General features: G+C 63.9%; 113 protein-coding genes and 2 tRNA genes (1 of these 115 cut by a window edge). 59 read left to right on the top strand and 56 right to left on the bottom strand.

What is annotated here, in order from left to right:
* Positions 1-852, top strand: the 3' portion of a protein-coding gene (gene glyA, locus MLD63_RS02810) for a serine hydroxymethyltransferase (protein ID WP_255328315.1). Its footprint begins 444 nt before the window's first position; the window shows 852 of its 1296 coding nt (coding positions 445-1296); its start codon lies beyond the left edge, outside the window; its stop codon occupies positions 850-852.
* A 195-nt stretch (positions 853-1047) separates the two neighbouring features.
* Complete coding sequence (locus MLD63_RS02805) at positions 1048-1899, top strand: polyprenyl synthetase family protein (RefSeq protein ID WP_255328314.1); 852 nt, start codon at positions 1048-1050, stop codon at positions 1897-1899.
* 51 nt (positions 1900-1950) lie between these two features.
* On the opposite strand, the gene MLD63_RS02800 is transcribed toward MLD63_RS02805, so the two are convergent.
* From MLD63_RS02800 to MLD63_RS02760, 9 genes are all read right to left on the bottom strand, one after another.
* Positions 1951-2874 carry a phytoene/squalene synthase family protein gene (locus MLD63_RS02800; protein WP_255328313.1) on the bottom strand — a complete coding sequence of 308 codons (924 nt, stop codon included), beginning with the start codon at positions 2872-2874 and terminating at the stop codon, positions 1951-1953.
* Positions 2871-4358 (bottom strand): phytoene desaturase, encoded by a 1488-nt coding sequence (locus tag MLD63_RS02795; protein ID WP_255328312.1) that lies wholly within the window; start codon positions 4356-4358, stop codon positions 2871-2873. The genes MLD63_RS02800 and MLD63_RS02795 overlap by 4 nt, the downstream gene beginning before the upstream one ends.
* Positions 4355-5512: a lycopene beta-cyclase CrtY gene (crtY, locus tag MLD63_RS02790; RefSeq protein WP_255328311.1), complete on the bottom strand. Its 1158-nt coding sequence runs from the start codon at positions 5510-5512 to the stop codon at positions 4355-4357. The genes MLD63_RS02795 and crtY overlap by 4 nt, the downstream gene beginning before the upstream one ends.
* The gene (locus MLD63_RS02785) at positions 5509-6726 is read right to left on the bottom strand and encodes a glycosyltransferase (protein ID WP_255328310.1); all 1218 of its coding nucleotides are present in this window, start codon (positions 6724-6726) and stop codon (positions 5509-5511) included. The genes crtY and MLD63_RS02785 overlap by 4 nt, the downstream gene beginning before the upstream one ends.
* A gap of 9 nt (positions 6727-6735) precedes the next feature.
* Entirely contained in the window at positions 6736-7245 is a 510-nt protein-coding gene (locus tag MLD63_RS02780) for a sterol desaturase family protein (protein ID WP_255328309.1), read from the bottom strand.
* Complete coding sequence (locus tag MLD63_RS02775) at positions 7242-7973, bottom strand: fatty acid desaturase (protein WP_255328308.1); 732 nt, start codon at positions 7971-7973, stop codon at positions 7242-7244. The genes MLD63_RS02780 and MLD63_RS02775 overlap by 4 nt, the downstream gene beginning before the upstream one ends.
* Complete coding sequence (gene fni, locus MLD63_RS02770; protein ID WP_255328306.1) at positions 7970-9064, bottom strand: type 2 isopentenyl-diphosphate Delta-isomerase; 1095 nt, start codon at positions 9062-9064, stop codon at positions 7970-7972. The genes MLD63_RS02775 and fni overlap by 4 nt, the downstream gene beginning before the upstream one ends.
* Before the next feature lie 119 nt (positions 9065-9183).
* The gene (locus MLD63_RS02765; RefSeq protein WP_255328304.1) at positions 9184-10386 is read right to left on the bottom strand and encodes an ABC transporter permease; all 1203 of its coding nucleotides are present in this window, start codon (positions 10384-10386) and stop codon (positions 9184-9186) included.
* A complete protein-coding gene (locus tag MLD63_RS02760; RefSeq protein ID WP_255328303.1) occupies positions 10383-11291 on the bottom strand; it encodes an ABC transporter ATP-binding protein in 909 nt (302 codons plus the stop codon). The genes MLD63_RS02765 and MLD63_RS02760 overlap by 4 nt, the downstream gene beginning before the upstream one ends.
* Positions 11292-11541: 250 nt before the next feature.
* Between MLD63_RS02760 and MLD63_RS02755 the strand changes: the two genes are divergently transcribed.
* Positions 11542-11754 carry a hypothetical protein gene (locus MLD63_RS02755; protein ID WP_255328302.1) on the top strand — a complete coding sequence of 71 codons (213 nt, stop codon included), beginning with the start codon at positions 11542-11544 and terminating at the stop codon, positions 11752-11754.
* 107 nt (positions 11755-11861) lie between these two features.
* Here the strand turns inward: MLD63_RS02755 and MLD63_RS02750 are convergent.
* Positions 11862-11937 (bottom strand) — tRNA-Ala (locus MLD63_RS02750).
* A 291-nt stretch (positions 11938-12228) separates the two neighbouring features.
* On the opposite strand from MLD63_RS02750, the gene MLD63_RS02745 reads away from it, so the two are divergent.
* Positions 12229-13533, top strand: a complete 1305-nt coding sequence (locus MLD63_RS02745; protein ID WP_255328301.1) for a hypothetical protein — start codon at positions 12229-12231, stop codon at positions 13531-13533.
* Between the two features lie 3 nt (positions 13534-13536).
* A complete protein-coding gene (locus MLD63_RS02740; RefSeq protein WP_255328300.1) occupies positions 13537-15783 on the top strand; it encodes a M23 family metallopeptidase in 2247 nt (748 codons plus the stop codon).
* A gap of 19 nt (positions 15784-15802) precedes the next feature.
* Here the strand turns inward: MLD63_RS02740 and MLD63_RS02735 are convergent, their stop codons facing one another.
* Positions 15803-16417, bottom strand: coding sequence for an enoyl-CoA hydratase/isomerase family protein (locus MLD63_RS02735; RefSeq protein WP_255328299.1), 615 nt, complete (start codon positions 16415-16417; stop codon positions 15803-15805).
* Between the two features lie 74 nt (positions 16418-16491).
* Between MLD63_RS02735 and MLD63_RS02730 the strand changes: the two genes are divergently transcribed.
* From MLD63_RS02730 to aroQ, 4 genes are all read left to right on the top strand, one after another.
* Positions 16492-18228 carry a DUF2125 domain-containing protein gene (locus MLD63_RS02730; RefSeq protein WP_255328298.1) on the top strand — a complete coding sequence of 579 codons (1737 nt, stop codon included), beginning with the start codon at positions 16492-16494 and terminating at the stop codon, positions 18226-18228.
* A gap of 63 nt (positions 18229-18291) precedes the next feature.
* Positions 18292-19644, top strand: coding sequence for a TldD/PmbA family protein (locus MLD63_RS02725; protein ID WP_255328297.1), 1353 nt, complete (start codon positions 18292-18294; stop codon positions 19642-19644).
* A complete protein-coding gene (locus tag MLD63_RS02720) occupies positions 19631-20455 on the top strand; it encodes a 3'(2'),5'-bisphosphate nucleotidase CysQ (RefSeq protein WP_255328296.1) in 825 nt (274 codons plus the stop codon). Before MLD63_RS02725 ends, MLD63_RS02720 begins: the two co-directional genes overlap by 14 nt.
* Positions 20456-20466: 11 nt before the next feature.
* On the top strand, positions 20467-20925 hold the full coding sequence (aroQ, locus tag MLD63_RS02715) for a type II 3-dehydroquinate dehydratase (protein ID WP_439957617.1): 459 nt from the start codon (positions 20467-20469) through the stop codon (positions 20923-20925).
* On the opposite strand, the gene MLD63_RS02710 is transcribed toward aroQ, so the two are convergent.
* A complete protein-coding gene (locus MLD63_RS02710; protein ID WP_255328293.1) occupies positions 20922-22493 on the bottom strand; it encodes a tetratricopeptide repeat protein in 1572 nt (523 codons plus the stop codon). The genes aroQ and MLD63_RS02710 overlap by 4 nt on opposite strands.
* Before the next feature lie 216 nt (positions 22494-22709).
* Here MLD63_RS02710 and MLD63_RS02705 point away from each other — a divergent pair, with 216 nt between their 5' ends.
* The 4 genes from MLD63_RS02705 (at position 22710) to MLD63_RS02690 (ending at position 26256) form a co-directional block, all read left to right on the top strand.
* Positions 22710-23696 carry a phosphatase PAP2 family protein gene (locus tag MLD63_RS02705; protein ID WP_255328292.1) on the top strand — a complete coding sequence of 329 codons (987 nt, stop codon included), beginning with the start codon at positions 22710-22712 and terminating at the stop codon, positions 23694-23696.
* Entirely contained in the window at positions 23687-23893 is a 207-nt protein-coding gene (locus MLD63_RS02700; protein ID WP_255328291.1) for a hypothetical protein, read from the top strand. Before MLD63_RS02705 ends, MLD63_RS02700 begins: the two co-directional genes overlap by 10 nt.
* Positions 23890-25656, top strand: coding sequence for a S8/S53 family peptidase (locus MLD63_RS02695; RefSeq protein WP_255328289.1), 1767 nt, complete (start codon positions 23890-23892; stop codon positions 25654-25656). The genes MLD63_RS02700 and MLD63_RS02695 overlap by 4 nt, the downstream gene beginning before the upstream one ends.
* A gap of 150 nt (positions 25657-25806) precedes the next feature.
* Positions 25807-26256 (top strand): hypothetical protein, encoded by a 450-nt coding sequence (locus MLD63_RS02690; RefSeq protein ID WP_255328288.1) that lies wholly within the window; start codon positions 25807-25809, stop codon positions 26254-26256.
* 100 nt (positions 26257-26356) lie between these two features.
* Here MLD63_RS02690 and MLD63_RS02685 read toward each other — a convergent pair whose 3' ends face one another.
* From MLD63_RS02685 to MLD63_RS02655, 7 genes are all read right to left on the bottom strand, one after another.
* Positions 26357-27028: a PqiC family protein gene (locus MLD63_RS02685; protein WP_255328287.1), complete on the bottom strand. Its 672-nt coding sequence runs from the start codon at positions 27026-27028 to the stop codon at positions 26357-26359.
* A gap of 1 nt (position 27029) precedes the next feature.
* Complete coding sequence (locus MLD63_RS02680) at positions 27030-29381, bottom strand: PqiB family protein (RefSeq protein WP_255328286.1); 2352 nt, start codon at positions 29379-29381, stop codon at positions 27030-27032.
* 73 nt (positions 29382-29454) lie between these two features.
* The gene (locus tag MLD63_RS02675) at positions 29455-30135 is read right to left on the bottom strand and encodes a paraquat-inducible protein A (RefSeq protein ID WP_255328285.1); all 681 of its coding nucleotides are present in this window, start codon (positions 30133-30135) and stop codon (positions 29455-29457) included.
* Positions 30132-30845: a paraquat-inducible protein A gene (locus MLD63_RS02670; RefSeq protein ID WP_255328284.1), complete on the bottom strand. Its 714-nt coding sequence runs from the start codon at positions 30843-30845 to the stop codon at positions 30132-30134. The genes MLD63_RS02675 and MLD63_RS02670 overlap by 4 nt, the downstream gene beginning before the upstream one ends.
* Before the next feature lie 95 nt (positions 30846-30940).
* Positions 30941-32728, bottom strand: coding sequence for a sensor histidine kinase (locus MLD63_RS02665; RefSeq protein ID WP_255328283.1), 1788 nt, complete (start codon positions 32726-32728; stop codon positions 30941-30943).
* Between the two features lie 12 nt (positions 32729-32740).
* A complete protein-coding gene (locus tag MLD63_RS02660; protein ID WP_255328282.1) occupies positions 32741-33358 on the bottom strand; it encodes an RNA polymerase sigma factor in 618 nt (205 codons plus the stop codon).
* Positions 33359-33361: 3 nt separating this feature from the next.
* Positions 33362-33508, bottom strand: coding sequence for a NepR family anti-sigma factor (locus MLD63_RS02655; protein ID WP_255328281.1), 147 nt, complete (start codon positions 33506-33508; stop codon positions 33362-33364).
* Positions 33509-33601: 93 nt separating this feature from the next.
* Here MLD63_RS02655 and MLD63_RS02650 point away from each other — a divergent pair, with 93 nt between their 5' ends.
* A complete protein-coding gene (locus MLD63_RS02650) occupies positions 33602-34405 on the top strand; it encodes a response regulator (protein WP_255328280.1) in 804 nt (267 codons plus the stop codon).
* Between the two features lie 10 nt (positions 34406-34415).
* Here the strand turns inward: MLD63_RS02650 and MLD63_RS02645 are convergent, their stop codons facing one another.
* The 4 genes from MLD63_RS02645 to MLD63_RS02630 form a co-directional block, all read right to left on the bottom strand.
* On the bottom strand, positions 34416-35294 hold the full coding sequence (locus tag MLD63_RS02645) for a YihY/virulence factor BrkB family protein (RefSeq protein WP_255328279.1): 879 nt from the start codon (positions 35292-35294) through the stop codon (positions 34416-34418).
* Between the two features lie 69 nt (positions 35295-35363).
* Entirely contained in the window at positions 35364-36071 is a 708-nt protein-coding gene (gene dnaQ / locus MLD63_RS02640; protein WP_255328499.1) for a DNA polymerase III subunit epsilon, read from the bottom strand.
* Positions 36064-36654 (bottom strand): dephospho-CoA kinase, encoded by a 591-nt coding sequence (gene coaE / locus MLD63_RS02635; RefSeq protein ID WP_255328278.1) that lies wholly within the window; start codon positions 36652-36654, stop codon positions 36064-36066. Before coaE ends, dnaQ begins: the two co-directional genes overlap by 8 nt.
* Positions 36651-37502, bottom strand: coding sequence for a shikimate dehydrogenase (locus MLD63_RS02630; protein WP_255328277.1), 852 nt, complete (start codon positions 37500-37502; stop codon positions 36651-36653). Before MLD63_RS02630 ends, coaE begins: the two co-directional genes overlap by 4 nt.
* Positions 37503-38007: 505 nt before the next feature.
* On the opposite strand from MLD63_RS02630, the gene MLD63_RS02625 reads away from it, so the two are divergent.
* The 7 genes from MLD63_RS02625 (at position 38008) to MLD63_RS02595 (ending at position 45276) form a co-directional block, all read left to right on the top strand.
* Complete coding sequence (locus MLD63_RS02625) at positions 38008-38454, top strand: CopD family protein (protein WP_255328498.1); 447 nt, start codon at positions 38008-38010, stop codon at positions 38452-38454.
* 124 nt (positions 38455-38578) lie between these two features.
* Positions 38579-39850, top strand: coding sequence for a transcription termination factor Rho (gene rho / locus MLD63_RS02620; RefSeq protein ID WP_255328276.1), 1272 nt, complete (start codon positions 38579-38581; stop codon positions 39848-39850).
* Between the two features lie 10 nt (positions 39851-39860).
* The gene (gene mnmE / locus MLD63_RS02615; protein WP_255328275.1) at positions 39861-41126 is read left to right on the top strand and encodes a tRNA uridine-5-carboxymethylaminomethyl(34) synthesis GTPase MnmE; all 1266 of its coding nucleotides are present in this window, start codon (positions 39861-39863) and stop codon (positions 41124-41126) included.
* An 11-nt stretch (positions 41127-41137) separates the two neighbouring features.
* On the top strand, positions 41138-42997 hold the full coding sequence (gene mnmG, locus MLD63_RS02610) for a tRNA uridine-5-carboxymethylaminomethyl(34) synthesis enzyme MnmG (protein ID WP_255328274.1): 1860 nt from the start codon (positions 41138-41140) through the stop codon (positions 42995-42997).
* A gap of 32 nt (positions 42998-43029) precedes the next feature.
* Positions 43030-43587: a 16S rRNA (guanine(527)-N(7))-methyltransferase RsmG gene (gene rsmG / locus MLD63_RS02605; protein ID WP_255328273.1), complete on the top strand. Its 558-nt coding sequence runs from the start codon at positions 43030-43032 to the stop codon at positions 43585-43587.
* Positions 43580-44377, top strand: coding sequence for a ParA family protein (locus tag MLD63_RS02600; RefSeq protein WP_255328272.1), 798 nt, complete (start codon positions 43580-43582; stop codon positions 44375-44377). The genes rsmG and MLD63_RS02600 overlap by 8 nt, the downstream gene beginning before the upstream one ends.
* Positions 44374-45276, top strand: coding sequence for a ParB/RepB/Spo0J family partition protein (locus tag MLD63_RS02595; RefSeq protein ID WP_255328271.1), 903 nt, complete (start codon positions 44374-44376; stop codon positions 45274-45276). Before MLD63_RS02600 ends, MLD63_RS02595 begins: the two co-directional genes overlap by 4 nt.
* Positions 45277-45279: 3 nt before the next feature.
* Here MLD63_RS02595 and MLD63_RS02590 read toward each other — a convergent pair whose 3' ends face one another.
* The 5 genes from MLD63_RS02590 to rph are packed head-to-tail and all read right to left on the bottom strand — an operon-like array spanning position 45280 to position 48499.
* Positions 45280-45636, bottom strand: a complete 357-nt coding sequence (locus MLD63_RS02590; protein ID WP_255328270.1) for a YbaN family protein — start codon at positions 45634-45636, stop codon at positions 45280-45282.
* A complete protein-coding gene (hemW, locus tag MLD63_RS02585) occupies positions 45636-46820 on the bottom strand; it encodes a radical SAM family heme chaperone HemW (RefSeq protein WP_255328269.1) in 1185 nt (394 codons plus the stop codon). The genes MLD63_RS02590 and hemW overlap by 1 nt, the downstream gene beginning before the upstream one ends.
* Positions 46817-47218 (bottom strand): RidA family protein, encoded by a 402-nt coding sequence (locus MLD63_RS02580; protein ID WP_255328268.1) that lies wholly within the window; start codon positions 47216-47218, stop codon positions 46817-46819. Before MLD63_RS02580 ends, hemW begins: the two co-directional genes overlap by 4 nt.
* Positions 47184-47789, bottom strand: a complete 606-nt coding sequence (rdgB, locus tag MLD63_RS02575; protein ID WP_255328267.1) for an RdgB/HAM1 family non-canonical purine NTP pyrophosphatase — start codon at positions 47787-47789, stop codon at positions 47184-47186. Before rdgB ends, MLD63_RS02580 begins: the two co-directional genes overlap by 35 nt.
* The gene (rph, locus tag MLD63_RS02570; protein ID WP_255328266.1) at positions 47786-48499 is read right to left on the bottom strand and encodes a ribonuclease PH; all 714 of its coding nucleotides are present in this window, start codon (positions 48497-48499) and stop codon (positions 47786-47788) included. Before rph ends, rdgB begins: the two co-directional genes overlap by 4 nt.
* An 84-nt stretch (positions 48500-48583) precedes the next feature.
* Between rph and hrcA the strand changes: the two genes are divergently transcribed.
* From hrcA to MLD63_RS02480, 18 genes are all read left to right on the top strand, one after another.
* Positions 48584-49636, top strand: a complete 1053-nt coding sequence (gene hrcA, locus MLD63_RS02565; RefSeq protein ID WP_255328265.1) for a heat-inducible transcriptional repressor HrcA — start codon at positions 48584-48586, stop codon at positions 49634-49636.
* Entirely contained in the window at positions 49633-50178 is a 546-nt protein-coding gene (locus tag MLD63_RS02560; RefSeq protein WP_255328264.1) for a nucleotide exchange factor GrpE, read from the top strand. Before hrcA ends, MLD63_RS02560 begins: the two co-directional genes overlap by 4 nt.
* A gap of 306 nt (positions 50179-50484) precedes the next feature.
* A complete protein-coding gene (locus MLD63_RS02555) occupies positions 50485-51003 on the top strand; it encodes a hypothetical protein (protein ID WP_255328263.1) in 519 nt (172 codons plus the stop codon).
* A gap of 98 nt (positions 51004-51101) precedes the next feature.
* Positions 51102-51686, top strand: a complete 585-nt coding sequence (gfa, locus tag MLD63_RS02550; protein ID WP_255328262.1) for an S-(hydroxymethyl)glutathione synthase — start codon at positions 51102-51104, stop codon at positions 51684-51686.
* Between the two features lie 41 nt (positions 51687-51727).
* A complete protein-coding gene (locus MLD63_RS02545; protein WP_255328261.1) occupies positions 51728-52855 on the top strand; it encodes an S-(hydroxymethyl)glutathione dehydrogenase/class III alcohol dehydrogenase in 1128 nt (375 codons plus the stop codon).
* A gap of 77 nt (positions 52856-52932) precedes the next feature.
* The gene (locus MLD63_RS02540; RefSeq protein WP_439957610.1) at positions 52933-53571 is read left to right on the top strand and encodes an ATP-dependent Clp protease proteolytic subunit; all 639 of its coding nucleotides are present in this window, start codon (positions 52933-52935) and stop codon (positions 53569-53571) included.
* A 5-nt stretch (positions 53572-53576) separates the two neighbouring features.
* Positions 53577-54089 carry a GNAT family N-acetyltransferase gene (locus tag MLD63_RS02535; protein ID WP_255328260.1) on the top strand — a complete coding sequence of 171 codons (513 nt, stop codon included), beginning with the start codon at positions 53577-53579 and terminating at the stop codon, positions 54087-54089.
* Complete coding sequence (fghA, locus tag MLD63_RS02530; protein WP_255328259.1) at positions 54086-54928, top strand: S-formylglutathione hydrolase; 843 nt, start codon at positions 54086-54088, stop codon at positions 54926-54928. Before MLD63_RS02535 ends, fghA begins: the two co-directional genes overlap by 4 nt.
* A gap of 149 nt (positions 54929-55077) precedes the next feature.
* Positions 55078-57057, top strand: a complete 1980-nt coding sequence (locus MLD63_RS02525) for a methanol/ethanol family PQQ-dependent dehydrogenase (RefSeq protein ID WP_304363986.1) — start codon at positions 55078-55080, stop codon at positions 57055-57057.
* Between the two features lie 108 nt (positions 57058-57165).
* The gene (locus MLD63_RS17955; protein WP_369696983.1) at positions 57166-57918 is read left to right on the top strand and encodes a c-type cytochrome, methanol metabolism-related; all 753 of its coding nucleotides are present in this window, start codon (positions 57166-57168) and stop codon (positions 57916-57918) included.
* Positions 57919-57920: 2 nt separating this feature from the next.
* Positions 57921-58739, top strand: coding sequence for a quinoprotein dehydrogenase-associated putative ABC transporter substrate-binding protein (locus tag MLD63_RS02515; protein ID WP_255328258.1), 819 nt, complete (start codon positions 57921-57923; stop codon positions 58737-58739).
* A complete protein-coding gene (locus MLD63_RS02510; RefSeq protein WP_255328257.1) occupies positions 58736-59296 on the top strand; it encodes a PQQ-dependent catabolism-associated CXXCW motif protein in 561 nt (186 codons plus the stop codon). The genes MLD63_RS02515 and MLD63_RS02510 overlap by 4 nt, the downstream gene beginning before the upstream one ends.
* A gap of 99 nt (positions 59297-59395) precedes the next feature.
* Positions 59396-60637: a lanthanide ABC transporter ABC transporter substrate-binding protein PedA1 gene (gene pedA1 / locus MLD63_RS02505; protein WP_255328256.1), complete on the top strand. Its 1242-nt coding sequence runs from the start codon at positions 59396-59398 to the stop codon at positions 60635-60637.
* 2 nt (positions 60638-60639) lie between these two features.
* Complete coding sequence (locus MLD63_RS02500) at positions 60640-61617, top strand: YVTN family beta-propeller repeat protein (protein ID WP_255328495.1); 978 nt, start codon at positions 60640-60642, stop codon at positions 61615-61617.
* A 65-nt stretch (positions 61618-61682) separates the two neighbouring features.
* On the top strand, positions 61683-62321 hold the full coding sequence (locus tag MLD63_RS02495; protein ID WP_439957609.1) for a hypothetical protein: 639 nt from the start codon (positions 61683-61685) through the stop codon (positions 62319-62321).
* Between the two features lie 4 nt (positions 62322-62325).
* Complete coding sequence (gene pedB, locus MLD63_RS02490) at positions 62326-63057, top strand: lanthanide ABC transporter ATP-binding protein PedB/LutE (protein ID WP_255328255.1); 732 nt, start codon at positions 62326-62328, stop codon at positions 63055-63057.
* 2 nt (positions 63058-63059) lie between these two features.
* The gene (gene pedC / locus MLD63_RS02485) at positions 63060-63884 is read left to right on the top strand and encodes a lanthanide ABC transporter permease protein PedC (RefSeq protein ID WP_255328493.1); all 825 of its coding nucleotides are present in this window, start codon (positions 63060-63062) and stop codon (positions 63882-63884) included.
* A 2-nt stretch (positions 63885-63886) separates the two neighbouring features.
* Complete coding sequence (locus MLD63_RS02480) at positions 63887-64486, top strand: hypothetical protein (protein ID WP_255328254.1); 600 nt, start codon at positions 63887-63889, stop codon at positions 64484-64486.
* A 286-nt stretch (positions 64487-64772) separates the two neighbouring features.
* Here MLD63_RS02480 and argC read toward each other — a convergent pair whose 3' ends face one another.
* The 7 genes from argC to MLD63_RS02445 form a co-directional block, all read right to left on the bottom strand.
* Positions 64773-65702, bottom strand: coding sequence for an N-acetyl-gamma-glutamyl-phosphate reductase (argC, locus tag MLD63_RS02475; RefSeq protein ID WP_255328253.1), 930 nt, complete (start codon positions 65700-65702; stop codon positions 64773-64775).
* A 55-nt stretch (positions 65703-65757) separates the two neighbouring features.
* Complete coding sequence (locus MLD63_RS02470; protein ID WP_255328252.1) at positions 65758-66087, bottom strand: DUF779 domain-containing protein; 330 nt, start codon at positions 66085-66087, stop codon at positions 65758-65760.
* Complete coding sequence (locus tag MLD63_RS02465; protein WP_255328251.1) at positions 66084-67157, bottom strand: DNA topoisomerase IB; 1074 nt, start codon at positions 67155-67157, stop codon at positions 66084-66086. Before MLD63_RS02465 ends, MLD63_RS02470 begins: the two co-directional genes overlap by 4 nt.
* Before the next feature lie 104 nt (positions 67158-67261).
* Positions 67262-68788 (bottom strand): aldehyde dehydrogenase, encoded by a 1527-nt coding sequence (gene adh / locus MLD63_RS02460; RefSeq protein WP_255328250.1) that lies wholly within the window; start codon positions 68786-68788, stop codon positions 67262-67264.
* 135 nt (positions 68789-68923) lie between these two features.
* Positions 68924-69877, bottom strand: a complete 954-nt coding sequence (locus tag MLD63_RS02455) for a GAF domain-containing protein (protein ID WP_255328249.1) — start codon at positions 69875-69877, stop codon at positions 68924-68926.
* A gap of 76 nt (positions 69878-69953) precedes the next feature.
* Positions 69954-71486: an alpha-amylase family glycosyl hydrolase gene (locus tag MLD63_RS02450; protein WP_255328248.1), complete on the bottom strand. Its 1533-nt coding sequence runs from the start codon at positions 71484-71486 to the stop codon at positions 69954-69956.
* A 64-nt stretch (positions 71487-71550) separates the two neighbouring features.
* Complete coding sequence (locus tag MLD63_RS02445) at positions 71551-72600, bottom strand: quinoprotein relay system zinc metallohydrolase 2 (protein ID WP_255328247.1); 1050 nt, start codon at positions 72598-72600, stop codon at positions 71551-71553.
* Between the two features lie 169 nt (positions 72601-72769).
* Between MLD63_RS02445 and MLD63_RS02440 the strand changes: the two genes are divergently transcribed.
* Positions 72770-73555: a quinoprotein dehydrogenase-associated SoxYZ-like carrier gene (locus MLD63_RS02440; RefSeq protein ID WP_255328246.1), complete on the top strand. Its 786-nt coding sequence runs from the start codon at positions 72770-72772 to the stop codon at positions 73553-73555.
* Positions 73556-73577: 22 nt separating this feature from the next.
* Here MLD63_RS02440 and MLD63_RS02435 read toward each other — a convergent pair whose 3' ends face one another.
* From MLD63_RS02435 to MLD63_RS02425, 3 genes are all read right to left on the bottom strand, one after another.
* Positions 73578-74162, bottom strand: coding sequence for an ABC transporter ATP-binding protein (locus MLD63_RS02435; protein ID WP_255328245.1), 585 nt, complete (start codon positions 74160-74162; stop codon positions 73578-73580).
* Positions 74152-74865 (bottom strand): ABC transporter permease, encoded by a 714-nt coding sequence (locus MLD63_RS02430; protein ID WP_255328492.1) that lies wholly within the window; start codon positions 74863-74865, stop codon positions 74152-74154. Before MLD63_RS02430 ends, MLD63_RS02435 begins: the two co-directional genes overlap by 11 nt.
* Positions 74866-74926: 61 nt before the next feature.
* Positions 74927-75904: an ABC transporter substrate-binding protein gene (locus tag MLD63_RS02425; protein WP_255328244.1), complete on the bottom strand. Its 978-nt coding sequence runs from the start codon at positions 75902-75904 to the stop codon at positions 74927-74929.
* A gap of 199 nt (positions 75905-76103) precedes the next feature.
* On the opposite strand from MLD63_RS02425, the gene MLD63_RS02420 reads away from it, so the two are divergent.
* The 8 genes from MLD63_RS02420 (at position 76104) to MLD63_RS02385 (ending at position 83258) form a co-directional block, all read left to right on the top strand.
* Positions 76104-76799, top strand: coding sequence for a response regulator transcription factor (locus tag MLD63_RS02420; protein WP_255328243.1), 696 nt, complete (start codon positions 76104-76106; stop codon positions 76797-76799).
* Entirely contained in the window at positions 76799-77986 is a 1188-nt protein-coding gene (locus MLD63_RS02415) for an FIST N-terminal domain-containing protein (RefSeq protein ID WP_255328242.1), read from the top strand. Before MLD63_RS02420 ends, MLD63_RS02415 begins: the two co-directional genes overlap by 1 nt.
* Complete coding sequence (locus MLD63_RS02410) at positions 77976-79298, top strand: ATP-binding response regulator (RefSeq protein ID WP_255328241.1); 1323 nt, start codon at positions 77976-77978, stop codon at positions 79296-79298. The genes MLD63_RS02415 and MLD63_RS02410 overlap by 11 nt, the downstream gene beginning before the upstream one ends.
* Positions 79299-79395: 97 nt before the next feature.
* The gene (locus tag MLD63_RS02405; RefSeq protein WP_255328240.1) at positions 79396-80019 is read left to right on the top strand and encodes a hypothetical protein; all 624 of its coding nucleotides are present in this window, start codon (positions 79396-79398) and stop codon (positions 80017-80019) included.
* Positions 80016-80351 (top strand): hypothetical protein, encoded by a 336-nt coding sequence (locus MLD63_RS02400; protein WP_255328239.1) that lies wholly within the window; start codon positions 80016-80018, stop codon positions 80349-80351. Before MLD63_RS02405 ends, MLD63_RS02400 begins: the two co-directional genes overlap by 4 nt.
* Positions 80352-80420: 69 nt before the next feature.
* The gene (locus MLD63_RS02395; RefSeq protein WP_255328238.1) at positions 80421-81200 is read left to right on the top strand and encodes an SDR family oxidoreductase; all 780 of its coding nucleotides are present in this window, start codon (positions 80421-80423) and stop codon (positions 81198-81200) included.
* Between the two features lie 78 nt (positions 81201-81278).
* Positions 81279-82367: an ABC transporter ATP-binding protein gene (locus MLD63_RS02390; protein WP_255328237.1), complete on the top strand. Its 1089-nt coding sequence runs from the start codon at positions 81279-81281 to the stop codon at positions 82365-82367.
* A gap of 84 nt (positions 82368-82451) precedes the next feature.
* Positions 82452-83258 carry an alpha/beta fold hydrolase gene (locus MLD63_RS02385; RefSeq protein ID WP_255328236.1) on the top strand — a complete coding sequence of 269 codons (807 nt, stop codon included), beginning with the start codon at positions 82452-82454 and terminating at the stop codon, positions 83256-83258.
* Between the two features lie 74 nt (positions 83259-83332).
* On the opposite strand, the gene rpsO is transcribed toward MLD63_RS02385, so the two are convergent.
* From rpsO to MLD63_RS02360, 5 genes are all read right to left on the bottom strand, one after another.
* Positions 83333-83602, bottom strand: coding sequence for a 30S ribosomal protein S15 (gene rpsO / locus MLD63_RS02380; RefSeq protein ID WP_255328235.1), 270 nt, complete (start codon positions 83600-83602; stop codon positions 83333-83335).
* 144 nt (positions 83603-83746) lie between these two features.
* Entirely contained in the window at positions 83747-84709 is a 963-nt protein-coding gene (locus MLD63_RS02375; RefSeq protein ID WP_255328234.1) for a calcium-binding protein, read from the bottom strand.
* A gap of 78 nt (positions 84710-84787) precedes the next feature.
* Positions 84788-85300: a DUF1643 domain-containing protein gene (locus tag MLD63_RS02370; RefSeq protein WP_255328233.1), complete on the bottom strand. Its 513-nt coding sequence runs from the start codon at positions 85298-85300 to the stop codon at positions 84788-84790.
* 71 nt (positions 85301-85371) lie between these two features.
* Complete coding sequence (ykgO, locus tag MLD63_RS02365; RefSeq protein WP_042245282.1) at positions 85372-85497, bottom strand: type B 50S ribosomal protein L36; 126 nt, start codon at positions 85495-85497, stop codon at positions 85372-85374.
* Positions 85498-85575: 78 nt separating this feature from the next.
* Positions 85576-85650: transfer RNA gene (locus MLD63_RS02360), tRNA-Val, on the bottom strand.
* 187 nt (positions 85651-85837) lie between these two features.
* On the opposite strand from MLD63_RS02360, the gene MLD63_RS02355 reads away from it, so the two are divergent.
* From MLD63_RS02355 to MLD63_RS02345, 3 genes are read left to right on the top strand one after another with little or no spacing between them, the layout of a single operon-like run.
* Entirely contained in the window at positions 85838-86704 is an 867-nt protein-coding gene (locus MLD63_RS02355; RefSeq protein ID WP_255328230.1) for an N-formylglutamate amidohydrolase, read from the top strand.
* Positions 86705-86728: 24 nt separating this feature from the next.
* The gene (locus MLD63_RS02350) at positions 86729-87628 is read left to right on the top strand and encodes an SPFH domain-containing protein (RefSeq protein ID WP_255328229.1); all 900 of its coding nucleotides are present in this window, start codon (positions 86729-86731) and stop codon (positions 87626-87628) included.
* On the top strand, positions 87625-87900 hold the full coding sequence (locus tag MLD63_RS02345; protein WP_255328228.1) for an NfeD family protein: 276 nt from the start codon (positions 87625-87627) through the stop codon (positions 87898-87900). The genes MLD63_RS02350 and MLD63_RS02345 overlap by 4 nt, the downstream gene beginning before the upstream one ends.
* 10 nt (positions 87901-87910) lie before the next feature.
* Here MLD63_RS02345 and MLD63_RS02340 read toward each other — a convergent pair whose 3' ends face one another.
* From MLD63_RS02340 to MLD63_RS02330, 3 genes are all read right to left on the bottom strand, one after another.
* Complete coding sequence (locus MLD63_RS02340) at positions 87911-88651, bottom strand: hypothetical protein (RefSeq protein ID WP_255328227.1); 741 nt, start codon at positions 88649-88651, stop codon at positions 87911-87913.
* A gap of 72 nt (positions 88652-88723) precedes the next feature.
* Positions 88724-89437, bottom strand: coding sequence for an orotidine-5'-phosphate decarboxylase (pyrF, locus tag MLD63_RS02335; RefSeq protein ID WP_255328226.1), 714 nt, complete (start codon positions 89435-89437; stop codon positions 88724-88726).
* Positions 89438-89459: 22 nt separating this feature from the next.
* On the bottom strand, positions 89460-90506 hold the full coding sequence (locus MLD63_RS02330; RefSeq protein ID WP_255328225.1) for an endonuclease/exonuclease/phosphatase family protein: 1047 nt from the start codon (positions 90504-90506) through the stop codon (positions 89460-89462).
* Between the two features lie 103 nt (positions 90507-90609).
* On the opposite strand from MLD63_RS02330, the gene clpB reads away from it, so the two are divergent.
* On the top strand, positions 90610-93252 hold the full coding sequence (gene clpB, locus MLD63_RS02325; protein ID WP_255328224.1) for an ATP-dependent chaperone ClpB: 2643 nt from the start codon (positions 90610-90612) through the stop codon (positions 93250-93252).
* Positions 93253-93288: 36 nt separating this feature from the next.
* Here the strand turns inward: clpB and MLD63_RS02320 are convergent, their stop codons facing one another.
* Positions 93289-94179 (bottom strand): 5'-methylthioadenosine/S-adenosylhomocysteine nucleosidase, encoded by an 891-nt coding sequence (locus tag MLD63_RS02320; RefSeq protein ID WP_255328223.1) that lies wholly within the window; start codon positions 94177-94179, stop codon positions 93289-93291.
* Positions 94180-94316: 137 nt separating this feature from the next.
* Between MLD63_RS02320 and MLD63_RS02315 the strand changes: the two genes are divergently transcribed.
* The 4 genes from MLD63_RS02315 to MLD63_RS02300 all read left to right on the top strand — a co-directional run bounded on the left by MLD63_RS02315 (position 94317) and on the right by MLD63_RS02300 (position 98646).
* Positions 94317-95303 (top strand): NAD(P)H-dependent flavin oxidoreductase, encoded by a 987-nt coding sequence (locus MLD63_RS02315; RefSeq protein WP_255328222.1) that lies wholly within the window; start codon positions 94317-94319, stop codon positions 95301-95303.
* 146 nt (positions 95304-95449) lie between these two features.
* Positions 95450-96865, top strand: a complete 1416-nt coding sequence (locus MLD63_RS02310) for a circularly permuted type 2 ATP-grasp protein (protein WP_255328221.1) — start codon at positions 95450-95452, stop codon at positions 96863-96865.
* A 14-nt stretch (positions 96866-96879) separates the two neighbouring features.
* Positions 96880-97836 (top strand): alpha-E domain-containing protein, encoded by a 957-nt coding sequence (locus MLD63_RS02305; RefSeq protein ID WP_255328220.1) that lies wholly within the window; start codon positions 96880-96882, stop codon positions 97834-97836.
* 3 nt (positions 97837-97839) lie between these two features.
* Positions 97840-98646 carry a transglutaminase family protein gene (locus tag MLD63_RS02300; protein ID WP_255328219.1) on the top strand — a complete coding sequence of 269 codons (807 nt, stop codon included), beginning with the start codon at positions 97840-97842 and terminating at the stop codon, positions 98644-98646.
* Between the two features lie 2 nt (positions 98647-98648).
* Here MLD63_RS02300 and MLD63_RS02295 read toward each other — a convergent pair whose 3' ends face one another.
* Positions 98649-100619 (bottom strand): bifunctional 2',3'-cyclic-nucleotide 2'-phosphodiesterase/3'-nucleotidase, encoded by a 1971-nt coding sequence (locus tag MLD63_RS02295; RefSeq protein WP_255328218.1) that lies wholly within the window; start codon positions 100617-100619, stop codon positions 98649-98651.
* Between the two features lie 170 nt (positions 100620-100789).
* Between MLD63_RS02295 and MLD63_RS02290 the strand changes: the two genes are divergently transcribed.
* The gene (locus MLD63_RS02290; protein WP_255328217.1) at positions 100790-101518 is read left to right on the top strand and encodes a proteasome-type protease; all 729 of its coding nucleotides are present in this window, start codon (positions 100790-100792) and stop codon (positions 101516-101518) included.
* A gap of 10 nt (positions 101519-101528) precedes the next feature.
* On the opposite strand, the gene trhO is transcribed toward MLD63_RS02290, so the two are convergent.
* Together trhO and MLD63_RS02280 are read right to left on the bottom strand one after the other, a co-directional pair.
* A complete protein-coding gene (gene trhO, locus MLD63_RS02285) occupies positions 101529-102428 on the bottom strand; it encodes an oxygen-dependent tRNA uridine(34) hydroxylase TrhO (RefSeq protein WP_255328216.1) in 900 nt (299 codons plus the stop codon).
* Between the two features lie 36 nt (positions 102429-102464).
* The gene (locus MLD63_RS02280; protein WP_255328215.1) at positions 102465-104057 is read right to left on the bottom strand and encodes an SLC13 family permease; all 1593 of its coding nucleotides are present in this window, start codon (positions 104055-104057) and stop codon (positions 102465-102467) included.
* A gap of 160 nt (positions 104058-104217) precedes the next feature.
* Here MLD63_RS02280 and pncA point away from each other — a divergent pair, with 160 nt between their 5' ends.
* Together pncA and pncB are read left to right on the top strand one after the other, a co-directional pair.
* A complete protein-coding gene (gene pncA, locus MLD63_RS02275; RefSeq protein WP_255328214.1) occupies positions 104218-104814 on the top strand; it encodes a bifunctional nicotinamidase/pyrazinamidase in 597 nt (198 codons plus the stop codon).
* Entirely contained in the window at positions 104811-106118 is a 1308-nt protein-coding gene (pncB, locus tag MLD63_RS02270) for a nicotinate phosphoribosyltransferase (protein ID WP_439957608.1), read from the top strand. Before pncA ends, pncB begins: the two co-directional genes overlap by 4 nt.
* Before the next feature lie 7 nt (positions 106119-106125).
* On the opposite strand, the gene MLD63_RS02265 is transcribed toward pncB, so the two are convergent.
* From MLD63_RS02265 to MLD63_RS02240, 6 genes are all read right to left on the bottom strand, one after another.
* Positions 106126-107571, bottom strand: coding sequence for an inorganic phosphate transporter (locus MLD63_RS02265; protein WP_255328213.1), 1446 nt, complete (start codon positions 107569-107571; stop codon positions 106126-106128).
* A 31-nt stretch (positions 107572-107602) separates the two neighbouring features.
* Positions 107603-108061 carry an NUDIX hydrolase gene (locus MLD63_RS02260; protein ID WP_255328212.1) on the bottom strand — a complete coding sequence of 153 codons (459 nt, stop codon included), beginning with the start codon at positions 108059-108061 and terminating at the stop codon, positions 107603-107605.
* Positions 108058-108483 (bottom strand): alternative ribosome rescue aminoacyl-tRNA hydrolase ArfB, encoded by a 426-nt coding sequence (gene arfB / locus MLD63_RS02255; protein WP_255328211.1) that lies wholly within the window; start codon positions 108481-108483, stop codon positions 108058-108060. The genes MLD63_RS02260 and arfB overlap by 4 nt, the downstream gene beginning before the upstream one ends.
* Positions 108484-108569: 86 nt before the next feature.
* Entirely contained in the window at positions 108570-109424 is an 855-nt protein-coding gene (locus MLD63_RS02250; protein WP_255328210.1) for a carbon-nitrogen hydrolase family protein, read from the bottom strand.
* Positions 109421-110005, bottom strand: a complete 585-nt coding sequence (locus MLD63_RS02245; RefSeq protein WP_255328209.1) for a GNAT family N-acetyltransferase — start codon at positions 110003-110005, stop codon at positions 109421-109423. The genes MLD63_RS02250 and MLD63_RS02245 overlap by 4 nt, the downstream gene beginning before the upstream one ends.
* Positions 110002-110403: a ketosteroid isomerase-related protein gene (locus MLD63_RS02240; protein ID WP_255328208.1), complete on the bottom strand. Its 402-nt coding sequence runs from the start codon at positions 110401-110403 to the stop codon at positions 110002-110004. Before MLD63_RS02240 ends, MLD63_RS02245 begins: the two co-directional genes overlap by 4 nt.
* Between the last annotated feature and the right edge of the window lie 135 nt (positions 110404-110538).

The following is a 110538-nucleotide window of genomic DNA, read 5'->3' as shown; positions in this document are numbered from 1 at the left end:
GCGGTACAATACGGGGTCCGGCGCGACGACAACCGCGTCGACTATGAACAGATCGAGGCGCTGGCCCGCGAGCACAGGCCAAGACTGATCATCGCGGGCGGCAGTGCGATTCCCCGGCATATCGACTTCGCACGGATGCGCGCCATCGCCGATGAGGTCGGGGCGTTGCTGATGGTGGACATGGCGCATTTCGCCGGGCTGGTCGCGGCGGGCGAACATCCCAGCCCCTTCCCCCACGCCCACGTCGCCACCACGACGACCCACAAAACCCTGCGCGGTCCCCGCGGCGGCATGGTCCTGACGAACGATCCCGAGATCGCGAAAAAGATCAACTCGGCGATCTTCCCCGGTCTGCAGGGCGGGCCGCTGATGCACGTGATTGCCGCCAAGGCCGTCGCCTTCGGCGAGGCGCTGCAGCCCGGCTTCAAGACCTATATCCGCCAAGTGATCGCCAATGCACAGGCTTTGGCCGACCAGTTGATGAAAGGCGGGCTCGCCACCGTGACGGGCGGGACCGACACCCATGTCCTGCTGGTCGATCTGCGCCCCAAGGGGGTGACGGGCAAGGCCGCAGAGGCCGCGCTTGGCCGCGCGCATATCACCTGCAACAAGAATGGCGTGCCCTTCGACCCTGAAAAGCCGACGATCACCAGTGGGATCCGACTTGGCAGCCCGGCCGGGACGACCCGGGGCTTCGCCGAGAGCGAGTTTCGCCAGATTGGCGACTGGATCCTGCAGGTTGTGGACGGGCTTGCCACGAACGGCGAAGACGGCAACGCCGAGATCGAGGGGCAAGTGAAGGTGCAGGTCGAAGCGCTGTGCCAGCGCTATCCCTTGTATCAGGGGCTCTAGCGCGACCATCACAGCCATTCAGCGGTGGACAGTCAGCCCCGATCCGGCCAACATGATGGCTGGTGTCAGGGTTCATCCCGTACGGGAACCGGCAGCGAGATACGGCGCTTGGACTGGCGCCACCAGCGGCGGGTAACGGTTGACTTGATGACGGCAGAAGCGGCGACACAATCAGCGGAGGCGCTGCGGGATCGCTTGAACGCGCGCCTCGCGGAAATCAGCGAAGGGTTCGGCACCGCATCGGACGGGCTGGGCGCGGCAATGTCCGGGGCGGTCATGTCCGGCGGCAAGCGGTTTCGCGGAACCCTGCTTCTGATGGCCGCCGAAGCTGGCGGCGGAGTCTGCCGGGCCAGCGTGGATTCGGCCGCGGCACTGGAGATCGTGCACAGCGCCTCGCTGGTCTTCGACGATCTGCCCTGCATGGACGACGCAGAGATGCGTCGCGGCGAACCGGCGACCCACGTCAAACACGGCGAGGCGCGGGCGGTTCTTGCCGGCATCGCGTTGATCACCGAGGCGATGCGGGTTTTGGCCGATGCCCGAGATGCGTCGCCCGAGACGAGATCGCGGCTGGTCTCGATCCTGTCGGCGGCGCTTGGACCGCAGGGATTGTGTGCCGGTCAGGACCTGGATCTGGCCGGTGGGAAAACGCCGGAACGGATCCGGCGTGAACAGGACCTAAAGACGGGCGTCCTGTTCATCGCCGGACTTGAAATGCTGGGCGCAATCAAGGGTCTGGACGACAAGGCCGTGCAAGCGATGATCGCTTTCGGGCGCCAGCTTGGTCGGGTTTTCCAGTCCTACGATGATCTGCTGGACCTGATCGGCGACCCGCACGCCATCGGCAAGGATATCGGCCGCGATACGCGACCGGACAATCCGGCGCGCGGGATGCTGGCCGTCGAAAGCCTGAGCGACGTGTCGGAAAGCTACAAACTGAACCGCGCCGAACTGGACGACATGCTGGCGGTCCCGCCGTTGGCAAGTCCCGATATCCAGGCGCTGCTGGCAGGGGTGCTGCCAAAATCGCTTCGCGGCAGCGCATGACACTCCTGACGCGTTGACGGCCAAGCGATAACTCGCCCCCGTCTAGCTGTATCAGGCCTTCTCGTCCGCACGCGGACGGTTCCACAAACCTTCGCGCGACACATTTTTCCCCGACGCTCGAGACAGAAAGGCGTCACCGCCCGAGCGCAAAACCATTCCGACCTTCGCCGCGCCAGAGGTGCGGATACGAGTGCGGTAGGCCTTGGGTCCGCCCCTTCGGATGCGGGTGCCGATCGCGTGATAGATGCGCGCGGCCGCCGCGATGGACCAGGCGCAGCGCAGCGGCAGGCCCGGAAGGCCAGCGCGGGCGCTGCCGTAATAAGGCTCGGCCGCGTCCAGAAGCCGAAGGATGACCTCGTAGACGGCGGGCGATGGGATTTCGCCCTCGATGCTCGCGTCCGCCGCGTTCAGCCAATCCTGCGGCAGGTAACAGCGCCCGATCGCGGCGTCGTCCATCACGTCGCGTGCGATGTTGGTCAGTTGAAAGGCAAGCCCCAGATCGCAGGCCCGGTCGAGAACCGCTGGATCGCGAACGCCCATCACACGTGCCATCATGACACCCACAACGCCTGCAACGTGATAGGAATATTCCAGCGTGTCCGAAAGCGTCCGATATTGGCGCGCGTTGACGTCCATCGCAAAACCTTCGATCAGGTCCAGCGGCCAGCGATCGGGGAACGCGTGTCGGCGTGCGACGGCGCGCAGCGCCTCGAAGGGCGGTGACATCGGCAAATCACCGTGCAGCGCCTCCAGCGTATCGGCGCGCAACTGGGACAGTCGCGCTTCTGCATCCGCGCCCGGGTCCGGCCGGCTGCCGAGATCCTGACCGTCGATCACGTCGTCAGCGTGCCGACACCAGGCGTAAAGCATCACCGTATCGTCGCGCATGCCAGCAGACATCAGCTTTGCGGCGGCCGCGAAGCTTTGCGACCCTTGGGCGATAGAAATTTCGCTGGCGGCGACCGTGTCCTTCACGCCGAGACGCCCGCATCCGACAGCATCACCTGTGCTGTGGCCTTCGCGCTGCCGACGACGCCCGGAATGCCCGCACCCGGATGGGTGCCCGCGCCGACAAGATAGAAGTTACGGATGAAACGGTCGCGGTTATGGGGACGGAACCAGGCGGATTGCGCCAGGATCGGCTCGACCGAGAACGCGCTGCCGTGATGGGCGGCAAGTTCGCTTTGGAAGTCCGACGGCGCAAAGATGCGCCTTGTGGTCAGGTTCGCCCGCAGGTTCGGGATCAGCCGCTCTTCCAGGCTTTGCAGGATGCGATCGGCATAGGCCGGGCCTTCCTTGGACCAGTCGATCTGGGCGCGGCCCAGATGGGGGACCGGGGCCAGCACGTAGTGCGTCGACATGCCCGGCGGAGCCATGTCAGGGTCCGTGACCGAGGGTGAATGAAGGTAGAGCGAGAAATCCTCTGCCAGCTTCGGGCCCTTGAAGATCTCGTTCACCAACTCCTTGTATCGCGGGCCGAAGAGGATGGTGTGGTGGGCAAGGCCCTGTGGCATCTCTTTCAAGCCGAAATGCACCACGAAAAGCGACATCGACCAGCGCTGACGGCCCAGCATGGCAGCCTTGGTGCGCCCGCGGCGTGTATGGCCCAGAAGGTCACGATAATTGTGCATGACGTCGCCATTGCTGGCGACCATGTCCGCGTCCAACTGCCGTCCATCCACCAGCCGGACGCCGGTCGCACGCCCACCCTCGGTCTGGACCTGCGCAACCTTTGCGTTCAACAGCAAGGTGCCGCCGAGCCGTTCAAACAGCTGGACCATCCCAGAAATGAGTTGGTTGGTGCCACCCCTGGCGAACCAGACCCCGCCACGCCGTTCCAACGCGTGGATCAGCGCGTAGATCGAGCTGGTCGAGAAGGGATTCCCGCCCACCAGCAGCGTGTGATAGGAAAAGGCCTGCCGCAGATACGGGTCCTTGATAAATTCGGACACTTTGGCGTGGACGGATTTGTAGGCCTGAAGCCGCATCAGGGCGGGGGCTGCGCGCATCATCTGACCCAGCTTCAGGAAGGGCACCGTGCCCAGCTTGACGTAGCCTTCCTGATAGACCTCTTCGGCGTAGTCCTTGAAACGGCGATAGCCCTCCAGATCGTCCGGGTTGAACCGGGCAATCTGCTCTTCCAGTTGCTGTCCGTCATTGACGTAGTCGAAGACACGTCCGCCGTCCCATATCAGCCGATAGAAGGGAGAAATGGGGATCAGTGTCACATCGCGCGCCATGTCCTGACCGGCGTCGGTCCAAAGCTCCTTCAGCGCATCCGGGTCGGTGATGACCGTAGGACCGGCATCGAAGACATGCCCCTCATGGTGCCAGACATAGGCGCGCCCGCCCGGCTTGTCGCGGGCCTCGACCAGCGTCGTCGCGATCCCTGCATTCTGCAGGCGGATCGCCAGCGCAAGCCCGCCGAATCCTGCGCCGATCACGATGGCTGATGTCATGTCTCACCTTTCAGGAGCGGCGCCTCGGGCAGGCAGGGCAGCGCGGCGCGGATCGGGATCGGGGGCTTGCCGGTGACGATCCGGGCGCGATCGGCCCAGGTCAGGCGACCGGCGTAGAACCGCTCGATCAGCGGCTCGGGCAAGCGGTAGAAGCGTTCCAGCAGTCGGTAACGCTCGGGTCCCGGGCAGCCGCGGAACAGCATCCGGTTCAGAAGGCGCAGAAAGCGGTCTTCGCGCGCGCGGCGCTGGGCGAAACTGCGCAGACGGGCCCGGATCGCTTCGGTGGTCATCGGCTGCGTATCGGCGATCAGGTCGGCGACTTGGACCGCGACGGGAAGGGAATAGCCCGTTACGGGATGGAACAGGCCTGCGCGCAGGCCGATCGGGACCGGGCCGTCGGCATGGTCGTTCCAGAAGCCCGCGGCATCCTGCGCCAGTGCGATCGGTAGAATGCCGCGTTCCCGCCGAACCTCTTGCCCGCGCCATCCACGAGATGCGGCATAGTCCATTGCCTCGGCCGCCAGTTCGTTGTCGGACAGGCCCGCACCGTCGCTGTAGCGCGTGTCTTCGATCAGCACGCGCGTCGGGGTGAAGGGCAGGACATAGATGAAGCGGTAGCCGTCCTGTTGTGGCACCGTCGCATCCATGATGACCGGCCGGGGTATGCCATGGGGGGCGTCGCACTCGATCTCGATTCCGACGAATTTCTGAAAGCCGGTGACCAGATGCGGCCCCGGCTGCGCGCCCCGTCCGTCGAGGATCGCGGGCGCGGTCAGTTCCGTCCCGTCTCGCAAAACGGCGCGATCCCTGCCTAGCGTCGCAATCTCGGACGACCAGAGCGTTTCGATCCCGGCCTTGTCTCTCAGCCGGGCCAGCCCTTCGCTGCCCATCGAGGAATAGCCGGCGCGAAGCCGACGTGCATGCGCGGGGAAGCGGACCTCTTGGTCCGGCCAGTTCCCGACCAGCGCAGGTCCAAGGCGCACGTGCCATTCTGGTGCGATATCGGGACCGTGAAAGGACCAGGTGTGGCTGTCCGAAGGGCCGGCGGCGCGGTCGAGGATCAGGATACGCGCCTTCGGCCGCACCGCGCGGACGGCCAGCGCGATCAGGCTGGAGGCGAGACCGCCGCCGCCCAGGATGATGTCCGCATTCATGCCGCATCCCCCGTTGCGGAGCGGTTCAACGAGCCCTCGATGATGTCCGCACCGCGCCGAACGCCGCCCAGCGCACGCAGTTCCGCGCGGTGGGCAGCGATCTTGTCACCGAAGTCGCGATCGGAAAGCAGCTCGCGCAGTGTGGCACGGATCATCCCGACGCCGCGCTGGCGGGGCGGAAGGGTCAGACCGACCCCGTGATGGGCGACACGGGCTGCGATGCCCGGCTGCTCGAAGGCCAGCGGCAAGGTCAGCATGGGCACACCGGCCGCGACGCAATCCAGCACTGTATTCATTCCGCCATGGGTGATGCAGACGGATGCGCGGTCCAGCAACGGAAGTTGCGGCCAGAGGTTGCGGACCAGCGGCCGACCAGGCAAGGCCGCAACCTCTGCGGACGACAGCGTGCCCGCATGAGCCAGCACCAGCGTCGCATCAAGCGGCGCTGCCGCTTCGCAGATCGCGTGCAAAAGGCGCCTGCGCCGCCCTGCCAGCGTCCCGAGCGAAGCGAAAATCAACGGCTTGTCGCCCAACGGCGGAAGCGTTTCCGTAACGTCGCCGTCGCGCAAGGGGCCAAGCGACACTGCGTTCGCAGGCCGGGGCTGCGGGAAGTCCAGCGAAGGGATCATCTGCCGCAATTCAGGCACCCCGTGGGTCCAGTCAGCCATGTCGGCGCGCAGCGGCAGACCGTGATCCCGACATCCCGCGGCCAGTGCGCGCTTCTGAAGCGCCATCAGTACCGAGGCGACCGCCCAACCCCCACGATTACGCTTCCGGCCCTTCACGGATGGATCGAAAGGCCACGGAAGGAACGGGGGCGGGACCTCGTCACTGGCCATGATCGGCAGGCCTGCGGTCAGCGTGATGCGCGGAATCCCGGACGCCTCAGCCGCGAGGGCGTAGCCCGGCTCTGCCTGATCGGTGATTGCAAGATCGGGATCGAGACTGGCCAGCGCCGAAGGAGCATGACGGATGACGCCACGCGTCGCCGCTGCCGTCGCCGTCAGCGTTCGGACAAGTCCGGCACCGCCGAGGCTCGGCTCCGTCCAGTCGAGCGAGGCGACGTTCAGCCCCTCTTCACTTGCCAACGGTGTCAGCGCACGACTGCCTAGCAGCGTTACATTGTGGCCACGCCGTACCAGTTCGCGTGCCAGCGGCGCATGAGCCCCAAGATGTCCGCGCATCGCGGGCAGGCAGAAGACGATGCGCGCCATGCGGGACGATCAGCCCTGCTTGTCCGGCTCGGCGGCTTCGCGGCGCAACGTGCCAGCATCGCGCAGCTGCTGCTTTAGCCGATCGGGCCGCGGGGCATAGATGAAACCAAAGCTGACGCAGCCCTCGCGCCCGTCGACCGCATGGTGCAGACGGTGCGCCTGATAGACGCGGCGCAGATAGCCTTTGCGCGGGATGTGACGAAACGGCCAGCGTTGATGGACCAGGCAATCATGCAAGAACAGGTAGATGAACCCGTAGCATGTCATCCCCACGGCGACCCACCACGGCCAGCCGTCTGAAAAGATGAACAGCGCCGCCGCGATCACCGAAAAGACGATCCCGTAAAGGTCGTTCTTCTCGAACCCGGACCCCTGGTGGTCCGGACGCTCATGGTGCGAGCGGTGCCAGCCCCAGCCGAGCGGTCCGTGCATGATCCAGCGATGCACCGAATAGGCCGTTAGCTCCATGAAGGCGACCGTGGCCAGGACAATCGCCAGCGGGATCAGCCAGTCGCTCATGTCTGCACCCGCGTTTCAGGCAGCCGCCACCAAGGCACGTTCGGGTGCAAGTGGTGTTCATGGTGATAGCCACCGAAATGGAAGCACGAGATCAGCGACAGCCGGTCGTTCAGCCTGGTCGAGCGCGCATTGTGCCGGTCTTCGAAACGTTCGCCCGGACGCGGCATGTGGGGCAGGTACGTGCCGAAGTAGAACAGCTGAATCGACGCGAGGATCGAGGGCACGGCCCAGAAGGCGACGTAGGGCCAGCGCGGCCCAAGAATCAGCGCATAAACGATCACTGCGCTGCCCAGCACGAAGAATTCGCGCCAACCGAAATAGGTTCGAACGAACTTGGCATACCAGCGGACAGCACTGCCGGGGCCGTAATCCGGATCCTCTTCGGTTCCCGCATGTCGGTGATGGGCCATGTGGTTAACGATCAGCCTGCGCCACGAGAAGCCGGCGTACAGAAACAGGACCACCTGGCCGATCGCCGCGTTCAGACGAGGTCGGCCCGGTGCGACCGCCCCGTGCATCGCATCATGCGCGATGATGAAAAGCCCGGTGGACAGCCAGGTCAGTCCAATCAGCGCAGCCAGTGCCAGCAAAGGATGAGCCGTCGCAGCGATAAACCACACCGCGGACACATGAAGCACCGCCCACGCGACCACCACCAGCGCGGCCAGCGCGATGCTGACCCGAGCCTCGTGGCGGCGATGATGGCTGTCGCGACAGAAGCGCGTCATGGCGTTCGATCCTCTTGACCCGCCGAGGGTAAACCTGCTGGACCGGCGTGGCTAGCCTGCAACTTATCGCGATCGCCCTGCAAGGCGGCCTGCCTCAGCGCGGCGAGATCAGCCGAACCGGTGCAGAACATCGCGATGCGAAGCTGCGTGATGACGTCGTCGAAATGCTGGACAAGCGCGTCGGCGCTAGTGCGTGCAGCAGCCAGGGCCCGCGCTGCCTGGCCGGCCAGATCCGCGCCAAGCCTGATGGCGCGGGCGACATCCAGCCCGTCCCGCACACCGCCCGAGGCGATCAAGCTGCGTCCCTGCGGCAAGGGTGCGATGGCTCTCAGCGCATCGGTCGTCGGAATGCCCCAATCATGGAAGGGTGCCGCGATGGCCTGCGTCCGCGCCGTCCCACGCTCTGCCTCGACCCGGGCCCAACTGGTTCCGCCAAGCCCCGCGACGTCGATGATCTGGACGCCTGCATCAAGAAGCTGACGGGTCACATCAGGCGCAAGCCCTGCGCCAACCTCCTTGGCACCGAGCGGAACCGGAAGGTCGCGGGCCAGCGCCTCGATCCGGTGCATAAGCCCTGCGAAATTGCGGTTCCCCTCAAGCTGAATCGCTTCTTGCAGCGGATTGAGATGCAGGATCAGGGCGTCAGCCTCAATCATGTCCACCGCGCGCTGGGCTTCTGGCAGACCGAAACCATAGTTCAACTGCACGGCACCGATATTGCCAAGGATGGGGATATCCCGCGCCCGCGCGCGCAAATCGGCACCCAATCCGCCTGTTGCGCCATCCTCCACCGCGATCCGCTGCGAACCGACGGACAGGGCGATGCCAAGTTCGGCGCAGGCTTCGGCGATGCAGGCGTTGATCCGCGCCGCTTCATCCGGCCCGCCCGTCATGGCCGAGATCAGCAGCGGCGCACCCATTTTGCGGCCAAGGAATCGACAGCTTGTGTCGATGTCGTCCATGTCCAGATCGGGCAGCGCCTTGTGGACGAAGTGGACATTGTCGAAACCGGTCGCGCGCCGGTCCTGCGTCCCGAGGCCCTCTGCCACGATCCGCAGATGATCCGATTTCCTGCCCGAGATGTCGGTCATGCTAGCTGTTGTCCCATGGGCCAGTTGCAGCGTTCTTGCGCAAGAAGCCTCTCAGTAACCTGTTTCGGGCGCCCGGGCCACCGCAGCCGGTTGAGCATGGGCCGAACCTTCTTCCGGCGCTACACCCTAAGTCTGCGCTTGGACACGGAGACCGCATACATCGTGCTCAACGCTGCCAAGCCGAGAAGACCCCCAAGCTCCGGCAGCATTTCGGTCAGTGCTTCGCCGCGCCAAAGTGTCCCCTGATAGGCTTCGATGGCCCAGGCGTTGGGCGTGAAGCGCCCCAAGTCCTGCAGCCACAAAGGCATCATGAAGCGGGGCACCATCGAGCCGCCCACTGCCGAACAGACAAGGACGATGAAGGTCGTGACGGCCTGCGCCTGCTGTTTGGTCGTGCAGGTCGCCGCCGCGGCCAGTGCCAGTCCGGCCGCCGCCATCGAGGCCGCAAGTGTCACCAGCAGCCAAAGCCCAAGATTGCCGATCACGTCGACGCCATAGAAACCGGCGGCGGTGGCGAAGATGAGGCTTGCCTGGATGACGCCCTGCGCCACGAGGAACAGGAACTTGCCGTGGACCACGATCTCCGGTCCCCGCGGGACCACGGCGATGCGATCGAGAATGCCCGAATTTCTTTCGTCGATCAGCACGGCCGCGCTCTGCATGGATGAGAACAACAAGAACAGAATGGCCACGGCGCCTGCACAATAGGTCACCGCCGCATTGTGGCGTTTCTGCGGTCCGACAAACGCGGTTTCGACCAGGTCTTGGGCTTCGTCCAGATTCCGGTCCCCCGTCGCAAGCGCCGCTGTCGCCGTTTCCAGCCGCTCTGTCTGCGCAGGCGTCAGGCCACCGATCAACGGCTCGATCGCGAGAACCGTTGTTGAAAGCGCCATGTCCGGCATCTCGGCCGTGATGAGGCTTCGGATCTTCCCGCTCAGAATTCCGCCTGCGAGCGGCTTTCCGGGCTCCGTCAGAACCAACAGCGGGGGTACCTTATCCCCGCCTGTTTCACCCCTGATGAACAGGCCCGCGTCGACCGTGCCCTGTTCCACCTGCCGACTGACATCCTTCGGATCAAGCGCGGTCGCGCCGACGATGCGCAACGAAGGTTCTGCGCGCAGGACTTCCTCGAAGCGATCCCACGCCTCGACGTTATTGCCCTTCCCGAGCGCAACCTTGAGCGGAAGCTCGTCGTTCGCCGTGGCGGAGAAGATGGCGGCGAATATCACGAAGATTGCCGGAGGAAGCAGGAACGACAGGACAAGCGCGCCCCGGTCGCGGACAAGGCTGAGCGCCATGACGCGGAGCATCGAGATAATCATGCGACACCCTCTGATGCGTATTCACACTGCTGCTGCGACAGCCACAGGAACAAACTGTCGAGCCCGGGCTGGCGGAAATGCATCTCGCGCGGGTCAAGGCCCGCGCGCTTCACGTCGGCAAAGCAATCCAGCGTGCGGTCGCCGACCAGATGCCAGCTCAGCCGATTTTCATTGGCCATGAAGCCCATGTCCCTCAGCGTCCTCGCCTGACCGTCCAAGAGAATTTCCGCGAACTCGATAATGAACTCCCCACGTCCAGAAAAAGCTGTTTCCAAAAGCATCTTCGGGGCGCCTTGCAACACCAGACGCCCATTAAGCAGAATGCCCACACGGTCGCACAAAAGCTCTGCCTGCTGCAGATCGTGGGTGACGAGCAATATTCCCGTGCCGTCACGGCGCAGCATCTGGATCATTCGGTGCAGGGCGTTTCGCGCATCCACATCCACGCCGACAGTCGGTTCATCCAGGATAAGCAGGGCCGGCTTGTGCAGCATGGCTGCCACGATATTGACCCGTCGTTTCCAGCCTCCTGAAAGGTGGTCCACACGATCGTTCAGCCGTTCGCCGAGATGAGCGACATCGATCGCTTCTTCGATGGCAAGCCGTGTCGCTTTCCGTGACAGCCCCGACAATCGGCCGAAAACCTCGAGATTCTCCTGGATGGTCAACGCCGGATAAAGGGCGATGTCCTGGGGCACGAGCCCAATTGACGGGACCGATGCGCCATCAGGGCGGTTGCCCCCGACCGAGATGCTTCCGGCCGATGGCGCCAAGCGTCCGCAGATCGCGCGCACCAGACTGGTCTTGCCGGCGCCATTACGCCCGAGAAGACCGAAGATCTCACCGACCTGGATGCAGAGATCGACACCGTGCAGAACCTGCCTGCTGCCGTAATGGGCAGACAAGTTCCTTACCGTAAGGGCAGCGTCTCCCCCTGCCATCGCGCGTCGATCACCCCCTCAGAACTCGTGATGAACCTAAGTTAACACGTCTCCACCCGCGATAGGCGTTCTGGACGGAATTTGCCATTCCGACGGCGCCCGACCGACGGCGTGACCCGCTTCTGCTTGACGATCCTGCCCTCTCGGGTTTCGCTGCCACGACAATCGACCCCGATTGCGAGCAGGACTGAACACAAAGACGCGGAGAACCGCCATGAAACGACCCAAGCAGAGCGCCACGCGCGCAACCATCGCTCTCGTCGCTGTTATAGCCATCGCCGGCTGCAACACCGTTGCGGGGGTCGGCGAGGATATCACGGGCGTCGCACGCTGGACCCAGGGCAGCATGGGGATGGGGGGATCGATGGGCTATTTCGTCGAGCCGAACGGCAATGCCTCGGACTGGAACGGCGGGGCGGGATACTGATCGGCCTTGCGGCCGGTCAGCAGGACGAGACGACCTGACATTCGATCCGCCTTAAGCGCGGACAAATACACCCGTAGGCGCCATCAAGGATTGCCGAGAATTGATGCTGGTGGAGCCGAGGGGAATCGAACCCCTGGCCTTATCATTGCGAACGATACGCTCTACCAACTGAGCTACGGCCCCACAGGCGGGGTATGTGGACCCAGCCTCGCGCCTTGTCAAGATTGTGTCGGGCTTGTGCGGGTGCAGGAAAAGCTGTGCCCGATCTGTTTGGTGAACCACATGATCCCGTCAGACGGTGCAGGTCGCAACGCCAGCTTCTTCACCAGGAACAGGCAGTTCATTTCAGGGTCAAGCGCACGAAATTCTGAGACTTGCTGCGGCGGCCTGGTCTTTCGACAAAGTGCCGTGAGACGCGTTGCAGCCGCGGTGGAATTACTCGCCCCAAACAGTCAATTCGTCTAATGAAAGCTTATGATCGGCCACCGCTTGCCACGTCCCGTCATTCCGTTCCGCCACGCGTCGCTGATGGCGAGCCTTGTCGCCGGTTTGCTTGCGCCAATCAAGGCCGATGCAGCGGATGAGACGAAGCGCGCGCTGATTCTGGCCTATGGCGACAGTGCCGCCTCCGCCGATGCGCTGGCCGTGTCGCGTGCCGCCCTCGCGGCGGGGTTTGAGGTTCGGCGCATCGAACGTCCGGCATCACTGCCGCAGATACCGCATCTGGCGGAAACCGGCCAGCTTCTGGTCTACGTCGCCGGTGCGTCGTCTGACGCGACACCTGACGCGCTCATCGAGATGTACGGCCAGTCCCGGACGCTCGGCCTTGTCATCGAGACCTGCGGCGAGGGGTTTGAGTCCGAACCGGCACCAGAGATCGGTGAAAACCCGGCTTCGGTGATGATCGCGCTGTCAGCGAGCCAGGATCAAGCTTGTGGTACGAACCGCGTGACCGATGCGGTGATCGGCGCACTGGCTGGCGCGCCCGGCGACCTAGCTGGTGCGCTGAGCCAGACCGGGCTTCCCTTTGCCGCAGGCCCCGACTGGAAGCGGTCTGCAGTTACTGTTGCCGACAGCCCGCCATCCGATTCCCTGATTGTTGCCGCACCCGCACCTGTGATCTTTCAGCCCGGCGCCGGCACGTCTGGTGTCCAGGTCTATCGGGCCGCAGCCCCCGCCCAAAGACTGCCCGCCCAGGATCGCTCGATCCGGCCGGTTCCGCCCGGTTATCCAGATCCGTCGGTCATCGTCGGCGAGGGCTTGCCCGATCTGGCCGGGCCGACAGAGAGCCAGCCCGGTCAGATCCTGTCAGGCGAGACGCTGGGTATCGATTACGCCGAGCGTGAACGCATCCGCGCCGAGGATCCCGAGCTGTTTCAACGGCTGATGGAATCGGGTGGTTTCGACCCGGATGCAGAGCAGATGGCAGCTGCGATCCAGGCTGAGTTGCAGCGGGTCGATTGCTATGGCTCTGGTGTCGATGGGGTCTGGGGCAATGGCTCGCGCCAGGCTGTCGACCGTTATTTCTCGCTGGCGGGCGCGCGGCCGCCGGGACGGGAACCCGACACCGTGTTGTTTCGCGCCATCGCCGGCGGTCCGCCGGACCTGCGTTGTCCACCCGTCGTCGCGCAGCCCACAGCAGTGTCATCATCGCGAAACACGCGAAGCACAAGTCAGCCGGCGCGCGCGGCGCCACAGCCGGCGCGCAGCCAGCCACCCGCCCCGAGCGGCGATCGCCAGATCAATCCGCGAACCCTGGGCACGGGGATCTTTCGCTAGCCAATGCAGATCGATCCAGCCTTTCGCGATCACGGACAGCGTGCGCGGGCACGCAAGCGCAAGCGCCAGTTGAGGATTGTCGGGGTTGCACTGTTTTTGACCGTGCTGGCGCCCGCAAGCATTTACCTCATGGTTCGCGAACCGCCCGGCCCGATCGTTGCAGCTGTCGAGCCGTCTGCGACAGAAGCTGTGCCCGATGACGAGGCGCAACTGGTTCAGGTCGCAGATGGCTTCGACATCGCTCCGATACGGCCCGGCGACAGCTTCACGGATATCCCGGGCGATCCGCTGATCCTGACATTGCCGGATGCCGCAGCTTGGGGCAAAAAGACGCTTGCCGGGCAGGCGCTGGATACCGCGCGCGTGGGGCCGCCTGCACCTGACAGGCTGACGCTGATCGAGACACCGCTGATCGAGCGTGAGCAGCGGCTGATGACGACCCTGCCCAGCACGCGAGAGGATTTCGCGCTGTTCCAGGCTCAGCGCGGCCGCTCGCTCGCGGTTCAACGGGTCGCTTCACCCGCGCCTGTTGACCCGCTGATCGACGACGCCGAAAGCGAAACGCGCGATCATCACGCAAGCACGCTTTTCCTGCGTCCCGAGGCAATCCGCGAGGCCTTGTCCCAGGATCTGGTGCTTGACCTGTCGCGCGATGCGTCCTTTTCCGCGCTCCTGACCAGCCATGGCTTCACCGATGACCGCGCCCAGAAGATCGTGGCCGAAGCCGGACCGGTACTGGAAGGGGGCGACAATCTGGCTGCGGGCACGGTTCTGGCAATCCGGTTCGCGCCCGAGGCAAGCGGTCCCGAGCTTTTGCAGATGTCGCTTTACGGTCCCGACGGTTGGCAGGGATCGCTCGCGAAAGCTGATGATGGGTTGGTTCGTGCCAGCGATCCGTGGCTGGACGATGATATCGCTGGACTGGCGCGCGCGCAGGATCCGGGGGGCGCGTCTGTCGCGCAGGGCGCACGGTTCCGCTTGCTCGACGCCGTCTACTCCGCGGCCATCCGCGCCGAAGTGCCGACCGAGATCGTGGGCGAGATGATCGCGATGGTGGCGCAGGTCCACGACCTCGACGCCTACGCAGATGAGGACGACCGCCTGACATTGGTTTTCGCGACCGATCCCGACCGAGGCAGCAATAATGCGGGACGCCTGCTTTTCGCGGGAATCGACGGCCCCTCGGGCGTCAGGCGCTGTTATGTCGTTCCACGAGAAGATGGCCCGGGCTATCGCTGTCACGCACCCGGCGCGCGGCTCGCCCGCGCTGAAGGGGGTGGACTGAACCTGACCATGCCCGTCGCGGGAACGATTGCACAGAAATTCGGTCCCTTGGGACAAAGTAACGGACGGCCGGACGGGATCGGGTTCGCGGCAGCGCGTGGCAGCGTGGTGAGCGCCGCAGCGGCGGGGCATATCACCGCGATCGACAATGCGTCAGGGGGAATGGGACGTTCCATAACGCTGGATCACGGCACTGGGTTTTCGACGCGCTATGGCTGGCTCGACACGGTTCGCGAGGGGTTGGGCAAGGGCGACCTTGTCGCGGCGGGCGACCCCATCGGTACCGTCGGTGCGCCACCGGGTGGATCGGGCGCACCGGCACTCGCATTCCAGGTTCTTAGCGGCGGCACACCCGTCGATCCGCTGCCCTTGCTGAGCGGCGGCGTCACGATCATGGCCTCGGACGCTGTCGAAGCGCTGATCGGGCGCATCATCCGCGTTGAAAGCGCGGGTAATGCGCGGGCCAGGAATCCACTGTCCTCGGCCACGGGTCTCGGCCAGTTCATCGATTCCACATGGCTGAGGATGATGCGTAGCTATCGTCCCGACCTGACCGCCTCGATGGCGCCGCGCGATCTTCTGGCCCTGCGGTTCGACGCCGCGCTGTCGCGTGACATGGTTCGGCATCTCGCCCAGGAAAACGAAGCCTATCTGCGCGCACGCGGACATCAGATCACGCCGGGTCGGCTGTATCTGGCACATTTCCTGGGTCCCGAAGGCGCCGACCGGGTTCTGTCCGCCCCGAACGATCAGACCGTTCTTGCAGTGATGGGCGCTGGCGTGGTCCGTGCGAACCCGTTCCTGTCAGGCTACAGCGTCGCGACGCTGAAAGCCTGGGCCGACCGCAAGATGAACACCGCACCGCTTGCCGGGGATGATGCGGGCGCAGAACCGCCGCCGTCACCGGCGGTCACAGCCTACGTTGCGGCGATGGACGCGATCCTGGCCGAAGGTCGATCACTGTAGCCGCATCCGGCCGAAAGGCTCAGCCGCGCCCGATCATGCCTTTGATCGCCGTGACATGGTCGCCGCTGGCCGACAGGCAATCGGCCGCCAAGGCGATCGCCTCGGCCACCGGATCGGCTGAAATCCGGTCCACCAACCCCCAGGCCAGCGCCTCGTCCGCCGTGATCTTCGCGCCCGCCATCAGCATCATCTTGCTGCGCGCCATGCCCACAAGTCCCGCCAACCGTCGCGGATCGCTGGGCTGGGGCAACAGACCCAGCCGCATGACCGGATAGAACAGTCTTATGCCAGGCGCGGCGACACGAAGATCACATGCCAGAACCATCCCCATCGCGCCACCCGCGACGGTCCCGTTCAGCGCGGCGACGGTCAGGCAAGGCATCGACGAGACGCGGGCCGACAGCCGTTCCCATTCGGGCGAGGTGGCCAACCCCTCGCGCACCTGATCGAGGTCCGCCCCCGCCGAAAAGACCTTGCCCGCCCCTGTAAGTATGACGGCGCGATCCTCGCCGGCAGCGATATCGTCAAGGCGCGCGGTCAGCGTGGCGAGCATTTCGGCGGTCAGGGCATTGGCACGGTCGGGGCGGTCGATCGTGAGAATCGCCAACCCATCGCGGCTGTGATGACGGATCAATCTGGCTCCCCTTTCAGAATCTTGGGCGGTGTGGCATCAATGCCACCAACTTTTCAGTCCAAGAGGCATCGGACATGTTTGGCAAGGTTGCAAGTTCGTCACTGGCGCTGATCGTCGCCGCTTCCCCGGTCATGGCAGAGGTCACGCCGGTGGAGGTCTGGGACAATCTCGTCTCGTATTACGAGAAGTTCGGTTACTCGGTGACCGAAGGCGCGCGCGACGAAGCGGGCGACACCCTGACCGTGAGCGATGTCACCATGACGATCGACGCGGCCGAGGCCGAGGGCAGCAGTGTCAGCTTCACGATGCCGCGGGTCGTGCTTCAACAGGCGGGCGATGGCAGCGTTCGCACCGTGGTCGAAGGCGACATCACCGGCTCTGCCACGCCTCCGGGCGTAGCGGCCGGAACCGAGGCTTCGCCGACCGACGAGCCGACCGCCGACACCGGCAGTGCGACGACGGATGGTGCCGATGGCGAAAGCGCGGACACCGAGACAGCCGATGCCGGCACCGACGGCGACAGCACTGAACCCGCGCCCACACTGGAGCGGATGGCAATCACCATCGCCGCGCCCGGCAACGAGATGGTCTCCTCCGGCTCGCCCGAGGCGATGAGCCATGAACTGAACTATCCCACGCTCGACATGACGGTTTCGTTCGAAACGACGGACGACCAGGCGTTCCCGGTGACGTTCAAAGCCAGCGACCTGACCGGCAGCTACGCCACCGAGGGCGAGGACGCGACCCGCACGACGACAGACGTGGCGATCGGCGAGATCGCCGTGAATGCGGACATGAGCGCGATCGAATCGTCTGACGGTGGCGACGTCGAGCGCGGCACCTTCGCCCTGACCATGTCGGACGTGACCGTCGCCGGCAGCAGCGATGTCCCGGAAGGCGAGATGGATTTCGGCCAGAACATGAACGTGGCGCTGCAAAGCGGTGCGAAGCTTGACGGCACATTCGGCTGGGGGGCCATGTCCGCCAATTTCGACTTTGCCGCGACCGATCCCAACGGCGAAGCCGCCGCTGCCACCGGTAACACCAGCGACGAGGGCGGTTCGGCCAAATTCTCGCTGTCGAAAGACGGGATCAGCTATGGCGCACAGGCAAACAACGCCTCGGTCAATCTTGAGGGCAACGATTTTCCGGCAGCCATCAGCTACCAGATCGCTAACGCCAATTTCGACGTGATGCTGCCCGTCACCAAGTCCGAAGAGCCGGCGCCGTTCAGCCTCAAGTTCGGTCTCGATGGCTTCGCGCTGGGTGACGAAGTCTGGGCGCTGTTCGATCCCGAGAACAACATCAGCCGCGACCCGGCATCGCTGGCGATCGATATCAGCGGCGCGATGACGGTCCTGCGCGATCTGTTCGATCCCGAATTCACCCGCCGCATGACCGAAGCGACGACGGTTCAGGAGGGCGAGACCGAACTGACGGACGAACAGGTCGCCGCCGTGGCTGATCTTCAAAGCGAAGCCATGCCCTACGCGCCCGAAACGGTGACTGTGAACACGTTGTCGCTGGATGTCGCAGGGGCTAGCGCCGACATTTCGGGCGAGCTGACTGTTCCCGAGGGCGGCAGCTTCGAGGCGCCGGTGGGCACTCTGACCGGCAGGTTCAGCGGCGTGAACCAATTGATCGACACGCTGGCCGCAATGGGCCTGGTTCCGCAGGAACAGGTGGCAGGCACCAAAATGATGATGATGGCCTTTGCGAAACCGGTCGAGGGTCAGACCGACACGCTGACGACCGAACTGGACTTCCGCGACGGTGGCCAGATCTTTGCCAACGGTCAGCAGATCAAGTAATCCTGCGACGATGGTTTCGGGGCCGGGCCACGCGCTCGGCCCCTTTTTCATGGAGATCGCGTGATGAGCGCCGACAGGGATCTAGGCGCGCTGACCGGCGCGCTGCTTGCCGCAGCCCGGCGTGCCGGTGCCGACCAGGCCGATGCGATGGCCGTCAGTGCCGAAATGACAGCCATCGATGCCCGCGCCGGTGGATTGGAACATGCCGAACGGGCGGAAGCAGTCGAGATCGGACTGCGGGTTCTGATCGGCGGACGGCAGGCTTGCGTCTCGGCGTCGGACCACAGCGAGGCGACGATCGCCGAGATGGCGGAACGCGCGGTGGCGATGGCGCGCCACGCCCCGGTCGACGAATGGCTCGGTGTGGCAGATCCCGATGAATTGGCGTCGCGTCGCGATGCGGCGGGGCTGGAGAGCGCCGATCCCGGTGCCGCGCCCACACCGGAGGCGCTGGAGCAATCCGCGCTTGCAGCCGAAGCGGCGGCTTTGGAGGCGAAAGGCATCTCGCAAGTGGAATCGGCCAGCGCATCCTATTCACGCCGCTTGATGCGGATCGAGGCCAGCAATGGTTTTGCCGGCGGCTATGCCCGGACCAGCCATGCCCTGTCGACCGTCGCCATCACCGGCGAGGGCCTGGGGATGGAGCGTGATTATGCCGGGGAAGGTCGTGTCTGGGCCGAAGACCTGCCCGCGCCCGAGACGATCGGCAAACTTGCCGCGGAACGGACGCTGGCCCGCAAGGGTGCAAAAAAGCCGCCCACCGGCGCATTCCCGATCCTGTACGATCGGCGCGTCTCTGCCTCGCTGATCTCGCATCTTTTGGGTGCGGTGAACGGCAGCGCCATTGCACGCGGGGCAAGCTGGCTTCTGCGGGCCATGGACGAAAAGGTTCTGCCCGACGGTCTGAGCCTGACCGAAGATCCGCACCGACCCCGCTTCGGCGGGTCACGTCTCTTCGATGCCGAAGGATTGCCGACAGCACGGCGCACGATTGTCGATGCGGGCATCCTTCGCGGCTGGACGCTGGATCTGGCGACCGCACGCAAGCTGGGGCTGCAAAGCACAGCCTCGGCGTCGCGCGGGCTGTCGTCGCCGCCTTCGCCGGGGATCAGCAACGTGATCCTGTCAGGCGGACAGGGCAGCGCCGACGATTTGATCGCCGACATGGGCCGCGGGCTGATCGTGACATCCATGCTGGGCGCTTCCATCAACGCAACGACAGGCGACTATTCCCGCGGAGCAGCCGGGTTTTGGGTCGAGAACGGCCAGATCAGCCACCCCGTCAACGAATGCACCATCGCAGGCAACCTGCGCGACATGCTGCTGAGCATCCGTGCCGCAGCTGATGCCGAGCCTTGGCGCAGCATCGAGGTGCCAAGCCTGCTGGTCGAGGGCATGACCATTGCCGGAGCCTGATACCGCACATCAGACCGATCTGGCGCTGCTGCTCGCGGCGGCCGAACGGGCGGGCGAGATTGCGCGCCAATACTGGCGGCAAGATCCGGTCGCTTGGGAAAAGGACGCGGGCGCCGGTCCCGTCTCGGAGGCGGATCTGGCGGTCAACGCGTTCCTCGAGGACAATCTTCGAGGCACGCGCCCGGATTACGGCTGGCTCAGCGAGGAAAGCGAGGCCGATCCTTCGCGCCTCGATGCGGAATTCTGCTTCATCATCGATCCAATCGACGGCACCCGGGCCTTCATCGATGGCCAGCAGGGCTTTTCGCACTCTCTGGCCATCGCGCAGGGCGAGCGTATCGTTGCGGCGGTGGTCCATCTTCCGGTCATGGGGCTGACCTACGCGGCGCAGGCCGACGGACCGGCCACGCTGAACGGGGCGCCGATCGGTCCTAGCGATGCTGCAATTGCGGGAGCGAGCGTGCTGACCTATCGCGCGGCGACAGAACCCCAGCATTGGGTCGGCGGCATCGCGCCACCCTTCCGACGTGAGTTCCGACCGTCGCTGGCCTGGCGGCTGTGCCTTGCCTCCGAAGGTCGCTTCGATGCCGCGCTGTCGCTGCGGGCGGCCTGGGAATGGGATATTGCGGCGGGTGCGCTGATCGCTGAACGCGCGGGAGCCGCCGTCAGCGACATCCACGGGGCTGCGATGCGCTTCAACAGTCCGCGCGCGCTGGTTCCCGGGCTTGTGGTCGCCGGGCCACGACTGCACGCCGAATTGCTGGCCGCACTGGCGACCGGCCCGGTTTCACCGCATCATCGAACAGAGTGAACGGGCGAGGCATGGGCGTGGCGCACAAGATCCTGATCGTGAACGGTCCGAACCTGAACCGGCTGGGCAAGCGTCAGCCTGAAATCTACGGCGCGACCACGCTGGCCGATGTCGAAGCGATGTGTCGTGACCGGGCCGAGACTGCGGGGCTTGCCGCCGATTGCCATCAGTCCAACCACGAAGGCGAGATCATCGACGTCATTCATGCTGCCTGCGACGGAGCGGCGGACGGGATCGTCATCAATCCGGGGGCCTTCACCCACACCTCTGTCGCGATCCTCGACGCGCTGAACGGCTTCGACGGCCCGGTGATCGAGGTCCACATCAGCAATATCCACAAGCGCGAGGCGTTCCGGCATCATTCCTATGTCAGCGGCCGGGCGGATGCCGTGATCGCAGGCTGTGGCGTGCAGGGTTACGTGATGGCGGTCGATCGGATGGCGGTCCTGCTTGGTGCGGGTGACGGCTAGATCAGTCCCGATTTCGTGACGCCCAGAAGCCCGGCGTCGCGAAGTGATTTGACCGGGTAATCGTCGCTCGCCATCAGATCGAGTGAGAAGTCCGGCTCGATCTTCTTCAACTCTAGCAGCGATTTCTGCGCCCCTTCAAGATCACCGCGCTGAAAACGTACCGCCGAAATGAAACGCAATGCGGGGCGGTTTTCCGGCGCGAAACCGTGCGTCGCGGCAAAGTGGCGTTCTGCCGTCGGCATATCACCCGACCGCAACGCAGCTATGGCGCGGCGCAGATACCAGGCCGCCGGACCCAGCGTGGACAGTGACAGTTCGTCTGCAGACGATGCCTCGGCCTCGGCCTCCTTGTGACGACCGACGCTTGTGAGTCCGGTTGAGAGGGCAAGCCGCACCATAGGATTGTCCGCATCGATCATCCGCGCCTGGCGGGCCATTTCGTAGGCGACATCGGGTTCCGACTTCCACGCTGCGATAAGCGAATTGACGGCCAGCACCGTTGCGTTTCCCGGCGCGAGTTCGCGCGCCCGAATGGCCAGCTCGTCAGCCAGTTCCGCATCCGCCTGCGGCTCGGGCGACAGGCGCTCCAACAGCATCGTGTTTCGGATGTAGGACCGAAGCGCCAGAACGATCGGCTGCGATGGCCCCGCGTCCATCGTGGACAGCATCTGTTCCGCGCGGGCGAGCCGCTTGCTGGAATAGCTGAAGACATCTTCGATCGGCGGGCGACGCATCGCACCAGACGGTTGCGCGGCATCGAAGCTTTGCAGCCCGTGCAGGATCGCGATGGTGACGTTGCCGGCGACGGTCTGAATCATTCGCGCGGTGTCACCGTCGGGCAGACCGAAGCGGCGCGACCACAGGACTCGACCGTCGCGGCGGGCCTTGGCGGTAAAGAACAGCTGCAGCGCGGCATCCGTCCGCGCCGCCAGCACCCCCAGCTCCATTCCAGAGCCGAGCTGCGCCAATCCCGGATCACCGTGGATGACGTCGATCGGCATCACATCAGCCGCGCGGGCCACAGCCTCGTTCAGGATCATTGCGGCGAGAACCGAGCTTTGCGGATCGCCGGCGATCGGCATCTGGACGATCAGCTTGGGAAGATCGCTCTCTGCCTCGGGTTCGGCCGGGATAGGCTGATTCTCGTGATGCGCGCGCGCCTCACGAAGCCAATCCTCGAATTCCGGGTCTGCGACATCAAGATCGGCGGCGAATTCCAGTCTTTGACCATCGGGACCCATGCGGGGGGTGGTGTCGACGCGAACCGAATTCTTGTCGAGCCCGACCCAGCCCGGTCCCGTCACCAGCGCTTCACGGTGGCCGTCCAGCGCGATGCGAATTTCGCGCAGCAACTGCCTGACGCTGGCTGCGCCCTGCTCTTCGCCGCGCTCACTGTAGATCAGATCCTGCAGTCTCGCGCGCATGACCTTGTGGCAACGTGCTGTTCCCATGATCGCCAGCGCCGCGCGTGCGCGCATACCGCGTGGGGTCAGCGTCTCGCCTCCGGGGCCCGTCAACTCCACCGGGCCCGCAAGTCGAAGAACCAGCGGGCTCATCGCGTTACTCATCCCCACTTTCCCGATTTCGTGATAGGCTGCCTCGGGCGAATTTACACATGAAAACTAACGCCAAAGACGATTTTGGCCAAGGAAAGAGACGCCTCGATGTCCATGTTGAACGCACAGAATGCGCAAAACGCACAAAATGCCCAAAATGCACAGAACGCACAGAATGCTCAGGCGGCCTTTGGCGGCCCGGGCAGTGGTCAGCTGTCGGCAGCCCTGATGCGGGCGCGGGATGCCATCATCGGTTCGGCGCAGGTTCAGGGCGGACCGGGTTCACCGCCGACACTCGACATGGCTGCACGGTTCAGGCGACTCGATGGCGATCATCAGGGTGCGGTGATTGCAGGCGAACTGTTCGAAGATCTGTCGTTCGAGGCCACGCAGGGGAATCCGGCCGATCTGACTGCGACCAGCGCGACGATCCTGCACCGCCTTCCAAACGCCGACCCGCGAAAAGCCGATTACGCACCGCTGGCCACGATCACACGTCCGACGGTCGACCAGTTCCGCGCGGCGGTGACGCTGGTCGGGGGATATGCGGACCTTCGCGAGGATCGTCTGTCCGAAATCCTGTCCCAGACGACCGAGATCATCGCTTTTTTCGCCGCCATCAGCCCGGTCGAGCCGAGTCGGTCGAAGAATATCCGCGAAATCCTCAGCGTCGGTCTGGATATAGCGACGATGTGCGTCATGCGGGTCAAGCTTGCGCTTGGCTGTCCGCGGCCGACGCAGTTTTCGGACCGCGTGCAGCCGATGATCTCCTGTCCGTCGCACGCGGCCTATCCTTCGGGACACTCAACACAGGCTTTCACGCTGGCGACGCTGCTGACCCTGCTCGACGATCCTGCCGCGGGCGTCGATCCTGAAAGCCAGCTTTATCGTATGGCCTGCCGCATCGCGATCAACCGCACGGTGGCTGGGGTTCACTATCCCGCCGACAGCGCGTCGGGTGCGATCCTGGGCATTCAGATCGGGCGCTACCTGATGGCACGCGCTTTGAACAAGGAAGTGACGAGCGCCACTTTCGATGGTTCGGCGTTTGAAGTGCCGCACGGGCCGCGCGATTTCCACTTTGCCGAATTGCAGGCGATGCTCGCGGGCGATGCGACCACCAGTTTCGGCGCCGCACAGCCGGTGCGCGTCGCGCCGCTCTGGTCGTCGATCTGGGCTCGCGCCAGTGAAGAATGGGGCAACCGATGGAGCTGAAAGACAAACCCGCCCGTGCATCGTGGGACACGCTCGAGCAGGTATTCCCCGCCGAGGGTCCGCCGATGTCGCCGTATCTGCACTATTTCCTCGAACGCTCGGGCCGCGATTCCGAGACGCCCGGTGATACGCCGCCGCCGGATAGCCAGACCGAAGAGGCCTTGCGCGACATGATCGAGGGGAGTTTCGGCCAATGATCGCGATGGCGATGCTCGAGGCGTTCCGCCAGTTCCTGCGCGATCCCGGCGGCGTGCTGCCGCGGGATGCGATCAACCACGAACTCAAGCCCTACGACAGCGATGCGGAGCGCGCCGTAGGACTTGGTTATCTTGATCCGCAGGCCATGCCTGACGATCCTGACAAGGCCTGCATCATCGGGGTGATCGACGACGCGATGCCCTTCGCGCATGAAAGCCTGAGAACCGAAAGTGGTCACAGCCGCGTTGCCGCGTACTGGGCGCAGGATGCCGTCCACGATCCGGCCGCACCTGTCGGAGGCGACCTGCCGTCAGGGGTCGAATTGCGCGGGCAGATGATCGACGCGCTGCTGGAACGATTGGGAGCGGCGACGCTTCCCGACGAAGATGCGCTTTATCGCCGGGCAGGAACCGTCGATTTCGCGAGGCCACAGCGCCATTCGGCGGCCTATGAAGCCGGCCACGGTGCTTCCGTGCTGGGGCTGGCCGCGCGATTCGACCCCTGGGACGCGCGGGGCCGGAATCACCCGGTCCTCGCCGTCGGTTTGCCTGCGCGTGTCAGCGAGGATTCAATGGGCGTGCTCGCACCGCTCTATATCCTCGCATCGATCATGTTCATCATCACCCGTGCCCGTCGGCTGTGTCGGATGATCGAAGATGTGCGCGGGCTTCCCGCCCACAGCGTCAAAATGCCGGTCGTGATCAACATCAGCTATGGTATTTCCGCGGGACCGCGAGACGGCTCGACCTTGCTGGAGCGTTTCATCGACGCGGTGTCGACGATGCAGGCTTCTGATCTGGGACCGATCCGCTTCGTGCTGCCGATGGGCAATCACAGGCAGGCGCGGCTTGTCGGGGTCGGCCGGCGCGGCGATCAGGTGGGCTGGCGCATCCAGCCCGACGACCTGACCCACAGCGCCGTCGAGATCTGGGGCCCACGCCACCGCAACAGGCCTGAACGTCCTTTCGCGATCCACCTCGCCGCGCCGGGGATGGAGCCTGTCGCGACGGTCTTCTCAGCACATGGGCAGATGAGCCTGCTGCGCGATGCGACAGGGGCCGAGATCGCGCGCGCTTATTACCAATCCATCCGAGGAGAAGGCGGCCGTTGGCGAGAAGGGATCACCGTGATCGCCCCGCCTACTTGCCCGGGCGAACTTGGCCAGCCCTACGCGCCGCCGGGCGACTGGGCGATCCGTATCGACCCATCCGCACCTTCTGGTGCCTACGAAATCAGCGTCCAGCGCGACGAAACGATCCATGGGTTCCACCGGGAAGCGCGACAAAGCAGGCTGGAAGATCCGCGTTATACAGTGAGAGAGCCCAACGATCGCGCGATCCTGTTGGACCTGCCGTCGTCGCCCGGCCAGCGACCGATCGTGCGTCGTCGGGGAACGATCAGCGCCTATGCCGGCGGTCGTGCGGCGATCAGGGCCGGCTCTGCCAACGGGTTGGCGCGCGGCGCTTCGTTCTACAGCGGGCTCAATCGGGGCGGCAGCAGCGGTGACGTCCAGACCTTCGTCGATCCGAGCGACGCCCGTCTTGGGACCTCAGTTCAGGGGCGCGACAGCGGGGCACGGCGATACGGCACAGGCACATCGATGAGCGCGCCACAGATCACCCGCTGGCTTGCAGCCACGCTGGCGAATGGCACTGTTCCGAACGATCGGGCAGCGGCCGTTGCCCTGGCGGACGCTGTAAGCCGTGGTCTGGCGGGCGCCGTTCCGATCCTGCCATCCGAATCCAATCGACCGGAGTTCTAGACCCATGGCGACGATTTAACGGCTTTTTCACGCGCGGGCGGTGTTCCTTTCACGCCCGATTCACGGCGCGGCGCGAAAACCTCTTCAACGAGACGCACACGGGAACGCTGGCACAGAACCCCGCCAGACCCGCGACAAGGGAGAGCGAAGATGTCGTGCCAGCCTGACCGTGAAAGCAACCACTCGAAGAATGTCATCGCAGCGCTGCAAAGCCTGGGCACCGGATCGGAGGGCGCAGAGAATGATCCGATCCTGCGGGCTCTCAGGGCCTTGGGCGCCGCGACGACGGGACGGTCGGAGGCGGGTGCTCCTCTCCCCGGTGACGACCGTCCCATCCAGGATGATCTGCGCCGGCTTGAGCGTGAAAACCGCCTTCTGATCGACCATGCCGAGATGCTTGCCTGCGCCTTGGGCGCTTGTCCCGATTGCTGGGGCACCATTCCAGATTGCGCCGATTGCAGTGGCGAGGGCCATCCGGGCTGGATGTCGCCCGATCCCGATTGCTACCGGCATTTCGTGCAGCCTGTGGTCGAGCGGGTGTCTGCCGAACGTGCGGTCGCCGATCTGTTAGATCGCTGTCGCAGCCACAGCGCGCGCTGACCCATTCCCGACGGGAGAGTGTAACGAGTCCCCCCTCCCTGTTCTGATCCTGTCGGGCATAAGCGGGCGGCCAATGGGCCGCCCGCTTTCTTTTGCCGGATCAGATGCCGGTGCCGTCATCCAGAGGCAGAAGCGGCGGCAGGCCGAATTCATCTGCCGCCGGCGCTTTGGCCACGAAGGTGGACCCGGGTCCACCCAGGACCGCGATCTGCTGGGCAAGGATCGAAATGGCGGTGGATTGCGCGGCGGCAACGAATCCCGTCCCCTCACCCCCAAGCGGCACCGAGATGTCGAAGCTGCGGGCATGATTGCCGCCGCTGCTGTAGGTTTCGTCCGACACGAAATAGCGCCCTGTCAGGCGATAGACGCCATCCGCCTGCGCCAAGGCCTTTTCCACACGCACGTCAAGCTTGCGGTCGGGCGGATTGGTCAGCGGCCAAGGCTCTGCGATCACCGTGGCACCAGAGACGTCGGAAATCGCGCGGGCCAGCGACAGCGTGAAGCCCCGCTGCGGATTGTCGGCCCACAGGTTGTCCGGATTCGAGCGCACGGCACCGTCCGCGGTCTGGTACGAGACTTCCTGACCCGAGGCGTATTCCGGCAAAGACACGTCGACCAGCTCGGCTGTGCCCAGCCGGTTGGCGACCTGGGTCGGGGCCACGGGCGGGTCGATCAGGTAGCGCGCCGTATCCTCCGGGTCGGAGCAGGCTGCAAGCAGCGAGAACGTCAGCAACAGGGCGGACGGCAGGGCAATGCGTTTGGTCAGTGTCATGTCATCGTCCCAGAATGAAGGCGCGGGGATTGCGCTCGATCGTGCGGGCCAGAGAGCCGAAGGCCCCCGTCGCCCGACGCAATTCGCGCAGCATGTTGACCGCCTCCGAATTGAAGGCGGATCGATCGCCATAGGCTGCCAGGACCGCCTCGGCCCGTGCCGCGGTCTGTTGCAGTCGCTGCACCAGCGCTGGCAATTCACGAACCGCGACCGCGACCTCGTCGGCCGCGACACGTGCGGAGTCCAGCGCGCCGTTCAGGCTGCCGGCTGCGTTACCATCGCGCAGGTCGTTCAGTAGTCCCGATGCTGCTTCGAGCGTATTGGACAGATTACGCGGCAGCTGCTCTGCATCTTCTGTTCCCAGCATTGCGCGCAGGTCCGTCAGGATACCCTCGGCCTGAGCGCTGATTTCCGAGAACTCGAACTCGTCCACCGAGGTGGCGGCGTCGTCGATTCGTTGCACCATCTCGGGGACATCGGCGGCTGCGACGCGAAGGTCCTGGACAGCAACGGAAGCGTCGTCGATCAACGTGGCAAAGCTTGCGACCGTGCCGGCTTCCTGCAGTTCGGCCGTGACAGCGTCGATCCGGCCCGCGGCCGAGTCGAGCGTATCCAGAAGCGTGCTGATCTTGGCGGGCAACGCCGCAGCGGCTTCGGTCCCGATCACGTCGCGAACATCCTGGATCGCTGCGTCCAATTCGGCCCCGATCGAAGCGAAATCGACGTCGCGGACAGAGGTCGACGCCGTTTCGAGCGATTCCAGAATTCCCGGCAGACGGTCGGCTGCCGTGTTCAGCTTGCCCGCCATTTCGGATGCCTGAGCCAAGGCTTCACCGGCATTTCCGGCGGCGCCTGTCTCGCGGATCTCTTCCACCATGGTGCGGATTTCGGTCATCGTCGCCTGTGCATCATCGATCGTGGCGCGCACGCCACCGGGGATCGCGCGCGTGTCTTGGGAACTGGCAAGCGCGGTGACGCTGTTCATCATGTCTGTGGCGGATTGCAGCAATTCTTCGATCGGCAGGTTGCCGACGCGCGTCAGCAGGCCCTGGGCCGTGTCGCTGAAATCGGAAAGATCGCTGGGCACGGTCGGAATGACCGGATTAGGATCGCTGGTCAGATCCAACGTCGCGGGCTCCGCATCGGGGATTTCGACCAGTTCGACGATCAGCGAGGTTCCCAGCAAGCCAGAGCTTGCGACCCGCGCACGAACACCACGTTCGACCGCATCGGCGATGTAGTTGGTCACGTCATCGATCGCCGCGCCACGCGGCAGGCCCATCCGTGTCGGGGACAGTGCAATGGTGACGCGCTGCTGCACGCGCGGTTCGTCATCGCTTTCCGCGAAGACCACCTGCAATTCGCTGACGCGGCCGACGGTCAGCCCTTCCAGATCCACATCGGCACCGCGCTCCAGCCCACTGACGGTATCGTCGATCAAGAGGGTAAAGCGCGCCTCGTTACCTTCGTCGCCCGCGAACACGTAGTTCTGCGCGGTCTCAGCATCGGGCTGCAGGCGGAAGATATGGTTCTCGGATAGCGGTTGCCCACCCGAGGTCATGGTCTCGAACTCGACCCCGCCTTGAAGAAGCGAGGCGATCGAATTCACCGCGACCGAAACACCGCTTGTACCCAAGGATACCGAAACGCCGGACGTGTCCCAGAATACCGTCGCGGTCGAGAGGCGGTCGTCGTGTGGTGCCTCGACGAAGGCATCGAACAGGACCGTCTCTTCGTTTTCGGCGATACGGAGGTTTTCCATCCGGCCCACCTGCAAGCCACGATACAAAACGGGGGCACCTTCGCTCAGACCCTCGGCATTTTCGGTGGAGATCGTCACCCACGTTCCTTGCTGATCGCCGCGGAACAGCGGCGGACGGTCGAGACCCGTAAAGGTCGTCTGCTCATTGCCGGGGCTATCGTCCCAGGCGCCCTCGATGAACGCGCCTGTCAGCACGGTGTCGAGCCGCGTCACACCGCGGGCGGTCACTTCAGGGCGGACCAACCAGAACTGGGCGTCCGCATCGATGAAGCGCGCGACATCGGGATCAACGCGGATATCCACGACGACGCTGCGCAGATCCTCGGTAAATTCGACCGACTCGACGCTGCCGACATTGATCTCACGAAATTTCAGCGCCGTTTCACCGGGCGTGATACCGGCCGCATCCGTAAAGACGACGTGGATCAGCGAGCCGCGATCGGCGAAATTGTTCCACGCGACGAACAGCGTCACCACCAGAGCGATGATGGGAACGGCCCAGATCAGGCTGACGCCTGCCTCCGCCGCTCGCCGCGCGGTCTTTCGCGCAGGGCTGGTCGGTCGCAGGGGGGTGTTGGGGTTGTCGCTCATCGCCGGGTCTGCTCGCCTGTCAGGCCGCTTGTCCGGCCTTGTCGTCATCGTCGTCTGCGTCGTCGGTCCTGTCTCAACGCGACCTTCGCAGGGGAAGGCCACGCCAGATCAACCTTGGGTCGAAGCTTTGCGCGGAAAGCATCGTGAAGGCAACGGACAAGGCGAAGCTGACGGCCGCCGGACCCGGGTGAATAGAGGCGACGAAGCCCAGTTGCACAAGCGCCGCAAGGATGGCGACCACGAAGACGTCGATCATCGACCACCGGCCGATGAATTCGACGACCTCGTAGATCTTCAGTCGCAGATGCGCGTCTTCGACGGATGCGGGCCGGCCGGCCGCGCGCGCGAGCCAGATGATGGACACGAACTTCCCGATCGGAACTACGATCGAGGCCAGGAAGACGATGATCGCGATGTCGTAGTTACCGTGGTGGATCAGCTCGATCACGCCTTCGTAGATCGTGGCTTTGCTGTTGCCCTGCAGCCCGGCGAAAGTCTGCGTGCTCATCATCGGGTAAAGATTGGCCGGAATGTAAAAGATCATTCCGGCGATCAGCCATGCCCAGACCGCCTGCAGGCTGCGCCGGTCAGGTGGCGTCAGACGGGCGCCGCAGCGGTGGCAAGTCACCTCATCCTCGGGCCAAACCCGTCCGCAGGCACGACAGCCGATCAGGCCGGCACGATGCGCGGTCAGGACCGTCCGCGGCCCGTCGTCAGAGTCATCGACTTCTCCGGCTTTTCCCCACCCCATCATGGGCGGTCCGCGGCGAGAACGTCATGATTGGCATTCCGGAGGCCGTCAACCAATTCGCGGCCGTCCGTCGATGCACCGCCATCCTCGATCGCGTCCCAGATCGTCGTCTGGCACATGTAGCCCTTTGCCGTGACGTTCACGAGGATCAGTGCGCAAAATGCCCAGAAGGCGGGGCCAAGATGGATCGTCGCCAGACCCGCCACCTTCACCAGCGCCACCGACGTCCCGATGATGAAGATCTCGGCCATCGACCACGGTCTCATCTGCTCGGACAGCCGAAAGGCACCTGCGGCATGACGGTGCGGCGCCTGACCCTTGGCCAGAGGAAGCAGGACGTAAAGCAGAAGACTGGCGCGGATCACAGGCAGCGCAACGACCATCGCGACCATGCCCAGAACCAGCGGCAGAAGGACACCGTCCGCGTAGGCCAGTACGACCCCGAAGATAGAGGTCGCATTGCCAAAGCCCATGCGAGAGATTTCGAGAAACGGAAAGAAGACCGCGCCCACCATCAGCACCATCGTTGTGAAGCTGAGCGCGATGATCTGGCTGAAGGCGCCTGTCCGTGGACGGGCGATCACCGTCTCGCAGCGTGTGCAACGGGCTGTTTCGCCATCCTCCAGTTCCACCTCGATAAACAACGCATCGCAGCGGGGGCAAACCACAAGGCCCTCGCCGGTCGTCATGTCGTATCGCGCGTCATCTGTCATGGGATGAAAGATATTCGCTTCGGTTCAATCCACAAGCTGCGACTGGCGGAGGGCGATCACTTTGCGGCGCATCAACGCACCGAACGTCGGTTCAGCTAATGTCGCGAGCCCTGTCGCGCCGCAGAGGTCAGAACGACGCCACGAATGTCTGTCACCTCATCCGGGCTGATCCGCTCGATCCGGAAGACCATCTTCAGATAATAGGTCTGGTCGCGGGTCCCGGTCTCTGCCTCGCCTTCAAGCTGCATCGCGAAGGCTTCGATCAACTGCCCACCCAGCCCGGTGCTGTCGCCATCCTCCGGCCGTTCGCCGATCGAATTCTCGATCTCGAACTCGGCCTCGGTCGCCGAGCATTTGCGCAGCGTGACGTTGATCCACGCAGAGTCCTCTCCCGGCGGGACGCCGGCATACTTCAACGCGTTGGTAAAGGCTTCGGTCGCCATCAGCGATAACGGCACTGCCTGATCGGGAAGAAGCGTCAGGTGCGACAGATCGGTATTGACGCGCAGCTTCGCCCCTGCATCGACCGAGGCATTGACCATGTGGTTGATGATGTCGCCGATCAGTCGGTCGGCCTCGACCGCGTCGAGATGTTCGGCCTGGTACAAGTTGCGATAGATCGTCGCCAGCGCCGAAACCCGATCCTGGACCGAGCGCAGCACGCGCTTTGCATCCTCGTGCTCGATCACGCGGCTCTGCATGTTGATGATCGATGCGATAAGCTGAAGGTTGTTCTTCACCCGGTGGTGAACCTCCTTCAACAGGACGGTCTTTTCGGTCACCGCCTCTTCCATCGCCTCTTCGTCACGGATCAGGATGCGGGCCATGTTGTGGAACGTCTGGCTGACATCGGCAATTTCAGCGGGCGCGTCGTGAAGAATCGGCGGCGGCGCGTCGCGGTTGCCGATTGCGAACCGTCGCATCTGACCACGCAATACGCGGATGTGACGCAGCACGAGCCGGTAGACCGCGAAGTAGGCAACCGACAGCGACACCGCCCATAGCGCCAGCGGAAGAAGCATCCCGGCAAAGCGGCTGAAGGCCAGGAAGCCGACGCCGGTGCTGCGGGGGTTCCAACTGCCTAGCGCATAGACCAGTCCGGGAACGACCGTCGTCGTCGAAAAGACCCTTTCCTCGCCACCTACGGACATGTCGCGGAACGTCGTCTCGCCAAGCGCGAGAACGTCGGTCAGTGCCATGTCGCGCGGCAGGATCGACTGGGGCGTCTCGCCATCGCGGTCAGCCGTCAGGATCTCTCCCTTGTGGTTGAAGGTCACGATCCTGGCCTGCTCGCTGCCATAGGTCATGATATGGGTCGATCGCAGAAGATCGGCCGAAAGCGAGACGCCCATGAATCCCAGCAAGTCGCGATTGCGAAAGACCGGGTGGACAACGACGACGACCTCTTGGCCGCTGACGATGCCTCGATCGACGGAAAGGACCATCGTTCCCGGTTCTGCCATGAACTTTCGATAGACGGGTTCCTCGCGCGTATCGACGGTCTTGCCCGGCTCACCCGAATGGCAGGTGGAAAGGCCACTGAGCGGCGTGAAACCCGCATAAACGTAAGTTGCGCTGCGCTCGATGAAGCCGCGCATCATTTCCGAACACGCCGCCGGATTGCTCATCGATTCCAGAACGGCAGGGCTTAAGGCATCGGCGGTTCCCAAGGCGCCCTGAAGTAGCGCCCGCTCGCCCGATGCCGCGGAAGCCGTCCGTCCGATCAATGCAATTTCCGCATTCGCCGCAGCCTCTCGCGACAGATGCATCGTCTGTACGACAGAGATTAGCCCCAAAGGCAAAATCGCAATCGACAGCAGCATCCCAAGACGGAATCCCAGCGTCTTGCTGAAGTCGAGGTTCTCGCGAAGTCCACGCAGCACGCCGGCTGCCCTTTACCGGGTTACTGGCTGGTTCGACACCATCACGGCCAGCGTGGCCTGATCCGTCATGTCGAGTTCTTCGCCATCTGAGAGGTTCAGAAGCTCGGCCAGACGACGACGGCCACGGTTGGCGCGCGATTTGACGGTGCCGACCGCCACACCAGTCATCGATGCCGCTTCTTCGTAGGAAAAGCCGGACGCACCGACGAGGATCAGCGACTCGCGCTGTTCGTCAGGCAATTGCTCGAAGGCGACGCGGAAGTCCTTCAGGGCCAGACGGCCGTCGTGTTCGGGACGGGTCGCCTGCCGGGCTGCATGGATGCCGTCGGTGTCGCTGACTTCGCGCCGGGTCTTCCGACGTGCCGAGTAGAATGTGTTTCGCAAAATTGTGAACAGCCACGCCCGCAGGTTCGTACCGGGCTGGAACTTGTCCATGTTGGTCCAGGCCTTCACGATCGTGTCCTGTACAAGGTCGTCCGCCGAAGCCCCTTCCCGCGTCAGCGAAAGCGCAAACGCGCGAAGCGCCGGCAGATGGCTGACAAGATCCTCGCGAGGATCGCCATGCGCGCTCGACTGCTGATCATTGGCCTTTCCCTTATGGGAGGCCGTCCGCTTACGGGCTACCGGCATCGATCAGCCCTGTTCGCGAAGTTTGGTCAGAAGGTCCAGAAACCGTTCCGGGATCTCCTCAGACACATCCTGCTCATAGGCGCGCCGAAGGTTCTCATCGATCTGTTTTTCGAGGGCCACGCGGCGTCGCTCTTCCTTCTTGTTTGTCATGCTTTTGTTAGTCCCGGGAATCTTGTGCGCACTTTGGGTAACCTGTAGGGGTAGCCGAAAGTTCCTAGTGAACTTAACGTTTGAGGACCAAACATGTCTCCCGCAGATTTCGCCCAATCCATCGCTCGCGAACTTCCCTTCCTGCGCCGCTATGCGCGGGCCCTGACCGGCAGCCAGACCGCCGGGGACAATTACGCTGCAGCGACGCTGGAAGCAATCCTGTCCGACCGCTCGCTGATGGATGAAAGCGGTGACATCCGCGTCGGCCTGTTCCGTGCGTTTCACGCGATCTGGCAGTCGAGCGGCCAGCCGGTTGAAGAGGCCAGCGCGGGCAGCCGTGAGGAGAAGGTGCAAAAGCACCTGACCGGCCTGACGCCCAACTCGCGCGAAGCACTGCTGCTGCGCACGATCGAGGAACTGCGCTACGACCAGATCGCGATCGTCATGGATGTCGATCAGTCCGAGGCCGAGGAATTGGTGCAGATCGCACTTCAGGAAATGGGCCGCGCGCTGCGTGGCCGGGTGATGATCATCGAGGATGAGACGATCATCGCGATGGACCTGAAGGGTATCGTCCAGGCGATGGGTCACGAGGTGACGGGCGTCGCGCGCACCCATTCGGCCGCGATCGATCTGGCAAAGTCGAAGCAGCCCGATCTGATCCTCGCCGACATTCAGCTGGCCGACGGATCTTCAGGCATCGATGCGGTGAACGAGCTTCTGGGTGAGATGGGCGACATGCCGGTGATCTTCATCACCGCGTTCCCAGAGCGTTTGCTGACTGGCGACCGGCCCGAGCCTGCCTTCCTGATCTCGAAACCCTACAGCGAAGAACAGGTCCGCTCGGCCGTCAGCCAGGCGATGTTCTTCGCCTCGACCGAAGGCATGACCGCCTGAGGCGAAAGCCTCAGGCTTCGCTTACCTGCATGGGCTTTCTTGCTTCGCGCGCGGCTGCAATCCTGCGGCGGCGCGCCAGTTCGACGTTGACCAACGCACCGAACAGAACCGAAAAGCCCGCCAGGTAGAACCACATCAGCAGCGCGATGACCGCCCCAATCGAGCCGTAGATGCGGTTATAGCTGTTGAAGCTGCCCAGATAGGCCGAAAAAGCGACCGACGCGGTTGCCCACAAAAGCGCCCCGATCAACGCGCCCCAGGTGAAGATCGGTGTGCGCGGCGTCTTCACGTTCGGACCGTAGCGGAACAGGATTCCGATGCCGATGATGACGATCAGGAACATCGCGGCCCAAGGCAGACCTGTCACCAGCCAGCTTTGCAGCGTGCCATAGGTCATGAAACGCAGCACGACCGGCACGACGACAATGGTGACAAGCCCCAGCATTACGACACCCACGATGGCAAGTGTCAGCCCGTAGGCAAGAATGAAGCCGGCCACCGTTGAATGAGACCGAACACCATAGGCGGCGTTCAGACCGCGAACCATTGCATCGACCCCGGCACGGGCGGCGACCGTCGCGATCACGAAGGAGATGATGCTCGTCCACCCGATCGTGGTGCGGCCGCCAGCAAGCAGAGACTCAAGTTGGGTGTGCAGGATCGCCTGTGCGGTTTCAGGAATGAACTCATCGGCGACGTTGACATATTGCATCACCACTTGCGGATCGAACCACAGGCTCCATAACGCGATGATCGCCGCGAGCCCTGGAAACACGGCAAACATCGCGTAGAAGGCGACGCCGGCCGAGATCAGACCCATGTGGATCTTGTCCATCCGCTCGAAGATGGCGCCGAGAAAAGCCCAGATTTCTTTCAGCGGCTTCAGCATCGGCCCTCTTTTCCTTGACAGATGCTCAGGATGGGCGGTCGGACGCAGCGTTTCAAGTCGCGCGGCGGTTTATCCCGGCCGTTGTCGCCACAACGCATCAGCGCCCAACCGCTCGACAAAGCTTGCATGGGCGACGCGTTCTGCCTCGGTCAAGCGCGGTGGCAGGGGGCGTGGACGACGATAGGACGTGCCCGGCTGGACGCTTGTCGCCAAGTCGCCCGTCTGAGGTCGGGGCGCGGTCGGCACCAGAACCAGATCGGGCTGACGGCCACCGATCAGCTCCAGGTAGACCTCTCCCAGCAGACGCGCGTCCAGCAACGCGCCGTGCAACCCACGGTTCGAGTTGTCGACGCCAAAGCGCCGACATAGGGCGTCGAGCGATGCAGGCGCGCCTGGAAACTTGCCGCGCGCCAAGGCCAGCGTATCGACCGCCCGCGCCCATGGCAAAGTCGGTCGACGAAGCCTCGACAGCTCGGCGTTCAGGAATTTCATGTCGAAGCTGGCGTTGTGGATCACCAGCTTGGAGTCCGGACCGATAAAGTCGAGAAACTCGTCAGCGATCGCAGCAAATAACGGCTTGTCGCGCAGGAAATCATCACCAAGGCCGTGAACTGCGAACGCCTCTTCGGGCATCGGCCGCTCGGGATTGATGTAGACGTGAAAATGACGGTCGGTCGGCAGATGGTTGATCAGCTCGACGGCACCGATTTCGACGATGCGATCCCCAGTGTCGGGATCGATCCCAGTGGTTTCGGTATCGAGAAGGATCTCACGCAGCATGAAGGATCTCGTCGCAGATGCGGCGCACGGCGTCCAGCGCCGTATCGATACTGTCGGTCTGAATGATCCAGTCGGCGCGGGCACGCTTCTCGGCGTCGGGGAGTTGCCGGGCGAGGATCTCTGCAAATCGCTCGGCCGTCATTCCCTTGCGCGCAAGCACGCGGTGTCGCTGCGTCTCCGCGTCGGTCGAACAAACCGCGACGCCGTCCATCTGCGCCTCGCCTCCGGTTTCGAAAAGCAGGGGAATATCGAAGACGAGGATGGGCGCATCAGAGTGTTCCGAAGCGAACTTGGCACGGTCAGCAGGCAGTAGTGGGTGGACCGCATGTTCAAGGCGCGCGTAGTTCGATGGATCGGCACGCAGGGCCGCAGCCAAAACGGTCCTGTCGATTCCGCCATCCGGAGCTTCCGCATCCGGAAACAGTGTCAGAACCGGCGCAACCGCCGCGCCCCCCGGTGCGTAAAGACGATGGACCGCCGCGTCGGCATCCCAGACCGGATGACCGAGATCGGCGAACATGCGGGCAGCCGTCGACTTTCCCATGCCGATGCTGCCGGTCAGCCCCAGACGATAGCTCATCCCAGAACAGCGGCGCGGGTATCGTCGTCGATAGCGGGGCGCTGACCGAACCATCGCTCGAACCCCGGCGCAGCCTGATGAAGCAGCATCCCAAGACCGTCCACCGTGCGACAACCGCGTGCCTTCGCTTCGGCGAGAAAGGGCGTTTCAAGCGGCGCATAGACCAGATCGTTAACCAGCGCGCCCGGTTCCAACGCGTCCAGAGGCACCCGGAGCGGCTGCTTTCCCGTCATTCCTAGGGACGTCGCGTTCACGACCGTCGCGGCGCCCTGCAGCATGTTGCCGGCCTGCGCCCACTCGTAAACCACGACACGTGCGCCGAATTCCGCCTTGATCTGCTCTGCCCGCATGCGCGTGCGGTTGGTGATCCGCAATTCACGAACGCCGCTGTCCAGAAGCGACGCGACGACTGCGCGGGCCGCGCCACCAGCGCCTATCACCGCGGCGGGTCCGTCATCTGGCTGCCAGTCGGGCGCATGTTGCCGCAGGTTGGCGATGAACCCATAGCCGTCGGTGTTGTCCGCGTGGATCTTGCCGTCGGCGCGAAAGATCAGCGTGTTGGCAGCCCCGATCAGCGCCGCGCGGTCCGTGACGACGTCAGCCAGCGTCAGGACCGCTTCCTTGTGCGGGATGGTCACATTCAGCCCGACGAAACCAGCGCGCGGCAGGATGCGCAGCACTTCGGCCAGATGTTCAGGCATGATCGCCATGGGCACGTAGTGACCAGCTATTCCGTAAGTCTTCAGCCAATGCCCGTGCAGCAGCGGGGATCGCGAGTGAGCGATCGGCATGCCGATGACACCCGCAAGCGGAACGTGGGTGGGGTGCTGGGGCGTCTCGGCTGCCATGTCCTGTCCTGAAACCTCAAGCAGGACTATGCGCCGTGCTCGCGTCACAGGGAAGGGCGTCTACCCTCGGCAAAGAACGTGGTGTTGCCTTGGTGACTCAGTGTGTTGCGCTCATGCCCCGCGGTGCTTGTGGACGAGCTTGTGGGGGAATCGGGGTCGAGTCGGTCGGACAAGATCAGGAACGACACAAGGGTCGGAATAACCCGTCGGTCCATACAGTGAACACGCACATTTCGTCCCGTTGTTGAAAAGCCTGACGAGGCAAGTGCCACGCCTGTTGATCGATCGACTTGTCATCCATTTTTCCTCGGGGGTTTCCAAGCTCAATGTACTGTTTGTATGAGTTTAATTTCGTTATCCACAGTATCCCTAGTGCATTGTTCACTGGATTTTTTCCGGTGGATGGTTCGTAGCGAGTGCCCGATATCCCCTTATCAACACGACCTACATCATCATCATTCTCTTATCTTCTTTTCTTTATTAAGGAGAGCGGATGGAGGCGCCGATGGCCGACTGGCTGAGCACGATCTACCCTTGGACAAAGTCGCTCCACGTGATGGCCGTGATCGCGTGGATGGCGGGCTTGTTCTATCTGCCCAGGCTCTACGTCTACCATGCGGAACGGGGCATGGGCCCAAGCGAGCCGCAGGACAGCCTCAGGATCATGGAAGAGAAGCTGCTGCGCGTCATCATGGCGCCGGCGATGATCGTGACGTGGGGCGCTGGTCTGTGCCTTGTCCTGACGCCCGGGATCGTCGATTGGAGCCTTGCCTGGCCTTGGGTCAAAGCAGCTTCGGTTCTGGCGATGACGTGGTTTCATCATTGGCTTGCCGTGCAACGCAAGGCCTTGGCGAATGGTCGGTCGTCGGGCGGTCGGCGCTATCGGATGATGAACGAGGTTCCGACCATCCTGATGGTTCTCATCGTGGTTTCCGTGATCGTCAAATACTGATCCGTTGACTTTTGTGGTCTGCGGCCCTATCTGCCGCCTCACCCGGCCGTCCGGTCAGGGTGTTTCCATGACAAAAATGCGTGCATGCCCGGTTACCGGGATGATCCATGCCGATGGTGATCCTATGAGCGATGAACGCCTGAATCTGTCCGACCTGAAGGCCAAAAGCCCCGCAGACCTGCTGTCGATGGCGGAAGAGTGGGAGATCGAGAACGCCTCGGCTATGCGCAAGGGCGAGATGATGTTCTCGCTGCTCAAGGAACATGCCGAGGATGGCTGGGATATTGGCGGCGACGGCGTGCTCGAGGTGGTCCAGGACGGTTTCGGATTCCTGCGCTCGACCGAAGCGAACTATCTGCCCGGTCCGGACGACATCTATGTCAGCCCGGACATGATCCGCCAACACAGTCTGCGTACGGGCGACACGGTCGAGGGTGTGATCCGTGCGCCGGGCGAGAACGAACGCTACTTCGCTTTGACCAAGGTCGAGCAGATCAATTTCCAGGATCCCGAAAAGGCGCGCCACAAGGTCGCCTTCGACAACCTGACCCCGCTATACCCCAACGACCGCCTGACGATGGAGATCGAGGATCCGACGATCAAGGATCGTTCGGCCCGGATCATCGACCTCGTGGCGCCGATCGGGAAGGGCCAGCGCTCGCTGATCGTGGCACCCCCGCGCACGGGTAAGACGGTTCTTCTGCAGAACATCGCACACTCGATCGAACGCAATCACCCCGAATGCTATCTGATCGTCCTGCTGATCGACGAACGCCCTGAAGAAGTGACTGACATGCAGCGGTCCGTCCGCGGTGAAGTCGTGTCGTCTACTTTCGACGAACCGGCCAGCCGCCACGTTGCTGTGTCCGAGATGGTGATCGAGAAGGCGAAGCGTCTGGTCGAGCACAAGCGAGATGTTGTGATTTTGCTCGACTCGATCACAAGACTTGGTAGGGCATTCAACACCGTCGTGCCGAGTTCCGGCAAGGTCTTGACCGGTGGTGTTGACGCCAACGCCTTGCAGCGGCCCAAGCGCTTCTTCGGTGCTGCCCGAAATATCGAGGAAGGCGGCTCACTGACGATCATCGCGACCGCACTGATCGACACCGGCTCGCGTATGGACGAGGTCATCTTCGAGGAATTCAAGGGCACCGGTAACAGCGAGATCGTGTTGGATCGGAAGGTTGCAGACAAGCGCGTCTTCCCGGCTATGGATATCCTGAAGTCCGGGACGCGGAAGGAAGAGCTGCTGGTCGACCCGAAGGATCTGCAAAAGACCTATCTGCTTCGCCGGATTCTCAATCCGATGGGGACGACGGATGCGATCGAATTCCTGATTTCCAAGTTGAAGCAGACCAAGACCAACGGCGAATTCTTCGACTCGATGAACGCCTGACAGGCCCGGTATGGACACGATCTTCGCCGAGGCCACGCCGCCGGGGCGGGGTGGTGTCTCGATCATCCGCATCAGCGGTCCCGAGGCTCGGCGTGTCGCCGAAACGCTATCGGGCGCTCTTCTCGAACCGCGGCGTGCCTACCACCGCGCGATCCGAGAAGGACAGGAGGTTCTGGACGACGCGCTCGTCACCTGGTTCGAAGCCGGGGCGAGCTTTACGGGCGAAGAATCGGCCGAGCTGAACCTTCACGGCGCGCCGGTCGTTGTCGCGCGCGTTGGCCAGGCACTGCGGAAAATGGGCTTGCGTCGAGCTGAAGCCGGAGAGTTCACGCGCCGCGCCTTCCTGAACGGTTGCATCGATCTTTCTCAGGCAGAGGGATTTGCCGACCTTCTCGCCGCGGAAACCGAATCGCAACGCCGCCAAGCCGTCCAGACTGCTTCGGGTGCGCTGAGTCGGCGCGTCGCACATTGGCGCGCGATGCTGGTCGAGGCGGGTGCGCTGATCGAATCCAGCGTCGACTTCGCGGATGAGGAAGTTCCTGAAGACGTCCCGCCCCGTGTGTACGAGCTGATCGACCAGCTCCGAGAGGAGCTTGATCGCGAGATTGCAGGACACCCTGCCGCTGAGCGACTTCGCACAGGCTTCGATGTCGCGATAGTTGGTCCGCCAAACGCCGGAAAATCGAGTTTGATCAATGCCATTGCGCGACGCGAAGTCGCGATCGTGTCGGCCGTTGCCGGAACCACGCGCGACGTAATCGAATTACGAACAGACCTGGATGGGCTCGCGGTGACCTTTCTGGATACCGCAGGATTACGAGTTACCGCGGATGAAGTTGAAGCGATCGGCGTGGAGCGCGCTCGAATCCGGGCAGAAGAGGCTGACCTTCGGATTCACCTCAGCGAAGATGGTCAGCACGACGCCACGCTCGTCCGCGATGACGATCTGCTTGTCCGAACCAAAGCGGACCTGTTGGAACGTGATGACGGGCTCTCGCTATCGGCGCTTACCGGAACGGGCATCACCGAACTGTTGACGTCGGTCCGAAGTCTTCTTTCCGCCCGTGTCGCACATGCGGGATTGCTGACCCATCAGCGGCAGGCAGACGCTTTGTCGGACGCGCGCGGTGCTCTTGACGCCGCTGAGGACCTCGCCCCAGAACTTCTAGCAGAGGCCGTTCGCCGGGCCTCACATTCGCTCGACCTGCTGGTTGGACGAATCGCGCCAGACGACTATCTTGATCACATCTTCACCGCGTTTTGCATCGGCAAGTAGGAGTGTTTCACGTGGAACATCGGGATGTCATCGTCATTGGCGGCGGACACGCGGGCGTCGAAGCCGCTGCGGCATCCGCTCGGCTGGGCGCAGACACGCTTCTCGTGACGATGCGTGAGACCGACATCGGGGCGCTTTCGTGCAACCCGGCAATCGGAGGGCTTGGAAAAGGCCATCTGGTCCGCGAGGTGGACGCGCTCGACGGCTTGATGGGGAGAATCGCCGACAGCGCGGGCATTCAGTTCCGCTTGCTGAATCGTCGCAAAGGTCCTGCAGTGCGTGGGCCACGTGCGCAAATGGACCGTGCAGCCTATCGCGCTGCGGCGATGTCGCTCGTCTCGAAGCAACCGAACCTGACGATCCTCTTCGGTGAAGTCGAGCGTTTGCTTGGCTCGAGTGAAGAGGTTGTCGGCATCGTGTTGGTTGACGGCCGGGAGGTTCGAGCAAAAGCGGTTGTTCTGACCACCGGCACATTTCTCGGAGGTCGGATATTTATCGGCGATGAGGTACGAGAAGCGGGCCGAATGGGCGATACCGCTTCAAACGCACTGGCTGCATCCCTCGATGCATTCAATCTGCCACGTGGTCGACTGAAGACGGGCACGCCGCCGCGCCTGTCTCGCGCCTCGATCGACTGGGACTCCCTGGAAGCTCAACCGGGTGATGATGAGCCGTCAATGCTCTCCTATCTCAGTGTCACGCCCGTCATGCCGCAAGTGTCTTGCGCGATTACCCACACCAATGAGAGGACGCACGGCGTCATTCGCGGCAATATCGGTCGCTCGGCAATGTACGGTGGCCACGTAAAAGGTCGTGGCCCGCGCTATTGTCCGTCTATCGAAGACAAGGTGATGCGCTTCGCTGACAAGGATTCTCACCAGATATTCTTGGAACCCGAGGGCGTCGACAGCGATCTGGTGTACCCCAATGGCATATCAACCTCGCTTCCACGAGACGTGCAGACCGATTACGTGCGGACGATCAGGGGGCTTGAGCAGGCAGAGATCGTCCAACCGGGATACGCGGTCGAATATGATTACGTCGACCCCCGCGCGCTTGATGCAACGCTGGCTGTTCGCCACGTGGCGGGGCTTTACCTTGCCGGTCAGATCAATGGCACGACGGGGTACGAGGAAGCCGCCGCGCAGGGTGTTGCGGCTGGCCTGAATGCGGGGCTGCAGGCGCTGTCGCGTACACCCGTCACCTTCAGCCGCGCCGACAGCTATCTCGGCGTCATGATCGATGACCTGATCCATAGAGGCGCGAGCGAGCCTTACAGGATGTTTACCTCTCGGGCCGAATACCGCCTGACGATCCGCGCCGACAACGCCGACCGTCGCCTCACCCCTGTGGGGATTGCACTGGGTTGTATCGGCGAGGATCGTAAAGCTGCTTTCGCGCACAAAATGAAGGCGTTCTCCCGAGTGAAGGATGTGGCGACACGCACGAGGTTCTCACCGAGCGAACTTGCTAGACACGGCATAACGGTCAGGCAGGATGGAAACTCGCGGTCGATCTTTGATCTGCTCGGCACGCAAGGCGAAGCGGATCGTGCCCTGGCAGTCCGCTTGTCGCCCGAGTTGCTTGAGGAGGATGAGGCGACGATCGAGCTTGTCGCCTGTGACGCAACATACGCCCAATATGAAGATCGACAGGCTCAGGACGCGGCGCGGCTCCGTGAGGACGAGGCGTTGACCATTCCGCAGTCATTCGACTTTACGGCCCTATCCGGCCTCTCGTCGGAACTTCGCCGCAAGCTGGAGGACGCAAGACCGTCGACCCTTGCCTCGGCTGCCAGGATCGAGGGAATGACCCCCGCCGCCCTGACGCTCATTCTCTCGCACCTTCGCCGTCGATTGAAGTCAGCGTGACCCGCAAAGTTTCACGTGAAACAAGCGAGCGCATGGATCTCTACGCCGCTCAATTGCGGCGCTGGAACCCGCGCATAAACCTTGTCAGCGCCGCGACGCTCGACGACCTTGCCGGGCGCCATCTTGCGGACAGCGCCCAAATCGCGTCCGTCATTGAGCCCGATGGGCACTGGGTTGATTTGGGAAGCGGCGGCGGACTACCGGGGATCGTCTTGTCGATCTTGTGGCAAGACCTCGGCGTGCGGCTGACTTTGGTTGAATCGGATCGCCGGAAGGCGGCTTTTCTTCGCCAGATGATCCGCGAACTGTCGCTTTCGCGCGTCAGGGTGCTTGCTGAGCGCATTGAAAGCGTCGATCCGCTTGCCGCCGACAACATCAGCGCCCGCGCTCTTGCTTCGCTCACAAACCTCATGCCATATCTTGTTCGTCATCTGGCGCCGGACGGTCGGGCCTGGTTGATGAAAGGTCGTTCCTGGGCCGAAGAATTAGAGGCCGCGCGACGGGGGTGGGCTTTCACCTGCCGCAGCCACACCAGCCGGACTGATCCTGACGCCGCGATCCTGGAAGTGTCGAGACCCTCGCATGCCTAAGCAACCTGCCACCCTGATCATCGCCATCGCGAACCAGAAGGGTGGGGTCGGGAAGACAACGACCGCGGTCAATCTGGGTGCTTGTCTGGCCGAAACCGGGATCGACACGGTGATCGTTGACCTTGATCCGCAGGGCAATGCATCAACAGGACTGGGTCTCTCCGCCGAGGCTCGCCGCAGTACCACCTATGACCTTCTCGTGGGCGAAGAGACCCTTGCCGATGTAACACAGCCTACCGCAATCGAGCGTCTTGGTATTGTTCCATCGACGCCCGACCTGTCATCCGCGGATCTGGAACTTGCCCGCACCGCCGATCGGACGCGCCTTTTGCATCGCAAACTGCGGCAGGCCAGTCGACCGCAGATCGTGCTCATCGACTGCCCGCCAGCGCTTGGCCTGCTGACGGTCAATGCGCTTGTTGCGGCCCATAGCGTGCTTGTTCCGCTGCAGGCGGAGTTCTATGCTCTCGAAGGGCTTTCTCAGCTTCTTCAGACGGTTAAGCAGGTGCGCCAATCCGCAAATGATGGCCTGCGGGTGAACGGCGTCCTGATGACAATGTCCGACGGACGCAACAATCTTGCCCAACAGGTAGAGGCGGACGCTCGCGCAACCTTGGGTGATCTTGTCTACAAGACGATTATTCCGCGGAACGTCCGGGTTTCCGAAGCGCCGTCCTTTGGCGCTCCCGTTGTCCATTATGATCCGAATTCGAAAGGCAGCGTCGCCTATCGGGCCTTCGCTTCCGAGTTTGTATCCCGCCTTGATCTCAGCATGGAGCCCGCAACATGAGCGACAGTAAGCCTGCGAAGCGCGGTCTGGGTCGGGGCCTTTCGGCGCTGATGGCGGATATCGAGGCGCCGTCGCTTGACGATCGTCGCGCGGAAGACAACAGCGAAACCGGTCATCGAACGCTGCCGATCGAACAGATTGTCGCAAACCCGGACCAGCCGCGCCGGGCCTTCGATCCTGAAGCGCTGCGTGAGTTGGCGGATTCGCTCCGCTCTCGGGGCGTTCTTCAGCCGTTGATCGTGCGCCCGCACCCGGATGGGTCCGACCTTTACCAGATCGTCGCAGGGGAACGTCGCTGGCGAGCGGCGCAGATGGCGCAATTGCATGAAATGCCGGTCATTATCCGGACCCTGACCGACACAGAGATGCTTGAAGTCGCGCTGATCGAGAACATTCAGCGAGCAGACCTCAACGCCATCGAAGAGGCGGCGTCCTTTCGGCAGTTGATGGACCGCTTCGGCCATACGCAAGAGCAGCTGGCCGAGGCGCTGAATAAAAGCCGCAGTCACGTCGCTAACCTGATGCGATTGCTGAACCTCCCGGATCAGGTTCAGGCTTGGGTCAAGGAAGGTCGCCTGACGGCGGGTCATGCCCGCGCGTTGGTCAATCAGCCGAATGCGACCCAGATCGCGCGGCGCGTCGTTGAAAAGGGCCTATCGGTCCGCGACGTCGAGGCGTTGGTGCGCCGCCAGTCCGAACCGAGCCAGCAACGCAAGCCGTCGCGCAAGGCAGAGAAAGATGCCGACACGCGCGCGCTGGAATCGGACCTTTCCGCTCAGCTGAAGATGCGAGTGGCGATCAATCCGGGCGGCGACCTGCAGAGCGGCCAGATCGTGATCAGCTACAGCGATCTCGATCAGCTTGACAAGCTGTGTCAAACACTGGGCGGATATCGTTAAGTTTCAAACTGTTGGCCGAGTGGTCACGTAAAGCGCGACCGCAAGACAGACGCTCGCCTGAATGGCGACAACCCACCCATCGACACCCAGATACAGCGCCAGCCCCACGCCGGCGGCCATGGCCAGCACCGCCCAGACCTTGGCGAGCCGAGAAATCGCCCCGTGATCCTGCCAGGCCCGAACCGCCGGGCCGTAGCGCTTGTGCTGCCGGATGCGCTGGCGAAGGCGAGGAGATGAACGCGAGAAAGCCCAGGCTGCTACCAGAAGAAAGGGCACTGTGGGCATGATCGGCAGCGCGACCCCGATCGCCGCCAGCGTCATCGCAACCCATCCGATGCAAAGCCAGGCGATCCGAGGCATCAGGCCGCCAATTCCCGCAGAATTGCATTCAAGACCGGCCGGCCGGCAGCCGTTGCGGCGATCCGCTCCGGCATGCGTTCAATCATGCCCCAGTCCTGCAACCGCTCCAGCGCCGCCTCGTCAAGGGGCGTTCCGGCGAGACGTGCGTATCGGGACGTATCCAGCCCCTCGCTCAGTCGCAGAGCCATCAGAAGATACTCGGTTGCCTGCTCGGACATGGGCACGACCTCTGTCACGATCTCGCCACTGCCTTTCCGTTCTACCGCATCCAACCATGCTCCGGGTGCGCGATACGCCTCGGTTGCGACACGACCTTCGGGCAGCGTCACGCGCCCATGGGCGCCCGGTCCGACGCCGACCCAATCGCCCTGACGCCAGTAGATCAGGTTGTGCCGGGACGCCGCGCCCGGTCGAGCATGGTTGGAGATCTCGTAACCGCCCAAGCCCGCCGCCTCGCACAGATCCTGAGTGTCCTGATACATGTCGGCGGCTAGATCGTCTTCGGGCAGCCCGCGCAGGCCACCGGCCGCATGGCGCGCACCGAATGCTGTTCCAGGCTCGATCGTCAGTTGGTAAAGCGACAGGTGATCGACCGCCATCGCCAGAGCCTCTGCAAGTTCGGCGCGCCAAGCGTCGCGCGTCTGATCCTGCCGCGCATAGATCAGATCAAAGCTTACCCGGTCAAAGCACGCCTTCGCGACGTCCAAAGCCGCCCGCGCCTCGGCGACGGAATGCATCCGCCCAAGACGACGCAGATCCTCGTCCCGCAGGGCCTGAACACCCAACGACAGCCGGTTCACGCCGGCTTCGGCGTAGCCAGAGAAGCGTCCACGCTCTACGCTGGTCGGGTTGGCCTCCAGCGTGATCTCGATATCGTTGGCAAAGCCCCAGGCCGTCCGCGCGGCATCGATGACCGCCGCGACGGTCTCTGGCGCCATCAGGGATGGCGTTCCGCCGCCGAAAAAGATGCTGTGCAGCACACGACCGCCGGTCACGGCCCCATAGCGGGCAATCTCGGCCGACAGAGCATTCGCCCATCGGGCCTGATCAACGCCCGCGACGACATGGCTGTTGAAATCGCAATACGGGCACTTTGCCGCGCAGAACGGCCAGTGGACATACAGCCCGAAGCCGCCATGCCGCCAATCTGCATCGGCGTCCAGCATCGCGGCAGAAGCCGTCATTCCTTCATCGCGGTCACTTCGACCTCGACCTTCATCTCGGGGCGGATCAGACCGGCAACCACCATGGTCGCGGCTGGTCGAACGGCCTCGAGCGCGTCGGACAAGGCCGGGGCGATCTCATCGACAAGCGCGGCATCGGTGACGATGTACTGGACCCGGACGATGTCCTCGGGTACGAACCCAGCGTCCTCAAGAACACCGAAAATCGTTTTAAAACAGTTCCTTGCCTGATCGACGACCGATTCCGGCATCTGCATCGTGGCGTAATCGTAGCCGGTGACGCCTGACACGAAGCACCAGTTTCCCTTAACCACCGCCCGGCTATAGGCCATCTTCGCCTCGAACGGCGAGCCTGTGCTGATCTTACGCAATTGCCTGCTCCAGTTTGCGCATCGCATCGCCCCTGTGGCTGATGCGGTTCTTTTCCTCGGCCGGCATTTCGGCAAAGGTTCGATCGTCCCCGTCCGGCACGAACATCGGGTCGTAGCCGTGGCCATGGGCCCCGCGCGTCGGCCAAACCAGCCGTCCTGGTGCCACGCCCTCGAACACTTCGTGATGGCCGTCCGGCCACATGAGGACCAGCGTGCAGCGGAATTGCGCCAGTCGCGGCTCGGGCGCGCCACGCTCGTCCAGCTCGCGCCACGTCCGCGCCATGGCCATGTCGAAATCGCGACCCTCAGGCGTCTCGGCCCAATCGGCGGTATAGACGCCAGGCGCACCGTCCAGGCCATCGACAGTGATCCCGCTATCGTCGGCCAGCGCGGGCAGGTCGGTCGCTGCGACCGCCGCGCGTGCCTTGATCAGGGCGTTGCCCAGAAACGTGGTCTCCGTTTCATTCGGCTCCGCCAGATCCATCTCGGCACCGCCCACGACCTCGATGCCACGCGGCGCCAGCAGCTCGCGGAACTCGTCCAGCTTGCCGGCATTGTGCGTGGCGATCAGCAACCGCTTTTCCGCGAACAATCTCACCCGATGGCCGCCTTCTGCGCGGCGACAAGTTGGGCGACGCCCGCCTCTGCCAGATCCAGCAATCCGTCCATTTCGGTGCGCGAGAATGTCGCGCCCTCGGCCGACATCTGCACCTCGATCAGCCGACCCGCGCCGGTCATCACGAAGTTGCCGTCGGTCCCGGCCTCGCTGTCTTCGGCATAGTCCAGATCCAGCACGTTCTGTCCGGCATAAATACCACAGCTGACCGCGGCGACGTGATCGACGATCGGATCGCTGGTCAGAACGCCCGCCTTCAGCAGCTTGTCGACCGCCAGCTTCAGCGCCACCCAACCCCCGGTGATCGAGGCGCAGCGCGTGCCGCCATCCGCCTGAATCACATCGCAATCGATGGTGATCTGACGCTCGCCCATCGCGCGGCGGTCCACGCCCGCGCGCAGGCTGCGTCCTATAAGTCTTTGAATTTCCTGGGTTCTTCCGCTTTGCTTTCCAGATGCGGCCTCACGACGATTGCGCGTGTTGGTGGCGCGCGGCAGCATCCCGTACTCCGCCGTAACCCAGCCCTGACCCGAGCCTTTCAGCCAGCGCGGGGCCGTTTCCTCGACACTTGCAGAGCACAGGACATGAGTGTTGCCGCAACGGATCAGGCACGATCCCTCGGCATGGGCCATCACCCCGGTTTCAATTGAAATCGGGCGCATATCGCTTAAATTCCGGCCAGAGGGGCGCATCGGCATTCCTTTCCGTTATCGCCCGCCAAATACAGGGCCGCGTGGCCCCCACGCAACCCCGCCCTAGCCGGGCCCTCACGTCCCATGACCGATCACAGCAAGCTTTCAGACCTGAACGACCGATCGCGCGAGGTTTTCCGCCGCGTGGTCGAGTCCTATCTGGATACCGGTGAGCCTGTCGGCTCACGCACGCTGACGCGCGAGATGTCGGAACGCGTCAGCGCCGCAACCGTGCGCAATGTGATGCAGGACCTGGAGTTTCTGGGCCTGCTCGACAGCCCTCACGTCTCGGCCGGACGGATGCCGACCCAGCTTGGCCTGCGGCTGTTCGTCGACGCCATGATGGAAATGGGGCCGGTGGACCCCGAAGACCGCGCGCTGATCGAACGCAACGTTGGCCAGGATGCCGATACCGGCGTGCTGCTGGACCGGGTCAGCATGGCGCTGAGCACACTGACGCAGGGCGCCTCGCTGGTGCTGATGCCCAAACATGACAGTCCGGTCAGCCATATCGAGTTCGTCAGTCTTGCCCCTGATCGCGCCCTGGCGGTGCTGGTCTTCGCGGATGGCCGGGTGGAGAACCGCATCTTTGCCCCACCGGTCGGTCAGACGGCGTCGTCGCTGCGAGAGGCTGCGAATTTCCTCAACGCGGTCGCTGGCGGCAAGACCTTGGCCGAACTGCGGCAGCACATCGGGCGCGAGATAGCGGCCCGGCGGCGCGAGCTGGATGAATTGGCCGCACAGCTGGTCGAATCCGGCCTTGCGCTCTGGGATGAGGCCGCGCCGGCGCCGCGGCTGATCGTGCGCGGCCGCGCGAACCTGTTGGCACAACAGGAAACCGACCTCGGCCGGGTCCGCACCCTCTTCGACGATCTGGAGCGGAAAAGTGACATCGTCCAGTTTCTGGAACTGACCGAACACGGCGAAGGCGTGCGGATCTTCATCGGGTCCGAAAACACTCTTTTTTCACTTTCGGGTTCCTCTCTGGTGGTTTCCCCTTATATGAATGCCGATCGAAAAATCGTCGGCGCGGTCGGGGTTATCGGCCCCACCCGGCTGAATTACGGCCGGATCGTGCCGATCGTGGATTATACGGCGCAGTTGGTCGGACGTGTGTTGTCCGGCCGCAAGGGATGAAAGACGCAAGGATGAGCGACCAGAACCAAACGCCCGAAGACGACGCGATGGACGATCCGCTGGCCGACCCGGCTGTGGAGATCGACCGTCTGACCGCCGAGCGCGACGAAATGCGCGACCGCTTCATGCGCGCGCTGGCCGATTCAGAGAATGCCCGCAAGCGGGCCGATAAAGAACGCCGCGATGCCGAGCAGTATGGAGGGACGCGGCTCGCCCGCGACCTGCTGCCCGTCCACGACGCGCTCACCCGTGCCTTGGCCGCTGTGGGTGAGGAGCAGCGCAGCGCCCAGGCGGCGCTGGTCGAGGGGGTCGAACTGACCCTGCGCGAATTGTCCAACATCTTCGCCAAACACGGCATCGTCGCGATCGCACCGGGCAAGGGCGACCGCTTTGACCCGAACGAACATGAAGCGATGTTCGAAGCGCCCGTCCCCGGCACCCGCGCGGGAGAGATCATCGAGGTTATGGACCAGGGCTTCCGTCTGCACGATCGGCTGCTGCGCCCCGCGAAGGTCGGCGTGTCTTCGACGCCCGCGAATTAAAGGCCGCGGGCTTTGGCTCGGCCAGCCGAGGAAGGATTGAAGCTGTGCGTCGTTGCCCCGCAACGCAGCGGCCATCACGCGGTCCTTCACTCGGTCATCGATCAGGTCGACCAGGACGGGTTGGTTTATTTCAACTCCTGCGTCGTTTCGCGAAGCCTCGAATCCGGTTGGTCTTCTTTGCATCGGTCGGGGCAGATCGTTCGCAGGACGGCCGACGCGTCAGTTTCCGCGCCTTTGCTGGCTGACTGGCAGTCGCTGCCCTACCAGGCGGCCTCGTTCGAGCGGCCCGACCACGTTGTTCAGGCCATGACGCGTAGGAGCCGTCTCGCACCTGAGGTCGACGAAAGCTGGCATACGCTGTTCGTGACGCGCAGCTTCCTGAATTGGCTTGCCTCGACGCAGGTCCTGTTGGCACGGCGCAACATCCCCGATGATGATCTGATCGCGGAGATGCTGCGGCGTGCAGCCGATTGGGCCGCGTTGACCGACCTAGGCGGGCGTATGGCGAAGAGCGATCCGCACCAAAATCGCCTGGTCGTCTACGATGACTGGTTTCGGGCGCCGACCGAACGCGCGGCGCTTGCGGAATGGTGCGGCCTTGCCGAAGCATCGACCGAACTTCCCATCGTGCGCCATTACGGCGGCGGCTCCTCATTCGATCTCCAGAAGAAGCGGGATGCCCCGTCCGAAATGGATGTCCTCGGCCGGTATCTCGAATTCGTCGATGATCCCGTCTTCCGAACAACACTCGCCCGCGCGAAAGAGGATCAGACCGTCTGGCCCGTTGTGGCGCGGCACTTTCCGGAACAAGCCTCTTTTCAATGACTTCATCCGGCAGCAGCGGCCGCGCTACAACCTTCCGCTGACTTGTTCCCGGTGCAGGGGCGCGCGACCTTGGGGCAAGACCGAGGGGGGATAGCAGCATGGCCTCGACCGAGGGAGTGAAAATTCACCCCGCCGTCGATCATGGGATCGCGCGGGCCGCGGCGGATTTTTCCGGCGGCACGCTGCGTTGTCATTGCGACACCGACCCCGTCGAAATCAGGATCGGCGCGCAATCCGCCCACAATCACATCTGCGGCTGCACCAAATGCTGGAAACCCGACGGCGCGATCTTCAGTCAGGTCGCCGTTGTGCCGCGCGACGCCGTGACGATTACCGCGCACGAGGAAAAGCTCGAGGTCGTGAACCCCGATGCGCCGATCCGGCGCCATCGGTGCCGCGCCTGCGGCGTCCACATGCTGGGCCGGATCGAAAGCCGCGACCACCCGTTCTACGGGCTGGATTTCGTTCACACCGAGCTGTCCGAGAGCACCGGCTGGTCGCCGCCGGAATTCGCGGCCTTCGTCAGCTCGGCCATTGAATCCGGCGTCGATCCCGCACGCATGGGCGCAGTGCGCGACCGGCTTCGCGAACTGGGGCTGGAGCCCTATGATGCCTTGTCGCCACCGCTGATGGATGCCATCGCGACCCATATCGCCCGACGGTCCGGCGCCCTGCCGGCCTGAGGACCAAGCCACCGACGAACGAACGAACAGGAGAGATCACCATGAAGACACGCGCCGCCGTCGCCCTTGAAGCCGGCAAGCCGCTCGAGATCATGGAAGTGAACCTCGAAGGCCCGAAGGCCGGCGAGGTCATGGTCGAGATCAAGGCCACGGGCATCTGCCACACCGATGAATTCACCCGCTCGGGCGATGACCCCGAGGGTCTGTTTCCCTCGATCCTGGGCCATGAGGGCGCCGGTGTCGTGGTCGAGGTCGGCGAAGGCGTCACCTCGGTCAAGCCGGGCGATCACGTCATCCCGCTCTACACACCGGAATGCCGTCAATGCGCATCCTGCCTGTCGGGCAAGACCAACCTTTGCACCGCGATCCGCGGCACCCAGGGCAAGGGCCTGATGCCGGACGGCACCACCCGCTTCTCGATGTCCGACGGCACGCCGATCTATCATTACATGGGCTGTTCGACCTTCTCGAACTACACCGTCCTGCCCGAAATCGCGGTGGCGAAGGTCCGTGAGGACGCGCCCTTCGACAAGATCTGCTACATCGGCTGCGGCGTGACCACCGGCATCGGCGCCGTCATCAACACCGCCAAGGTCGAAATCGGCGCCAAGGCCGTGGTCTTCGGTCTGGGCGGGATCGGCCTGAACGTCATCCAGGGCCTGCGGCTGGCGGGCGCCGACATGATCATCGGCGTCGACCTGAACGACGACAAGAAAGAGATGGCCGAACGCTTCGGCATGACCCATTTCATCAACCCGAAGAACTCGGAAAACGTGGTCCAGGACATCGTCGAGATGACCAAGACCCCGTTCGACCAGATCGGCGGCGCGGATTACAGCTTCGACGCGACCGGCAACGTCAAGGTGATGCGTCAGGCGCTGGAATGCACCCATCGCGGCTGGGGCCAGTCGGTCATCATCGGCGTGGCGCCCGCGGGGGCGGAAATCAGCACCCGCCCGTTCCAGCTGGTCACCGGCCGGGTCTGGAAAGGCACCGCCTTCGGCGGCGCGCGCGGTCGGACCGACGTGCCGAAGATCGTGGACTGGTACATGGACGGCAAGATCGAGATCGACCCGATGATCACCCACACCCTGTCGCTGGATGAGATCAACAAGGGCTGGGACTTGATGCATTCGGGCGAATCGATCCGCTCGGTCGTCCTTTACTGATCCTTCACCTCTGCTTAGGTAATGATGCGGCGGGGCCCTCGGGTCCCGCCACGGCTTTGGAGTGAAGGAGCAGGCTGATGCGGCACCAGTGGCTGGACGATGACGACGACGACGAACCCGAAGAGGACGATCGCCGCCACGACAAGGAGCAGGGCGGCCTTGGCCTGCCCGAGGGCGACAAGATCGGCAAGCTCTACTTCAAATCGCGCACGGTGATCGTCGCAGGCACGATCAACGACAAGCTGGCGCAGCGGACCGTGGCCCATCTGTTGGCCTTGGCCGAAGACAGCGATCAGCCGATCAACATGCTGATCTCCTCGCCCGGCGGGCACGTCGAATCCGGCGACATGATCCACGACGTGGTCAAGTTCATCCGCCCGACCGTTCGGACCATCGGCTCTGGCTGGGTCGCCAGCGCGGGCGCGCTGATCTTCGTCGCGGCAAAGAAGGAAAATCGCTACTGCCTGCCGAACACGCGCTTCCTGATCCACCAGCCCTCGGGCGGGATCGGCGGCACCTCGTCCGACATGATGATCCAGGCCGAACAGATCCGGCAGATGCGTGAGCGTCTGAACCAGATTTTCGCCGACGCGACGGGTCAGAGCATGGAGCGGATCGAGAAGGACACCCAGCGCGACTTCTGGCTGACCACGCAAGAGGCACTGGATTACGGTCTTCTGGGCAAGGTGATCCGCTCGGTCGACGAACTGAAGTGACGGCGATGGGCGGACCGGTGACGATCCGCCCGGCCGTGACGGCCGATCACGACGCGATCTGGGCGATCCTGCAGCCGGTCTATCGCGAAGGCGCGACCTATTGCATCCCGCGCGATATCACCCGCGCTGATGCCCTCGCCGACTGGTTCGGCGGCGGGTTCACGGTCTTCGTCGCGGAATGTGACCGGCAGGTGCTGGGAACCAGCCATGTCGGCCCGAACCGCGCCGGTGGCGGTGCCCATGTGTTCAACGCCAGCTTCGCCACCGCGCCCGCCGCCCGCGGTCGCGGGATCGCCCGTTCGCTGGTGGATCACGCCTGCACCTGGGCGCGGGGTCAAGGCGCCCGCGCGATGCAGTTCAATTTCGTCGTCGCCACCAATGCCGATGCCGTCCATTTGTGGCAGAAAGCCGGGTTTGCGGTTGTCGGCCGCCTGCCCAGTGCGTTTGAACATCCCGAACATGGCTTCGTCGACGCGCTGGTCATGTATCGCGATCTCACCAAGGGGGAACAGACATGAGCCTGACATTCGAAACCGTCTCGGAAAACCGCAGCTTCGGCGGCACGCAGGGCGTCTACAAGCACCGCTCGCAGGCCACCGGCACCGACATGACCTTCGGCCTGTTCCTTCCGGCCGAGGCGGAAAGCGGCCCGGTCCCGGTTCTGTGGTATCTGTCGGGCCTGACCTGCACCCATGAAAACGCGATGACCAAGGCGGGCGCACAGGAATGGTGCGCCGAAACGGGCATGGCGATCATCTTTCCGGACACCTCGCCGCGCGGCGACGACGTTGCCGACAACGACGCCTTCGATCTGGGCAAGGGCGCGGGTTTCTATGTCGATGCGACGCAGGACCCGTGGAAGCCGCATTTCAGGATGTGGCACTACATCACCCACGAACTGCCCGAACTGGTCTTCGGCAATTTCGCCCTGGACCGCGAGGCGCAGGGGATCACCGGACACTCGATGGGTGGGCATGGTGCTCTGACGATGGCGATGACCATGCCGGAAACCTATCGCTCTGTTTCTGCCTTCGCGCCGATCGCCAATCCGACGCAGTCGGACTGGGGCCGCAAGCAGTTCGCAGCCTATCTGGGCGCGGATGAAAGCACCTGGGCCGCGCATGATTCGACGCTGCTTCTGACCGAACGCGGCTATCCGGGCGAAATCCTGATCGACCAGGGCTCGGGCGACCAGTTTCTTGACCTCCTGAAGCCCGAGGCGCTGGCACAGGCGATCGCAGCGCGCCGGCAGCCAGCGACCTTTCGCATGCAGCCGGGCTACGATCACAGCTATTTCTTTGTCCAGACCTTCATCGGCGAGCATGTTCTGTGGCACGCCGAGCGGCTGGGTCGGTAAGGCCGCGCAAAACGTCGGAATCGACCATACTTTAGGGGTATAGCCCGTTCTGGTTCATTGACGCATCATGGTCTCGCCTCAAGACTGACCCAAGGACGTGCTCTCCCGGGAGGGGGGCAAGCACTGATCCAACTGCGGAGGGAGAATTCATGAAACATCTGCTGAAAGGCGTCGCGGTCGCGGCCCTGCTTTCAAGCACGGCGGCCTATGCCAACGAGAGCGTGCTGACCGAGACTGGCAAACCCGAACAATGGGCGATCCAGACCGGCGACTACGCGAACACCCGTTATTCCGAACTGGATCAGATCAACCGCGACAACGTGGGTGATCTGCAAGTCGACTGGACCTTCTCGACCGGCGTTCTGCGCGGCCATGAAGGTGGCCCGCTGGTGATCGGCGACATCATGTATGTCCACACGCCGTTCCCCAACAACGTCTTCGCGCTCGACCTGAACGACAACGGCAAGATCCTGTGGCGTTACCAGCCGCAGCAGGATCCCGAGGTCATCGCGGTCATGTGCTGCGACACCGTGCATCGCGGTCTCGCCTATGCCGACGACACGATCTTCCTGCACCAGGCCGACACCACGCTGGTCGCGCTGGATTCGAAGACCGGTGAAGTCAAATGGTCGGTCGTCACCGGCGACCCGGCCATCGGCGAAACCAACACCGCGACCGTCATGCCGGTCAAGGACAAGGTCATCGTCGGTGTTTCGGGTGGTGAATACGGCGTGCGCGGCCGTGTGACCGCCTACAACATCGCCGACGGCTCGGAAGCGTGGAAAGCCTACTCGACCGGTCCCGACGAAGAGATGCTGGTCGACCCCGAGAACACGATGGTTCTGGGCAAGCCGATCGGCGCCGACAGCTCGCTGAACAGCTGGGAAGGCGATCAGTGGAAGATCGGCGGCGGCACCACCTGGGGCTGGTATTCCTACGACCCCGAGCTGAACCTGATCTACTACGGCACGGGTAACCCCTCGACCTGGAACCCGTCGCAGCGCCCGGGCGACAACAAGTGGTCGATGACCATCATGGCCCGCGATGCCGACACCGGCATGGCGAAATGGTTCTACCAGATGACGCCCCACGACGAATGGGACTATGACGGCGTCAACGAGATGATCCTGACCGAGCAGGAGATCGACGGACAGGAGCGCAAGCTGCTGACCCACTTCGACCGGAACGGTCTGGCCTACACGATGGACCGCGAAACCGGCGAACTGCTCGTGGCCGAAAAGTACGACCCGGTCGTGAACTGGACCACCGGCGTCGACATGGACCCGAACTCGGAAACCTACGGCCGTCCCGCCGTGGTCGCCGAATACTCGACGGAACAGAACGGCGAGGACGTGAACTCGACCGGTATCTGCCCCTCCGCTCTGGGTACCAAGGACCAGCAGCCCGCGTCCTACTCGAAGAAGGCGCAAACCTTCTTCGTGCCGACGAACCACGTCTGCATGGACTATGAACCGTTCCGCGTCGCCTACACCGCGGGCCAGGCCTATGTCGGCGCCACGCTGGCGATGTATCCTGCCCCGGACAGTCACGGCGGCATGGGCAACTTCATCGCCTGGGACAACATCAACGGCGAGATCAAGTGGTCGATCCCCGAGCAGTTCTCGGTCTGGTCGGGCGCCCTGTCCACCGCTGGTGACGTCGTGTTCTACGGAACGCTGGAAGGCAACCTCAAGGCCGTCGACGCCGAAACCGGCGACGAGCTTTACAACTTCAAGACGCCCTCGGGCATCATCGGCAACGTCACCACCTACGAACATGGCGGCAAGCAGTACATCGCCGTCCTGTCGGGCGTCGGTGGCTGGGCCGGGATCGGTCTCGCGGCTGGCCTGACCAACCCCAATGACGGTCTTGGCGCGGTGGGCGGCTATGCTGCGCTCAGCGACTACACCGCCCTGGGTGGCCAGCTGACCGTGTTCGCCCTGCCGGGTGAAGGCGATGCGCCGGAAGCGACCGACGCCGCCGCGACCGAGGCTGATGCGGCGATGGAGCCGACGGACGCTGCCGCAGACGCGCCGGCCGATGCCGCCGCCGAGCCTGCAGCCGACGCCGCCGCCATGCCCGCCGAGGGTGAGGCACCTGCCGAAGGCGAGGCGCCGGCCAGCAACTGATCGGATCTCGGTCGCAACGATCGACATCCGATTGCTCAAGGGCCGTCCCAAGACCATCTTGGGGCGGCTCTCTCACCTGAAAGACATGAAACGGGGAGGAGACCTGTCATGAGAACCGCATCGAGCATCACTGCACTGGCGCTTGGGCTGACGCTGGCCGGCGGTGCGGCCGCATTGGCCCAGAACGCCGAAGGCGACGCCGCCACCGAAACCGAAGCCCCCGCCGCTGAAGCGCCCGCACCCGCTGCCGGCGGCGCTGGCGCCGCCGCTGCCGCCTCTGGTGGGGCCGGCGCCGCGGCCGCCGCTTCCGGCGGTGACGCTGCCGCCGCTCCGGCCGCTGCGGGCGACACCGCCCCCGCCGAAGAGGAAGAGGTCGAGATCACCGAAGAGAACGGCAAGATGATCCTGCCCAACGGCATGGACCTGACCCCGGACTACGAAGAGAACGGCCGCTGGTACAATGCCGACGGCATTCCGGTGCCCAAAATCGCCGAAGACGGCATGGTTGATTACGCCACCTTCTCGGGCTACCGCCGCTATCACGCGGAATGTCATGTCTGTCACGGTCCCGACGGCGAGGGTTCGACCTACGCGCCCGCGCTGAAGAATTCGGTCCTGCGCATCGACTACTACGATTACCAGGAGATCGTGGCTTCCGGTAAGCAGAACACCGGCTCCGGGTCCGCCAACCAGGTGATGCCGGCCTTCGGCACCAACCCCAACGTCTGGTGCTATGTCGATGACATCTACGTCTACCTTCTGGCACACGGCACCGACATGATCCCGCGCGGCCGTCCGGCCAACAAGGCCGAGAAGTCGGAAGCCTTCGCCGAGCAGGAAGATTCCTGCATGTCGATGTGATCATGGCACGCCGCATCCTATCGGCGGCGCTGATCCTCGTCTGCGCGGCGGTCCCGGCCGCTGCGCAGATGGCCATGGAAATGCGCTCCACCACCGAATTCCGGGTCTGCGCCGACCCCGCCAACGCACCGATGTCGATGGAGGATGGCTCGGGCTTCGAAAACAGGATCGCCGATCTCTTCGGCGAGAAGCTGGGCCTTCCGGTGACCTATTTCTGGTTTCCCTCCGGCATGGGCTTCATCCAGCGCACCCTGCGCGCAGGTGAATGTGACGTGATCATGGGATTCGCCCAAGGCGATGAACTGGTCCAGAACACCAACCATTACTACACGTCGATCTACGGGATCGTGACTCGTCAGGACAGCGACCTCGCCTCTGTCGATCACCTGAAGGATGCGGCGCTACAGGGTCGTGAGATCGGTGTGGTCGCCGGCACGCCGCCCGCCGACCATCTGGTCCGTGCGGGTCTCGGCAAGACCATGCACGGCGCGGCCCTGATGGTGGATCGCCGCGTGCAGGACCCTGTGGGCGATCTTCTGGAACAGGTCCGTTCGGGTGAACTGGACGCCGCGGTGTTGTGGGGCCCGCTCGCCGGACCCAGGGTCAAGGACGACCCCGACCTTCAATTCACGCCGCTTCTGAAGGAAGAGGGTAATCCGCGTATGTTCTATCGCATCACGATGGGCGTCCGGAACGGCGAGGATGATCTGAAGCGCGAACTGAACAGCCAGATCCGCCGCAATCAGGACGAAATCAACACGATCCTGCGCGACGCGGGCGTGCCCCTGACGGACGATTACGGCAAGGAGATGCTGGAATGAAGGCAGGGGCGGCGCTGGTTCTTGTCGTCGCCCTGACCGTCCTTGCCCAGCCGGCGCCGGCGTCCGCGCAGTCGGAAACGGTCCTCGAACCCGACACCTACAGGGGCGAGCCTTACAACGCCCCGGTTCCCGCGACCTTGGCCGGGGCGCGCGTGGTTGACGCGGACGAGGCGCTGACCCTTCACGCCGAGGGTGTTCCCTTTATCGATGTCCATCCCCGTACCGAAAAGCCAGCAGGTCTGCCTGAAGGCACCTATTGGCGCGAACCGCCGCACGACACCATTCCCGGCGCAATCTGGCTGTGGAACACCGGCTATGACCGCCTGAACGACGCCGAACAGGCGCGACTCACCGACGGGCTGACTGAAGCCAGCGGCGGGGACATGGCGGCACCGCTGGTGATCTTCTGCCGGGCCGATTGCTGGATGAGCTGGAACGCCGCCCGCCGCGCGGTCGAGATGGGTTATACCGGCATCATCTGGTTTCCCGGCGGGACCGATGCCTGGACGCAGGCCTTGGGCGACGATCTGGTCGCGGCCATACCCGTCGACGATTGATCTGGTCCTGCGACTAAGGGACCAGTCGACCACATACCCGACCGAAATCCGTTGCATTGCACGCACGTGGCGGCAACCATGGTGTCGGGGAGAATTCAGATGCCGATCAGACCTGCCTTGCTTGCGGCACTTGTCGCGATGGGTCCGTCCTGCGCCTTCGCGCAGCAGGCGGCCGAAACCACGCCGTCCCAGACACAAGCGCCGGCCGCGTCGCAGCCCGCCGCCGATGTGGCCCTGATCCGCGCCGCGGTGCTGCGCGTGGACAATCCCGGCCTGCCGCCGATCTCGCGGCTTGAACTGCCGACCGAGGATCTGGGCTTCGCCGGCGCCCGGCTGGGGATCGAGGACAACGACACCACAGGCCGATTCATGGGCCAGGATTTCGAAGCGGTCGAGGTCACGGCGACCTCGGAAACCGCGGCCGCAGAGCTGGACAAGCTGCTCGCGGACGGCATCCAGTTCATTGTCACGCTTGCCGACGACGAAACCACGCTCGCGCTGGCCGATCAGGCAGGCGATCGTGCGATGATCCTGAACGCGGGTGCGCGCGGCGATGCGCTGCGCGGCACCGACTGCCGCTTCAACACGATCCATGTCGCGCCCAGCGACGCGATGCTGGCCGATGCTCTGGCGCAGTTTCTCGTCTGGAAGAAATGGACCGACTGGTTCCTGATCAAGGGCAGCCATCCGCAGGACGAAGCCTTCGCGCAGGCCTTCACGCGCTCCGCCAGCAAGTTCGGCGCCACGATCGTCGAGGAACGGGTCTACGAGGATACCGGCGGCGCGCGGCGCACCGATACCGGCCACGTGCAGGTTCAGCAGCAGATGCCGGTCTTCACCCAGCGTGCGCCCGACCACGACATCCTCGTCGCCGCCGACCGCGCGGATGTCTTCGCGGCCTATCTGCCCTACCAGACTTGGGATCCGCGCCCCGTCGCGGGCTCTTCCGGTCTCGTGCCCCGCAGCTGGCATCCCGCAATGGAAGCCTGGGGTGCGACGCAGTTCCAGAACCGGTTCGAGGAGCTGGCCGGCCGCCGGATGCGGGAAGAGGATTACCAGACCTGGCTCGCCATCCGCATCATCGGCGAGGCCGCAACGCGCCAGCAATCCGGCGATCCTGCGACCTTGCGCGAATTCATCCTGTCGCCCGATTTCGACGTCGCGGGCTTCAAGGGCCAGAAACTGACCGTGCGGGACTGGGACCATCAGGTCCGCCAGCCGATCTTGCTGACCACGGGCGATCTCACCGCCTCGGTCAGCCCGCAGGAGGAATTCCTGCACCAGACCAGCCGCCTCGACACGCTGGGAATCGACCGCCCCGAAACCGAATGTTCATTTTGAGGATGCCGATGAACCACCTGCCGCTTGCCGCCGCCCTGATCCTGGCCACCGCCGTTCCCGCCGCCGCCAACCGCGTCTTCGTCAGCAACGAGAAAAGCAACGACGTCACCGTCCTGGACAGCGACACGCTGGAGGTGATCGGCACCTATCCGGTCGGCAACCGGCCGCGCGGCATCGCCATCAGCCCCGACGGGTCGGAACTCTACATCTGCGTCAGCGACGACAACATCGTCCGCGTCTTCGACCCCGAAACAATGGAAGAACTGCACACGCTCCCCTCCGGCCCCGACCCGGAACTCTTCGTGCTGCACCCGTCGGGCAATCCACTCTACATCGCCAACGAGGACGACAACCTCGTCACCGTGGTCGACACCCAGACCCACGAACGGCTGGCCGAGATCCCGGTCGGCGTCGAACCCGAGGGAATGGGCGTCAGCCCGGACGGCAAGACCGTCATCAACACCTCGGAAACCACCAACATGGCGCATTTCATCGACAGCGAGACGTTTGAAATCTACGCCAACACCCTCGTCGACTCGCGCCCCCGCTTCGCCGAATACAACCACGACGGCAGCAAGCTTTACGTCAGTAGCGAGATCGGCGGCACTGTCAGCGTGATCGACCCGACCACGCAGCAGATCGTGGACAAGATCGAATTCGAGATCCCGGGCGTCCTGCCCGAGGCCATCCAGCCGGTCGGCGTCCGCGTCACCAACGACGGCAGCAAGGTCTTCGTGGCGCTTGGCCCGGCCAACCGCGTCGCGGTGATCGATGGCGAGACCGACGAGATCATCGACTACCTGCTGGTCGGCCAGCGCGTCTGGCAGATGGCCTTCACGCCTGATGAAAGCCTGCTTTTCACAACCAACGGCAATTCCAACGATGTCTCCGCCATCGACGTGGAATCGCTGGAAGTGGTGAAGTCGATCCAGGTCGGCCAGCAGCCCTGGGGCGTCGTCGTCGCCCCCGACGCGCAATAGCCACCGTTCCGGCGCGGCGGTCCGCCGCGCCGATCCCGTTCAACCTTTCGGAAAGGAAGACCCGCATGAAATCCCTGTCCATCACCGCCTTCGCCCTGCTGCTTGCCAGCACGGCCGCCATCGCCCAGACCGAAGCCCCCGCCGAAGGCGAGGCTCCTGCCGAAGGGATCGAGAACCCGATGGTCGGCGGCGATCCCGCCAGCGAGGGCATGGGCCAGGCCGAAATCGACGAGGCGACCGAGCAGGCCGATGCGGAAGACGACGACGATGATGATGACGACGATGACGCCGCAGGCGGCGCACCCAGCGAGACCTATGAGGCATCGGGCAAGTTCGAATACGGCTTCGCGGGGCTTCTGGATGCCGACAACCGCACCGATCTTGCGCCGCTGACTTTGGCCTCGGGCCAGCCGGTCGCGGGCGGTGAATACACGCTGCGCTCGGGCGGCTACTACCGCATCGACATCAACGCGGACGGCAGCGCCGAACTCGCGCTGTCGGGTGGCGATTTCTTCCGTTCCGTCTGGGTGAACGAGATCGTCATCAACGACATCGAGGTGCGTCCCATGGGCGTCCACAGCCTGGAATTCGACGATGCGGGCACCGTCACGATGAGCTTCATCGCCGTGACGCCCGGTCGCTACACGCTCTCGATCCCCGGCTCCTCGGGCGAGACGCAGCAGGCGGTGTTCAACATTCGCTGACATCATGAGAGCCGGCGACGCGCTTTCGGTAGAGAATGTCAGCCACCGCTTCGGCAAGGTCGAGGCGCTGAAGGATGTGACGCTTTCGGTTCCGCGCGGCGCCTTCACGGCGCTGCTGGGCGTGAACGGCGCGGGCAAGACCACGTTGTTCTCGCTCATCACCCGGCTCTACGACAACACGTCGGGCGTCATTCGCGTCGCGGGCCACGACCTGCGGCGCGAACCGTCGCGCGCCCTGGCCCGGCTGGGCGTCGTGTTTCAAAGCCGTGCTCTCGATGCCGACCTGACGGTGATGCAGAACCTCAGCTATCATGCCAGCCTGCATGGTATTCCGGGGCGCAACGCCAAGGCCCGCATCGCGGATGTGCTGGCGCAGGTGGATCTGTCGGGGAAGGCGGGCGCACGGGTGTCTTCGCTCTCGGGCGGCCAAAGCCGCCGGGCCGAGATCGCCCGCGCCCTGATCCACGAACCCGACCTGCTGCTGCTGGACGAGGCGACGGTCGGCCTCGACGTCAAATCGCGGGCAGAGGTTCTTGCCCTGACCCGCCGCCTGATCGCCGAGCGTGGCGTCTCGGCGCTGTGGGCGACTCATATCATGGATGAAATCCAGCCCGATGACGCGCTGGTGATCCTGCATCGGGGTCAGGTTCTGGAGCGCGGACTTGCCGCCGACATCGCCGGCCCGAACGGTCTGACCCGGACCTTTCTCGACCTGACCGGGGTGGAGGCCGCATGACGATGACCGCCCCGACACCGAAACGCCGCGGCGGCTGGCCGATCGCCTTCCTGGGCATCGCCCGGCGGGAAACGCTGCGCTTCGTCAACCAGCGCGGCCGCTTCCTCGCAGCGCTCGTGCGTCCACTGGTCTGGCTGTTCATCTTCGCGGCGGGCTTTCGCGCGGTCCTGGGCATGTCGATCACGCCGCCCTACCAGACCTACGTGCTCTACGAGGTCTACGTGACCCCCGGCCTCTGCGCGATGATCCAGCTTTTCAACGGGATGCAATCGTCGCTGTCGATGGTCTACGACCGCGAAACAGGGGCGATGCGGACGTTGCTGGTCAGCCCGTTCCCGCGCTGGTTCCTGCTGGCCTCCAAGCTGGTGGCAGGCGTGCTGGTCTCGATCATCCAGGTCTACACCTTCCTTGCCATCGCGTGGTTCTGGGACATCCGCCCGCCGATCTGGGGCTATGTCGCGGTGCTGCCGGCCCTGATCCTGTCCGGGCTGATGCTGGGGGCGATGGGCCTGTTTCTCAGCTCCGCCATCCGGCAGCTCGAAAACTTCGCGGGCGTGATGAACTTCGTGATCTTCCCGATGTTCTTCGCCTCCTCCGCGCTCTACCCGCTGTGGCGGATGCGCGAAAGTTCGGTGCTGCTTCATGACATCTGCGCGGTGAACCCGTTCACCCATGCGGTCGAGCTGATCCGCTTCGCGCTGTATCTGCAGGTCAACTGGCTGTCGCTCGCCGTCGTCCTAGGATGTTTGGCCGGGTTTTTCGGCGCGGCGGTGTTCATGTATGATCCGGCCAAGGGCAACTGGGCCCGCCGCAAGGGGGAGGGATGAGGATGCGCAACTGGCTTTTCGGTGTCGCGATCTGGACCGCAGCCGCAGGGATCGCGGGGGCGCAACCCGCGCACGATCCGACCTGGCCCTGCATCCAGCGCAAGCAGCCGCACCTGTCGCTGGGCCAGGTCTGGACCGGACCGCAGCCCGACGATGCGACCGCCGCCATCGCCCGCGACCCCGAGGTGCGCCGCCTTGCCGCCTATCTGGAACAGCGTCGCGTCCCGATGGAGGATGCCGAGGCGCGGATCACGGAATTCGCCGAAGACGCCGACAACCAGCACCTGACCGCGCTGATGTCGGCCGTGTTCCATCAGATCGAACCCGAACGCTCGGCCCTGATCGACGGCATCGCCCGCTACGGAACCTCGCAGCAGGATCTGGCCAAGCGAATCGAGGCGCGCCGCGCGAAGATGGAGGAACTCGAAGCCGCCGCTTCCCCGGACTTCGACGCCATCGACGCCGAGGAAGAGGCGCTCGACTGGGACGAACGCATCTTCACCGACCGTCGCCAATCGCTGACCTATGTCTGCGAAACGCCGATCATCCTGGAACAGCGCGCCTTCGCGCTCGGTCGCGCGATCGCCAGCCATCTGAAGTGACGCGCTGAACCGACTTGATCGCGCAACACCCGCGCAGCCCGCTCAAGCGGTGCCAAGTCCTTTTCTTCTTTACAAAAATATCCCCGCCGGAGGCATTTCGGCGCAGCCGAAACCCTTAACGCTCTCTGAACCGCACGCTCGCAGCCTGTGTACAGGGTGTGTACAGTCTGTGTACGCGCGGTGTACGGGTTGTGACTCCGCAAACGCAGCAAACGCTGGGCATAGCACGGCTCTCGGTGTTGCGCTGTTGCGCCCCCCCGTACGCTGGCGTTGCCGTTAATGTCGGTTAAAGACCGGCGGCCTCGTCGAGGCCCAGCATCAGGTTCAGGTTCTGGACCGCCGCCCCTGATGCCCCCTTGCCCAGGTTGTCCAGAACCGCGACCACCGTCGCGCACCCGGTCCGGTCGTCGCCATGAACCGACAGTTCCAGCATGTTGGTCCCGTTCATCGCGGTCGGATCGATCCGCGCCCCCGGCTCACCCTCTGGCAGCACCCGGATGAACTGCTGGCCTTCGTAATGGGCCGCCAGTGTCGCACGCAAGGCGGCCAGATCGCGCCCGGCCCGCAGATGTAGCGGCAGTTGAACCGCCATGCCCTGCGCGAAATTGCCCACCGCCGGGGCAAAGACCGGACGTGCTGACAGACCGGTTTTCTTCGTGATTTCAGGCAGATGCTTGTGTGCCTGCGTCAGACCGTAGACGAAGAAGGGCGGCGCGGTGCCGTCCTCGTATTCCGCGATCAGCGCCTTACCGCCGCCTGTGTATCCACTGACCGCATTGATCGTCAGCGCCTCGTCCGGCGCGATCAGGCCTGCCGCCACCAGCGGCGCGACGATCGCGATGGCGCCCGTCGAATAGCAGCCCGGATTGCTGACGAAACGCGCGCCTGCGATGGCGTCGCGGTTGCCGGCAGCCAGTTCCGGAAAGCCGTAGACCCAGCCCTCTGCCGTCCGGTGCGCGGTCGAGGCATCGATGAACCGGACGGACACGTCGTCGCCCAGCCCTTCTGCAAGCGCCACCGCCTCGCGTGCGGCGTCGTCGGGCAGGCACAGGATCGCGATCTCGGCCGCAGCCATCGCCTCACCGCGCGCGACCGGATCCTTGCGGCGCTCATGGTCGATACTGACCAGTTCGATATCCTCGCGGCCCTGCAGCCGCTCGAGGATCTGAAGCCCCGTCGTTCCGGCCTCGCCGTCGATGAAAACCCTGTGCGCCATGTCGATCCGCCCTGAAAGCCGCACCCTCCTTAACGCGGCGTCAGGGTCAGCACAATCAGGTGGCGCAGAGGTCCGAGCGGGTCAGGAACCGCTTTTCGCGTCCATTATCCAGGCTGAACATGCCGCCCCGCCCCGGAACGACGTCGATGGTCAGGTCGGTGTGTTTCCAGGTCTCGTACTGGCTGGCCGAGATGTAGAAGGGCGCACCACCGATTTCGCCGATCTTCACGTCGCGACTCGCAACCTTGAAGTCGTCCTGCGGATAGCACATCGGGCTGGACCCGTCGCAGCAGCCGCCCGACTGGTGAAACAGGACGGGGCCGTGGTCGGCCACGATTTCCTCGATCAGTTGCAGGGCGGCGGGTGTCGCAGTCACGGTGCTCATGTCTTCAACCTCCTCTTCAGGAATTTCAGGACCTGCTTCTCCTCGGGGCGCAGATCGTCCTTCTTCATTTCCTCATCGATCTTCTCGCGCAGCTCCAGCTTCAACTCGTCCGCCAGATAGGCGTCGATGATCTGGGGATGGACATAGCATTTGCGACAGATCGCGGGGGTATTGCCAAGCGCCGATGCGACACGCTCGATCGCTTCGCGCACATTCGCCTCGGCCGCCTTCTTGGTGTCGAACTTCTCGTATTCCGACAGGGCCAACGCGGCCAGCACCGTACCGGTCCAGGTGCGAAAATCCTTGGCCGTCACATCGCGCCCCGAGACCTCGCGCAGGTAGTCGTTCACGTCACCCGACCCGACGCTCTGCCGCTCGCCGTCCTCGTCGAGATACTGGAACAGGTGCTGGCCGGGAATGTCCTGTGCGGCGCGGACGATCTTTGCGACGCGGCGATTCTTGATGTCCAGATCCCATTCCTTGCCGCTTTTGCCCTTAAATCGGAAGCGGACCTTGCTGCCGTCGAAGGTCACGTGCCGGTCGCGCAGCGTGGTCAGCCCGTGCGACTTGTTGTCCTTGGCATAGCCTGTGTTGCCGACCCGGATCATGGTGTTTTCCAAAAGCCAGACGATCGTCGCCACCACCTTTTCGGCCGGCAGTCCCCGCCGGCCCATATCCTTGTCGACCTGCGCCCGGATCTTGGGCAAGGCCGCCGCGAATTCCAGCATGTGATCATATTTGGCGGAATCGCGCACCTCGCGGAAATCGGGATGATAGCGATACTGTTTGCGACCACGGTCGTCGCGCCCGGTGGCCTGGATGTGACCGCGCGGATCGGGGCAGATCCAGACATCGGTGTAGGCGGGCGGAACCGCCAGCGCGTTCAGCCGAACGCGCTCGTCGGCGTCCTTGATCGTCTTTCCCTTGGCGTCCCGGTAGGAAAATCCGCGCCCTGACTTCACTCGGGTGATCCCGGGCATGTCGTCGTTGACGTAGATCAGCCCGGCGCTTTCGGCTGCGTCCTTGGGGTCGATGACGGGACTGTCCGTCTGGCTGTGGTCCTTGGGCATTGGGACGATCCGACAGGGAGGAAGCGATGCGTCCCAACGCCGCAAGGCCCCCGCAAGTTGCGGGGAAGCAGGATGGTCCCGAAGGACCACCCCAGGTTCCGGCATCAGAAGAAGCCCAGCTTCTTCGGGCTGTAGCTGACCAGCATGTTCTTGGTCTGCTGATAGTGATCCAGCATCATCCGGTGGTTTTCACGGCCGATGCCCGATTGCTTGTAGCCCCCGAAGGCCGCGTGGGCCGGATAGGCGTGGTAGCAGTTGGTCCAGACCCGGCCAGCCTTGATCGCGCGACCGAAGCGGTAGCAGGTATTCGCCTCGCGCGACCACACACCGGCGCCAAGGCCGTAGAGCGTGTCGTTGGCGATCTCCAGCGCTTCTTCCTGGGTCTTGAAGGTCGTGACAGAGACGACGGGCCCGAAGATTTCCTCCTGGAACACGCGCATCTTGTTGTTGCCCTTCAGGACGGTCGGCTCGATGTAGTAGCCGCTGGACAGCTCGCCGCCCAGATCGGCCGCCTTGCCGCCGGTCAGGACCTCGGCACCTTCCTTCTGCCCGATGTCGAAATAGGACAGAATCTTCTCTTTCTGCTCGGACGACGCCTGCGCACCGATCATCGTGTCGCTTTCGCGCGGGTCGCCCTGCTTGATCGCCTTCACGCGTTCCAAAGCGCGTTCCATGAACCGGTCGTAGATCGATTCGTGGACCAGCGCGCGTGACGGACAGGTGCACACCTCGCCCTGGTTCAGCGCGAACATGGTGAACCCTTCCAGCGCCTTGTCGAAGAAGTCGTCGTCTTCGCGGGCTACATCCTCGAAGAAGATGTTGGGCGACTTGCCGCCCAGCTCCAGCGTCACCGGGATCAGGTTTTCCGAAGCGTATTGCGAGATCAGTCGGCCGGTCGTCGTCTCGCCGGTGAAGGCGATCTTGGCGATACGGTTGCTCGACGCCAGCGGCTTGCCGGCTTCCAGGCCGAAGCCGTTGACGATGTTCAGCACGCCTGCGGGCAGCAGGTCACCGATCAGGTTGACCCAAACCATGATTCCGGCGGGGGTCTGTTCGGCAGGCTTCAGCACGACGCAGTTGCCGGCGGCAAGCGCGGGGGCCAGCTTCCACGTCGCCATCAGCAGCGGGAAGTTCCACGGGATGATCTGGCCCACGACGCCCAGCGGTTCGTGGAAATGGTAGGCGATCGTGTCGTGGTCGATTTCCGAGATGCCGCCTTCCTGCGCGCGCAGAACGCCTGCGAAATAACGGAAATGGTCGATCGCCAGCGGCAGGTCGGCGGCCATCGTCTCACGGATCGGCTTGCCGTTGTCCCAGGTCTCGGCGGTGGCAAGCAGCTCCAGGTTCTGCTCCATCCGGTCAGCGATCTTCAGAAGGATGTTCGAGCGTTCGGTGGTCGACGTCTGACCCCACTTGTCGGCCGCGGCGTGGGCTGCATCCAGGGCCGCCTCGACGTCATCGGCGTCCGAGCGTGCGATCTCGCCGATGTCGCCGCCCGTGATCGGGGTGGTGTTGGTGAAATAACGTCCGGCCTTCGGGGCGACCCACTTGCCGCCGATGAAGTTGTCGTAGCGCTTGGCAAAGGGCATGACGCTCACACCCTTGAAATCCTGTGCTTGGTCGTTCGGCATAATTCTCCCTCCTCTGATGGTCCCGGCATCCTCCAGCCGGGCCTCGCCTCACAGGATGGACCTTGGCGGCCCTGAATCAATCGGGCCGTCTGCGCCGCAGCGCGGAAAGTGTCTCACGGGCGAGACAGTCGGGGCCTATTTGTCGCCGATGCCCAATTTGGCCATGCGACGATAAAGCGTCGCGCGTCCGATCCCCAATGCCCGCGCGGCGGCCGACATGTTGCCATCGGCGCGTGCCAGCGCACGCGTGACCGCTGCACGCTCGGCGCGTTCGAACCCGCCCGCTTGATCGTCACCGCGGCCCAGAAGGTCGGCGGCCGGTCGGGGGCGGAAGGCACCCTCGCGCTCCAGGCCCAGCAGGCGGCGGGCGGCGCGGGTAGCACCGATCGCCAGATCGTCCTTGTCCACTGCCAGCAGCATCGCGGCGTCGGCATCGTCCTGCTGCGCCACGATGATCCGTGCATCGGGGAAACTTGCGCGGAAGAAGGTCGTCTCGATGGCGCGGGCGGTCTGGGCGACCTGTGCCGCGATCAGACGGTTGTAGCGTTCGGTCTGGTCGGCGCGCGCGGAACTGACGTCCAGCGCCGCGATCAGGCCGCCATCCGGGCCCCAGATCGGCGCATCCATGCAAGACATTCCGATGTTGCGGGTGTGAAAATGTTCATCGCGATGGATCGTCACCGGCCGCCCGTCTGCAAGGCAGGTGCCAATCCCGTTCGTGCCCTGCGCGGATTCCGACCAGTCGGCGCCCTGCCACAGGCCCCATTCGCGAAACTGGCCGGCATCGCCATCGCTGACCCGCTGCGCCAGAACCACACCTTGTGCGTCGGTCAGCAACACGTTGCAACCGGAGAGCCCGACCAGATTGTAAAGCTGATCCAGTTGCGGGTCGGCGACACTCAGGAATGGCTCCATCCGCTCGCGACGCCGGGCCAGATCGTCGCCCGAGACACGGGCGGGATCGCGCGTATCCGCAGGATCCAGCCCATGCTTGACCAGCGAGCGTCGCCAGGACGCTGCCAGTGCCGATGTGGCGGCGTTGGATCGGGTCGTCTCGGCGACGAGATCGGCGTGGCGCCGCTCTGCCATGATATCTCCCCCTTTCGGCCCTCCAGCCGACAGGAATGATAGCAGATCGCGACCACGAGGCCAGTTTCCTGATTGATCACCCTTCGGTGACACGCACCTCCCACGGCGCGAGCGCACCGGCGGGCGCATCCGACAGATTGGCGTCGATCGTCACACGCGCGTCGCCATCCTCGCGGACGAAGTGCAGCACCGATCCATCGGCACGCATCTCATGGATCGAACCGGTACGCAGCGCTGGATGCGCCTTCCGCAACGCAACCGCCTGCCGGTAATGGTGCAGGATCGATCCCTGCTCGGCCGCCATCGCCTCGACATTGCGCGCAATGTGTTCAGGCGGCACCGGCAGCCAGGGCTTTCCGTCGGTGAAGCCGCCAGTTGCGCTGCCGTCCCAGACCATCGGCGTGCGGCAACCGTCGCGGCCCTTGAATTCAGGCCAGAACTCAATGCCGTAGGGGTCGCGCAGATCCTCGAAAGCGATGTCTGCCTCGGGCAGGGCCAGCTCCTCGCCCTGGTACAGACAGACGCTGCCGCGCAGGCACATGAGCAGCGTCGCGTAGGCGCGTGCCGCCTGGTCCCACAAGTTCCAGCGGCTGACATGGCGCACGACGTCATGGTTCGAAAACGCCCAGCAGGGCCAGGCATTCGGGGCCTCTGCCTCCAGGGCTTCGAAGACTTCGGCCACGCGGCTCGCGCCCAGATCCTCGCCTGACAGGAAGTCGAAGACGTAGGACATGTGCATCCGCTTGCTGCCCGCGGTGTATTCCTCCAGCAATTCCAGCGCGCGTTCGCTGTCGCCGATCTCTCCCACCGCCGCGGCGCCGTATTGGTCCATCAGCGCCCGCAGTTGCTCGAGGAAGGGCAGATTCTCGGGTTGCGATTTGTCGAATCGATGACTTTGATGGTTGTAGGGATTGACCGCAGGGGCGGTATCCGAGCGTCGCTCGGCCGGTGGAAGAGGCGGGTTGTCCCGCAATTGCGCGTCATGGAAATAGAAGTTGATCGTGTCCAGCCGGAACCCATCGACGCCGCGTTCCAGCCAGAAGCGGGCCACGTCCAGCAATGCCTGCTGCACATCGGGGTTGTGGAAGTTCAAGTCGGGCTGCGCGGTCAGGAAGTTGTGCAGATAGTATTGCTCTCGTCTCGCATCCCATTGCCAAGCCGGCCCGCCGAAGATGGACAGCCAGTTCGTCGGCGCGGTCCCGTCGGGCTTGGGATCGGCCCAGACATACCAGTCGGCGCGGGCGTTGTCGCGACTGGCCCGGCTTTCGGCGAACCAGGGGTGCTGGTCCGAGGTGTGCGAAAGGACCAGGTCGATCAGCACCTTCAGGCCCAGGTCATGCGCACGCGCGACCAGCGCATCGAAATCCGAAATCGTGCCGAACATCGGATCGACATCGCGATAATCGCTGACATCGTAACCATAATCCTTCATGGGCGACCGAAAGAAGGGAGAGACCCAGATCGCATCCGCGCCAAGATCGGCGACATGATCCAGGCGCCTCGTGATGCCCGGCAAATCGCCGACGCCGTCACCGGTCGTGTCCTGATAGCTGCGCGGGTAGATCTGGTAGATCACCGCGCCTTTCCACCAATCGCTGCCCTGCGTCATGCGAACCTCCGAGCCTGTGTCATCCCGGCGATAGGACAGCCCGCGATGCAAGGCAATCGCAGGGTCATTCCCATTCCAGTTCCTTGTACGCGGCCGTCGCATCGCGCGGCGTGTTGACGTCGAACGCGTTCCAGCCTTCGGCCAGCGGCTCCAGCGCGCGGGTGATCTCGGGGACTGCGTCGGACATTGGCATTCCGGCGTCGATGGCGGCGCGTGTCTCGTCGCGCAGCGCCGTCAGGAAGGCGTCCTGGGCGGCGAGCGCTGTCTCCCAATCCTCGGCCACGGGACCGTGTCCCGGGACGATCAGCGACACGTTCAGATCGGGCGGCGCGCCCATCCAGTCGAGCCATCCCAAAAGCGAACCGTCCACGACCGGGGTCAGGTCGCGGAACACCAGATCGCCCGTGAACAGCACATCTGTCGCCGGGTCGTGGACCATCAGGTCGTTGTCGGTGTGGGCGGTTTCGGCCGGAATCAAGGTCAGCACGCGGTCACCCAGATCGACCGTGTCGGGCGCGCCGTCGGGCATCGCGACCACCGTTCCCAGCATCTCCCTGGTCCCGAGGATGCGGTTGAGATTGGGCAGATAGTTGCCGGCCCGAGCCTCCAGCGAAGCCTGCAGCTTCGGATGTCCGACGATCTGCGCCCCGACCTCCGCGAAAACCTGGGCGCCTAGGCTGTGGTCGGGGTGCATGTGGGTCAGAATCAGGTGGCTGATGGGGCGGTCGGTCACGGCTCTGATCGCGGCATATAGCGCCTCGCCTTCGGCCCGGCTGGCCCCGGCATCGATCACCGCAACCGTTTCACCCACAACAAAACCCAGATTGGCGATGCGGCCACCGTTGGCCTCTTCGATTTGACCGGGTTCTCCGTGATGGACAAAGACGCCGGGAGCGATTTCATCGGCCGTCAGTGCGGGAAGCGCTGCGGTTTCGACGCAGTGCTGCTTGCCACCCGTCAGATCGGGATGCCGCGCCAGCCAGTCCGGGACGATCTGCGTCGCCGCACCTTCGCACTGCGCCAGCGTCGCGGCATCGCCTTCGGGTAGCAGGACTTGTCGGCAGGTCGACGGATCCTCGGATAGACAGGCCATAAGCAGAAGGTGAAACATCATCCGATCCTCCTGCCCTGCATCCTGCGCGTTGGCTCGCCGCGCCGCAACTGCCGCCCGCAAGGGTGCGACCTAGCGCTGAGGTCGCATGAAGGATGCTGGATTTTGAATGCAAAACCTGCCAGCGTTTCATCCGAGGAGATCACGTCAATCAGTCGAAGGGGAGGATACCATGAGACTGGCCTTGACCGCCGCGTTCCTTTTGATCGCCGGCCCCGCGCTGGCGCAGGAGACCGGTAATCCGCTGCAACCGTCCGAGACCTGGGACATCGACCTTCGCGAAAGCGTGCTGGGTCTTGAGGCCGAGCCACCGATCGATCCGTCGATCCTGGACCTGTCCGCACCGGTACGGGCTGACGACGCGGCGCTGGTGCCATTGCGGCTAACGCAGCCCGACGGCGCCCCCGCGCTGGAGGCGGCGACCGTCGTCATCGATCAGAATCCGGCCCCGGTGGCTGCGGAGTTCCAGTTGGGCAAGGCGATGGCGCCCTTGGATATGGAGATCAGGGTGCGCGTCGATGCCTATTCCGACGTTCGTGTGATCGGAAACCCCGACGGCGACGCGCCGGTCATGGCCGGGCGCTTCATCAAGGCGTCGGGCGGCTGTTCCGCGCCTGCGGGCAAAGACATGGCCGCCGTCGCCGAAACGATGGGCGACATGCGCTGGAAGACCGCGGTCGAGGGAGATCGCAACATCGGCACGCTGATGATCCGGCACCCCAACTTTTCCGGCCTGCAGCGGGATCAGGTGACCTTGCTGACGATCCCCGCGCATTTCATCGACACGCTCGAGGTGCGTCAGGGCGATGAGATGCTGTTCACGATGTCCGCTGGCATATCGATCAGCGAGGATCCGGTGTTCCGTTTTGCCTATACGCCGAACGGCCAACCGATCAGCGTTCACGCCGAAGACACCGACGGCAATGTCTGGGACCAGACCTTCGATGCCGCCGGCTGACCGGTAACGGGCGTCCTACGCGTTAACCCAAGATCGCGGGTGTCCCGGACAACCGCAGCGCCCGCGCGCCGAGGCGTGCGGGCTCTTGCGGATCATGGGTGACCAGAAGCAGTCCGGCTCCGCTGTCGTCCAGCAGATCGCGCGTCAGGTCGATCATCCGCGTGGCCGTCTCGGCGTCGAGGCTGGCAAATGGCTCATCCATCAGCAGCACGTCTGGCCGTGCGGCGAAGGCCCGCGCCAACGACAGGCGGCGCTGCTGGCCAAGTGAAAGCTGTCGCGGATACTGCGCTTCGCGCCCCGGAAGGCCCACGCGGTCCATCAGCGCCGATGCGGTGGGACCGTCGCAGCCCGTGGGGATCATGATGTTGTCGCGCGCGGACCGCCAGGGCAGCAATGTCGGTTCCTGAAAGACCGTCGCCAGCCGATCAGCGCCGGTCAGCCGGCCGTCGAAAGCGGGGTCGAGACCGGCGACGATCCGTAACAGCGTGGACTTCCCGATCCCCGATGGACCGAGGATCGCCACGCGGTCGCCGCGCTCTACCTCCAGCGACAGCGGACCCAGTACCGCGCGTCCGCCGAAGGACTTGCCGCGCAACTTAAGCCTCATCGTGCCTCCAGCGGTTCGCCCGCCGCTCCCACGGACGCAGGACGCCAAGATCGATCGTCAGCATCACGATGACGAAGGCAAAGGCCCAGGCTAGCACCCCGGCGACATCGAAGCTGGAAAACAGCAGGTGGATCTTGAAGCCGACCCCGTTCGAGCGACCGAGGAACTCGACCACCAGCACGATCTTCCAGATAAGCGAGATGCCCGCCCGCGCAGCCGCCGCGACATGGGGCGCCAATTGCGGCAGGACGACGTGACGCAGCCTTGCCCAGCGGCTCATCCGGAACGCGCGCGCCATGTCGTCCAGGTCGGGTCGCAACGCGCGCGTGCCCTCGCGCGTCATCACCGTCACCACCGGAATCTTGTTCAGCGCGACGGCGGTGATCGCCGCCGCCTCGTTCAGTCCGATCCAGATATAGGCCAGCACGATCACCACCAGCGCGGGGATGTTCAGCGCGATAACCAGCGCTGGGTTCAACCAGCTGTCGACCAACCGCGAGCGTCCCATCCAAAGGCCGAGCGCAAGTCCTACGGCCATCGCGATGGCGAAGCTCGCCAGCACACGGAACAGCGTCATGCCGGCATGGAACCACAGCTCTCCACTTGTCGCGAGGGCGCCGATCCGCGCAGCAACGGTCCATGGCGCAGGCGTCGTTTGCGGTCGATCCGTGATCAGCGCCACCACCGACCACAGCGCCAGCATCAGCACGATCGACAGCAGTCCCGGCACCCAGCCGGAATAGGGACGTGATGCGGGGGCGGCGTTACTCACCCGACCAGAACAACCCCTCGGGCAGTTCCGTCAAGCCCCCGGTCAGCTCTTCGCCGCCGAGTTCCGCCATGACCGCGAACATCTTCTGTGCGCTTTCGGCATCCACGGGACCTTCGGGCGGGATGCCTTCGCGCCAGCCGTCGCGCAGCGCCGCGAATTCCGCGTCGTCAGCCGCATTCATCATCGGACGCAGCGCGTCCCAAGCGGCATCGTCGGTGGCCAGGTATTCCTTGGCTTGCCGCGAGGCGCGCGCCAGACCCTGAGCGAGCGAAGGATTTTCCGCGATCCATCCATCGCGCAGGACATAGCCCAGAAGCGGCGTCGCCGGATCCAGTCCGAGGTCTGTTGCGGCCTGCGATACGCTCATCACCTCGCGCATGCCGCCGGCCTTCATCTTTGCGAGGAAGTGCCAGAAGTTGATCGCCCCATCGACCTGCCCGGTTTCGGCCGCATTCTGGATGATCGGCGGCGCGCCGAAGACCTGTTCTGTCTCGTCCGCCAGATCGGTGCCGTTCTGCTGCTGATACCAGGCGCGCAGGATCAGCCAGCTTTTGTCAACCGGACCGCCTGCAATCCCGATCCTGCCACCCTTGAGATCGGCCAGGTTCTGGACTGGGCTGTCGGCCGGAACGACCAGGCTGCCGACGGCCGTGGAATAGGGAAGGAAGGCAAAATCCGATCCCTGTGCGCGCTGCTGCGCGACCCAGAGGAAGTCAGACACGATCGCATCCACCTCGCCGCCCTGCATCGCGACCTGCGTCGCGGGATTGCCGGCCAGCGGCAGCATTTCCAGCGTAAAGCCGTTCTCGGTGTCGAAGCCCCGAGACCGGATGGTTTCGAGCTCCCAGTTGACGGTGCCGTTTTCAAGCGTACCGATCGTGATCGTGGCATCATCCTGTGCAGCGGCGGGCCCTGCCAGCACGGCGAATGCCACGGCTGCACCAGCCGCGATCCTGCGCGTCAATTTCATCTTGGCCTCCCCCGCCTGCTCCACGCCGCGCGGGCGTGGGACTGCAATTTCACATGGCTGCAGCCTGCCGCCAATACAACCGAAGTTGTATGAATCATGGGGGCAAGGGCCTTGCCATGCTGGACCGTACCGCCCAAAGTCGTTCATGGAACGGGTCGGGAACCCGGACCAACGGGGAGGACGCAGGACTTTGACGGCAATGGCATCGAAAGGCAGTCGCAGCGGCGGCCGGATTTCGGCGGATCAGGTCAAGGACATCCTGATCGTCGACGACCACCCGCTAATGTGCGATGCGCTCAGCCTGACGCTGAAGATCAGCTTTGGGCTGAAGGCGGTGCGCACGGCGCGCAGCTTGGCTGCCGCGGTCGATCAGATCAAGGCGCAGGGCGCGCCCGATGCTGTGATCCTGGACCTGAACCTGCCCGACGCGCGCGGTGCCGAAGGGATCGTGACCCTGCGCCGGCAACTTCCCGACGTGCCGATCACGATGATCTCGGCGGACATGGATGCGGCGATGATTTCGGCGGCGATGGCGGCGGGTGCACAGGGCTATATATCCAAATCGCTGGGCCGGGAAGCGCTGGTCGACAGCCTGCGCCGGATGTGGGACGGAGAATTCGTAACCCCCGAAGGCTACGAACCCGACCAGGCCGATGCCGACGACGAGGCGCGGGCCGATCTGGCACGTCGCTTCGCGACGCTGACGCCGCAGCAGATGAAGATCCTAAGGCTGATCTGTCAGGGCAAGGCGAACAAGGAGATCAGCTACGAGTTGTCGATCGCCGAAGCGACGGTAAAGACCCACATCACCGCGATCATGTCCAAGATCAACGCTCGCCGCCGCACGCAAGCGGTGTTGCTGGCCAATTCAGTGCGGCTGTTCGAGGCCGGTTGATGTCCGCCGGGGCAGAGCCTGCGATCGAAGCCGGGCCGCTGTCGCTGGACCTCGATCCCGGCAACTCGTCCGAAATCACGACCGCGCTGGACCGGATGGGGGCGATCGATCCCGCGTTGGTTCTGCTGTTCGGCGCACCCGGGCCCGGTCTCGATGCGCTGGCTCGCCAGGCACGCACGGCGTTGCCCGCTGACTGTGCCTTGGCTGGCTGTTCGACCGCGGGAGAGATCGGCCTGACAGGCTACGTCAACGGTCGTGCGGTTGCCGTGGCGTTTCCCTCGGAAAGCTTCCGTGCGCGCAGCATCGTGCTGCACGACACAGCGCATCTGCCGGTGGCCGACTGGCTTGCCGCGCTGCGCGCCCTGCTGCGCGATTTTCGCGCCAAGCCCGGTCGCGCGTTGTTCGGCATCCTTCTTGCGGATGGATTGGCAGGGCACGAGGATGTGCTGGTCTCGTCGATCGAGGCTGCGATCCCCGGCGTTCCGGTGATCGGCGGTTCCGCGGGTGACGGCCTTGATTTCGCGCGCACCACGCTGATCGCCGACGACACGATCATGACCGGTGCGGCGGTCTTCGTGCTGGTCGAAACGGCCCTGTCGGTCAGCGAGGTCGCGTTTGCCCATTTCAGCCCGACCCGGAACCGGGCCGTCGTTACTGCGGCCGATTCCGAGCGGCGCCTGATCCTTGAGCTGAACGCGGAACCGGCGGCCGAGGAATATGCGCGGATTGCCGGACTGCGGACCGCCGATCTGACGCCGACGGAATTTGCGCGCCATCCGCTGATGTTCCGCAGCGGCAAGCGCCATCATGTCCGTGCGATTCGGGGCACCACCCCCGAAGGTGGCTTGCAGATGATGTCGCCGGTCGCGACCGGCATGGTGCTGACGATGGGCCGGGCCGAGGATCTGACCCTCGGCTTTGCCGAAGCGATCGAGGCCTTGCCCCGGCCCCCGCTGGCCGTTCTGGGCTTTGACTGCATCCTGCGCAGGCTCGCGCTTGAGCGTGCCGGCTTGACCGGAGCAATGTCGCAATTGTTCGCGCGCTATCGCGTCACCGGCTTCTCGACCTATGGAGAGCAGCATAGCGGAATGCACGTGAACCAGACCTTCGTCGGCTTCGCCTTCATGCCCCCGGCGGATCAGTCCAGCGCCCTTCCGGCGCCGATCGGTGGCGGCCATGCTGCGTGACGATGATCCGCCGGAACGCAAGATCGCCAAGCTGACGCGGATTTCCTCGGTCCTTGTGGATCGCATCGACCGACTGGAGGAAACCCGTGGATCAGGCTGGTCGATGTTCCAGGCCGCCGTCGCGCTGGAGCAGGAGGTGATGGCCCGCACGCGGCAGCTGGAACAGGCGCTGGACGATTTGTCGCAACGGAACCGCGAACTGGGCGTCGCCCGCGCCGCGGCCGAAGAGGCGAACCGGTCCAAGACGCGCTTCCTGCGCGCGGCGAGTCACGATCTTCTGCAGCCGCTCTCCGCCGCGCGGCTGTTTCTGTCAGCGCTGACGGACACCCCAATGGACGAAACGCAGAAGGAACTGACCGACCGACTGGCCGGTGCATTCGAGTCTGTCGAACAGTTGATGCATGCCGTCCTCGACATTTCCCGGCTGGACAGCCAGCGCATCGAATTTCATCGCAAGAGCGTTTCATTGTCGGAATTGTTCGGACGGCTGTCCGCGGAATACAGGCCCATGGCGGATGAAAAGGGTCTGACGCTGACCTTCGCGCCGACCAGTGTCATGGTCGACAGCGATCCCGTGTTCCTGCGTCGGATCGCGCAGAACCTGGTCTCGAATGCGATCAAGTACACGCGAACGGGACGGGTGCTGGTGGGTATCAGGCGCAAGGGCGATACCGCTTGGCTTGAGGTTCATGACACCGGTCCGGGCATCCCCGCGATCGACCGCAATCGGATCTTTGACGAGTTCCAGCGCCTTGGGAACGATGGCGGTGCGACCGGCATGGGGCTTGGCCTCTCGATCGTGCGGCGAGCGTGCAAGAAGCTTGGCCACCCGATCCGGCTGGACAGCGAACCGATGCGCGGCACCGTGTTCCGCGTCGGGTTGCCGCTGATCGATGAAACGGCAGAGGATTGCACGGCGCCCGCCAGTTCGGGCACGCGCGCCCTTCGCGGTCGCGTCGCGCTGGTCGTCGAGAACGATCCCGGCATGCGGCGCGGCTACCAGCTGACGCTGGGCGACCGCCTCGGCATGGTGCCTCGGCTTGCGGCCGGGACCGACGAGGCGCTGGCCACGATGGGCGAAGAGCCGGTGGACCTGATCCTTGCCGATTACAATCTCGAGGCGGGCGACACGGGCATCGTCGCGATCCGGGCGTTGCGGGAACAGGCCGGTCATCCGATCCCCGCGTTGATGGTGACGGCGCGGCGCAGCCCCGAGATTGCGCGCGCCTGTGCCGAAATGGGTGTGCCGCTGATCGAAAAGCCGGTCCGCGCGGACGAGCTGCAGGCGGTGATCGAGCAGGTTCTGGCATAGCTTCGCTCTGCGACGAAGGGTTGACCAGCACCGTCGGGGGGCTTGCCGGGCGCGTGCCAAGGCGCGAACCTGTGGCTGATCTGGGGAGGAGATTATGATGACACGGCTTTGGGCCCTCGGTGCGGTTCTGTGTGCAGCGCTTCTGCAACCGGCGGCTTTTGCGGGCGAGGCGGGTGACGCCGTCTTCGCCGAACGCGGCCCCTGGTCGCTGGATGGCGAGACTCCGACCTGGTCCCTGACCATCGAGGGACCAGAGGCGCCTGGCTTCATCGGGATCAAGGATGGCTCGGTTTCGATCGCGGAAGTCACCGACCCATCGGACGGCAAACCCGTTTTGGAGTTGACCGAGAACACCGATACTCGCGAGCGCAAGATCGGACCATTCCCGATATCCGGCGGCGATCCCGTTCTGACCTTCTTTCTGGAACAGACCGCTCGCGACATGGCGCGTCAGACGGGCGGAAGCCCCTTCTATATCCGCAACCGGATGAAGGACGCGCTGTTTCAGGCCGGTGAGGTCACGCGCGAAGACGGAACCATGACGGCCACGTTCCATCCTTTCATCAGCGAAACCAGTCCCGAGCGTCTGCGCGGGTTCGAGACGCTGACGCTGCGCTTCGTGATGGGTGAGGATCCGAAGCAGCCCATCCGTGAATTGCATGCCGAAACGACGCCGCAGGGCGATCTTGCCCCTTACCGCAACCAGATGGTGATGCAATGAAACATGTGCTGATCGCCTTTGCTCTGCTTGCGGCCGGCCCTGCCGCGGCGCAGGAACTGAACGATTATCCCACGAACGCGCGGGCCGATTATGTCTTCGTCTGCATGGCGACGAACGGTCAAACGCGCGAGATGCTGGATAAATGCTCTTGCGCCATCGATCAGATCGCCTCGGTCCTGTCCTATGAAGACTATGGCAAGGCCGAGACTGTCTTGCGCATGCAGCAGGCGACTGGCGGTCGCAACACGATCTTCCGCGGCATGCCCGTGATGGATGCGATGGTGGCAGATCTTCGGCGCGCCGAGGCCGAGGCCGAAATCCTCTGCTTCTAAGCGGGCGACCGGTTTGACAATCCGGTCGCGGCGGGGTTCGCTGCCGCCAAATCACATCGGAGAACGGACATGGATCTGGGGATCAAGGGCAAGCGCGGTCTGGTATGCGCGGCATCGAAAGGGCTGGGCAGAGGCTGCGCCGAGGCATTGGCCGAAGCAGGGGTCGATCTGGTCATCAACAGCCGGACCGATGCTGACATCACGCGGACGGCCGAAGAGATCGCAGCAAAATATGGCGCCAACGTTACCCCCGTGGCCGCCGACATCACCACCGAGGAAGGTCGCGCCAAGGTCTTGGCCGAGTTGGGCGAGGCTGACATTCTGGTCACCAATGCCGGCGGCCCACCCCCGGGCATGTGGACCGACTGGAGCCGTGACGACTTCATCAAGGCGATCGACGCCAACATGCTGACCGCGGTGGCGCTGATGCAGGCGCTGGTGCCGGGAATGATGGATCGCGGCTGGGGCCGCGTCGTCAACATCACCTCTCAATCCGTGCGCTCGCCGGTCTCGGTCCTTGGGCTGTCGAACACTGCGCGGACCGGCCTGACTGGTTTTGTCGCCGGGATGTCACGCCAGGTTGCTGGCAAGGGCGTCTGCGTGAACAACATCCTTCCCGGCATCCACGCCACCGATCGTGCCGTCAGTCTTGACGGCAACGTGTCCAAGAACGAGGGCATCACCCCGGAGGAGGCCCGCAAGCGGCGTGAGGCGACCATCCCCACCGGCACCTATGGTCAAGCCGACGACTTCGGCGCCGCCTGTGCCTTCCTGTGCAGCCAGCAGGCCCGATTCATCGTTGGCCAGAACCTGCTTCTGGACGGTGGCGCGCTGAACGCGACGCTGTAACGGCCGACGCTTGCCCGGGGCGGCGGCGGCTGCTAGGCGGGGCGCGAAACCCGAGCGAAATCATCAGCCGGACCGCCCGTGATCGCGCCTGCCAATGCCCCGCCCCGCCTGACCGCCGAATCCCTGACCCGCAGCTTCGAGGGTCGGCGCGTCGTCGACGATGTTTCTTTCTCGGTGCCCGCAGGGCAGGTCGCCTGTCTTCTCGGCCCTTCCGGATGCGGAAAATCGACCACGCTGCGGCTGATCGCCGGGGTCGACATGCAGGATTCCGGACGGATCCTCGTTGACGGCAAGCTTGTCTGCGACACGACTTTCCGGGTTCCGCCGGAGCGCCGCGCGATCGGGCTGATGTTTCAAGACTTCGCGCTGTTCCCGCATCTCTCGGTGGCGGAGAACGTCGCCTTCGGACTGACCGGCGGCTACGCCGCGAACCGTGCGCGTGTCGACGAACTGCTGGAACGTGTCAGGATGACCGCGCATCTTGGCAGCTATCCTCATGCGCTGTCCGGCGGTGAGCAGCAGCGGATCGCGTTGGCTCGCGCGCTTGCGCCGCGGCCGAGGATCATGCTGATGGACGAACCGTTTAGCGGCCTCGACGAGCGGCTTCGCGACGGTATCCGCGACGAAACTCTGGCATTGATGAAGGAAGAAGGGACCGCGGTCCTGCTGGTCACGCACGAACCCGAAGAGGCGATGCGTATGGCGGACCAGATCCTGCTGATGCGCGACGGGCGGATCGTGCAGCAGGGTGCGCCATACAACCTCTACAACGCGCCGGCGGACCGCGAGGCCGCGGCCTTTTTCAGCGACATCAACGTTCTTCGCGGCCGGGTGCAGGGAGCGCTGACCGATACGCCCTTTGGCGAATTCCTGACGCCTGGTGTTCCGGATGGCACCGAGGTCGAGATCGTCATCCGCCCGCAGCACCTGAAGATCGATTTCGACCGCGCGGGGATGGGCCCTGCGGCCACGCCGGAAAACGGGACCGCCGCGCATGCCAGCGTGGTGCGCTCACGATTTCTGGGGCGCGAATCGCTGGTCGAATTCGTGACCGACGAAGGCGGCATCGCGCTGAACGCCAATGTGCCGGGGGTCTTCCTGCCGCCAGCGGGAACGCGGATGTGGCTGATGCTGCGTCGCGACCGGGTTTTCGTCTTTCCGCGCTGAGGCCGATTTATATCGCACGCGATTGAACGGAACGCTTTCGTCATCGGGACGTTTTGACCCCGAGGCAACGAAAGGATATCCATCATGGCTGACGTCACCCTTCATATCGAGGATACCGGCGGCGAGGGTCGCCCCGTCGTTCTGATTCACGGCTGGCCCCTGTCGGCACAGGCATGGGCCGATCAGGTCGGACCGCTGCGCGACGCGGGTTACCGCGTCATCAGCTACGACCGGCGGGGCTTTGGCCGCTCTGACAAACCCGACACGGGTTACGATTACGACACGCTCAGCGATGATCTGGCTGCGATCATCAACCAGAAGGACCTTCACGACGTCACGCTGGTCGGCTTCTCGATGGGCGGGGGCGAGGTGGCTCGTTACGCAAGCCGTCATCAAGAGAACCGGCTGCATTCCGTGGTCTTCGCATCGGCGGTGCCGCCCTATCTGATGAAGGGACCGGACAACCCAGATGGGCCGCTGACCAAGGAAAAGGCGGACGAGTTCGAACAGAACCTTCGCGCCGATCGCGCCGCCTTCTTCGACCAGTTCACCAAGGATTTCTTCAGCGCCTACGGCGAGTTGAAAGTGTCGGAGGATCAGCGTCAGCAGGCCATCGACCTGTGCCTGCAATCGTCGGAACAGGCGGCGCTCGGTTGCATGGAGGCCTGGGCGACGACGGATTTCCGCGATGATCTGAAGAAGGTGACGACACCGACCCTGGTTCTGCACGGCGATTCGGATGGAGTCGTGCCATTCGAGGGCTCGGGCGAGCGGACGCACAAGGCGATCGCAGGCAGCGATCTGGTGGTGCTGAAGGGCGCGCCGCATGGCTGCAACACCAGCCACGCGAGCGAGTTCAACGCGGCCCTTCTGAATTTCCTCAAGAAGTAACGCCGTCACCCCGCAAATTGAAAACGCCCGCGGTTTCCCGCGGGCGTTTCTTCATTCCGGTTTCCGGACCCCGATCAACGGCGGATGCCGAGGCGCTTGATGAGATCGCTGTAACGCGCCTCTTCCTTGCCCTTCAGATAGTCCAACAATTTGCGGCGCTGCGCGACCAGCTTCAGAAGGCCGCGGCGCGAGTGGTTGTCTTTCTTGTGGGTTTTGAAGTGCTCGGTCAGCGTCGCGATGCGCGAGGTCAGGATCGCGACCTGCACTTCGGGGCTGCCGGTATCGCCTTCCTTGGTGGCGAATTCCTTCATGACCTTGTTCTTTTCTTCGACCGTAATCGACATCGGGGGCTCCTTTCGGATTAAGGGTCATGGCGCAGGCCGGGATGTCGTCCAGCACAGGCCCGTGGAGAATCCGCGCAATGCGGATGCGGGCGTATAGGGCACGATCGCGTGGATTGAAACCCCGGATCGCGCTTCGCCGGTTCGTCAGGCGGTCGGTCGATGGATCACGATGTTGTCGAGGCTGACCGCGGCGCCATTCGTGATCCGGCCGACCGCGTGACCGTCCAGACGGATCAACAGGCTTCCATCATGATCGACATGGAGGTCCACCTCTGGCTCTGGCGCGTCGGGATCGGCAAGGTCGATGCGGATGATGTCTTCGCGACTGTCAAAATCACCGATCTCCGGCACGCTACCGCCAGCGGTGAGAACGAAAGTGTCAGCCCCTGCACCACCTTCGGCAAAATCGTAGGCGCCGGGCATCAGCGTGTCGTCGCCCTCGCCGCCGTGCAGCCAGTCGGTGTCTGCATCATCGTCCCCGATCAGCAGGTCGTTGCCCTCGCCGCCATCCAGATCGTCCGATCCTGCGCCAGCGATCAGCGTGTCGTTGCCCGCCTGACCCGAAATCCAATCGTCGCCTTCACCGCCGTCCAGAACGTCATCGCCGTCGCCACCGAGGAGGGTGTCGTCACCGCGGCCACCAAGAAGCGTGTCATCGCCGCCCTGCCCGGCAAGCGAATCATCTCCGTCACCGCCATCGATGCTGTCGTTGCCGGCTGCATCGAAACTGCCGTCACCCTGGATCCAGTCGTCGCCCGCACCGCCAAAAATCGTGTCGTCGCCACCGCCGCCGCGCAGATCGTCGTCGCCCTCGTGGCCGTGGATTTCGTCGTTTTCAGCGTCGCCCATCAGCAGGTCGGCGAAGGCGGTTCCGTCCTGTCGTTCGATCGCTTCATCAGGTTCGCCGTCCTCTGTCGCGATGTCCTCAGACGCATTGCTGTCGTCCTCGGCACTATCAGCACGGACGTTATCCATCGAAACGGCCGTCGGCTCTGCGTCGACATCCAGCGTGTCATCGTGAAAGCCAACGATCTCATCGTCCTCGGACGTGAAGTCGATCGCAGCGCCAACCAGAATGGCGCCCATCAGACCGGCGAGCATCAACATTGCCCGAACCCCTTAATACAACCGAGAACACAATACTCGATAAGGGCCTTATGCACGAAGCGCTAAGTAAAGAAAGGGTTAAGATGTATATGCCTGCGGCTGCTTGTCGTAGGAAAGGTACAACGGATGTCTTGGTGCGCCGCCTGCAGTAAGCCCAAGATGGTACAGTGGCCGGCCTGTCGACCGCAAAAGGTCAAGCACCGCTGGACCACGCCCCTTCAGACCGCCATGAATTCCCCACCCACACAGGATCGCGCTGCCCCAAGCCGCTGCGGCATGTAACGTCGCGTCGTTGAGAGGGCCGATCGGTGCGGACGCGGCCTTCAGATCCTGCGGCCGGGTCGCACGGAAGGCGAAAAGGTTGACCACCCGGAAGGCGCCGTAACCCAGCAAGCGGGCGCGTCGTTCGCAACGGGCGATCGTCGGATCGTTCCGACGCTCGTCCGCGGTCGAGGGGTTGAGCATCACCCAGACCAGCCGAGGTCCTTCAGCCCATTCGCGGGTCAGCGCATAACGGTAGGTTTCGCAGGCTGAATAGAGGGCGCTCGACCGGGTCGCGCCGTCATCGTGGTGACGTTCGATCACGGCCATTCGATCATCCCTCACTCATGAAAAAACCCGCCGGATCGGCGGGTTGTTTCGGTCGTCATGAGACCCCAGCCTCAGCCCTGGCGAGCCTTGAAGCGGCGGTTGGTCTTGTTGATGACGTAGATGCGGCCCTTGCGGCGCACGACCTGACAGTCGCGGTGCCGGCTCTTGAGCGAGCGGAGCGAGTTGCGAACCTTCATCGGTCTCTTCCTCATGTCGCGGCGCGCGCACCGCTTGAAATACGAATGCCCCCGGGCTGACGCCGGGGGCGGCGAAAATGGTGGGCGGTACTGGGATCGAACCAGTGGCCACTACGATGTCAACGTAGTGCTCTACCGCTGAGCTAACCGCCCGAACCACAGTGATTCTGCCGCAATCACGGCAAAATCCGCTTTGGTCCGGCGTCTATATAGGCGCTTGTTGTGGGTTTCAAGGCCATTGCTGCACCTGTTTCGATTGCCGCAAACCACGCTCTGCGCCGGGTATTGGCGTGGGGTCAGGAAGGTTTATATTGCTGAAAGCAACGCGGGCAGGCCCTTATTGAAGACGCTCTCAACCCCATCCTACGACCTGACGCGCCCGGCGGAATGGGCCAGTGGGGTGATCTTCGCGTCGCCCCATTCGGGCAGCCACTATCCCGACTGGTTTCTGGCCGGCACACGGCTGCCGACGGAAATCCTGCGATCGTCCGAAGATGCGTTCATGGACCGCATGATTGCGGGCGCGCCGGCACACGGTGCCGCGACACTGACAGCGCGCATTCCGCGCTGCATCGTCGATCTGAACCGCGCCCTCGATGAAATCGACCCGCAGCTGGTCAGCGGCATCCCGCATCATCCGCTGAATCAACGCACGGTCGCTGGTCTCGGCGTGATCCCGCGTGTCGTGTCGCAGGGCCGTGCGATTCATCATCGTCCGATCCCGCGAGCCGAGGCGGAGCGGCGTCTCGACACCTATTGGCGTCCTTACCATGCGGCGCTGGCAGGCCTGATCGCCGAGGCGCGGGCCCGCTTTGGTCAGGCCATCCTCATCGACATGCACTCGATGCCCCATGATGCGCTCAGCCATCTGGGCGGAATGCGGCCCGACATCGTTCTGGGCAATCGCCACGGACTGTCAGCCGCAGGGCGGATCATCGATGCGGTCGCAAGCGCGTTGGAGACTGAAGGCTGGCGTGTTCGCCGAAACTCACCCTTCTCGGGCGCCTATATCGCGCAGGCCTATGGCCGTCCGGCGCAGAACGTGCATGTCGTGCAGGTCGAGATCGACCGCGCGCTCTACATGGATGAAGCGCGGATCACGCCGCTGCCGGACTTCGATGCGGTCCGCACACGGATGGATCGGGTCGTGGCGAGGTTAGCGCGATATGGTGTTGCCGAAGGCGGCAGCGCCATGGCGGCTGAATAAGACCAGAAGAAGGAGATCGGCACGATGCCCGACCAATTGTCCGAGCTTCTCACCCAGAACATCGCGCTGATCGTCCTGGCGATCGTCATCTTTCTCGCCGTGACGTCGGCGGTAAAGATCGTGCCGCAATCCCAGAAATTCGTGGTCGAGCGGTTCGGACGGCTTCGTTCCGTTCTGGGGCCGGGCATCAATTTCATCTTCCCGTTTCTGGACCGGGTGGCGCATCGGATTTCCATCCTTGAACGTCAATTGCCGACCAATTCGCAGGATGCGATCACGTCCGACAACGTGCTGGTTCAAGTGGACAGCAGCGTCTTCTATCGCATCATCGAGCCGGAAAAGACCGTCTACCGCATCCGCGACATCGACGCGGCCATCGCGACCACGGTCGCGGGCATCGTGCGGTCCGAAATCGGCGCGATGGAACTGGATCAGGTTCAGTCGAACCGCGCACAGCTGATTTCGCGCATCCGCGAAGCGCTGGCGAATGTCGTCGATGACTGGGGGATCGAGGTCACGCGAGCCGAAATTCTCGACGTCAATCTTGATCAGGCGACGCGCGCGGCAATGCTGCAGCAGTTGAACGCCGAGCGTGCGCGACGCGCGCAGGTCACCGAAGCCGAGGGCAAGCGCCGCGCAGTCGAGCTTGCCGCCGATGGTGAGCTTTACGCGGCCGAGCAGCTGGCCAAGGCCAAGCGCGTGCTAGCCGATGCCGAAGCCTACTCGACCACTGCTCTTGCCGCCGCGATCCGCGATGGCGGGCTGGAGGCGGCGCAATATCAGGTTGCGATCAAGCAGGTTGAGGCTTTGACGGCCGTCGGGCAGGGCCAAGGAAAGCAGACGGTGATCGTGCCCGCCGCAGCGCTGGATGCCTTTGCCGATGCTTTCGGCATGTTGCGCGGCGGGAAAGGCGGCGGCGCATGAGCTGGGCCAACGGCTGGCTGTGGCTGATTGCGGCGCTGGTTCTGGGCGCGCTGGAATTGCTGGCGCCGGGCTGGATCTTCTTCGGCATCGCCATCTCGGTCGGGCTGATGGGACTGATGCTTCTGGCGGGCCTGTGGAGTGGTGGCTTCCCCATGGCCCTTGTCGTCACGGCCATCCTGTCGGCGCTGATCTGGCTTGCAATGCGGCGCCTGGTCGGCGTGCGCGAGGGTCAGGTCCGCATCTGGGACCGCGACATCAACGACAATGACTGAGGCCGGCCAATCACGCTGCCAGCGCTTTCTGCAGCGGCCGCATGGAATCGCCTTTGGTCATCCATCCGACGGCAATTGCGATGCTGGCCGCGACCTCCAGCCAGAACACCGGGCGAAGTATGCCAAGCGCCTCGCGCAATCCGGTGAACTGCAGGACGCCGATCAGTACCAGCGCGACTAGGATCACCAGCCCGCAGGCGCGATAGATGCGGTTGGCCGCCCGCTTTTCCCCGCTGTCCTCTGCCCCTTTGGTGAACAAAAACAGCAGGAAGACCGTCATCGCGCCGAAGAACGCGGCGGCCGACAGGAAATGGACCACGCTCGCCGTCACGTCGCCCAACAAGCACTGGCTCAGCGTACAGGTCACTGGCTGATCTTCGATGACGGGTGCGGCCTCGGCCCCAAAGATGGGCGCGGGTGCTGTCGGCAGCAGTGCGACACCCGCTGCCCCCAGTGATGCGACCTTTGCCACGATCCGGTCGCTCAGCCATTCGCCGGGCTGGGGTCGGTAGCCTTCGTAGGTCCACAGAAAGACCGCCAGCGCGCAGAGCGTGCCCACGAAGATCTCGCGCATGGGCGAGTAGTAATAGGCCGACATGCTGTCGAGGATGCCGTCGTGGCTGAACAGGCCGTAGACAATCAGCGAAACCGGAAGGAACAGACCTAGGATGCCGATCGAGCGCCTGACGGCGAGGAACGAGACGACCAGATCGTTTGTGGATTTCTCACGCAGTCCCAGATCTTCGGCCATCGCGCCCCTCCGTGCTCGGCAAAGCTCGCAGCCTGCCCCGGAAGGGTCAACAGAAGATGAACGCGTCGCGCGCTACAGGTTCGGCTGCTTTGCCTGAGGTGAGACCATCTCGGCCAGAATCGACTCGGCTGCGGCACGCGGATCTTGCGCCTGCCAGACCGGCCGACCGACCACGATATGGTCGACGCCCGCCGCGATGGCGCTGGCGGGCGTCTCGACACGCTTCTGGTCGCCAACATCCGCACCTGCGGGCCGCACGCCCGGCGTCACGATCAGTTTCGAGCCGGGCAGCGAACGGATCGCTGCAGCCTCGCGCGGCGAACAGATCACACCGTCCGCGCCCGCTTCGAAGGCACGGGCGGCGCGCTCGACCGTGATCTCATGGAGATCGCCTGCCTGGATCAGCGCGGCGTCGAGATCGGCGCGGTCTGTCGAGGTCAGGATGGTGACGCCGAGGATCTTGAGGTTGCTGCCCGAAGCGCCTTCCTTCGCCGCGCGCACCACATTCGGATCGCCGTGTACGGTCAGAAAGTCGAGATCGAACTGCGCGAGTCCCCGCACGGCGTTCTCGACCGTCGCGCCGATGTCGAAGAGCTTCATGTCGAGGAAGATGCGTTTTCCATGCTCGGCCTTCAATTCGTTCGCAAGCGCCAGGCCGCCACCGGTCAGCATTCCCAGCCCGATCTTGTAGAAGCTGACGGCATCCCCCAGACGGCCCGCCAGTTCCAGGCCAGCCACCGCGTTCGGCACGTCCAGCGCCACGATCAGCCGGTCATCCATCGTCATCCCTTTCGCTGCTGCAGCGTCCTTAGACGATCTGGGGCGGCTCCAAAAGATCGTCGTAGAAGACCGCGACGACCGGCGCATGGTCTGATTCCGGATGCTTCACATCGGTTGCAAAGGCCACGGACTCATCCGGCAGGATCTCGTTATGGATCTCGGTGTGCGAGAACGCCTGAACGAAGCGGCGCGAGGCGAGGATATGGTCGATCATCTCACCCTTGCCGTGGTGAATGAGCGTGTAACGCTTGCTGTCCGGCACGTTCATTTCCAGCGGGACCATCACCCGGTTCGCCAGGGCGCCGTTGCCGGTATCCTCGACGCGCCCGCGCAGCGCCATCAACGGAACCTCGTCGCTATTCGCATTCAGATCGCCCGCGATCAGGATCAGCGCGGCCGGATCATCGTCGAAGATCAGGTCGATCACCGCGCGTGCTTCCAGCGCTGCGCCGACACGCTTCATCGACGAGACGAAGAACCCCTCGGCCCAGCCTGCCGCAAGCTTCCAGGTAAAGCGATCTTCCATCAGGTCGGCAGCAGGCGTTGCCAGCTTGGATTTGAAATGCGCGTTCAGGATATGCATTTCGACGCCCGTCGGGGTGGCGACGCGAAGCCACAACAGAGGTCGCTCCCATTCCAGCGGACGAGGTTGCGGATCGCCGGCCACGGTCCGCTGATAGAGCGGGTTGGGTACGATCTCGCCATTGATCTGGGCCACCTCGCGGATGTCCCAGCCCGGCGGCACAAGCGTCACCAGATTGCGCACGTCATAGACCTGGGAACCGTCCCGCGTCTTTGTGCTGACCATTTGGTGGTTCGCGTAGCGAGTGTCGGCCAGCAATGCCCGCAGCGCCAACAGGTCGCGCGGTTGCCCCGACCGCTCCTGGCCGTGAACCTCTTGCAGGCAGAGGATGTCGGCCCGCAGCCGTTCCAGCGCCGGACGCAGCAGCGCGGCGCGTTCCAGAAAGGTCGGCCGCCCCGGCTCGTCCGCAGGGTCCTCATCAAGGTTTTCCAGGTTGAACGTGGCGATGCGGAACATCGATTTCTCCGGCACGGAATCAGGGTGTTGCGCCATTGTAACACGCCTTTTGCGACCCCAGATTGACAACGAAGACCCGGATGGGATCGCGCCGACAGGGCGGTTCCGAAGCGGGGGCTAACGAAAAGGAGAATGACCGATGAACATGGAAAAGTTCACGGAACGGTCGCGCGGCTTCATGCAGGCGGCGCAGACCATCGCGATCCGCGAGGAAAACCAGCGCGTGGTGCCCGAGCATCTTTTGAAGGCGCTGATGGATGACGACCAAGGCTTTGCAACCAACCTGATCACCAAGGCCGGCGGCGACGCCAAGGCCGTGAGGCAGGCCGTCGATCAAGCAGTTGCGAAACTACCGAAGGTCAAGGGCGGCGACGGGCAGGTCTATGTGGATCCGTCCATGGTCCGCGTGCTGGACGAGGCCGAGAAGCTGGCCAAGAAGGCGGGCGACAGCTTTGTTCCGGCCGAGCGGATCCTGACCGCACTCGCGGTCGCGAATACCAGCGCCAAGGACGCCCTGGCAGCGGGCAAGGTCACTGCACAGAACCTCAACGCCGCGATCAACGATATTCGGAAAGGTCGCACTGCCGATACGGCGGGTGCCGAGGACGGCTATGAGGCGCTGTCGAAATACGCGCGCGATCTGACCGAGGCCGCCGAGGACGGCAAGATTGACCCGATCATCGGTCGTGATGAGGAAATCCGTCGCGCCATGCAGGTGCTTTCGCGCCGCACAAAGAACAACCCGGTTCTGATCGGCGAGCCCGGTGTGGGCAAGACCGCCATCGCGGAGGGGCTGGCGCTGCGCATCGTCGATGGCGACGTGCCGGAAAGCCTGCGCAACAAGAAGCTGATGGCGCTGGACATGGGCGCGCTGATCGCCGGCGCAAAGTATCGCGGTGAGTTCGAGGAGCGGCTGAAATCGATCCTGAAGGAGATCGAAGCCGCGGCTGGCGAGATCATCCTGTTCATCGACGAGCTGCACACGCTGGTCGGCGCCGGCAAGACTGACGGTGCAATGGACGCTGCGAACCTGATCAAGCCTGCACTCGCGCGTGGTGAGCTTCACTGCGTCGGCGCCACTACGCTGGATGAATACCGCAAGTATATCGAAAAGGACGCGGCACTGGCTCGCCGTTTCCAACCGGTTATGATCGAAGAGCCGACGGTCGAGGACACGATCTCGATCCTGCGCGGCATCAAGGAAAAGTACGAGCTGCACCACGGCGTGCGCATCTCGGACGCGGCGCTGGTCGCGGCCGCCGAGCTGTCGCACCGTTACATCACTGACAGGTTCCTGCCCGACAAGGCGATCGACCTGGTGGACGAGGCTGCGTCGCGGCTTCGCATGGAGGTGGACAGCAAGCCCGAAGAACTGGACCAGCTCGACCGGCAGATCCTGCAGATGCAGATCGAGGCCGAGGCGCTGAAGAAGGAAGACGACGCTGCCAGCCGTGACCGTCTGGAACGGCTGGAAAAGGACCTGTCCGACCTGCAGGAACGCAGTCATGAAATGACCGCGCGTTGGCAGGCGGAACGCGACAAGCTGGAAGGCGCACGCGGGTTGAAGGAACAGCTCGACCGTGCCCGCGCCGAACTGGATCAGGCCAAGCGAGAGGGCAATCTGGCGCGCGCGGGTGAGCTGTCTTATGGCATCATCCCGGGGCTGGAAAAGCAGTTGGCCGAGGCTGAGGGCAACGATCAGGCCGATGGTGTGATGGTCGAGGAAGCCGTGCGTCCCGAACAGATCGCCGAGGTCGTCGAACGCTGGACCGGGATTCCGACCAGCAAGATGCTGGAAGGCGAGCGCGAGAAGCTGCTGAAGATGGAAGAGATCCTTGGTGGTCGCGTGATCGGCCAATCCGAAGCGGTGACTGCGATCTCTCGCTCGGTGCGCCGCGCGCGTGCGGGACTGAACGACGAGAACCGTCCCATCGGCAGTTTCCTGTTTCTCGGCCCGACCGGCGTCGGTAAGACCGAACTAACCAAGGCGATGGCCGAATACATGTTCGACGACGAGGCGGCGATGATCCGCATCGACATGTCGGAATACATGGAGAAACACTCCGTTGCCCGCCTGATCGGCGCGCCCCCGGGCTACGTCGGCTATGATGAAGGTGGCGCGCTGACGGAAGCCGTGCGGCGCCGACCCTATTCGGTGATCCTGTTCGACGAGGTCGAGAAGGCGCATCCCGACGTGTTCAACGTGCTGCTGCAGGTCTTGGACGACGGACAGCTAACCGATGGCCAGGGCCGCAAGGTCGATTTCAAGAACACGCTGATCGTGTTGACGTCGAACCTCGGCTCGCAGGCGCTGTCGACGCTGCCGGACGACGCCGACAGCACTGCAGCACGAAAGGACGTGATGGACGCGGTCCGCGCCCATTTCCGGCCTGAATTCCTGAACCGGCTGGACGAGATCATCATTTTCCGCCGCCTGACGCGCGAGAACATGGACGGCATTGTGAAGATCCAGTTGCGTCTGCTGGAACAGCGGCTTGCCGGGCGCAAGATCACGCTGGACCTGGATGACAAGGCGCTGCACTGGCTGGGCAATGAAGGCTACGATCCGGTCTACGGCGCGCGTCCGCTGAAGCGGGTGATCCAGCGTGCGCTGCAGGACCCGCTGGCTGAAATGCTGCTGTCAGGCGAAGTGCTGGACGGCCAGACCGTGCATGTCAGCGCGAACGATGACGGCCTTCTGGTCGGCAACCATCTGGGTCGTGCGGGCCACAAGCTGGGCGCGGTCGGCGAGGGGCCGAAGCCAGAGGCCACCGTGCATTGACGAAAGGGGCCGCGGGGCAATCCGCGGCCCCTTTCTTCATTCGGATGGCATCGCTGCCAGAAACGCCTTGACCAGCGCGGCCGAATTCTCGGACGCGAGTGACATGAAGACGCCCATCTCATTCTCACCCTCGCCGCCGCCGGCCAGATCCGACAGCGAGCGGAAAGCGATGAACGGGACCTGATTGGCCCAGGCGACTTGCGCGACGGCCGCGGATTCCATGTCCACCACCTGCGCCTCGAAGGTCGATGCCAGCCAGTCCCGGATCTCGGCATTGTCGAGGAAGGAGGATCCCGACACACCGTGCCCGCCGACACGGATTACCGGCGGCTCGCTGAGGCAGGCGTCGTCGGTGTTGCAATCCGCCAGATCGGTCTCGGCCGCGACCTCTTTGGCCACCGCCAGCAAATCGGGATCGGCAGGGAACCAGAACCGCGTCTCGGGCTCGCCCCGGTCCGAGGCGACCGTCGTCTCGCGCGTGAAGATCATCCCGAGATTCGGGAAGGGCGAGGACAGGAAGCCCGGCAGCGCAAAGCCGTCACCCTCCGCCCGCGCCATCACCGTTTCCAGCCATTGGCCCCATTCCTCGGCCACGACGACGTCGCCGATATTCAGCGACGGATCGACGCCGCCCGCGATCCCCGAAAAGACGATCGCCTCGATGTCGAAACGATCCAGCGCCAGCTGGGTGGTCATCGCCGCGTTCACCATCGACACGCCTGACAGGAACAGGACCACGTCCTGTCCCGACAGCTTGCCGGTAATGAATTCGGTGCCATTGATGACCTGGCTCTCTGCGCCTTCCAGATCGGCTTGCAGGCTGATCCATTCCGGCTCGAAAGCGGACATGACGGCGATCCGTGGACTCTCCTGAGCGGCGAGCGGCATGGTCGTAAGAAGGAAGGCGGCGAGGCTTTGGCGGATCATCGGTCGACCTTTCATGCTGATGTTCGCTTGGGCTTAGACCTAGCGTGGGCGCATGGCCAGCGACCGTGACTGTCGCCGCGTCATCCCTTGCCCACTGCCGACCCGCGCGGCATCGTGCCCGAAATCGTGGAGGTTCCATGCTGCCGCCCATCCTGCAAGGCCTACGCATCCCCGTCGTCGGCTCGCCGATGTTCATCGTCTCGGGGCCCGAGCTTGTCATCGCGCAGTGCAAGGCCGGGATCGTGGGCAGCTTTCCGGCGCTGAACGCGCGGGAAAAGGACGGCGATCCAATCCTGCTGGAAGCGTGGCTGACCCGGATCACCGAGGAACTGGACCGCTACAATCAGGCGAACCCCGACCGCCCCGCCGCGCCCTTCGCTGTCAACCAGATCGTGCATCGCAGTAACGGAAGGCTGGAGCGCGATATCGAGATCTGCCACCGCCACAAGGTGCCGATCTGGATCACGTCGCTTGGCGCACGGGTCGAGGTGAACGAGGCCGCGCATGATTGCGGCGGCATCGCGCTGCATGATGTCATCAACAACGTCTTCGCCAAGAAGGCGATCGAGAAAGGCGCCGACGGCCTGATCGCTGTCGCCGCCGGAGCGGGCGGCCATGCCGGACCGCAATCGCCCTTCGCGCTGCTCCAGGAAATCCGCGACTGGTTCAACGGCCCGTTGCTGCTGTCGGGTGCGATCGCAACGGGCCGCGCGGTGCTGGCCGCGCAGGTGATGGGGGCGGATCTGGCCTATATCGGAAGCCCCTTCATCGCGACGGACGAAGCAAATGCCCAGCCCGATTACAAGCGGATGATTGCTGAGTCAGGTGCGATGGATATCGTGACCTCATCGCTGTTCACCGGGGTGTCAGGCAATTACCTTGCGCCTTCGATCCGCAATGCGGGGATGGACCCCGACGCGCTTGATCACGCCGACGCCGAGACGATGAGCTTTTCCGAAGGCGCAAAGAAGCCCAAGGCGTGGAGTACGATCTGGGGTGCGGGCCAGGGCATCGGCGCGATCCGAGAGACGGTACCGGCCGCGACATATGTCAATCGGCTGGCGGATGAATATCGAGCGGCGAAGGCGGGCGTCGTCGGGCTGGAAGCTGCGCGAGCAGGCTGACCAAAAAAGCGGCGCACCCCGCCGCATGCTGCCCGATATCCGCCAAGTATCGGAACTTTCCCCGGTTTTTCCGGTTGCCCTAGCAGCCTGAGCCGATGAATCCTTCAGCATCGAAGGAGCGCGGACAGGCCCAACGGGGGAACGGGATGACCTACTTCAACGAAATGTATGACAGCGACGGTAAGTCGGTTCGCGAACCCTACGCCATGCTGCGCGAATGGGTCGAGACGATGCCGTCCGATCTGCGTCAGATGAAGCAGGCCGAGGCCGAAGATCTGTTCCGCCGTATCGGGATCACCTTCGCGGTGTACGGTGAAGGCGGCGATCCCGACCGGCTGATCCCCTTCGACATGATGCCGCGCGTTTTCGAACAGAACGAATGGCGGCGGCTGGAACGTGGCATCAAGCAGCGCGCCCGCGCGTTGAACGCGTTCCTTCGCGACGTTTATGGCCGGGCAGAGATTCTTCGTGCGGGGCGCATCCCCTCCCGTTTGGTCTACCAGAACGAAGCCTATGAAAAGGCTGTCGTCGGCGTCGTCCCCCCACGCGGTGTCTACAGCCATATCATCGGCACCGATCTGGTCCGCACCGGGAAGAACGAATTCTTCGTGCTGGAAGACAATTGCCGTACGCCGTCGGGCGTCAGTTACATGCTGGAAAACCGCGAAATCATGATGCGGATGTTTCCTGATCTGTTCCGCACGAACCGGATCGAGCCGGTCGACCAGTACCCGAATCTGCTGCGCCGGACGCTGGAATCGGTCGCCCCGTCCAAATGCAAGGACCGCCCCACCTGCGTGATCCTGACCCCAGGCCATTTCAACAGCGCCTATTACGAGCACAGCTTCCTTGCCAACCTGATGGGCGTCGAATTGGTCGAAGGGCAGGATCTGTTCGTGGATGGTGAGTTCGTGTACATGCGGACGACCCAAGGGCCGAAGCGGGTGGACGTGATCTATCGCCGGCTGGACGATCCCTATATCGACCCGCTCTGCTTCCGCCCGGATTCCATGCTGGGTGTGCCCGGTCTGATGGACGTCTACCGCTCTGGCGGCGTGTCGATCTGCTCTGCGCCCGGCGCGGGCGTCGCGGACGACAAGGCGATCTACACCTTCGTGCCTGAGATGGTCCGGTTCTATCTGGGCGAAGAGCCGATTCTAAAGAACGTCGATACCTGGACGCTGTGGAAGGATGACGACTACAAATACGTCATGGATAACCTGCCCGATCTGGTCGTGAAGGAAGTTCACGGATCCGGCGGCTACGGCATGCTTGTCGGACCCAAATCGACCAAGGATGAGATCGAGATCTTCCGAAAGAAGATTGAGGCGAACCCGTCGAACTACATCGCACAGCCGACGCTGTCCCTGTCGACCGCGCCCACCTTCGTCGAGGAAGGCGTGGCTCCGCGACATGTCGATCTGCGACCATTCTGCCTGTGCGGCGATCGGATCGAGCTGGTGCCGGGCGGTCTGACCCGCGTCGCGCTGCGTGAAGGCAGTCTTGTCGTGAACTCGTCGCAGGGTGGCGGGGTCAAGGACACTTGGGTCCTGTCGGAATAAGGGAGGGGACAAAGATGCTAAGCCGCACCGCCGCAAACCTGTTCTGGATGACCCGCCATCTGGAGCGTGCCGAAACCAGTGCCCGGCTTCTTGACGTGGGCCAGCGTATCACGCTGCTGCCCAACACCGCCGAGGGCTACCAGAACGAATGGAAATCGCTGCTGAATGCGTCGGGCAACGCGGCGCTCTACGCCGAGAAGCATGGTGACGTGACCGAAGAAGGGATTTCGGAATTCCTGTTTTTCGATCGCGACAATCCGTCCTCGGTGGTGTCGTCGTTCGAAAAGGCGCGCGAAAGCGGCCGGATCGTGCGGACCGCTTTGACCGGTCAAGTCTGGGACGCGCTGAACACGTCCTACCAGGGTCTGCGCAAGGTCGAGCGGACGCCGCGCGGTCAGCTGGACATGGCCGGCTTGACCGATCTCGTGACCCGAAACGCTTCCACCGTGCGTGGCGCGATCAACACGACGCAGCTGCGTAACGATGGCTGGCACTTCATGAATCTCGGCTACGGGATCGAGCGGGCTGACGCGACGGCGCGTATCCTCGACGTCAAGTATTTCGTGCTGCTACCTCATGTCGAGTTCATCGGATCCGAACTGGACACCTACCAGTGGCAGGTCATCTTGCGGTCGCTATCGGCCCATCGGGCATTTCATTGGGCCTATGGCGGCGACATCACCGCGACGCGCGTTGCGGATTTTCTGATCCTCAACGGCGAAAGCCCCCGCTCGCTCATCACCTCGCTTTATGAGACGGTCTGGCATCTTGAAGGGCTCGGCCGCCGTTACGGTGATGGTGTGCCGGCCCATGCGCGCGACAAGGCGCGCGAGCTTCTCGAAAAGCTTCAGACGACCGAGATCGATCAGATCTTCGACGATGGGCTCCACGAGTTCCTGAGCGGGATCATTTCAGAACTGGCAGAAGTCACCAACCTGATCCACGCCGATTATCTGACGGGGGCGGTCTGAGCCATGAAACTGCGCATCACCCACGAAACCGGGTACAAGTACGAAACCCCCGCCCGCAATCTGGTGCAAAGCCTGCGGCTGACACCGTCGGTCTCTGAAGGACAGCGGACGCATGAATGGTCGATCGATGTGACCGGCGGCATGCGGGGCCCGGCGTTCCGCGACGGTGCGGGCGACTGGATCGAAGGCTGGACCGTCCGCGGCCCGGTCGAGGAAATCATCGTCCGAATCGCCGGTTTTGTCGAAACGCGCGACACGGCCGGCGTGCTGCGCGGCCATCGCGAGATCATCAACCCGCTGACCTACCTGCGCGAGACGGAGGCGACAGAACCCGACGATGCCCTGAAGGCATTGGCTCGCGATGCGCAAGGTTCGGACGGGCTGGATCTTGCGCACAATCTGTCGCGCAGCGTTCGCGAGGCGATCGCCTACGCACCCGGCGTGACCGAGATGCAGACAACAGCTGCCGAGGCCTTGGCCCTTGGCGAAGGCGTCTGTCAGGACCACGCCCATGCGCTGATCTCGATCTCGCGCATACGCGGGCTGCCCGCGCGCTACGTCTCCGGATATCTTCATTCGACTGCTGACGGCTCGTCCCATGATGCGGCCCATGCCTGGGCTGAAATCCACGTGAGCGGTCTGGGGTGGGTTGGATTCGACGCTGCAAACGGGTGTTGCCCGGACGAGCGCTACGTCCGGCTTGGATCGGGCCTCGACGCGCGCGACGCGGCACCGATCCGTGGCATTCGCTCTGGCTTTGGCGATGAACGATTGAACGTCGCCGTCAATGTCGAAGAGATGGAGCAGTAGGGCTACAGCGTGATGCGGTAGCGCGCGAACCCGTCGTCGCCCTCGCCCGCCGGTTCGATGGTCAGGCCCTCTACGGCATCAAGGTAATCCGCTGCCTTCGGTCCGGTCTCGAACAGGACGGTCGCACCATCAAGCGGCGCGAAGCGCCAATTACCGTCCGCTGCCGGGTCGATGGTGCCCTGATCGACGATGTAGCGCACGATGATGTCGCGATTGGTGTCGGGGCCCTCGAAGATAACGGTGCTGCCGTCGTTGCCGGGGAAATTGCCTCCGCCACCCGCACGATAGTTGTTGGTCGCCACGATGAAGTCCGCCTCGGGATCGATGGGCTGGCCGTCGAAGCTCAGATCGACGATCCGGCTCGCACCCTCGTTCGCGACGGCACCCTCGCCGTCGTATTTCGATGGTTGCGACAGATCGATCGCGTAGCTCACCCCGTCGATCACGTCGAAATTGTAGCTGGGGAAATCCGGGTTCAGCAGAACCTGATTCGCTTCGCCCGGATTGATCTGGTTGAACATGCCGGCGCTGCGTTCCAGCCAGTCCTTGACCTGAGCCCCGGTGATCTTCACCGCGCGGATCGTGTTCGGATACAGATAAAGATCGGCCACATTGCGGATTGCGATATCGCCCGCCGGAACGTCGGTATAGTAGTCCGCGCCACCGCGGCCGCCCGCCTTGAACGGTGCGCCGGCCGAGAGGATCGGCAAGCCCTCGTTTTCCGTGCCGGGCATCATCTGTTCGATGTACCAGGCCTGCGCATTCGTCACGATCTGAACGCTGGGATCGTCGGCGACCAGCGCAAAGTAGCTGTAAAGCGGGGCCGAGGTCTTGCCGACCGGCTGGCGCACATAGTCCAGCGTCGCCTGATGTTCCTCGGCCACGCTCTGCTCGACCGCTTCCGTGCTGTCGACCAGGGGCACTACGTTGCGGTCGGCGTCACGCTCGTAAATCGGACGCGCCTCCACGCTGTGTCCGGCTATCCGCCAGCCGTCGCCGTCGCGTTCCAGCATCAGGTCGATCAGGCCCATATGGCTGCCCCAGAAGCCCGCCATCACGGCCGGCTTGCCGGCCAACGTGCCGGCTTCGATGTCGGCGCCTTCGACCCCCTCGTAATCGGGGCCGGGGAAGACCAGATGCTGATGCCCGGTCAGCACCACGTCGATTCCATCCATTCCCGCCAAGGCCAGCGACGCGTTTTCGGCGCCCGGTTCCAGCGGCAGCGGATCGATGCCCGAATGACTGAGTGCGATGACAAGATCGACCCCTTCTTCGCGCAGTTTCGGCACCCAGGCCTCGGCCGCCTCGATAATCCCTCGCGCGGTCACGGCGCCTTCCAGATGCTTGCGGTCCCATTGCATGATCTGCGGCGGCACGAAGCCGATCAGGCCGATGCGGATCGGATGGATCTCGCCCGCGCCGTCGGTCAGGTCGCGACTCAGGACCGTGTAGGGCGGCACCAGCGTCTGATCCTGGTCCGGCGTTTCACCCTCACTTGTCGCGACGTTGCAGCAGACAACGGGGAAATCGGCGCCGACCAGCGCGTTCTGCAGGAATTCCAGCCCGTAGTTGAATTCGTGGTTGCCCAGCGTTCCGGCATCCACCCCGGCCGTGTTCATCGCGGTGATGCTGGGATGCATCTCCCCGTCATCCATTCCGCGTTCGTAGGCGATGTAGTCGCCCATTGGGCTACCCTGAAGGAAGTCGCCGTTGTCCAGCAGGATGGCGTTCGTAGCCTCGGCCCTGATGCCGTTGATCAGCGTCGCGGTACGCGCCAGGCCGACCTTGTCGTCCGCTTCGTCGGCATAATAATCATAGGGCCAGATGTTCACGTGCAGGTCGGTCGTCTCCATGATCCGCAGATGCGCCTGACCTGCCTGCGCCCGGGCCGAGAAGGGGTGAAGCACGACCATCGCGGCGCCCGCCGTTGTGGTTGTCAGAAAGCGGCGGCGGCTCATCGGGTGAACGATCATGGTGAAATTCCTCGGGTGACAATGGGCCAGCCTGTCGCACGGGTTCGTGGCAGCCGCGTGACGGGGCCTGTGCCAGCCTGCGCCAGCCCGTCACGGTTGACAAGCCACGCCGCTTGCGAGCGCGAGGTCCGCGGCATAGGATCGCCCCCGATACGCTATCGAGAATGCCGATGACCTATTGTGTCGGACTGAAACTGAACGCGGGGCTCGTGCTCCTCTCGGACACGCGGACCAACGCCGGCCTCGACAACATCGCTTGCTATCGCAAGATGTTCTTCTTCGAGAATCCCGGTGAGCGGGTGATCGTGATCATGACCGCCGGCTCGTTGTCGGTGACACAGACGACGCTCGCCCGGCTGGAAGAGGCGGTCGAGGACGAGATGGCGGACGAGACAACCTCGATCCTGCTCGCGCCCACGATGTTGCAGGTCGCCTCGATCATCGGCGACAGCCTGTCGCGCACCCGTCGCGAGATATCCGAGATGAGCCGCGACCTGTCGCAACGACAGGCCTCGGCCAGCATGATCGTCGCCGGACAACGCGAGGGCGGGGATATGCGGATGTTCCTGATCTATCCCGAAGGCAATTTCATCGAGGCGACAGAGGACACGCCATTTCTGCAGATCGGCGAGCACAAATACGGCAAGCCGATCCTGGACCGCGTGATCACCCCGGCGACCAGCCTTGCGGATGGCCAGAAGGCGGTGCTTCTGTCGATGGACTCGACCCTGCGCTCGAACCTGTCGGTGGGCATGCCGCTCGACATGGCGGTCATCGAAAAGAACGCCTGCACCGTGTCCGCGCGGCGCCGGATTCTGGAAGGCGATGAGGAATTCTCGCGCATGAGCCATGCATGGTCGGCTGCCCTGCGCAACAGCTTTGTGGAAATCGCGATCTGACCGGCGCGACCTAGCCGAGGTGGAATTCGCCGCGTTTTGCGGCGAGTGCGACTTGGCGGTGACGCTCACGAAATCGGTCGCGGTCTGCAGTGTCGTATTCATCCACACAATGCGGGCAGCAGACACCCTCTTCGAAGTCGGGATGCGCGCGCTCTGCCTCGCCCAGCGGACGGCGACAGGCATGGCACAGGCTGTGTCCGCCCGGTGTCAGGCCATGGCCAACACTGACACGCTGATCGAAGACGAAGCAGGCGCCGTCCCAAAGGCTGTCGGCCTCCGGCACGTCTTCCAGATATTTCAGGATGCCGCCCTGAAGATGAAAGACTTCGGGCGCGCCTTCGCTTAGCAGAAAGTTGGTGGCCTTCTCGCAGCGGATACCGCCGGTGCAGAACATCGCGATCCGCTTTCCTTGGAAGCGATCGGCGTTGGCCTGCCACCAGGCCGGAAAGTCGCGGAAGCTTGCCGTGCCCGGATCGATTGCGCCGGCGAAGCTGCCGATCGCCACTTCGTAGTCATTGCGGGTGTCGATCACCGCGACATCGGGGGCGGAGATCAGCTCGTTCCACTCACCGGGCTCAACGTAGCGCCCGACCGCGGCGGTCGGATCGACGCCAAGCCGGCCCATCGTGACGATCTCGCGCTTCAGCCGCACCTTCATTCGGCGGAATGGCATCGTCTCAGCGGGGCTTTCCTTCCATGACAGGTCAGCACAACCCGGCAGCGCCTTGATGGCCGCGAGTACGGCATTCAGCCCTGTCCGCTCGCCCGCGATGGTGCCATTGATCCCCTCGGGCGCCAGCAGAAGCGTGCCCAGAACGCCGTTCTCTTCGCAGACCGTCAGTAACGGGCCTTGCAACGATGCGGGATCGGCAAAGCGGGTAAAGCGATAGAGGGCGGCGACGATGGGCATCTTCCGCCCATAGCCGCCGCCGAACCCTCCGTCAAATCAGCCGAACGCGATCCCCAGGGCGAACCCGCCGATCAGATAGATGAACATCGTGATCAGGATGATCCCGACAAGGTTGAGGACGAACCCGCCGCGCGCCATCTGGCCGATCGTCACCGCGCCGGTGCCGAAAACGATCGCGTTGGGCGGTGTGCCGACCGGCAGCATGAAGGCGCAGGTGGCGGCGAAGGCGGCCGGGATCAACAGCGCCATCGGATCGACCCCGATGCCCACCGCGACCCCGCCGAGGATCGGGATGAAGGTCGCCGCTGTCGCCGTGTTCGAGGTGATTTCGGTCAGGAACAACACGATGGTCACCACAGCAGCCACCAGAAGCAACGGGGGCAGCGCGCCCAGTCCCTGAACCTGCTGCCCGAACCATTGGTCAAGGCCGCTGGACGCGACGGCACCTGCCAGCGACAGACCGCCGCCGAACAGCAAAAGGACGCCCCACGGCAAACCGTTTTCGGCGTCCTTCCATTCCAGCACCATCGTCGTCTTGCCGCGCGCGGGCAGGATGAACAGCATGATGCCCGCGAATATGGCGATGGCGGTGTCGTCCAGCGCACCCAGAAAGCCGAGGTCGGACCCGGTGATGCTGGTCAGAAGGCCGGGCACGACCCACAGGAAGGCAGCGCCCCCGAAGACGACCATCACCATCCGCTCGCCCTGGCTGACGGGGCCAAGCGCATCGATCTGCTCCTCGATCATTGCTTTGCCGCCGGGGATCTCTGCCAGATCAAAGCGGAACAGCACGTTGGTCATCAGAAGCCATGCAATCATCACGAAGACGGCGGCGAGGGGCAGGCCGATCATCATCCACTGCAGAAACCCGATCGACCGGCCAAGCTCATCAGACACATATCCGGCCACGATGGCGTTCGGCGGGCTGCCCAGCAGCGTTCCCAGACCCCCGATCGTCGCCGACCACGCGATGGCAAGGACCAGACAGATGCCGAAACGCCGGATATTTTCATCGTCGATCACTTCGCTGATCGTGCCGCCCTGGCCGATCTGATCGGCGACTTCGGCACCCTGCGACGTGTGCCGGCTGCGTTCGACGACGAGCGCCAGAACGGACAGCCCGATGGGCAGCATCATCAGCGTCGTCGCGGTGTTCGACACCCACATCGACAGAAATCCTGTGGCCAGCATCATGCCAAGGATGATGCGCTTGGGCTGAACCCCCACCCGGTGCAGCGTCAGCAGTGCGATGCGACGGTGAAGATGCCACTTCTCCATCGCGATTGCGATCAGAAAGCCGCCGAGGAACAGAAAGACGATCGAACTCGCGTAAGGCGCCGTCGCCTGACTGACGGTCTGTTCGGTGAAGGCGGGGATCAGAACGATCGGCAGAAGCGAGGTTGCCGACAGTGGGATCGCCTCGGTCATCCACCAGATCGCCATCAGCGTGCCGATAGCCGCGACGATGCGTCCATCGGGCGACAGCCCTTCGGACGCGCCCAGCAGCAGCCAGACCAGCAGAGCCAGAACGATGCCAAGCGCGCGCAGACCCCAGGTCCAGGCGGCTGATCGCGATGGCGCCTTTTCTTCGAACTCGCCCTGTTGGTGCAGATTTTCGTCCAGACTCATTCCGCCCTCCGATGTTTGGTCAACCGGCCTCGGTTCACGTTATCGGACCTGCGGCGCATTGCCAGCGCTTGTTGCAACCCAGGCGCGCAACGGTCGCGGCCATTGACGCACCCGCCGCCGCCCCATACGCAGAGACGCAGCGCAAATCGGAGACGTCCGCATGGCCAACGCTTTGATCGTGATCGATATGCAGAACGATTTCTGTCCGGGCGGCGCACTTGCGGTGGCGGGCGGGGATGAGATCGTCGATCCGATCAACGCGATGATGAAGGACTTCGATGCCGTGATCCTGACGCAGGACTGGCATCCGGCCAACCACACCAGTTTTGCTGACAACCATACCGGCGCCGAGCCCTTCACTCTGACAACGATGCCCTACGGTCCCCAGGTCCTGTGGCCACGACACTGCGTGCAAGGGACGCATGGCGCGGCCTTTCATCGCGACCTCAACGTCGACCGGGCGGACCTGATCCTGCGCAAGGGCTTTCGCAAGCATGTCGACAGCTATTCGGCCTTCTACGAGAACGATCATGAGACGCCGACCGGGCTGAGCAGCTATCTGGGCGAGCGTCAGATCGGCGTGCTGACCTTCGTTGGCCTGGCCCACGATTTCTGCGTCGCGTGGAGCGCGCGTGACGCTGCAGAGCTGGGTTTCGAGGTTCGCGTGATCGAAAGCGCGACCCGTGCGATCGACCTGGACGGCAGCATGGAAGAGGCGCGTAACGACATGCGCAGCGCCGGGGTCCAGCTGATATGAGCGGTCCGATCGTCGACATCGCCGCCCGTGTCTATAACCACAAGTGGAAGATCGACCCGATCGTCCGTTCGCTCATCGATACCGATTTCTACAAGCTGCTGATGTGTCAGTCCGTGTTCCGCAACCGGCCGGAAACGAACGTGACCTTCAGCCTCATCAATCGCAGCAAGGATGTCCGGCTCGCGGATCTGATCGACGAGGGGGAGTTGCGTGAGCAGCTAGACCATGTCCGCAGCCTGTCCCTGACCCGTGGCGAAAGCACATGGCTGCGCGGCAATACCTTCTATGGCAAGCGACAGATGTTCCGCCCCGATTTCATGGAGTTTCTGGAAGGACTGCGCCTGCCCGCCTATCATCTGGAAAAGCGCGACGGCCAGTATGAGCTGACCTTCGAAGGCCCATGGCCCCAGGTGATGCTGTGGGAGATCCCGGCCCTTGCGGTCCTGATGGAACTGCGGTCGCGCGCCGTCACCAAGGATATGGGCCGCTTCGAGCTGCAGATCCTTTACGCGCGCGCGATGACGCGGCTGTGGGAAAAGGTCGAGGCGCTTCGCGGGCTTGGTCCTGGTCTGCGGATCGCCGATTTCGGCACCAGACGGCGCCACGGTTTCCTGTGGCAGGACTGGTGCGTGCAGGCGATGATCGAAGGGCTGGGGGACCGGTTCACGGGTACGTCGAACTGCCTGATCGCCATGCGTCGCGATATCGAAGCCATCGGGACCAACGCGCACGAATTGCCGATGGTCTATGCCGCGCTGGCCGACAGCGATGCCGAGCTGCGCGAGGCTCCGTATCACGTTCTGGCCGACTGGCACGAGGAACATGACGGCAACCTGCGGATCATCCTGCCCGATACCTACGGCTCCGATGGATTCTTCGCCAACGCGCCTGACTGGCTGGCGGGATGGACCGGTGTGCGCATCGATTCAGGCGATCCCGTCGCAGGTGCCGAGACCGCCATCCGCTGGTGGCGCGAGCGGGGTGAGGACCCTCGCAAGAAGCTGATCATCTTCTCGGACGGCCTGGACGTCGCGATGATCGAGCGGCTTTACAATCGCTTCCATGACCGGGTGAAGGTCAGCTTCGGCTGGGGCACGCTGCTGACGAACGATTTCCGCGGACTGGTCGCGGGCGACGGGCTGGCGCCGTTCTCGCTAGTCTGCAAGGCGGTGGCCGCAAACGGGCGACCAACCGTCAAGCTGTCGGACAATCCGGCCAAGGCGACAGGCCCGGCGGACGAGATCGCGCGCTACAAGGATGTCTTTGCGGTCGGTGCGCAGGAACGGCAGGCGGTCCTCGTTTGAGGACTGCCTAACCCGAAGCTAGCGTCAGGATCGCAAAACAGCACAGCGCGGCCAGCCCGGCGGTAACCGGGATCGTCACCAGCCATGCCGCCAGGATCGACACGACATGACTGCGCCGCACGAGCCTGCGGCGAAGGCGTTCCTCGACCGGGAATTCGGCACGGCCGTCCCGGCGTCGTCGTCGGTCGTCCCATTCGCGGAAAAACCCCACACCAAAGACTCCGCCGACGGCGATATGCGTGGTCGAGACGGGCAGGCCCACCCACGACGCGGTCAGCACCGTCGCTGTGGTCGCCAAGGTGATGCAGAGCGCACGCGCCGCGTTCAGTCGGGTGATGCCGCCGCCAACCGTGCGAACCAGCGCACGACCGAAAATGACCGAACCAAGCGCGATCCCCCCCGCCGCAAGCAGCAGCGCGCTACGCTCCAATGACATGTCTGGACTGTCGAACGCGCTTCGCTCGACGATCACCGACAACGGACCGGCGACGTTGGCCACGTCGTTCGAGCCGTGGGCAAAGGCCAGCAGGACCGCCGCGACCAGCAGGGGCCCGGCCAGCAACCGCTTCAGCGCGGGCCGGGGCTCTGCCTGCCGGGCGATGTCACGCTCCAGCCTGCGTCGGGTCCACCACCAGGATAGCCCGGCAGTCATCGGCGTCACTGTCCAGATAAGCGGGCCGGGGACCGCCAGAATCAGGTCCAGCAGGTAGATCGCGAAGCTCGCCCCCATAGCAGCGATCATGGCCGGCAGCCATATTAGGCCGGCGCTGATCCGGTCTTTTGCGTTCCCGACGGTGTGGCGAAGGAAGGCCAGCAGCAACGCTGCAATGCAGCCACTGATCACCGGTGCGCAGACCCAGATCGCTGTGATGTAGGCCAGACTCTGCCATGCGACCGCGCCTGCTCCGTGGACGACCAATCCAGCTCCGGCGATCGAGCCCACCACGGAATGCGTGGTGCTGACCGGCAATCGACGCCATGTGGCAAAGCTGATCCACGCCCCGGCGCCGAGCAGCGCGGCGAGCATCGCAAGTGCGGTCCGCTGATCACCTGCGAGGGGTACGGGCCCGACGATGCCCGTCGCCAGACGCTCGGTGACCGAATGGCCAGCCAACAACGCTCCGGCGAGTTGCGCGACCCCGATCAGCGCCAGTCCGGCCCCCAGTCCGACCGAGCCCGCACCGAAGGCGGGAGCGAGCGCGTTTGATGCATCGTTCGCACCGATCGAAAGCGCCAGATAGGCGGCCAGCGCCAATCCGGCGGCCAAGATCACGGGGCCATGCAGCCCAGCGACGATGCCGACCGCCAGGATCGCCAGCGCGGCGCACAGAACGACGATTGCGCCAAGTCCCAGTACCGGCCGCGCGGCATGGCGATGCGCGCTCTCCATATCCGAGACGCGCGCCAGATCCTTGTCGAGGATCCGGTATTCGGGTGTGGAACGTCGGGCCATGAATGCGCCTAGCTCGCCGCAAGGGTCCCGATCAAGCGCGCGGTCCCTTGTCCATTGCGGACAATATCTGGGACAAACCGGGCTCGGCGACGAGGCGTGCGGCTTCGGCCGGGGCATACCATGCCCGCTCGCGTTCGGCGCGTTCGGGGAAGTTGTTCTTCAGCGTCTGCACGTCCAGACGAAAGACGCGGACTTCGACCGGTGTTCCGAAGCCATGGTCGCGCACCTTGTCGTAACGGTAGCGACCCATCTCCTGCGGATCGATGCGGCCTGTCACGCCCGCCTCTTCCCACGCTTCGACCGCTGCGGCGCCCGGCAGACTCTTGCCGCTCATCGGCCAGCCTTTGGGGATGATCCAGCGCCCGGTGCCGCGACTGGTGATCAGCAGGACCTTGCCATTGGCCGGGTCCACGCAGATGGCACCGACCTGCATCGCAGGCGGGCGCCGCCCAAGGATCATGTCGAGAGATTGCCGAAGACCCATGGTCATTCGCCGGATTCCTCGACCCTGCCGCGCAGCGCCTTGACCTGACCCCGCTGGGTCTTGGACTGAAGCCTGCGCCGCTTGCTGGCGAGGGTCGGTCGCGTTGCAATCCGCCGGCGCGGCGCGACCGAGGCGCGGCGGATCAGATCGGCCAGCCGTTCTCGAGCCAGTTCGCGGTTCCGTACCTGGCTGCGCGTTTCCTGGGACAGGATCACGATGGCGCCGTCGCTAGTCCACCGGCGACCGGCCAGCCGCTGCAACCGACGCTTCACCGGGTCGGGAAGGTTCGGCGAACGCTCTGCCTCGAACCGCAATTCAACCGCGCTCGACACCTTGTTCACATTCTGACCGCCCGGGCCCTGTGCGCGGGTGAAGGATTCGGAAAGCTCCCATTCCTCGAGAACGATCTGGTCGGTGATGTAAAGCATCGCCCCAAGATATGGTGTGGACGGCTGAATTACACCAAAAGTATGTTAACGCAGCGTGAATTTATGCGCGGTGAGGCACCGCGGACTCACTGTTCGCCGTCGGGCCTTGATTCCGGCCAGTGCGCGAACGGCAGCACCGCGCCCTCGGTGCGGCTTTTGGCCACGCGCGACAGATCGACTTCGGCGATGACCCAGCCCGGTGCGTCCATCGCACCTTCGGCGATCACACCGGTTTCCGGCCAGAAACCGTCAGGCGGACCATAGATCGCGGCGCGTCCGCGGTTTTCATCGACCGCCGGGCTCCAGTCGCATGTGCCGACGGTGGGTGACTGAACGACGACGCATTGTCCTTCCAAAGCACGGGCCATCGCGCCGATGCGGACACGCGTGAAGCCCGCAACCGTATCCGTGCAGGACGGAACCAGGATCAGTTCGGCCCCAGCCTCGACCAGCGCGCGGCCGAGAAGCGGAAATTCCGCGTCATAGCAGATCAGGATCCCGATCCGTCCCAAGGTTGTGTCGAAGAGCCGCAGGCCGCGTGCGCCGACCACATCCCATTCCTCGCGCTCGAACCGGGTCATGATCTGCTTGTCCTGATGCCCGATGATGCCTCCGGGGCCGTAGAGCACCGCCCGGTTCACAGGCCTCTCACCCTCGAAGACCGGGCCGGAGGCTGCGAGGATGTGGCAGCGATGATCGCGGGCGAGCCGTGCATGCAGATCCGATACCGCATCCGCGTGCCGCGCAACCTCGTGCAGCGAGCGTTCGAGATCCGCCGCCACCGCGCGTCCGCCAAGGCTCGCCAGCTCCATCGCGCCGTATTCGGGAAAGACCAGCAGGTCGGCGCCCTTCGCCGCTTTGACCCAGCCGGTCAGTTTGGAACTGTAGGCGTTGAAATCCTGAAGCCAGTCGAGCGGATAGGCCGCGGTTGCGATTTTCATAGCTCGCGCATCCAGAATTGCAGCGGTTTCTCGGTAGCTTCAGCGTCACCCAGATCCTTCCAGCTGAACCGCGCGACGACACCCGGCAAAGGGGCGTAACCGCGCTTGCGCCAGAATCCGTCAAGCGGTCGATAGTCCGCAGGACGGTCGGGGTGATCCGCCGGTCGGATGACGCTGCAAAAGGCGGCGTATCGCCGGCCGAGACTGCGGGCGTGATCCTCTCGCGCGTCGAAGAAGGCATGACCGATCCCCTCACCCCGGTGTTCGGGCAGCAGAACGGATTCGGCGCAGTAGAAGATTTCATCCAGCCGTTCCGGGCGATCTGCGAAGGCTGCGGCGAAATCTTCTGCATGATCCTCCATCGGCGCCCCGGTCGATGCGCCGACGATGCGCCCCTCGTCGTCTTCCGCCACCACGACGACCGCGCCGGGCTTGAGATAGGCCTGCAGATAGTCGCGTTCGTAAGCGGCATCGCCGTCATAGAGATAGGGAAAAGACCGGAATACTGTGATCCGCAACCGTGCGACGTCATCAAGCGCGTTGCGCAGGTCGTCGCCGGTCAGGACCCGGATACGGCTCATGCGGAAACCTGGGCCGTCCAGTCCGCGAGGTTGTAGTAGGTCGTCACGCGGGCAATCTTGCCGTCCCTGAGCGTAAAGAAGGACCCGGCAGGCAGGCTATAGGTCTGGCCGTTCGCCTCGGGCAGACCGGGGTCGGTCTTGAGATACGTACCGTTGACCACGAATTCGGCGGCTGCGCGGGTGCCGCTGTCATCCACGAAAATCACCAGATCGGTCAGGTTCTCGCGGTAGCTTTCGGTCATGTGGTCGTTGAACTCTGCGAACAGGGCCTTGCCGCGACGGATCTTGCCCTCATTCACGTGATGTTCGACCTCGTCATGCAGCAGGTCCAGCATCTCGTCGGTCCGTCCCGCATTGAAGGCATCGAAATAGGCGGCGATCAGCGACTTGGGGTCCATCGGCAAGCTCCTTGGATGTGCCGCGCCGCTGTAGCGGGCGCGCCGGATATCGTCAGCCCCTATCAAGGTGGCAGGGTGCGGCCGTGCTTGCAATCGGGGCGAATGTCGCTAGCCCTGTCGGGGTTGAAGACGCTT

Origin of the sequence: Paracoccus albicereus, from assembly GCF_024359525.1 — a bacterium.
GTDB lineage: Bacteria > Pseudomonadota > Alphaproteobacteria > Rhodobacterales > Rhodobacteraceae > Paracoccus > Paracoccus albicereus.
Note: the sequence above shows the minus strand (reverse complement) of the source record. Positions and strands in the feature narration are given on the sequence as shown.

What these genes read in the sequence shown, in the direction of transcription:
- MLD63_RS02795 (WP_255328312.1), bottom strand. Translation starts at nt 4,358, where the DNA reads ATGACATCAGCCATCGTGATCGGCGCAGGATTCGGCGGGCTTGCGCTG.
- crtY (WP_255328311.1), bottom strand. Translation starts at nt 5,512, where the DNA reads ATGAATGCGGACATCATCCTGGGCGGCGGCGGTCTCGCCTCCAGCCTG.
- MLD63_RS02785 (WP_255328310.1), bottom strand. Translation starts at nt 6,726, where the DNA reads ATGGCGCGCATCGTCTTCTGCCTGCCCGCGATGCGCGGACATCTTGGG.
- MLD63_RS02780 (WP_255328309.1), bottom strand. Translation starts at nt 7,245, where the DNA reads ATGAGCGACTGGCTGATCCCGCTGGCGATTGTCCTGGCCACGGTCGCC.
- MLD63_RS02775 (WP_255328308.1), bottom strand. Translation starts at nt 7,973, where the DNA reads ATGACGCGCTTCTGTCGCGACAGCCATCATCGCCGCCACGAGGCTCGG.
- fni (WP_255328306.1), bottom strand. Translation starts at nt 9,064, where the DNA reads ATGACCGACATCTCGGGCAGGAAATCGGATCATCTGCGGATCGTGGCA.
- MLD63_RS02765 (WP_255328304.1), bottom strand. Translation starts at nt 10,386, where the DNA reads ATGATTATCTCGATGCTCCGCGTCATGGCGCTCAGCCTTGTCCGCGAC.
- MLD63_RS02755 (WP_255328302.1), top strand. Translation starts at nt 11,542, where the DNA reads ATGAAACGACCCAAGCAGAGCGCCACGCGCGCAACCATCGCTCTCGTC.
- MLD63_RS02745 (WP_255328301.1), top strand. Translation starts at nt 12,229, where the DNA reads ATGATCGGCCACCGCTTGCCACGTCCCGTCATTCCGTTCCGCCACGCG.
- MLD63_RS02740 (WP_255328300.1), top strand. Translation starts at nt 13,537, where the DNA reads ATGCAGATCGATCCAGCCTTTCGCGATCACGGACAGCGTGCGCGGGCA.
- MLD63_RS02730 (WP_255328298.1), top strand. Translation starts at nt 16,492, where the DNA reads ATGTTTGGCAAGGTTGCAAGTTCGTCACTGGCGCTGATCGTCGCCGCT.
- MLD63_RS02725 (WP_255328297.1), top strand. Translation starts at nt 18,292, where the DNA reads ATGAGCGCCGACAGGGATCTAGGCGCGCTGACCGGCGCGCTGCTTGCC.
- aroQ (WP_439957617.1), top strand. Translation starts at nt 20,467, where the DNA reads ATGGGCGTGGCGCACAAGATCCTGATCGTGAACGGTCCGAACCTGAAC.
- MLD63_RS02710 (WP_255328293.1), bottom strand. Translation starts at nt 22,493, where the DNA reads ATGAGTAACGCGATGAGCCCGCTGGTTCTTCGACTTGCGGGCCCGGTG.
- MLD63_RS02705 (WP_255328292.1), top strand. Translation starts at nt 22,710, where the DNA reads ATGCGGGCGCGGGATGCCATCATCGGTTCGGCGCAGGTTCAGGGCGGA.
- MLD63_RS02700 (WP_255328291.1), top strand. Translation starts at nt 23,687, where the DNA reads ATGGAGCTGAAAGACAAACCCGCCCGTGCATCGTGGGACACGCTCGAG.
- MLD63_RS02695 (WP_255328289.1), top strand. Translation starts at nt 23,890, where the DNA reads ATGATCGCGATGGCGATGCTCGAGGCGTTCCGCCAGTTCCTGCGCGAT.
- MLD63_RS02690 (WP_255328288.1), top strand. Translation starts at nt 25,807, where the DNA reads ATGTCGTGCCAGCCTGACCGTGAAAGCAACCACTCGAAGAATGTCATC.
- MLD63_RS02685 (WP_255328287.1), bottom strand. Translation starts at nt 27,028, where the DNA reads ATGACACTGACCAAACGCATTGCCCTGCCGTCCGCCCTGTTGCTGACG.
- MLD63_RS02680 (WP_255328286.1), bottom strand. Translation starts at nt 29,381, where the DNA reads ATGAGCGACAACCCCAACACCCCCCTGCGACCGACCAGCCCTGCGCGA.
- MLD63_RS02675 (WP_255328285.1), bottom strand. Translation starts at nt 30,135, where the DNA reads ATGATGGGGTGGGGAAAAGCCGGAGAAGTCGATGACTCTGACGACGGG.
- MLD63_RS02670 (WP_255328284.1), bottom strand. Translation starts at nt 30,845, where the DNA reads ATGACAGATGACGCGCGATACGACATGACGACCGGCGAGGGCCTTGTG.
- MLD63_RS02660 (WP_255328282.1), bottom strand. Translation starts at nt 33,358, where the DNA reads ATGCCGGTAGCCCGTAAGCGGACGGCCTCCCATAAGGGAAAGGCCAAT.
- MLD63_RS02655 (WP_255328281.1), bottom strand. Translation starts at nt 33,508, where the DNA reads ATGACAAACAAGAAGGAAGAGCGACGCCGCGTGGCCCTCGAAAAACAG.
- MLD63_RS02650 (WP_255328280.1), top strand. Translation starts at nt 33,602, where the DNA reads ATGTCTCCCGCAGATTTCGCCCAATCCATCGCTCGCGAACTTCCCTTC.
- MLD63_RS02645 (WP_255328279.1), bottom strand. Translation starts at nt 35,294, where the DNA reads ATGCTGAAGCCGCTGAAAGAAATCTGGGCTTTTCTCGGCGCCATCTTC.
- coaE (WP_255328278.1), bottom strand. Translation starts at nt 36,654, where the DNA reads ATGAGCTATCGTCTGGGGCTGACCGGCAGCATCGGCATGGGAAAGTCG.
- MLD63_RS02630 (WP_255328277.1), bottom strand. Translation starts at nt 37,502, where the DNA reads ATGGCAGCCGAGACGCCCCAGCACCCCACCCACGTTCCGCTTGCGGGT.
- MLD63_RS02625 (WP_255328498.1), top strand. Translation starts at nt 38,008, where the DNA reads ATGGCCGACTGGCTGAGCACGATCTACCCTTGGACAAAGTCGCTCCAC.
- rho (WP_255328276.1), top strand. Translation starts at nt 38,579, where the DNA reads ATGAGCGATGAACGCCTGAATCTGTCCGACCTGAAGGCCAAAAGCCCC.
- mnmE (WP_255328275.1), top strand. Translation starts at nt 39,861, where the DNA reads ATGGACACGATCTTCGCCGAGGCCACGCCGCCGGGGCGGGGTGGTGTC.
- rsmG (WP_255328273.1), top strand. Translation starts at nt 43,030, where the DNA reads ATGGATCTCTACGCCGCTCAATTGCGGCGCTGGAACCCGCGCATAAAC.
- MLD63_RS02600 (WP_255328272.1), top strand. Translation starts at nt 43,580, where the DNA reads ATGCCTAAGCAACCTGCCACCCTGATCATCGCCATCGCGAACCAGAAG.
- MLD63_RS02595 (WP_255328271.1), top strand. Translation starts at nt 44,374, where the DNA reads ATGAGCGACAGTAAGCCTGCGAAGCGCGGTCTGGGTCGGGGCCTTTCG.
- MLD63_RS02590 (WP_255328270.1), bottom strand. Translation starts at nt 45,636, where the DNA reads ATGCCTCGGATCGCCTGGCTTTGCATCGGATGGGTTGCGATGACGCTG.
- hemW (WP_255328269.1), bottom strand. Translation starts at nt 46,820, where the DNA reads ATGACGGCTTCTGCCGCGATGCTGGACGCCGATGCAGATTGGCGGCAT.
- MLD63_RS02580 (WP_255328268.1), bottom strand. Translation starts at nt 47,218, where the DNA reads ATGCGATGCGCAAACTGGAGCAGGCAATTGCGTAAGATCAGCACAGGC.
- rph (WP_255328266.1), bottom strand. Translation starts at nt 48,499, where the DNA reads ATGCGCCCCTCTGGCCGGAATTTAAGCGATATGCGCCCGATTTCAATT.
- hrcA (WP_255328265.1), top strand. Translation starts at nt 48,584, where the DNA reads ATGACCGATCACAGCAAGCTTTCAGACCTGAACGACCGATCGCGCGAG.
- MLD63_RS02560 (WP_255328264.1), top strand. Translation starts at nt 49,633, where the DNA reads ATGAAAGACGCAAGGATGAGCGACCAGAACCAAACGCCCGAAGACGAC.
- MLD63_RS02555 (WP_255328263.1), top strand. Translation starts at nt 50,485, where the DNA reads ATGACGCGTAGGAGCCGTCTCGCACCTGAGGTCGACGAAAGCTGGCAT.
- gfa (WP_255328262.1), top strand. Translation starts at nt 51,102, where the DNA reads ATGGCCTCGACCGAGGGAGTGAAAATTCACCCCGCCGTCGATCATGGG.
- MLD63_RS02545 (WP_255328261.1), top strand. Translation starts at nt 51,728, where the DNA reads ATGAAGACACGCGCCGCCGTCGCCCTTGAAGCCGGCAAGCCGCTCGAG.
- MLD63_RS02540 (WP_439957610.1), top strand. Translation starts at nt 52,933, where the DNA reads ATGCGGCACCAGTGGCTGGACGATGACGACGACGACGAACCCGAAGAG.
- MLD63_RS02535 (WP_255328260.1), top strand. Translation starts at nt 53,577, where the DNA reads ATGGGCGGACCGGTGACGATCCGCCCGGCCGTGACGGCCGATCACGAC.
- fghA (WP_255328259.1), top strand. Translation starts at nt 54,086, where the DNA reads ATGAGCCTGACATTCGAAACCGTCTCGGAAAACCGCAGCTTCGGCGGC.
- MLD63_RS02525 (WP_304363986.1), top strand. Translation starts at nt 55,078, where the DNA reads ATGAAACATCTGCTGAAAGGCGTCGCGGTCGCGGCCCTGCTTTCAAGC.
- MLD63_RS17955 (WP_369696983.1), top strand. Translation starts at nt 57,166, where the DNA reads ATGAGAACCGCATCGAGCATCACTGCACTGGCGCTTGGGCTGACGCTG.
- MLD63_RS02515 (WP_255328258.1), top strand. Translation starts at nt 57,921, where the DNA reads ATGGCACGCCGCATCCTATCGGCGGCGCTGATCCTCGTCTGCGCGGCG.
- MLD63_RS02510 (WP_255328257.1), top strand. Translation starts at nt 58,736, where the DNA reads ATGAAGGCAGGGGCGGCGCTGGTTCTTGTCGTCGCCCTGACCGTCCTT.
- pedA1 (WP_255328256.1), top strand. Translation starts at nt 59,396, where the DNA reads ATGCCGATCAGACCTGCCTTGCTTGCGGCACTTGTCGCGATGGGTCCG.
- MLD63_RS02500 (WP_255328495.1), top strand. Translation starts at nt 60,640, where the DNA reads ATGCCGATGAACCACCTGCCGCTTGCCGCCGCCCTGATCCTGGCCACC.
- MLD63_RS02495 (WP_439957609.1), top strand. Translation starts at nt 61,683, where the DNA reads ATGAAATCCCTGTCCATCACCGCCTTCGCCCTGCTGCTTGCCAGCACG.
- pedB (WP_255328255.1), top strand. Translation starts at nt 62,326, where the DNA reads ATGAGAGCCGGCGACGCGCTTTCGGTAGAGAATGTCAGCCACCGCTTC.
- pedC (WP_255328493.1), top strand. Translation starts at nt 63,060, where the DNA reads ATGACCGCCCCGACACCGAAACGCCGCGGCGGCTGGCCGATCGCCTTC.
- MLD63_RS02480 (WP_255328254.1), top strand. Translation starts at nt 63,887, where the DNA reads ATGCGCAACTGGCTTTTCGGTGTCGCGATCTGGACCGCAGCCGCAGGG.
- argC (WP_255328253.1), bottom strand. Translation starts at nt 65,702, where the DNA reads ATGGCGCACAGGGTTTTCATCGACGGCGAGGCCGGAACGACGGGGCTT.
- MLD63_RS02470 (WP_255328252.1), bottom strand. Translation starts at nt 66,087, where the DNA reads ATGAGCACCGTGACTGCGACACCCGCCGCCCTGCAACTGATCGAGGAA.
- MLD63_RS02465 (WP_255328251.1), bottom strand. Translation starts at nt 67,157, where the DNA reads ATGCCCAAGGACCACAGCCAGACGGACAGTCCCGTCATCGACCCCAAG.
- adh (WP_255328250.1), bottom strand. Translation starts at nt 68,788, where the DNA reads ATGCCGAACGACCAAGCACAGGATTTCAAGGGTGTGAGCGTCATGCCC.
- MLD63_RS02455 (WP_255328249.1), bottom strand. Translation starts at nt 69,877, where the DNA reads ATGGCAGAGCGGCGCCACGCCGATCTCGTCGCCGAGACGACCCGATCC.
- MLD63_RS02450 (WP_255328248.1), bottom strand. Translation starts at nt 71,486, where the DNA reads ATGACGCAGGGCAGCGATTGGTGGAAAGGCGCGGTGATCTACCAGATC.
- MLD63_RS02445 (WP_255328247.1), bottom strand. Translation starts at nt 72,600, where the DNA reads ATGATGTTTCACCTTCTGCTTATGGCCTGTCTATCCGAGGATCCGTCG.
- MLD63_RS02440 (WP_255328246.1), top strand. Translation starts at nt 72,770, where the DNA reads ATGAGACTGGCCTTGACCGCCGCGTTCCTTTTGATCGCCGGCCCCGCG.
- MLD63_RS02435 (WP_255328245.1), bottom strand. Translation starts at nt 74,162, where the DNA reads ATGAGGCTTAAGTTGCGCGGCAAGTCCTTCGGCGGACGCGCGGTACTG.
- MLD63_RS02430 (WP_255328492.1), bottom strand. Translation starts at nt 74,865, where the DNA reads ATGCTGGCGCTGTGGTCGGTGGTGGCGCTGATCACGGATCGACCGCAA.
- MLD63_RS02425 (WP_255328244.1), bottom strand. Translation starts at nt 75,904, where the DNA reads ATGAAATTGACGCGCAGGATCGCGGCTGGTGCAGCCGTGGCATTCGCC.
- MLD63_RS02420 (WP_255328243.1), top strand. Translation starts at nt 76,104, where the DNA reads ATGGCATCGAAAGGCAGTCGCAGCGGCGGCCGGATTTCGGCGGATCAG.
- MLD63_RS02415 (WP_255328242.1), top strand. Translation starts at nt 76,799, where the DNA reads ATGTCCGCCGGGGCAGAGCCTGCGATCGAAGCCGGGCCGCTGTCGCTG.
- MLD63_RS02410 (WP_255328241.1), top strand. Translation starts at nt 77,976, where the DNA reads ATGCTGCGTGACGATGATCCGCCGGAACGCAAGATCGCCAAGCTGACG.
- MLD63_RS02405 (WP_255328240.1), top strand. Translation starts at nt 79,396, where the DNA reads ATGACACGGCTTTGGGCCCTCGGTGCGGTTCTGTGTGCAGCGCTTCTG.
- MLD63_RS02400 (WP_255328239.1), top strand. Translation starts at nt 80,016, where the DNA reads ATGAAACATGTGCTGATCGCCTTTGCTCTGCTTGCGGCCGGCCCTGCC.
- MLD63_RS02395 (WP_255328238.1), top strand. Translation starts at nt 80,421, where the DNA reads ATGGATCTGGGGATCAAGGGCAAGCGCGGTCTGGTATGCGCGGCATCG.
- MLD63_RS02385 (WP_255328236.1), top strand. Translation starts at nt 82,452, where the DNA reads ATGGCTGACGTCACCCTTCATATCGAGGATACCGGCGGCGAGGGTCGC.
- rpsO (WP_255328235.1), bottom strand. Translation starts at nt 83,602, where the DNA reads ATGTCGATTACGGTCGAAGAAAAGAACAAGGTCATGAAGGAATTCGCC.
- MLD63_RS02375 (WP_255328234.1), bottom strand. Translation starts at nt 84,709, where the DNA reads ATGTTGATGCTCGCCGGTCTGATGGGCGCCATTCTGGTTGGCGCTGCG.
- MLD63_RS02370 (WP_255328233.1), bottom strand. Translation starts at nt 85,300, where the DNA reads ATGGCCGTGATCGAACGTCACCACGATGACGGCGCGACCCGGTCGAGC.
- ykgO (WP_042245282.1), bottom strand. Translation starts at nt 85,497, where the DNA reads ATGAAGGTTCGCAACTCGCTCCGCTCGCTCAAGAGCCGGCACCGCGAC.
- MLD63_RS02350 (WP_255328229.1), top strand. Translation starts at nt 86,729, where the DNA reads ATGCCCGACCAATTGTCCGAGCTTCTCACCCAGAACATCGCGCTGATC.
- MLD63_RS02345 (WP_255328228.1), top strand. Translation starts at nt 87,625, where the DNA reads ATGAGCTGGGCCAACGGCTGGCTGTGGCTGATTGCGGCGCTGGTTCTG.
- MLD63_RS02340 (WP_255328227.1), bottom strand. Translation starts at nt 88,651, where the DNA reads ATGGCCGAAGATCTGGGACTGCGTGAGAAATCCACAAACGATCTGGTC.
- pyrF (WP_255328226.1), bottom strand. Translation starts at nt 89,437, where the DNA reads ATGACGATGGATGACCGGCTGATCGTGGCGCTGGACGTGCCGAACGCG.
- MLD63_RS02330 (WP_255328225.1), bottom strand. Translation starts at nt 90,506, where the DNA reads ATGGCGCAACACCCTGATTCCGTGCCGGAGAAATCGATGTTCCGCATC.
- clpB (WP_255328224.1), top strand. Translation starts at nt 90,610, where the DNA reads ATGAACATGGAAAAGTTCACGGAACGGTCGCGCGGCTTCATGCAGGCG.
- MLD63_RS02320 (WP_255328223.1), bottom strand. Translation starts at nt 94,179, where the DNA reads ATGATCCGCCAAAGCCTCGCCGCCTTCCTTCTTACGACCATGCCGCTC.
- MLD63_RS02315 (WP_255328222.1), top strand. Translation starts at nt 94,317, where the DNA reads ATGCTGCCGCCCATCCTGCAAGGCCTACGCATCCCCGTCGTCGGCTCG.
- MLD63_RS02310 (WP_255328221.1), top strand. Translation starts at nt 95,450, where the DNA reads ATGACCTACTTCAACGAAATGTATGACAGCGACGGTAAGTCGGTTCGC.
- MLD63_RS02305 (WP_255328220.1), top strand. Translation starts at nt 96,880, where the DNA reads ATGCTAAGCCGCACCGCCGCAAACCTGTTCTGGATGACCCGCCATCTG.
- MLD63_RS02300 (WP_255328219.1), top strand. Translation starts at nt 97,840, where the DNA reads ATGAAACTGCGCATCACCCACGAAACCGGGTACAAGTACGAAACCCCC.
- MLD63_RS02295 (WP_255328218.1), bottom strand. Translation starts at nt 100,619, where the DNA reads ATGATCGTTCACCCGATGAGCCGCCGCCGCTTTCTGACAACCACAACG.
- MLD63_RS02290 (WP_255328217.1), top strand. Translation starts at nt 100,790, where the DNA reads ATGACCTATTGTGTCGGACTGAAACTGAACGCGGGGCTCGTGCTCCTC.
- trhO (WP_255328216.1), bottom strand. Translation starts at nt 102,428, where the DNA reads ATGCCCATCGTCGCCGCCCTCTATCGCTTTACCCGCTTTGCCGATCCC.
- MLD63_RS02280 (WP_255328215.1), bottom strand. Translation starts at nt 104,057, where the DNA reads ATGAGTCTGGACGAAAATCTGCACCAACAGGGCGAGTTCGAAGAAAAG.
- pncA (WP_255328214.1), top strand. Translation starts at nt 104,218, where the DNA reads ATGGCCAACGCTTTGATCGTGATCGATATGCAGAACGATTTCTGTCCG.
- pncB (WP_439957608.1), top strand. Translation starts at nt 104,811, where the DNA reads ATGAGCGGTCCGATCGTCGACATCGCCGCCCGTGTCTATAACCACAAG.
- MLD63_RS02265 (WP_255328213.1), bottom strand. Translation starts at nt 107,571, where the DNA reads ATGGCCCGACGTTCCACACCCGAATACCGGATCCTCGACAAGGATCTG.
- MLD63_RS02260 (WP_255328212.1), bottom strand. Translation starts at nt 108,061, where the DNA reads ATGACCATGGGTCTTCGGCAATCTCTCGACATGATCCTTGGGCGGCGC.
- arfB (WP_255328211.1), bottom strand. Translation starts at nt 108,483, where the DNA reads ATGCTTTACATCACCGACCAGATCGTTCTCGAGGAATGGGAGCTTTCC.
- MLD63_RS02250 (WP_255328210.1), bottom strand. Translation starts at nt 109,424, where the DNA reads ATGAAAATCGCAACCGCGGCCTATCCGCTCGACTGGCTTCAGGATTTC.
- MLD63_RS02245 (WP_255328209.1), bottom strand. Translation starts at nt 110,005, where the DNA reads ATGAGCCGTATCCGGGTCCTGACCGGCGACGACCTGCGCAACGCGCTT.
- MLD63_RS02240 (WP_255328208.1), bottom strand. Translation starts at nt 110,403, where the DNA reads ATGGACCCCAAGTCGCTGATCGCCGCCTATTTCGATGCCTTCAATGCG.